At 71.3% G+C, this 111,873-nt stretch carries 110 protein-coding genes, 1 tRNA gene and 1 other annotated feature (1 of these 112 running past the window's edge); of the genes, 76 read left to right on the plus strand and 35 right to left on the minus strand.

The annotated features are described in order from the left end of the window. The first annotated feature begins 557 nt into the window (after positions 1–557). The 3 genes from QMG39_RS07485 (at position 558) to QMG39_RS07495 (ending at position 5,997) form a co-directional block, all read left to right on the plus strand. Positions 558–1,271 carry a tyrosine-protein phosphatase gene (locus tag QMG39_RS07485; protein WP_281883628.1) on the plus strand — a complete coding sequence of 238 codons (714 nt, stop codon included), beginning with the start codon at positions 558–560 and terminating at the stop codon, positions 1,269–1,271. 2,801 nt (positions 1,272–4,072) lie between these two features. Continuing rightward, on the plus strand, positions 4,073–5,008 hold the full coding sequence (locus QMG39_RS07490; RefSeq protein WP_281887202.1) for a ParA family protein: 936 nt from the start codon (positions 4,073–4,075) through the stop codon (positions 5,006–5,008). Then, positions 5,008–5,997, plus strand: coding sequence for a ParB/RepB/Spo0J family partition protein (locus QMG39_RS07495; RefSeq protein ID WP_281883630.1), 990 nt, complete (start codon positions 5,008–5,010; stop codon positions 5,995–5,997). The genes QMG39_RS07490 and QMG39_RS07495 overlap by 1 nt, the downstream gene beginning before the upstream one ends. 107 nt (positions 5,998–6,104) lie before the next feature. Here the strand turns inward: QMG39_RS07495 and QMG39_RS07500 are convergent, their stop codons facing one another. The 6 genes from QMG39_RS07500 to QMG39_RS07525 form a co-directional block, all read right to left on the minus strand. Next, positions 6,105–7,067 (minus strand): D-alanine--D-alanine ligase family protein, encoded by a 963-nt coding sequence (locus QMG39_RS07500; RefSeq protein ID WP_281883632.1) that lies wholly within the window; start codon positions 7,065–7,067, stop codon positions 6,105–6,107. A gap of 23 nt (positions 7,068–7,090) precedes the next feature. Then, entirely contained in the window at positions 7,091–8,428 is a 1,338-nt protein-coding gene (locus QMG39_RS07505; RefSeq protein WP_373878314.1) for an aminotransferase-like domain-containing protein, read from the minus strand. Between the two features lie 142 nt (positions 8,429–8,570). Then, positions 8,571–8,894, minus strand: coding sequence for a thioredoxin (gene trxA / locus QMG39_RS07510; RefSeq protein WP_281883634.1), 324 nt, complete (start codon positions 8,892–8,894; stop codon positions 8,571–8,573). A gap of 50 nt (positions 8,895–8,944) precedes the next feature. Beyond that, positions 8,945–9,916: a thioredoxin-disulfide reductase gene (gene trxB / locus QMG39_RS07515; RefSeq protein WP_281883636.1), complete on the minus strand. Its 972-nt coding sequence runs from the start codon at positions 9,914–9,916 to the stop codon at positions 8,945–8,947. Positions 9,917–10,039: 123 nt separating this feature from the next. Beyond that, on the minus strand, positions 10,040–11,662 hold the full coding sequence (murJ, locus tag QMG39_RS07520; protein ID WP_281883638.1) for a murein biosynthesis integral membrane protein MurJ: 1,623 nt from the start codon (positions 11,660–11,662) through the stop codon (positions 10,040–10,042). After that, the gene (locus tag QMG39_RS07525; RefSeq protein ID WP_281883640.1) at positions 11,649–13,925 is read right to left on the minus strand and encodes a DUF6049 family protein; all 2,277 of its coding nucleotides are present in this window, start codon (positions 13,923–13,925) and stop codon (positions 11,649–11,651) included. The genes murJ and QMG39_RS07525 overlap by 14 nt, the downstream gene beginning before the upstream one ends. A 120-nt stretch (positions 13,926–14,045) precedes the next feature. Between QMG39_RS07525 and QMG39_RS07530 the strand changes: the two genes are divergently transcribed. The 7 genes from QMG39_RS07530 to QMG39_RS07560 all read left to right on the plus strand — a co-directional run bounded on the left by QMG39_RS07530 (position 14,046) and on the right by QMG39_RS07560 (position 19,810). Beyond that, positions 14,046–15,479 carry a CCA tRNA nucleotidyltransferase gene (locus QMG39_RS07530; RefSeq protein ID WP_281883642.1) on the plus strand — a complete coding sequence of 478 codons (1,434 nt, stop codon included), beginning with the start codon at positions 14,046–14,048 and terminating at the stop codon, positions 15,477–15,479. Positions 15,480–15,646: 167 nt separating this feature from the next. After that, positions 15,647–16,018, plus strand: a complete 372-nt coding sequence (gene rpsF / locus QMG39_RS07535) for a 30S ribosomal protein S6 (RefSeq protein ID WP_281883644.1) — start codon at positions 15,647–15,649, stop codon at positions 16,016–16,018. Positions 16,019–16,022: 4 nt separating this feature from the next. Next, positions 16,023–16,538 carry a single-stranded DNA-binding protein gene (locus QMG39_RS07540; protein WP_281883646.1) on the plus strand — a complete coding sequence of 172 codons (516 nt, stop codon included), beginning with the start codon at positions 16,023–16,025 and terminating at the stop codon, positions 16,536–16,538. A 77-nt stretch (positions 16,539–16,615) separates the two neighbouring features. Continuing rightward, entirely contained in the window at positions 16,616–16,870 is a 255-nt protein-coding gene (rpsR, locus tag QMG39_RS07545; protein WP_281883648.1) for a 30S ribosomal protein S18, read from the plus strand. Positions 16,871–16,887: 17 nt separating this feature from the next. Next, positions 16,888–17,337 carry a 50S ribosomal protein L9 gene (rplI, locus tag QMG39_RS07550; RefSeq protein WP_281883650.1) on the plus strand — a complete coding sequence of 150 codons (450 nt, stop codon included), beginning with the start codon at positions 16,888–16,890 and terminating at the stop codon, positions 17,335–17,337. Between the two features lie 561 nt (positions 17,338–17,898). After that, the gene (gene dnaB / locus QMG39_RS07555; protein ID WP_281883652.1) at positions 17,899–19,275 is read left to right on the plus strand and encodes a replicative DNA helicase; all 1,377 of its coding nucleotides are present in this window, start codon (positions 17,899–17,901) and stop codon (positions 19,273–19,275) included. A gap of 94 nt (positions 19,276–19,369) precedes the next feature. Continuing rightward, a complete protein-coding gene (locus QMG39_RS07560) occupies positions 19,370–19,810 on the plus strand; it encodes a hypothetical protein (RefSeq protein WP_281883653.1) in 441 nt (146 codons plus the stop codon). A 16-nt stretch (positions 19,811–19,826) separates the two neighbouring features. Here the strand turns inward: QMG39_RS07560 and QMG39_RS07565 are convergent, their stop codons facing one another. Further along, positions 19,827–20,507: a phosphatase PAP2 family protein gene (locus QMG39_RS07565; protein ID WP_281883655.1), complete on the minus strand. Its 681-nt coding sequence runs from the start codon at positions 20,505–20,507 to the stop codon at positions 19,827–19,829. Positions 20,508–20,598: 91 nt separating this feature from the next. Here QMG39_RS07565 and QMG39_RS07570 point away from each other — a divergent pair, with 91 nt between their 5' ends. From QMG39_RS07570 to QMG39_RS07580, 3 genes are all read left to right on the plus strand, one after another. Beyond that, positions 20,599–21,411, plus strand: a complete 813-nt coding sequence (locus tag QMG39_RS07570; protein ID WP_281883657.1) for a hypothetical protein — start codon at positions 20,599–20,601, stop codon at positions 21,409–21,411. Between the two features lie 79 nt (positions 21,412–21,490). Next, positions 21,491–21,697, plus strand: coding sequence for a dodecin family protein (locus QMG39_RS07575; protein WP_281883658.1), 207 nt, complete (start codon positions 21,491–21,493; stop codon positions 21,695–21,697). 436 nt (positions 21,698–22,133) lie between these two features. Continuing rightward, entirely contained in the window at positions 22,134–25,211 is a 3,078-nt protein-coding gene (locus QMG39_RS07580; protein WP_281883661.1) for a M14 family metallopeptidase, read from the plus strand. Between the two features lie 78 nt (positions 25,212–25,289). On the opposite strand, the gene QMG39_RS07585 is transcribed toward QMG39_RS07580, so the two are convergent. Together QMG39_RS07585 and QMG39_RS07590 are read right to left on the minus strand one after the other, a co-directional pair. Continuing rightward, the gene (locus QMG39_RS07585) at positions 25,290–26,903 is read right to left on the minus strand and encodes a molybdopterin-dependent oxidoreductase (protein WP_281883663.1); all 1,614 of its coding nucleotides are present in this window, start codon (positions 26,901–26,903) and stop codon (positions 25,290–25,292) included. An 82-nt stretch (positions 26,904–26,985) separates the two neighbouring features. Next, complete coding sequence (locus tag QMG39_RS07590) at positions 26,986–27,642, minus strand: fasciclin domain-containing protein (RefSeq protein WP_281883665.1); 657 nt, start codon at positions 27,640–27,642, stop codon at positions 26,986–26,988. A gap of 248 nt (positions 27,643–27,890) precedes the next feature. Here QMG39_RS07590 and QMG39_RS07595 point away from each other — a divergent pair, with 248 nt between their 5' ends. Further along, positions 27,891–28,580: a 2'-5' RNA ligase family protein gene (locus QMG39_RS07595; RefSeq protein WP_281883667.1), complete on the plus strand. Its 690-nt coding sequence runs from the start codon at positions 27,891–27,893 to the stop codon at positions 28,578–28,580. Between the two features lie 111 nt (positions 28,581–28,691). On the opposite strand, the gene QMG39_RS07600 is transcribed toward QMG39_RS07595, so the two are convergent. Then, a complete protein-coding gene (locus QMG39_RS07600) occupies positions 28,692–29,300 on the minus strand; it encodes a TetR/AcrR family transcriptional regulator (protein WP_281883669.1) in 609 nt (202 codons plus the stop codon). Between the two features lie 132 nt (positions 29,301–29,432). Between QMG39_RS07600 and QMG39_RS07605 the strand changes: the two genes are divergently transcribed. Then, positions 29,433–29,873 (plus strand): SRPBCC family protein, encoded by a 441-nt coding sequence (locus QMG39_RS07605; RefSeq protein ID WP_281883672.1) that lies wholly within the window; start codon positions 29,433–29,435, stop codon positions 29,871–29,873. A gap of 315 nt (positions 29,874–30,188) precedes the next feature. Here QMG39_RS07605 and QMG39_RS07610 read toward each other — a convergent pair whose 3' ends face one another. Beyond that, entirely contained in the window at positions 30,189–31,409 is a 1,221-nt protein-coding gene (locus QMG39_RS07610; protein WP_281883674.1) for an MFS transporter, read from the minus strand. Between the two features lie 107 nt (positions 31,410–31,516). On the opposite strand from QMG39_RS07610, the gene QMG39_RS07615 reads away from it, so the two are divergent. Further along, positions 31,517–32,239, plus strand: coding sequence for a class I SAM-dependent methyltransferase (locus QMG39_RS07615; RefSeq protein WP_281883676.1), 723 nt, complete (start codon positions 31,517–31,519; stop codon positions 32,237–32,239). 22 nt (positions 32,240–32,261) lie between these two features. Here QMG39_RS07615 and QMG39_RS07620 read toward each other — a convergent pair whose 3' ends face one another. After that, positions 32,262–33,236 carry an Lrp/AsnC family transcriptional regulator gene (locus tag QMG39_RS07620; protein ID WP_281883678.1) on the minus strand — a complete coding sequence of 325 codons (975 nt, stop codon included), beginning with the start codon at positions 33,234–33,236 and terminating at the stop codon, positions 32,262–32,264. 121 nt (positions 33,237–33,357) lie between these two features. Between QMG39_RS07620 and QMG39_RS07625 the strand changes: the two genes are divergently transcribed. Beyond that, a complete protein-coding gene (locus QMG39_RS07625) occupies positions 33,358–34,626 on the plus strand; it encodes a M20 family metallopeptidase (protein ID WP_281883680.1) in 1,269 nt (422 codons plus the stop codon). Between the two features lie 82 nt (positions 34,627–34,708). Continuing rightward, entirely contained in the window at positions 34,709–35,356 is a 648-nt protein-coding gene (locus tag QMG39_RS07630; RefSeq protein ID WP_281883681.1) for an IMPACT family protein, read from the plus strand. Positions 35,357–35,374: 18 nt separating this feature from the next. Here the strand turns inward: QMG39_RS07630 and QMG39_RS07635 are convergent, their stop codons facing one another. Next, a complete protein-coding gene (locus QMG39_RS07635; RefSeq protein WP_281883683.1) occupies positions 35,375–35,884 on the minus strand; it encodes an RES family NAD+ phosphorylase in 510 nt (169 codons plus the stop codon). A gap of 94 nt (positions 35,885–35,978) precedes the next feature. On the opposite strand from QMG39_RS07635, the gene QMG39_RS07640 reads away from it, so the two are divergent. The 6 genes from QMG39_RS07640 to QMG39_RS07665 all read left to right on the plus strand — a co-directional run bounded on the left by QMG39_RS07640 (position 35,979) and on the right by QMG39_RS07665 (position 39,676). After that, entirely contained in the window at positions 35,979–36,371 is a 393-nt protein-coding gene (locus QMG39_RS07640; RefSeq protein ID WP_281883685.1) for a VOC family protein, read from the plus strand. A gap of 16 nt (positions 36,372–36,387) precedes the next feature. After that, a complete protein-coding gene (locus tag QMG39_RS07645; protein ID WP_281883687.1) occupies positions 36,388–36,603 on the plus strand; it encodes a type II toxin-antitoxin system VapB family antitoxin in 216 nt (71 codons plus the stop codon). Continuing rightward, on the plus strand, positions 36,600–36,998 hold the full coding sequence (gene vapC / locus QMG39_RS07650; RefSeq protein ID WP_281883689.1) for a type II toxin-antitoxin system VapC family toxin: 399 nt from the start codon (positions 36,600–36,602) through the stop codon (positions 36,996–36,998). The genes QMG39_RS07645 and vapC overlap by 4 nt, the downstream gene beginning before the upstream one ends. Positions 36,999–37,068: 70 nt before the next feature. Then, the gene (locus tag QMG39_RS07655) at positions 37,069–37,938 is read left to right on the plus strand and encodes an oxygenase MpaB family protein (protein WP_281883692.1); all 870 of its coding nucleotides are present in this window, start codon (positions 37,069–37,071) and stop codon (positions 37,936–37,938) included. Positions 37,939–38,090: 152 nt separating this feature from the next. Further along, on the plus strand, positions 38,091–38,453 hold the full coding sequence (locus QMG39_RS07660) for a YciI family protein (RefSeq protein WP_281883694.1): 363 nt from the start codon (positions 38,091–38,093) through the stop codon (positions 38,451–38,453). 2 nt (positions 38,454–38,455) lie between these two features. After that, positions 38,456–39,676 (plus strand): RNA polymerase sigma factor, encoded by a 1,221-nt coding sequence (locus tag QMG39_RS07665; RefSeq protein WP_281883696.1) that lies wholly within the window; start codon positions 38,456–38,458, stop codon positions 39,674–39,676. On the opposite strand, the gene QMG39_RS07670 is transcribed toward QMG39_RS07665, so the two are convergent. Beyond that, on the minus strand, positions 39,673–40,644 hold the full coding sequence (locus QMG39_RS07670) for a squalene cyclase (protein WP_281883698.1): 972 nt from the start codon (positions 40,642–40,644) through the stop codon (positions 39,673–39,675). The two genes, QMG39_RS07665 and QMG39_RS07670, sit on opposite strands and share 4 nt — an antisense overlap. A 148-nt stretch (positions 40,645–40,792) precedes the next feature. On the opposite strand from QMG39_RS07670, the gene QMG39_RS07675 reads away from it, so the two are divergent. Next, positions 40,793–42,016 carry a mechanosensitive ion channel family protein gene (locus QMG39_RS07675; RefSeq protein WP_281883700.1) on the plus strand — a complete coding sequence of 408 codons (1,224 nt, stop codon included), beginning with the start codon at positions 40,793–40,795 and terminating at the stop codon, positions 42,014–42,016. 10 nt (positions 42,017–42,026) lie between these two features. Here the strand turns inward: QMG39_RS07675 and QMG39_RS07680 are convergent, their stop codons facing one another. After that, positions 42,027–42,809: an HAD family hydrolase gene (locus QMG39_RS07680; RefSeq protein WP_281883702.1), complete on the minus strand. Its 783-nt coding sequence runs from the start codon at positions 42,807–42,809 to the stop codon at positions 42,027–42,029. Between the two features lie 250 nt (positions 42,810–43,059). Here QMG39_RS07680 and QMG39_RS07685 point away from each other — a divergent pair, with 250 nt between their 5' ends. After that, complete coding sequence (locus QMG39_RS07685) at positions 43,060–43,479, plus strand: SRPBCC family protein (RefSeq protein WP_281883704.1); 420 nt, start codon at positions 43,060–43,062, stop codon at positions 43,477–43,479. Positions 43,480–43,566: 87 nt separating this feature from the next. Here QMG39_RS07685 and QMG39_RS07690 read toward each other — a convergent pair whose 3' ends face one another. Further along, positions 43,567–44,739 carry an MFS transporter gene (locus QMG39_RS07690; protein WP_281883706.1) on the minus strand — a complete coding sequence of 391 codons (1,173 nt, stop codon included), beginning with the start codon at positions 44,737–44,739 and terminating at the stop codon, positions 43,567–43,569. Between the two features lie 74 nt (positions 44,740–44,813). Between QMG39_RS07690 and QMG39_RS07695 the strand changes: the two genes are divergently transcribed. Further along, positions 44,814–47,165 carry an ATP-binding cassette domain-containing protein gene (locus QMG39_RS07695; RefSeq protein WP_281883709.1) on the plus strand — a complete coding sequence of 784 codons (2,352 nt, stop codon included), beginning with the start codon at positions 44,814–44,816 and terminating at the stop codon, positions 47,163–47,165. A gap of 146 nt (positions 47,166–47,311) precedes the next feature. After that, entirely contained in the window at positions 47,312–48,484 is a 1,173-nt protein-coding gene (locus tag QMG39_RS07700) for an aminotransferase class I/II-fold pyridoxal phosphate-dependent enzyme (RefSeq protein WP_281883711.1), read from the plus strand. Positions 48,485–48,526: 42 nt separating this feature from the next. Here the strand turns inward: QMG39_RS07700 and QMG39_RS07705 are convergent, their stop codons facing one another. Next, positions 48,527–48,898: a hypothetical protein gene (locus QMG39_RS07705; RefSeq protein ID WP_281883714.1), complete on the minus strand. Its 372-nt coding sequence runs from the start codon at positions 48,896–48,898 to the stop codon at positions 48,527–48,529. 227 nt (positions 48,899–49,125) lie between these two features. Here QMG39_RS07705 and QMG39_RS07710 point away from each other — a divergent pair, with 227 nt between their 5' ends. Genes QMG39_RS07710 through QMG39_RS07720 form a run of 3 tightly spaced genes read left to right on the plus strand, consistent with a single transcriptional unit; the run spans position 49,126 to position 52,030 of the window. Then, positions 49,126–50,346 carry a Re/Si-specific NAD(P)(+) transhydrogenase subunit alpha gene (locus tag QMG39_RS07710; protein WP_373878315.1) on the plus strand — a complete coding sequence of 407 codons (1,221 nt, stop codon included), beginning with the start codon at positions 49,126–49,128 and terminating at the stop codon, positions 50,344–50,346. Further along, positions 50,346–50,660 carry an NAD(P) transhydrogenase subunit alpha part 2 gene (locus tag QMG39_RS07715; protein WP_281883716.1) on the plus strand — a complete coding sequence of 105 codons (315 nt, stop codon included), beginning with the start codon at positions 50,346–50,348 and terminating at the stop codon, positions 50,658–50,660. Before QMG39_RS07710 ends, QMG39_RS07715 begins: the two co-directional genes overlap by 1 nt. After that, complete coding sequence (locus QMG39_RS07720; protein ID WP_281883718.1) at positions 50,657–52,030, plus strand: NAD(P)(+) transhydrogenase (Re/Si-specific) subunit beta; 1,374 nt, start codon at positions 50,657–50,659, stop codon at positions 52,028–52,030. Before QMG39_RS07715 ends, QMG39_RS07720 begins: the two co-directional genes overlap by 4 nt. A 70-nt stretch (positions 52,031–52,100) precedes the next feature. On the opposite strand, the gene QMG39_RS07725 is transcribed toward QMG39_RS07720, so the two are convergent. Beyond that, on the minus strand, positions 52,101–53,291 hold the full coding sequence (locus QMG39_RS07725) for a RimK family alpha-L-glutamate ligase (protein WP_281883720.1): 1,191 nt from the start codon (positions 53,289–53,291) through the stop codon (positions 52,101–52,103). 27 nt (positions 53,292–53,318) lie between these two features. Between QMG39_RS07725 and QMG39_RS07730 the strand changes: the two genes are divergently transcribed. From QMG39_RS07730 to QMG39_RS07740, 3 genes are all read left to right on the plus strand, one after another. Then, a complete protein-coding gene (locus QMG39_RS07730; protein ID WP_281883722.1) occupies positions 53,319–53,795 on the plus strand; it encodes an ATP-dependent zinc protease family protein in 477 nt (158 codons plus the stop codon). Positions 53,796–53,911: 116 nt separating this feature from the next. Continuing rightward, on the plus strand, positions 53,912–54,526 hold the full coding sequence (locus QMG39_RS07735) for a DUF308 domain-containing protein (RefSeq protein WP_281883723.1): 615 nt from the start codon (positions 53,912–53,914) through the stop codon (positions 54,524–54,526). Further along, on the plus strand, positions 54,523–54,807 hold the full coding sequence (locus QMG39_RS07740) for an ABC transporter ATP-binding protein (RefSeq protein WP_281883725.1): 285 nt from the start codon (positions 54,523–54,525) through the stop codon (positions 54,805–54,807). Before QMG39_RS07735 ends, QMG39_RS07740 begins: the two co-directional genes overlap by 4 nt. A 210-nt stretch (positions 54,808–55,017) precedes the next feature. On the opposite strand, the gene purB is transcribed toward QMG39_RS07740, so the two are convergent. Continuing rightward, complete coding sequence (purB, locus tag QMG39_RS07745; protein ID WP_281883728.1) at positions 55,018–56,397, minus strand: adenylosuccinate lyase; 1,380 nt, start codon at positions 56,395–56,397, stop codon at positions 55,018–55,020. Next, the gene (locus QMG39_RS07750; protein WP_281883730.1) at positions 56,394–56,924 is read right to left on the minus strand and encodes a low molecular weight protein-tyrosine-phosphatase; all 531 of its coding nucleotides are present in this window, start codon (positions 56,922–56,924) and stop codon (positions 56,394–56,396) included. The genes purB and QMG39_RS07750 overlap by 4 nt, the downstream gene beginning before the upstream one ends. A gap of 104 nt (positions 56,925–57,028) precedes the next feature. Between QMG39_RS07750 and QMG39_RS07755 the strand changes: the two genes are divergently transcribed. Both QMG39_RS07755 and QMG39_RS07760 read left to right on the plus strand, forming a co-directional pair. Continuing rightward, on the plus strand, positions 57,029–57,385 hold the full coding sequence (locus tag QMG39_RS07755; protein ID WP_281883732.1) for a hypothetical protein: 357 nt from the start codon (positions 57,029–57,031) through the stop codon (positions 57,383–57,385). Continuing rightward, positions 57,376–58,833, plus strand: a complete 1,458-nt coding sequence (locus tag QMG39_RS07760) for a hypothetical protein (RefSeq protein WP_281883734.1) — start codon at positions 57,376–57,378, stop codon at positions 58,831–58,833. Before QMG39_RS07755 ends, QMG39_RS07760 begins: the two co-directional genes overlap by 10 nt. A gap of 32 nt (positions 58,834–58,865) precedes the next feature. Here QMG39_RS07760 and QMG39_RS07765 read toward each other — a convergent pair whose 3' ends face one another. Further along, on the minus strand, positions 58,866–59,252 hold the full coding sequence (locus tag QMG39_RS07765) for a phage holin family protein (protein ID WP_281883736.1): 387 nt from the start codon (positions 59,250–59,252) through the stop codon (positions 58,866–58,868). A gap of 89 nt (positions 59,253–59,341) precedes the next feature. Between QMG39_RS07765 and QMG39_RS07770 the strand changes: the two genes are divergently transcribed. The 4 genes from QMG39_RS07770 to QMG39_RS07785 all read left to right on the plus strand — a co-directional run bounded on the left by QMG39_RS07770 (position 59,342) and on the right by QMG39_RS07785 (position 64,122). Next, complete coding sequence (locus QMG39_RS07770) at positions 59,342–60,442, plus strand: histidinol-phosphate transaminase (protein ID WP_281883738.1); 1,101 nt, start codon at positions 59,342–59,344, stop codon at positions 60,440–60,442. A gap of 49 nt (positions 60,443–60,491) precedes the next feature. Next, positions 60,492–61,592: a thiamine pyrophosphate-dependent enzyme gene (locus QMG39_RS07775; protein ID WP_281887207.1), complete on the plus strand. Its 1,101-nt coding sequence runs from the start codon at positions 60,492–60,494 to the stop codon at positions 61,590–61,592. Positions 61,593–61,753: 161 nt separating this feature from the next. Continuing rightward, positions 61,754–62,719 (plus strand): alpha-ketoacid dehydrogenase subunit beta, encoded by a 966-nt coding sequence (locus tag QMG39_RS07780; protein ID WP_281887209.1) that lies wholly within the window; start codon positions 61,754–61,756, stop codon positions 62,717–62,719. Between the two features lie 32 nt (positions 62,720–62,751). Further along, a complete protein-coding gene (locus QMG39_RS07785) occupies positions 62,752–64,122 on the plus strand; it encodes a dihydrolipoamide acetyltransferase family protein (RefSeq protein WP_281883740.1) in 1,371 nt (456 codons plus the stop codon). Between the two features lie 24 nt (positions 64,123–64,146). Here the strand turns inward: QMG39_RS07785 and QMG39_RS07790 are convergent, their stop codons facing one another. Beyond that, a complete protein-coding gene (locus QMG39_RS07790; RefSeq protein ID WP_281883742.1) occupies positions 64,147–64,722 on the minus strand; it encodes a GNAT family N-acetyltransferase in 576 nt (191 codons plus the stop codon). Between the two features lie 141 nt (positions 64,723–64,863). On the opposite strand from QMG39_RS07790, the gene QMG39_RS07795 reads away from it, so the two are divergent. From QMG39_RS07795 to QMG39_RS07860, 14 genes are all read left to right on the plus strand, one after another. Then, positions 64,864–65,946: a metal ABC transporter substrate-binding protein gene (locus QMG39_RS07795; RefSeq protein WP_281883744.1), complete on the plus strand. Its 1,083-nt coding sequence runs from the start codon at positions 64,864–64,866 to the stop codon at positions 65,944–65,946. Positions 65,947–65,950: 4 nt separating this feature from the next. After that, positions 65,951–66,694 (plus strand): metal ABC transporter ATP-binding protein, encoded by a 744-nt coding sequence (locus tag QMG39_RS07800; RefSeq protein ID WP_281883746.1) that lies wholly within the window; start codon positions 65,951–65,953, stop codon positions 66,692–66,694. Positions 66,695–66,728: 34 nt separating this feature from the next. After that, positions 66,729–67,667, plus strand: a complete 939-nt coding sequence (locus QMG39_RS07805) for a metal ABC transporter permease (RefSeq protein WP_281883748.1) — start codon at positions 66,729–66,731, stop codon at positions 67,665–67,667. Then, the gene (locus tag QMG39_RS07810; protein ID WP_281883750.1) at positions 67,664–68,506 is read left to right on the plus strand and encodes a metal ABC transporter permease; all 843 of its coding nucleotides are present in this window, start codon (positions 67,664–67,666) and stop codon (positions 68,504–68,506) included. Before QMG39_RS07805 ends, QMG39_RS07810 begins: the two co-directional genes overlap by 4 nt. After that, on the plus strand, positions 68,503–68,910 hold the full coding sequence (locus tag QMG39_RS07815) for a Fur family transcriptional regulator (protein WP_281883752.1): 408 nt from the start codon (positions 68,503–68,505) through the stop codon (positions 68,908–68,910). Before QMG39_RS07810 ends, QMG39_RS07815 begins: the two co-directional genes overlap by 4 nt. Before the next feature lie 384 nt (positions 68,911–69,294). Continuing rightward, positions 69,295–70,710 carry a quaternary amine ABC transporter ATP-binding protein gene (locus tag QMG39_RS07820; protein WP_281883754.1) on the plus strand — a complete coding sequence of 472 codons (1,416 nt, stop codon included), beginning with the start codon at positions 69,295–69,297 and terminating at the stop codon, positions 70,708–70,710. After that, positions 70,707–71,606 carry an ABC transporter permease gene (locus tag QMG39_RS07825; RefSeq protein ID WP_281883756.1) on the plus strand — a complete coding sequence of 300 codons (900 nt, stop codon included), beginning with the start codon at positions 70,707–70,709 and terminating at the stop codon, positions 71,604–71,606. The genes QMG39_RS07820 and QMG39_RS07825 overlap by 4 nt, the downstream gene beginning before the upstream one ends. Positions 71,607–71,779: 173 nt before the next feature. Further along, a complete protein-coding gene (locus tag QMG39_RS07830; RefSeq protein WP_281883758.1) occupies positions 71,780–72,670 on the plus strand; it encodes a glycine betaine ABC transporter substrate-binding protein in 891 nt (296 codons plus the stop codon). A 242-nt stretch (positions 72,671–72,912) separates the two neighbouring features. Beyond that, complete coding sequence (gene gad / locus QMG39_RS07835; RefSeq protein ID WP_281883760.1) at positions 72,913–74,304, plus strand: glutamate decarboxylase; 1,392 nt, start codon at positions 72,913–72,915, stop codon at positions 74,302–74,304. 210 nt (positions 74,305–74,514) lie between these two features. Then, complete coding sequence (gene rpmB / locus QMG39_RS07840) at positions 74,515–74,751, plus strand: 50S ribosomal protein L28 (protein WP_136708936.1); 237 nt, start codon at positions 74,515–74,517, stop codon at positions 74,749–74,751. Continuing rightward, entirely contained in the window at positions 74,751–74,918 is a 168-nt protein-coding gene (rpmG, locus tag QMG39_RS07845) for a 50S ribosomal protein L33 (protein ID WP_021760158.1), read from the plus strand. The genes rpmB and rpmG overlap by 1 nt, the downstream gene beginning before the upstream one ends. 3 nt (positions 74,919–74,921) lie before the next feature. Next, on the plus strand, positions 74,922–75,227 hold the full coding sequence (rpsN, locus tag QMG39_RS07850; RefSeq protein WP_281883778.1) for a 30S ribosomal protein S14: 306 nt from the start codon (positions 74,922–74,924) through the stop codon (positions 75,225–75,227). A gap of 249 nt (positions 75,228–75,476) precedes the next feature. Next, a complete protein-coding gene (locus QMG39_RS07855) occupies positions 75,477–75,764 on the plus strand; it encodes an HU family DNA-binding protein (protein ID WP_281883780.1) in 288 nt (95 codons plus the stop codon). Positions 75,765–75,873: 109 nt separating this feature from the next. Further along, positions 75,874–77,868, plus strand: a complete 1,995-nt coding sequence (locus QMG39_RS07860; protein WP_281883783.1) for a bifunctional copper resistance protein CopD/cytochrome c oxidase assembly protein — start codon at positions 75,874–75,876, stop codon at positions 77,866–77,868. Between the two features lie 43 nt (positions 77,869–77,911). Here the strand turns inward: QMG39_RS07860 and QMG39_RS07865 are convergent, their stop codons facing one another. After that, positions 77,912–78,961, minus strand: a complete 1,050-nt coding sequence (locus QMG39_RS07865) for a hypothetical protein (protein ID WP_281883785.1) — start codon at positions 78,959–78,961, stop codon at positions 77,912–77,914. 9 nt (positions 78,962–78,970) lie between these two features. After that, positions 78,971–79,699, minus strand: coding sequence for a potassium channel family protein (locus QMG39_RS07870; protein ID WP_281883787.1), 729 nt, complete (start codon positions 79,697–79,699; stop codon positions 78,971–78,973). 160 nt (positions 79,700–79,859) lie between these two features. On the opposite strand from QMG39_RS07870, the gene QMG39_RS07875 reads away from it, so the two are divergent. Further along, a complete protein-coding gene (locus tag QMG39_RS07875; RefSeq protein ID WP_281883789.1) occupies positions 79,860–81,161 on the plus strand; it encodes an ATP-dependent DNA helicase in 1,302 nt (433 codons plus the stop codon). 83 nt (positions 81,162–81,244) lie between these two features. Here QMG39_RS07875 and QMG39_RS07880 read toward each other — a convergent pair whose 3' ends face one another. Both QMG39_RS07880 and QMG39_RS07885 read right to left on the minus strand, forming a co-directional pair. Continuing rightward, a complete protein-coding gene (locus QMG39_RS07880; RefSeq protein WP_281883792.1) occupies positions 81,245–81,814 on the minus strand; it encodes a hypothetical protein in 570 nt (189 codons plus the stop codon). 2 nt (positions 81,815–81,816) lie between these two features. Continuing rightward, entirely contained in the window at positions 81,817–82,224 is a 408-nt protein-coding gene (locus QMG39_RS07885) for a DUF4383 domain-containing protein (protein WP_281883794.1), read from the minus strand. Positions 82,225–82,432: 208 nt separating this feature from the next. On the opposite strand from QMG39_RS07885, the gene QMG39_RS07890 reads away from it, so the two are divergent. Together QMG39_RS07890 and QMG39_RS07895 are read left to right on the plus strand one after the other, a co-directional pair. After that, entirely contained in the window at positions 82,433–83,695 is a 1,263-nt protein-coding gene (locus QMG39_RS07890; protein ID WP_281883796.1) for a serine hydrolase domain-containing protein, read from the plus strand. Positions 83,696–83,759: 64 nt separating this feature from the next. Then, positions 83,760–84,926 carry an endonuclease/exonuclease/phosphatase family protein gene (locus tag QMG39_RS07895; protein WP_281883798.1) on the plus strand — a complete coding sequence of 389 codons (1,167 nt, stop codon included), beginning with the start codon at positions 83,760–83,762 and terminating at the stop codon, positions 84,924–84,926. Positions 84,927–84,932: 6 nt separating this feature from the next. Here QMG39_RS07895 and QMG39_RS07900 read toward each other — a convergent pair whose 3' ends face one another. Further along, positions 84,933–85,361: a MarR family winged helix-turn-helix transcriptional regulator gene (locus QMG39_RS07900; protein WP_281883800.1), complete on the minus strand. Its 429-nt coding sequence runs from the start codon at positions 85,359–85,361 to the stop codon at positions 84,933–84,935. Between the two features lie 109 nt (positions 85,362–85,470). On the opposite strand from QMG39_RS07900, the gene QMG39_RS07905 reads away from it, so the two are divergent. From QMG39_RS07905 to QMG39_RS07915, 3 genes are all read left to right on the plus strand, one after another. After that, entirely contained in the window at positions 85,471–85,860 is a 390-nt protein-coding gene (locus QMG39_RS07905) for a nuclear transport factor 2 family protein (RefSeq protein ID WP_281883803.1), read from the plus strand. A 118-nt stretch (positions 85,861–85,978) separates the two neighbouring features. Beyond that, complete coding sequence (locus QMG39_RS07910; RefSeq protein ID WP_281883805.1) at positions 85,979–86,473, plus strand: redoxin family protein; 495 nt, start codon at positions 85,979–85,981, stop codon at positions 86,471–86,473. Between the two features lie 3 nt (positions 86,474–86,476). Continuing rightward, positions 86,477–87,430: a cytochrome c biogenesis CcdA family protein gene (locus tag QMG39_RS07915; protein WP_281883807.1), complete on the plus strand. Its 954-nt coding sequence runs from the start codon at positions 86,477–86,479 to the stop codon at positions 87,428–87,430. A 7-nt stretch (positions 87,431–87,437) separates the two neighbouring features. Here the strand turns inward: QMG39_RS07915 and QMG39_RS07920 are convergent, their stop codons facing one another. Beyond that, the gene (locus tag QMG39_RS07920; protein ID WP_281883809.1) at positions 87,438–89,048 is read right to left on the minus strand and encodes an FAD-dependent monooxygenase; all 1,611 of its coding nucleotides are present in this window, start codon (positions 89,046–89,048) and stop codon (positions 87,438–87,440) included. Positions 89,049–89,194: 146 nt separating this feature from the next. Between QMG39_RS07920 and QMG39_RS07925 the strand changes: the two genes are divergently transcribed. Together QMG39_RS07925 and QMG39_RS07930 are read left to right on the plus strand one after the other, a co-directional pair. Continuing rightward, the gene (locus QMG39_RS07925) at positions 89,195–89,980 is read left to right on the plus strand and encodes a phosphatase PAP2 family protein (protein WP_281883811.1); all 786 of its coding nucleotides are present in this window, start codon (positions 89,195–89,197) and stop codon (positions 89,978–89,980) included. Further along, the gene (locus tag QMG39_RS07930; RefSeq protein WP_281883813.1) at positions 89,967–90,674 is read left to right on the plus strand and encodes a phosphatase PAP2 family protein; all 708 of its coding nucleotides are present in this window, start codon (positions 89,967–89,969) and stop codon (positions 90,672–90,674) included. The genes QMG39_RS07925 and QMG39_RS07930 overlap by 14 nt, the downstream gene beginning before the upstream one ends. 9 nt (positions 90,675–90,683) lie before the next feature. Here the strand turns inward: QMG39_RS07930 and QMG39_RS07935 are convergent, their stop codons facing one another. Beyond that, positions 90,684–91,052 (minus strand): DUF2200 domain-containing protein, encoded by a 369-nt coding sequence (locus QMG39_RS07935; RefSeq protein ID WP_281883815.1) that lies wholly within the window; start codon positions 91,050–91,052, stop codon positions 90,684–90,686. Positions 91,053–91,148: 96 nt separating this feature from the next. Further along, the gene (gene gntH, locus QMG39_RS07940; RefSeq protein WP_281883817.1) at positions 91,149–92,507 is read right to left on the minus strand and encodes a guanitoxin biosynthesis MBL fold metallo-hydrolase GntH; all 1,359 of its coding nucleotides are present in this window, start codon (positions 92,505–92,507) and stop codon (positions 91,149–91,151) included. Between the two features lie 734 nt (positions 92,508–93,241). On the opposite strand from gntH, the gene QMG39_RS07945 reads away from it, so the two are divergent. The 3 genes from QMG39_RS07945 to QMG39_RS07955 all read left to right on the plus strand — a co-directional run bounded on the left by QMG39_RS07945 (position 93,242) and on the right by QMG39_RS07955 (position 95,789). Next, complete coding sequence (locus QMG39_RS07945) at positions 93,242–93,643, plus strand: hypothetical protein (RefSeq protein ID WP_281883819.1); 402 nt, start codon at positions 93,242–93,244, stop codon at positions 93,641–93,643. 45 nt (positions 93,644–93,688) lie between these two features. Then, positions 93,689–94,926 (plus strand): IS3 family transposase gene (locus tag QMG39_RS07950; RefSeq protein WP_373878349.1). Its coding sequence is split into 2 segments (ribosomal slippage): positions 93,689–93,974 and positions 93,974–94,926, totalling 1,239 coding nucleotides; the frame shifts between segments, so codons are not numbered across the junction. Beyond that, positions 93,961–94,074, plus strand: a sequence feature (AL1L pseudoknot). (Overlaps the previous gene by 114 nt.) Before the next feature lie 632 nt (positions 94,927–95,558). Then, entirely contained in the window at positions 95,559–95,789 is a 231-nt protein-coding gene (locus QMG39_RS07955; RefSeq protein ID WP_281883821.1) for a hypothetical protein, read from the plus strand. 457 nt (positions 95,790–96,246) lie between these two features. On the opposite strand, the gene QMG39_RS07960 is transcribed toward QMG39_RS07955, so the two are convergent. The 3 genes from QMG39_RS07960 to QMG39_RS07970 all read right to left on the minus strand — a co-directional run bounded on the left by QMG39_RS07960 (position 96,247) and on the right by QMG39_RS07970 (position 98,209). Continuing rightward, positions 96,247–96,317: transfer RNA gene (locus tag QMG39_RS07960), tRNA-Gly, on the minus strand. A 76-nt stretch (positions 96,318–96,393) separates the two neighbouring features. Then, positions 96,394–96,816 carry a PPOX class F420-dependent oxidoreductase gene (locus QMG39_RS07965; protein WP_281883823.1) on the minus strand — a complete coding sequence of 141 codons (423 nt, stop codon included), beginning with the start codon at positions 96,814–96,816 and terminating at the stop codon, positions 96,394–96,396. 10 nt (positions 96,817–96,826) lie between these two features. Continuing rightward, positions 96,827–98,209: a Coenzyme F420 hydrogenase/dehydrogenase, beta subunit C-terminal domain gene (locus tag QMG39_RS07970; protein ID WP_281883825.1), complete on the minus strand. Its 1,383-nt coding sequence runs from the start codon at positions 98,207–98,209 to the stop codon at positions 96,827–96,829. Positions 98,210–98,263: 54 nt separating this feature from the next. On the opposite strand from QMG39_RS07970, the gene QMG39_RS07975 reads away from it, so the two are divergent. From QMG39_RS07975 to QMG39_RS08005, 7 genes are read left to right on the plus strand one after another with little or no spacing between them, the layout of a single operon-like run. After that, positions 98,264–99,409, plus strand: coding sequence for a polysaccharide pyruvyl transferase family protein (locus tag QMG39_RS07975; protein ID WP_281883827.1), 1,146 nt, complete (start codon positions 98,264–98,266; stop codon positions 99,407–99,409). A 28-nt stretch (positions 99,410–99,437) separates the two neighbouring features. Then, entirely contained in the window at positions 99,438–100,043 is a 606-nt protein-coding gene (dcd, locus tag QMG39_RS07980; protein WP_281883829.1) for a dCTP deaminase, read from the plus strand. After that, positions 100,040–101,164 carry a glycosyltransferase gene (locus QMG39_RS07985; RefSeq protein WP_281883831.1) on the plus strand — a complete coding sequence of 375 codons (1,125 nt, stop codon included), beginning with the start codon at positions 100,040–100,042 and terminating at the stop codon, positions 101,162–101,164. Before dcd ends, QMG39_RS07985 begins: the two co-directional genes overlap by 4 nt. A 51-nt stretch (positions 101,165–101,215) precedes the next feature. Beyond that, positions 101,216–103,027 carry an ABC transporter ATP-binding protein gene (locus QMG39_RS07990; RefSeq protein ID WP_281883833.1) on the plus strand — a complete coding sequence of 604 codons (1,812 nt, stop codon included), beginning with the start codon at positions 101,216–101,218 and terminating at the stop codon, positions 103,025–103,027. A gap of 14 nt (positions 103,028–103,041) precedes the next feature. Continuing rightward, complete coding sequence (locus tag QMG39_RS07995; protein WP_281883835.1) at positions 103,042–103,908, plus strand: nucleotidyltransferase family protein; 867 nt, start codon at positions 103,042–103,044, stop codon at positions 103,906–103,908. Beyond that, positions 103,905–104,177 (plus strand): PqqD family peptide modification chaperone, encoded by a 273-nt coding sequence (locus QMG39_RS08000; protein WP_281883837.1) that lies wholly within the window; start codon positions 103,905–103,907, stop codon positions 104,175–104,177. The genes QMG39_RS07995 and QMG39_RS08000 overlap by 4 nt, the downstream gene beginning before the upstream one ends. Positions 104,178–104,229: 52 nt before the next feature. Next, on the plus strand, positions 104,230–105,660 hold the full coding sequence (locus QMG39_RS08005) for an O-antigen ligase family protein (RefSeq protein WP_281883839.1): 1,431 nt from the start codon (positions 104,230–104,232) through the stop codon (positions 105,658–105,660). On the opposite strand, the gene QMG39_RS08010 is transcribed toward QMG39_RS08005, so the two are convergent. Next, a complete protein-coding gene (locus QMG39_RS08010; protein WP_281883840.1) occupies positions 105,617–106,789 on the minus strand; it encodes an ATP-binding protein in 1,173 nt (390 codons plus the stop codon). The genes QMG39_RS08005 and QMG39_RS08010 overlap by 44 nt on opposite strands. A 3-nt stretch (positions 106,790–106,792) precedes the next feature. On the opposite strand from QMG39_RS08010, the gene QMG39_RS08015 reads away from it, so the two are divergent. Next, positions 106,793–108,364: a tyrosine-protein kinase domain-containing protein gene (locus tag QMG39_RS08015; protein WP_281883841.1), complete on the plus strand. Its 1,572-nt coding sequence runs from the start codon at positions 106,793–106,795 to the stop codon at positions 108,362–108,364. Further along, positions 108,364–109,422, plus strand: a complete 1,059-nt coding sequence (locus QMG39_RS08020) for a glycosyltransferase family A protein (RefSeq protein WP_281883842.1) — start codon at positions 108,364–108,366, stop codon at positions 109,420–109,422. The genes QMG39_RS08015 and QMG39_RS08020 overlap by 1 nt, the downstream gene beginning before the upstream one ends. Positions 109,423–109,446: 24 nt before the next feature. Here QMG39_RS08020 and QMG39_RS08025 read toward each other — a convergent pair whose 3' ends face one another. Further along, positions 109,447–110,562, minus strand: coding sequence for an acyltransferase family protein (locus QMG39_RS08025; RefSeq protein ID WP_281883843.1), 1,116 nt, complete (start codon positions 110,560–110,562; stop codon positions 109,447–109,449). 77 nt (positions 110,563–110,639) lie between these two features. On the opposite strand from QMG39_RS08025, the gene QMG39_RS08030 reads away from it, so the two are divergent. Both QMG39_RS08030 and QMG39_RS08035 read left to right on the plus strand, forming a co-directional pair. Next, entirely contained in the window at positions 110,640–111,761 is a 1,122-nt protein-coding gene (locus QMG39_RS08030; RefSeq protein WP_281883844.1) for a glycosyltransferase WbsX family protein, read from the plus strand. Beyond that, positions 111,758–111,873, plus strand: the beginning of a protein-coding gene (locus QMG39_RS08035) for a glycosyltransferase family 4 protein (RefSeq protein WP_281883845.1). It continues 982 nt past the right edge of the window; the window shows 116 of its 1,098 coding nt (coding positions 1–116); it begins with the start codon at positions 111,758–111,760; its stop codon lies off the right edge, out of view. Before QMG39_RS08030 ends, QMG39_RS08035 begins: the two co-directional genes overlap by 4 nt.

Raw genomic sequence — 111,873 nt, forward strand, 5'->3', positions numbered from 1 at the left:
TTCCTCCGACCCTCGGGTCGCGTGACTGAAGAGCTGCACCCGGTCCGAGTCGTGAGTCAGTGTGCTCGTGGACTGTGCCGACGTCGACGGGACCGTCTGGTTCCCGTGTGTTTCACGTGAAACGCAACACGTGGAGTCGTCATTCGCGGGAGTGTACGGCGGTGGGTGGCGAGTGGCGTGCGGGACTCCCCCGTCGTTCGTGAGGAGTGCGTGTCGCCGGCGCCCGGTGTGCATGCGGCCTCGCGGTGATGACGGGACCGGAGCACCCGGCCCCAGGGGTCTGCTGGTCTGCACGAGCGACGGCGACGCAGTCCGCCCGCGCGCGCGTGGAGATTCCATGCTCGTGCCCGGGCGGTCGGACGAGTTCCGTGCAGGTGGGCCGTGCCGGACGTGCCCACCCGGCGAACCGCGCTTGGCGAGTGCACACCTCGGTCCAGGTCGCCCCTCGTGTCGCATCGTCGCGCGAGGGTACGCTGTTCCACTCAGTCATCCCGGCCGCTCCAAGGGCACCTCGGATGGCGTGATACCCAGCTGGCCCGGAGTCGTAGTATCGCGGGATGCGTGATCTGCTCTGGGACGGCTACGTGAACTGCCGAGACCTCGGTGATCTGCCCACGCCCGCCTCCTCGACCGGGTACACCGCACGACACCGGGTGGCTCGTGGGCCCCGCCGGGAGCGTCTCACTGCCCGGGGATGGGACCAGGCGCGGATGTGGGGGCTCCGAACGGTCGTCGACCTGCGCGCCGAGTGCGAGGTCGGACCCCGTGACGGTGATCCGTCGGTGGACGAGACGGTCGTCTCGGCGACGGTGTTGCGCACACCGACCGAGGATCAGTCCGATCCGGAGTTCATGCGCCGCTGTCTCCCGATCCTCGACTCCCCCGAGTACTGGGAGCACAACTGGGAGCTGCAGCCAGAACTGGTGGGAGCGGCGATCTCGGCGATCGCCTCGTCCGGGCCCGGAACGCTGATCCACTGCAGCGCGGGCCGTGACCGAACGGGGATGGTCTCGGCCCTGCTGCTCGGCAACGCGGAGGTCGCGCCGGAGGCGGTCGTCGATGACTACGCCGCGTCCGTGCACGCGATGGCGTCCACGCCGTCGCACGCAGCACAGCCGATGTCCGGTTGGACCGGGGCGAGGATCGCGGGCTGGGTTCAGGAGCGCGCACCGATCGTGCATGCGACAGCGGCCGACGCTCCTGCGATCCTTGCTCGACTCGGCGTCGATCCGGATACGCGCGAGAGCCTGCGCCACCTGCTCCTTCCCTGAGGCCGATGCCTCCGCTCTCGATGCGAGGTCCGAAGACGCCGAGCGTGATCCAGCCGGACCAGCGCGTCAGGGCGCGGGTCGCGCTTCCGGGTTGGCCCGCCCGCCGGTGATGGACAAGGAATCCCGAGGTAGTGCCCCGGGATACCGGCAGAGGTCGACGGCGGTGCCGGCGGTGAAAAGGCCGTCTGGGCACGTGTGTGTGGGAGCAGGCGACTGCTCCCGGCAACGGGAGATGGACTCGATGCAGCCTGGGTCAAGCACCGAAGTTCGCACGTCGCCGCTGCCGTCGATCGCGGGTCCGTCGGGGCCCGATCGGGAGGGCGGTGGATGGGCGAATGCGTGGGATGTGATCGAGCGGGTGCTCGTGGGGATCCGTCGCCGCGCCGATCCCGTACTCGATCGCATCGTCGGCCGCGAGGTTCGGGCCGTGCGTGGACCGGCCATCGGCCGATCCGGCCACTGTGCGACGGCGACGCGGCCGCCGACGACTGCGTGACCCCCGTGTGCCGGTGGGGTCGGCGCGGGTACGCCGTCGCTCCTGAGCCCGCGAGGGTCGTGCGCCGTGAGCGTCAGGACGCGAGGGTGTGCTCATGCTGCGCCAGGGCGTCGACCCGTGGGTGGAAGCGCGGTCGGAGGCACCACGGGTTGAGCCACACCGCCAGTTGGACGTGCCCGCCGTGATCGCCGACACCGCGCAGTGCCGCGGCTCGTGACGAGTCCCGGTGGGACGTTCGCTGTGAACGGTACGTGGGAGGCTGCTGTAACCACGGCAGGGGACTTCTCCGCGCGCGGACGCGCGCTGCTGTCACGGGGAGGTGGGGTGACACGCCGGCACAGCGAACCGCTCACCGCGATCGCCGGGTACCCACGGGCTGCGACGCGGCGGGTGACGTTTCACGTGAAACGGTCGCCGACAATGCCGTCCCGGGCTTCGCGGTGATGGTGCCCGCCGTGCGCGCTCCGTCCTACCGTTGTGCTGCCGACGTGGATGCTCCCGCGAATGTGCCTGTGCGAGGGCCGTGCGCTTCGCGTGCTGCACACGCGCTCCGAACCACAGCCCCTCGAGCTGGTCGGGATCCAGGTCCCGGCGTGCGCGTGTACTCGTCCGCCGCCGAGTCCTCCGACGGCACGGGGATGCCCTCACGTCGTGCGTCATCGCGCTGCACCGGATGCTGACGCGAGCGCAGACCCCGCCGCGTCCGGCGTCCGGTCCACCCCGAGTCCCGACCGGTCGAGCACGCGGTCGCGACCGTGCTCCTCGCAGATGGGCTCCACCCATGCCATTCGCACGGATGGCACGCCGATGGTCCGGGCGATGCTGCGCTGCCCGGACTCCCAGTCACACCGATCCCCGTGGTGATGCGGTGCGTCGGCCTCCCCGGCAGAATCGGTCGCGCTCATTCGGGAGAGCAGACGAGGACCGGTGGCCCGGATGAGACTGGCCAGGCGCCGATGCGGTGGCGCCGACTCGGAGGCTCCGGGGACCTCTCGGCCTCGACACTCACCCGAGGGACGACTGACTTCGTGCCGTGATGGGCAGCGCGCACACCGCCAAGCGCGTAGACGGGGCTGCTCCCCCGATCAGGACCGTGTGGTTCCCTGAGCCGCCGCGAGAGGTCCTCCCGCATGGGTGGGCGGTGGGGTCGACCGCTGCACGGCCCGCATGAGTCGGAGACTGCGTTCCTCGCTGCCGCGGCGCGCGGCGGCAGCAGGTCTCGGGGTGTCCCGGTTTCCGATGTTTCACGTGAAACGCACGACGGGTGGCTACATGACCGAGCGCGTCGCTGCTGGGCTACCCACCGGACGTCTCCTGGCGAAGTCGAGGGAACCTGGACTCGACCGCGCGCTCGATCGCTCGACCGCCCGTCGTTTCCGTGGCCCGGAAGAAGAGACCGCTCCGTTCCACGTGAAACATTCGGCGATCTGTCCCGAATGTTGTGGATCTCCGACCCTCCACACCGCGGATCCCAAAGGAGTTTCGGAGACAGGCGAAATCGATCGGCGGACCCGTGAACCGGCGGTTAGTCTGTGTGCCTAGCAGCGTCACGTCAGTGCTCACCACAGACGGGGTAGGAGTGAGAATGGCACAGGGTTCCGGTCGGGGTTGGTTCCGCAGGCGGCAGAGCGGGTCGGTGGAACCGGACGCGAGTCCCGCCACCTCGGATGCGGCGCCCAGCAACGTGCCGCCGCCGCCCGCCCCGTCGTTCTCCTCCGCAGAGGCCAGCCAGAGCTCGCCGCACCAGGCGGCCGCATCCGTTGCCGTCGCCGACGATGAACGCCCCGAGGCCGTGGATACCCCGGCGGTCACCGCCGCGGACGACTACGCGCGCTACGCGCCCTCCCCACCGCAGACGGAGCCAGCGCCCGAGGCCGCCACGCAGCCCCCCGTCTCGGCGACCAGCGTGGAATCGGGCGACGCTGAGGACCTCGGTGCCGCCGACACGGTGCCCGATACCGACGGCGCGGTCACGCAGGCGGACGCCGCCGCCGACTCCGATCGTCCCGCCGAGATCGACGGCGATGCGGCCGCCGAGTCGCCTCCGGCGGATGTCTCCACGGGCGCAGGGCCTGCGGAGTCGGGTGGTCCTTCCGAAGAGGTAGCATCGGATGCTGGCGCGACGGACCCGACCGTCGCGGCCACTCCCCCGTCGTCCGAGCTCCCCACCCGGCGCGTGATCGATTGGGATGCAGCTACGGCAGCCGCACTGCACGAGGAACCGCTGCCGACGTTGCACGACAACTACCCTGCCCGACCGCCCGAGACCGGAGCCGAGATCAGCACGAACGACCTGACGCAGCGCATCCTCGCTGCGCGAGCCGAACAGCCGTCGACCGTTTCACGTGGAACATCGGCGGGCGCCCCCCTCGCAGAGCAGCTCGCGGAGGAGACGCGCCGTCGTGCCGCACTCGAGTCCCAGGTGCTGCCGAAGCCGGATCGAACTCGCGTCATCACCATCTCGAACCAGAAGGGCGGCGTGGGCAAGACCACCACCGCGGTGAACATCGCCGCGGCGCTCGCCCGCACGGGATCCCGGGTACTGGTCGTCGATTTGGACCCCCAGGGCAACGCATCGACCGCACTGGGAGTCGAGCACCAGCCGGGAACCGCCAGCGTCTACGACGCACTCGTGAACGATGCGTCGCTCGAGGAGGTCGTGCAGCAGACGACCGAGCACGACAATCTCCAGTGCGTCCCGGCGACGATCGACCTCGCCGGCGCGGAGATCGAGCTCGTCTCGCTCGTCGCCCGCGAGCAGCGCCTCCAGCGCGCACTTCAGGCGTTCCTCGGGTCCGTCGACGACCACTACGACTACGTCTTCATCGATTGCCCGCCGTCGCTCGGACTCCTCACGATCAACGCGTTCGTCGCGGCGAGCGAGGTGCTCATCCCCATCCAGTGCGAGTACTACGCCCTCGAGGGGCTCTCGCAGCTGCTGCGGAACATCGAGCTCATCGAGCGTCACCTCAACCCCGCGCTCCGGGTCTCGACCATCCTGCTGACGATGTACGACTCGCGGACGAACCTCGCACAGCAGGTCGCACAGGACGTGCGCGACCACTTCCCCACCCAGGTCCTGAGCACGATCATCCCGCGCTCGGTGCGCGTCTCCGAGGCTCCGAGCTACGGCCAGAGCGTCATCGCGTACGACTACTCGTCGACGGGATCGCTCTCGTATCGTGAAGCGGCAGCAGAGATGGCTGTCCGCGGGGCACCCGTCATCGAGAGGGCGAACTAGTGGCCACGAAGCGTACCGGGCTCGGCCGCGGCATCGGCGCCCTGATCCCCACCGGTGACGACGCACCCCGCGAGCAGCGTCCCGTCGATGTCTTCTTCCCCGGTGAGGCACAGGCCACCACCGGACCCGCTTCTGTGGATCAGTCGGTTCCGGCGACGGACGGGCTCGTCTCGGTTCCCGGCGCACGGCTCGTGCAGCTTGATCCGAGCAGCATCGTGCCGAACGCGAGTCAGCCGCGCAGCGTCTTCGACCCGGACGACCTGGCCGAACTCGTGCACAGCGTTCGCGAGTTCGGCGTGCTCCAGCCGATCGTCGTGCGTCCGCATCCGGACACCCCGGGCACCTACGAACTGGTCATGGGTGAACGTCGACTCCGCGCGACCAAGGAGGCCGGGCTCGACACGATCCCGGCGGTGGTCAAGGACACGGCGAATGACGCGATGCTCCGCGACGCGCTGCTCGAGAACCTCCACCGCTCCGAGCTGAACCCCCTCGAGGAGGCGTCGGCGTACCAGCAGCTGCTGGCTGACTTCGGCATCACCCAGGAGGAGCTCGCCAGCCGGATCGGTCGCTCGCGTCCGCAGATCTCCAACACGCTCCGGCTGCTGAAGCTGCCGGAGCAGGTCCAGGTTCGCGTCGCCTCCGGGGTGCTCTCGGCCGGGCACGCCCGTGCCATCCTCTCGGTGGGTGATCCCGAGGGGATGGAACGTCTCGCGGAGAAGATCGTCAACGAGGACCTCTCGGTCCGTGCCGCCGAGGCCGCGGCGTCGACGTCGCCGAAGCCGTCCCGGGCCAAGCCGTCCGCGGGCCGCCGCCAGCACTACCTCGACGAGGTCGCCGGCCGGCTGGGTGACCGGCTGAACACCCGCGTGAAGGTGTCGCTCGGTGCACGAAAAGGCCAGATCAGCATAGATTTCGCGACCATCCAGGATCTCAACAGGATTCTCGCGGAACTCGGCGACGACGACGGGTTCAGCGCGAACGGCTGACCGAGTGCGGCTGTCGCGCGTCGCCCGTGAGTGGCCTCCACCGCGCGGCAGCCGGAGCGCGTGAGACCGGTGCTCCGTGAGCCCGGGGCCGGTGGACCCGGCTCGACTCAGTCGGTCCCGTCGGCCATCGCCTTCCGCGCGAGATCGGCGTAGACCGTTCCCGGGCGCAGCCCGGCCGCATCGATGGCCTGCGGGAGCAGCGACGTCTCGGTGAGACCGGGCAGCACGTTCGCCTCGAGGAACCACGGGGTGCCGGCCTCGTCGACGATGAAGTCGACGCGCGAGATGTGCCGCAGGCCGAGCACGGCGTGGGCGGCGAGGCCAGCATCGGCCACCGTCGCCGCGAGGGACTCCTCGAGCCGTGCGGGCGTATAGAACACCGTCTCCCCCGCGTTGTACCGCGCCTCGAAGCTGTAGTCGCCCGAGATCGGCTCGATCTCGACGAGCGGCAGGGCCACCGGGCCGTCGCCGGTGTCGACCACGCTCACCGACACCTCGGTGCCGATGATGCGACGCTCGATGATCGCCAGTTCCGAGTACGTGAACGCGTCGACGAGCGCCCGCGGCAGCGAGCCGCGCTCGTCGACGAGGGAGACACCCTGGGCGGAGCCGCCCGACGCGGGCTTGACGACCACGGGAGTGGCGAGCCGGTGCAGTACCGCGTCGAGCACGCTCGATGCCCCGAGTTCCCGGAACGCATCGCGCGTGACGGTGATCCAGTCCGGGGTCGCGACGCCCGCCGCCTGCACGACGGTCTTCGCGACCGGCTTCTGCCAGGCGAGTCCGGATGCGTTCGACCGGGCACCCACGTACGGCAGCCCGAGCGCGTCGAGCAGCCCGCGAAGCGCGCCGTCCTCACCGCTCGCGCCATGCAGGGCGGGCCACACCACGTCGGGACGGTGCTCGGCGAGGAACGGCAGCAGGGTGGCATCCGGCTCTCGCAGGGTCACGCGGTGTCCCTCCGAGGCGAGTCCGTCGGCGACCCTCCGGCCCGAGCGCAGCGAGACGTCGCGTTCGTGGGAGATGCCGCCGGCGAGGACGACGATGTCGAGTGCGGGTGCGTCGGGCATGGTCGTGTGGTTCTCCCGTCGGGTCAGGCGAGGTTGGATGGCGGGGTCGAGGTGCGGCGCACGCGATCGTCGAACTGCAGCGAGCCGGTGCCGGCGAAGGTGGTGAGCAGGTCGAGCTCGCCGCCGACGACGTTCGCGAGTCGTCGGACTCCGAGCCGGATGCTCTCGGGGGTCGGATAGCAGAACGACAGCCGGATGTTGTGGCGACCGCCCCCGTCGTCGAAGAACGCGGTACCGGGCGTGTAGGCGACGAGCTCACGCACGGCGCGGGGCAGCATCGCCTTGGAGTCGAGTTCCGGCGGCAGGTCGAGCCAGACGAAGAAGCCGCCGTTGGGATTGGTCCAGCTCAGCTCGGGCAGGTGGTCCTCGAGTGCCTCGAGCATCGCCTCCTTCCGCTCGCGGTAGAGCCCGCGGAAGGTGTCGATCTGCGTGCGCCAGTCGACCTGCTCGAGGTACTCGGCGATCACGAGCTGGCTGAAGACGCTCGGCGAGAGGATCGCCGACTCGTTCGCGAGGATCAGCTTCTCGCGGATGGCGTGCGGTGCGAGCGCCCACCCGACCCTGAACCCGGGAGCCAGCGTCTTGGAGAAGGACCCGAGGTAGATCACGCCGTCCTCGTCGAGCGAACGGATCGCATCCGGCGCGGGCCGGTCGAACCAGAGCAGGCCGTACGGGTTGTCCTCGACGACGAGGATCTCGTTCGCACGGCAGATCTGAAGCACCTCGGCGCGACGCTCGGCGGACATCGTGACGCCCGACGGGTTCTGGAAGTTCGGGATCGTGTACAGCAGCTTGATCCGTCGTCCCTCGGCGGTGAGCCGATCGATCGTCTCCTGCAGCGCCGCGGGGACGAGCCCGTGCTCGTCCACGGCCATATGCACGGTCTCCGCCTCGTACGAACGGAAGACTCCCAGCGCGCCGACGTAGCTCGGCGCCTCCGCCAGCACCACGTCGCCCGGGTCGAGGAACAGCTTGGCCACCAGGTCGAGCGCCTGCTGCGAACCCGTGGTGACCACGAGGTTGTCGAGCGTCGCCTCGATTCCCTCGATGGCCATGATCTCGAGGATGTGCTCGCGGATCGACTCGGTGCCCTGGCCGGATCCGTACTGCAGCGCGACGGGTCCGCGTTCGCGCATCACGCGTTCGAGCGAACCCATGACGAACTCGTCGGGCAGTGCCGACACGAACGGCATGCCGCCGGCGAGTGAGACGACCTCGGGGCGCGAGGCCACGGCGAAGAGCGCGCGCACCTCCGAGGCGCTGAGCCCGGCGGCTCGGGCCGCGTAGTGGTGGTACCACGGGTCCAGGTTGTTGCCGGTGCGCTTCGGGAGGCCCTCGGGAGTCACAGTCTCGTCTTCCATTCCTACTCGTCGAGTTCATCGTATTCGGGCGTGGTGGCCGGATGACACGGCCGATCCGGCGCCGGTGGCCCGCGCCGGTGCCGAGACGCGAACGACCCGCCCGGTCGGTGCCGGGCGGGTCGTGGGTTCGCGAACGGGCCGGCTACGCGATGTAGGCGGCGAGGTCGGCCTCGAGCACGGGCTTCGGCTTGGCGCCGATGACGGTCTTCACGACCTCGCCCTGCTGGAACACCTTCATCGCGGGGATGGAGGTGATCTGGTACTTCATCGCCAGCTCGGGGTTCTCGTCGACGTTGAGCTTGACGATGTCGAGCTTCTCGGCGTGCTCGGTGGCGATCTGGTCGAGGATCGGGCTGACGGCACGGCACGGACCGCACCACTCCGCCCAGAAGTCGACCATGACGGTCTTCTCGTTGTTGATGACCTCCTGCTCGAAGCTGGACTGGTCGACCGAACGTGCAGTCATGGGGGAACTCCTCAGATGGTGAAGAACGGCGGGCGGATGCCTCGCCGAGGTCAGTTGGCGACGGCGAACGCCGTCTCGGGGTCGGACTCGCCCGCCGCATCGGCGCGTGCGGCGAGGTAGTGCTCGGCGTCGAGCGCCGCCACGGTGCCGGAGCCGGCCGCGGTGACCGCCTGGCGGTAGGTGGGGTCGAGCACGTCACCGGCGGCGAACACGCCGGGGACCGACGTCTTCGACGAGCGGCCCTGCACCGCGACGGTGCCCTCGGTGGTGAGGTCGAGCTGGCCGTGCACCAGGTGGACGCGCGGGTCGTTGCCGATCGCGACGAAGAGGCCCTGCAGGGGCAGCTCGCGCTCGTCGCCCGACACGGTGTCGCGAAGGGTCACGCCGGTCACGGCGTCGGTGCCCTGGATCGCGGCGATCTCCGCGTTCCAGATGAACTCGATCTTCGGGTCGTCGAAGGCACGCTGCTGCATGATCTTCGACGCGCGCAGCTCCTCGCGGCGGTGGATGATGTACACCTTCGAGGCGAAGCGGGTGAGGAAGGTCGCCTCCTCCATCGCCGAGTCGCCGCCGCCGACCACGGCGATCTCCTTCTCCTTGAAGAAGAAGCCGTCGCAGGTCGCGCACCACGAGAGTCCGTGACCGGAGAGTCGGTCCTCCTCGGGGAGGCCGAGCTTGCGGTACGCGGAACCCGTCGCGTAGATGACGGTGCGCGCCTCGTGCACGTCGCCGGTTCCCAGCGTCACGCGCTTGACGTCGCCGTCGAGCTCGAGCTTCACGACGTCGTCGTAGACGACCTCGGTGCCGAACCGCTCGGCCTGGGCCTGCATCTTGCCCATCAGCTCCGGGCCCATGATGCCCTCGGGGAAGCCCGGGAAGTTCTCGACCTCGGTCGTGTTCATGAGCTCGCCGCCCACCTCGACCGAGCTGGCGACCAGCATCGGCTTCAGTTCCGCACGCGCGGCGTAGATCGCCGCGGTGAATCCGGCTGGGCCGGAGCCGATGATGATGACGTCGCGCACTCGTTGCTCCTCGGTTCGCTGCTCATGGTGCTGCGGCCCGATCTGAGCCGCTCCACCGTCAACACGGTGTCGGTACAGGGTATTCCGTGCGGCTGTACGGACGGTGAACAGCGCCCGGGCGGGTCAGCGACGACGCAGGCGTGAGATCACCGGCGCGGCGAACGTGCGGAGCTCCGGCGAGCGCAGCACCCAGAGCCCGGCGAGGTACAGCAGGCCCATCGCGAGCCCGATCGCGACCATCGAGACGATCGCGCCCAGTCGGCTGTCGACGGCGAACCCGCCGTCGGTGGTGCCGCCGAGCCAGATCAGCAGGACGACGCCGAGGAGCACCGCGGGCACGATGGCGACGGAGTCGCGGATGAAGCTCACCACCACAGCGCGGAAGCCGAGCTGGCCCAGGCGCCGCCGGAGCAGGACGAGTGCGAGCACCAGCTGGGCCGTGCCGGCGATCGAGGTCGACACGGCGATGCCGACGGCGATGAGGTCGACGGGGAGGGCCGCGCAGGAGATCGCGAGCCCGACGAACAGCACGACCTGGAACAGCGTGAAGAAGAAGGGCGTGCGGGTGTCGCCGAGCGCGTAGAACGAGCGTTGCACGAGGAACAGCGTGCTGAAGGGCACGAGGCCGATGAGGTAGCCGATGATCACGTTGCCGAACGCGGAGACGCTGGCGAAGTTCCCGGGCGCGAACACCGCGGCCATGGGATAGGCGCAGACGATCATGATCCCGGCGGAGACGACCATGAGCAGCCCGACGCCCCGGATCGCACTGCCGATGTCATCGCGCAGGCGCACGGTGTCCCCTGCCGCCGCGTGCTCGCTCATGCGGGTGAAGTAGGCGGTGCCGATCGACACGGCGATGACCGAGTGCGGCAGCATGAAGATGAGCCACGCGGGCGCGAGGGTGGCGACGGATGCCGCGGAGTCGGACGCGATGCCCGCGACGTTCGTCTGCACGATGCCGGCGAACGTCGTGAGCAGCAGCATCCCGAACGTCCAGCTCGCCATGCGCCCCGCGTCGCCGAGCCCGACGCCGCGCCAGCGGAAGTCGGGCCGGTACCGCAGGCCCACGCGGCGCCAGAACCAGAACAGCACCAGCGCCTGGGCGGCGACGCCGAGCGTCGCGGTGCCGCCGAGCAGCGCGATCATGTCGGGCGTCCACGAGCCGGGGTCGCGGGTGCCGTCGGGGTCGGCGCCGTACACGATCATGACGGCGGCGAGCCCCGCCAGCGCGACGACGTTGTTCAGCACCGGCGACCAGGTGTACGGGCCGAAGCTCTTCCGCGCGTTGAGCACCTCGCCGAGCAGCGTGTACAGGCCGTAGAAGAAGATCTGCGGCAGGCACCACCAGGCGAACGCGGTCGCGAGGGCGAGCGTGTCGGGATCGAGCTGCGTGCCGTAGAGCAAGGTCAGCAGCGGCGCGGCGAGCGTGGCGACGAGGGTCGCCGCGGCCAGGATCACGAGCGCGATCGTGAGCAGCTTGTTGATGTACGCGGCGCCGCCGTCGGCCTGGAGCCCCGCGCGCACGATCTGCGGCACGAGCACGGCCGTCAGCACGCCCCCGGCCACGATCGTGTAGACGGTGTTGGGGAGCTGGTTGGCAACCGCGAACGCGTCGGCGCTCGCCGACCCGACCAGGCCGATCGCCGCAGCGAGCACGATCGAGCGCACGAACCCGAGGAGCCGCGAGACCACAGTCCCGGACGCGAGGAACATGCTCGCGCGCCCGATGTCACCGCCCGCCATCGGTGCCTCCGTCCGAATCCATGCCACCCGGGGCATCCGTCGCCGAACCGGCGGGGTCGGCGTCGACCGAGGACGGCTCGTCGCCGCGGGATGCGCCCCCGGCCCCGGTCGCGTCGTCCGCCGCCGTGTCATCGCCGCCCGCCGCGGCGGCCCGCTCGTGCCGACGTCGCCGGACGATGCGCCAGAAGCCGAGTGCGAACAGCACGAACAGCGCGCCGCCCAGGACGGCGGCCCCGATGCCCTCCCAGTCGGCCTGCACGTTGGCGCCGTAGCGCACGGTCGTGCCGACCGGCACGCCGGTCGGCGACGCGAGCGAGACCAGCAGGGCCACCGCGCCGTTGCCGACGCCCGCCTGCACGGGGATCGTGTACGTGCCGCGCGAGTCCGGCTCCACCGTCGCCTCCACCGGACCGTCCACCAGCAGGCGGCCGTTCGACGGGTCGACAGAGATGACCACGTTCACCGGGTGCGGCAGGTCGTTCTCGATGGTGACGAGGATGCCCGACTCGCGCGAGATGACGGTGAACTCGCTGCTGGGCACGATGCTCACCGCGTCGAGCACCTCGTTCGTGAACCGGATGAACTCCGTCGACGAGGCATCCCATCCGGTCGGTTCGTACAGCCATCCCGCAGACAGTTGGGCGAGCAGGTCGCGACGGTGCCCCGACGTGAGCTGCGCGGGGTCATCCAGCACGGAGGCGAACTCGGCGATCTCGCCGTCCTCGGCGGCCATGGATCGCACCCGGTCGACGCGCTCCGCCGCTTCGGGCGTGGCAGCGAGGGTGCGCGTGGAGCGGGGGGCGCCGATCGCCTCCGACAGCGTCGCCTGTTCCGTCCACGGGAGGTCGGCGATCGTGGTGAGCGCGGTGCGGACCCGGTCGGCCGCGACCGGCTGCGTGCGGTCGAACGTGGCCAGGAGCGTGCGCTCCGACGACCCGCCGTCCGCGGCGACGAGCGCGAGCACCGCTGCGAGGCGGGCATTCGCGGCCGACCACTCCGCACCGGACGTCGCCGACTCGGCGGCGCGCAGCGCGTCGGTCACGCCGGCCTCGGACACGACGGCCGCCGACCCGCTGATCGAGGCCGCAGCGCCGGGAGCGGGCCCATCGCCCGCCCGCACGTTGGTGCCGGCGACGATCGCGGTGGTGAGGCCCGCGTCGTCGAGGAACGCGAGGTCGCCCTCGGCGAGCGTGTCGTCGGCCGGCCACGCGATGTCGGTGCGCGTGTACGGGAAGTCGAGCACCGCGGAGGTGACGTCACCGCCCGCCGTGGCGTCGTCCTCCGTCTCCGGCTCCTCGGTCGCCGCGGGCTCCTCGGTGGCCGCGGGCGTCCCGGCGGCATCGGATGCCTCGGGCGTCGCGGTCTCGTTCGGCAGGAGGGAATCCGCGTCGGCCACGTCGTCGAACGTCAGCGGCTGCAGCGGCGAGGAGAGCCCCGCCTGCGACTGGACCGCGAGGTCGGCGTCCGCATACGCGAGCGGGAATGTCTCGTTCGTCAGGCTCGCCAGGCGGTCGAGCCAGGCGACCGCGCTCTCCGGTGCATCCGCCCCCAGCACCCTGATCGAGGCGATGATCGCCGGATCGATCGCGAGCGCGACCTCGCTGCCGGCGAGCCCGTCGAGGCGGCGGGTCAGCATGCCCAGCGGGCTGGTCCACGCCTCCAGGAGTTCGGCCGAGTACAGGCCGGAATCCTGCGACGGCACGGTGATCGGGGCGGCCATGGCGAGGGAGACCGAGCCGATGTCGTCGCCCGCGCCCCAGACCGCCACGCCGGTCGCCCACGAGATGGTCTCGCCCTCGTCCTCGAGCTCGACGAAGACGGGAAGCACGGTCGTCGCGGAGCGCTCGAGGTCCGCGGTGTCGACGTCGACCCGGGTCGTGACGGTGCCGCCGGTCGACAGGGAGCCGATGGCCGCCCGGCCGAGCTCGGTGCCCGACGGCACCGCGGACGGACCGGCCAGCCACTCCTCGAGCGCATCGGTGGACCCGACCGAGCGGACGCCGACGCTCACGACGACCTCCACGTCATCGAGGAACCGGCCCGAGGCGTTCGAGGTCTCCACCGTGAACGAGGTGGTGTCGCCCACATCGGTGATCAGCGGCGAACCCGAGGGACCGACGATCATCGTGACGCCCTCGACCTCCGCCGCATGGGCGGGCGCTGTGGCGGATGCACCCGCGAACAGCCCGGCCGTCAGTGCGGCGACGGAACTGACGGCGAGGAGTCGGCGCAGGCGTCGCTCAGGAATCGCCTCGGCCGCCATGCACGAGATTCTACGGTGTCGGCCTCCGCGACCCGTGCGCGCTCGTGGAACACCGGCCGGGACCCGCGCCGCCCCGAGACCGCGCGGGTGCTGCGCCTCCCGAGCCGTACGATGGTGCCCATGCAGAGTGTCGCGGCAGCCCTCGCCAGGCTGGGCGACCTGGCCGCGTCGCCGACCGTCTCGCGCCTCTCGGCGGCGTTCGACGCCGCCGGGCACGAACTCGCCCTGGTGGGCGGGCCGGTGCGCGACGCGTTCCTCGACCGGGGCACGAACGACCTCGACTTCACGACGGATGCCACCCCCGACCAGATCCTCGGGATCATCGCGCCGATCGCCCAGGCGCACTGGGACATCGGTCGGCGCTTCGGCACGATCGGCGCGAAGATCGCCGGCGAGCAGGTCGAGATCACGACCTACCGCACGGACGCCTACGACGGGGAGAGCCGCAAGCCCGAGGTCGTGTTCGGCGACTCGCTCGAGGATGACCTCGCGCGCCGGGACTTCACGGTGAACGCGCTCGCGCTGCGGCTGCCGAAGCTCGAGCTGGTGGACCCGTCGGGCGGCGTCGAGGACCTCCTCGCGCAGACCCTGCGCACGCCGTCCGCGCCGGAGCGGTCGTTCGGCGACGATCCGCTGCGGATGCTCCGGGCGGCGAGATTCGCGTCGCAACTCGGGTTTCACGTGGAACCCGGCACGCTCGCGGCCATGAGCGAGCTCGCCGGGGCGATCGAGCGCATCTCGGCCGAGCGCGTGCGCGACGAGCTCGCGAAGCTGCTGCTCACGGATGCGCCGCGGCCGGGCATCCGCCTGCTCGTCGACACCGGCCTGGCCGACCGTGTGCTGCCCGAGGTGCCGGCACTGCGACTCGAGGTGGACGAGCACCACCATCACAAGGACGTCTACGAGCATTCGCTCACCGTGCTCGACCAGGCGATCGACTACGAGGTCGCGCGCGGCAACCTCGACTCCCCCGATCTGGTCATGCGGCTCGCGGCACTGCTGCACGACATCGGCAAGCCCAAGACCCGCCGGCTGGAGCCGGGCGGCGCGGTCTCCTTCCACCACCACGACGTGATCGGTGCGAAGCTCGCGCGCAAGCGACTGCGCGCCCTGCGGTTCGACAACGACACCATCGACGCGGTCGGCCGGCTGATCGAGCTGCACCTGCGGTTCTTCGGGTACGCGGATGCCGCCTGGACGGACTCGGCCGTGCGCCGGTACGTGCGCGACGCCGGCGACCAGCTCGAGCGCCTGCACATCCTGACCCGCGCCGACGTCACCACGCGCAACCGCCGCAAGGCCGATCGGCTCGGCTTCGCCTACGACGACCTCGAGGAGCGCATCGCCGTGCTCGCCGAGGAGGAGGAGCTCGCCGCGGTGCGCCCCGAGCTCGACGGCAACGAGATCCAGGCCGCGCTCGGCATCCCTCCGGGCCGCGAGGTCGGCGAGGCGTACCGCTTCCTGCTCGAGCTGCGGCTCGACGAGGGACCCATCGGCCCGGATGCCGCGCGCGAACGCCTGCTCGAGTGGTGGGCCGCCCGCAGCGCGGGCTGACGCCCCGTCGCATCCGCTTCCCCGGCCGAATGGCGGCACGACCGGGCATCCGTTACACTAGACCGGTTGTCTGCGCGCCCGATTCCGGGCCTCCGCACGATGACGCATGTACACCCTCCTGTCACAGAACGTCTGTGACCGCTGAGTCCGAAGGAGGTGGGTCTGTCATGCACCAGTACGAGTTGATGGTGATCCTCGATCCCGCGATCGACGAGCGCACCGTTGCTCCCAGCCTCGACAAGTTCCTCAACGTCATCCGCGCGGATGGCGGCACCGTCGACAACGTCGACATCTGGGGCAAGCGTCGCCTGGCCTACGAGATCGACAAGAAGTCGGAGGGCATCTACGCCGTCGTCGACTTCACCGCCGAGTCGGCCACGACCAACGAGCTCGACCGCCAGCTGAACCTCAGCGAGGCCGTCATGCGCACCAAGGTCCTCCGCGCGGAGGAGGCGATCGCACAGGTCGCCGCCGCGAAGAAGGCCGACGAGGAGCGCGCCGCCAAGAAGGCAGCTCGGGCAGCGAAGAAGGACGCCTAGTCCCATGGCAGGCGACACGATCATCACCGTTGTGGGCAACCTCACGGCTGACCCGGAGCTGCGCTACACGCAGTCTGGCCTCGCGGTCGCCAACTTCACCATCGCATCAACCCCCCGCACGTTCGACCGACAGGCGAACGAGTGGAAGGACGGTGAAGCACTGTTCCTGCGTGCGAGCTGCTGGCGAGACTTCGCCGAGCACGTCGCGGGTTCGCTGACCAAGGGTTCCCGGGTCATCGCCCAGGGCCGTCTCAAGCAGCGCTCGTACGAGACCCGCGAGGGTGAGAAGCGCACCGCCATCGAGCTCGAGATCGACGAGATCGGCCCGAGCCTGCGCTACGCGACCGCACAGGTCACGCGCGCGCAGTCGAGCGGTGGCGGTCGCGGCGGCAGCTACGGCGGCGGGGGCGGCAACTCCTCCTCCTCCGACGACGCGTGGGCGCCGAGCGCGCCTGCCGCATCCTCGGGTGACGTCTGGAACACGCCGGGCACCAACTACGGCGACGAGACGCCCTTCTAGGCCGCACGGCCGGTCGGATGCCCCGCCACGAGGCATCCGCTCAACACAACGTATTTCTCCCAGGTAAGGAAACAGCAATGGCTGGAAAGAGCAGCGGCGACCGCCGCAAGCGCGGGAAGGGCCCGAAGAACGCGGCCCCCGCGAAGTCGATCAAGGTCGGCGTCATCGACTACAAGGATGTCGCCACCCTCCGCAAGTTCGTCTCGGAGCGCGGCAAGATCCGCGCCCGTCGTATCACCGGTGTCTCCGTGCAGGAGCAGCGCCTCATCGCCCGTGCCGTGAAGAACGCACGCGAGATGGCCCTGCTGCCGTACGCGGGCTCGGGTCGCTGAGAAGGAGGCCGGGAACAATGGCAAAGGTCATCCTGACGCACGAGGTCAACGGCCTCGGTACCGCTGGTGACGTGGTCGAGGTCAAGAACGGCTACGCACGCAACTACCTCGTCCCGAAGGGCTACGCGACGCCGTGGACCCGTGGTGGCGAGAAGCAGGTCGAGCAGATCAAGGCCGCGCGCGCCGCGCACGAGCTGCACTCGCTCGAGGACGCGCAGGCCCTCAAGGCCTCGCTCGAGTCGACCAAGGTGAAGCTGGCCGTCAAGGCCGGCAACGGTGGTCGTCTGTTCGGCTCCGTGAAGTCCGCCGACGTCGCTGCCGCCGTGTCGGCTGCCGGCCTCGGCGAGGTCGACAAGCGCAAGGTCACGCTCCCGACGATCAAGTCGATCGGCGAGTACGAGGCCAGCGTGAAGCTGCGCGACGAGGTCTTCGCGACCGTCACCCTCCAGGTGATCGCCGCGAAGTAGCGCGAACGCACGATACGAACGAGGCGGCGGGCCGGGTGATCCGGCTCGCCGCCTCGTCGTCTGCGCGCGCGTGCGCGCACGTGCGCGCGGTGGTCGATACGGGCCCGGTATCGAGGCGGTGCGGGCGCGCGAAGGTCGTCATACCTACACCTCGAAAGCGCTCTCCACAAGAGCGCTCGGACGTATTCGCGCGCGCATTTGTGCACAGCCCACCAACAGTTCGTAACCCTCAAGTCACAGTCCAGACATTTCTTCTCCACACAGGTGTGGGAAATCAAAAGCGCTGGTCAAGGCAGATTTAGTCGCCCAAATTTTCTCGTTCTCCACAGGTTTCCCCACACCCTTTGCACACGACGCCCGGCGTTTCGCCCAAGTTCTCCCCAGCGTTATCCACAGGGCGGCTTGTGGCCGGCGTGAGTGCGTCCCTAGGGTGAATCTCCGTCGCCGGATGGGGGACCGGCCGCACTGCTTGGCCCCCTATGTCGGCGGTCGCCGCTACCACTGGAAGTGACGCATCACCCGCGTCACCCGGACACAACACGACATCGAGGAGGGCCGGGAGTGACGATCGCTCACCTGGACATCGCCGAACCCCGTGATCAGGGTGCGGCCCGTCCGGCTCCCGAGCGCACTCCCCCGCACGACCTCCTCGCCGAGCAGAGCGCGCTCGGCGGCATGATGCTCTCGAAGGACGCGGTCGCCGACGTCATCGAGACCCTCCGCGGCCCCGACTTCTACGTGCCGAAGCACGAGGTCGTCTTCGACGCGATCCTCTCGCTCTACTCGCACGGCGAGCCGACCGACGTCATCGCGGTCACCGACGAGCTCACCAAGACGGGCGAGCTCGGCCGCGCCGGCGGCGCCGAGTACCTCCACACCCTCACCAGCCTCGTGCCGACCGCCGCGAACGCCGGCTTCTACGCCGAGATCGTCGCCGAGCGCGCGATGCTGCGCCGTCTCGTCGAGGCCGGCACCCGAATCGTGCAGATGGGCTACGCCGGCGAGGGCGAGGTCACCGATCTGGTGAACGTCGCCCAGTCGGAGATCTACTCGGTCACCGGCAGCGTCGAGAGCGAGGACTACGTGCCGCTCACGGAGGCGGTCACGGTCGCGATCGACGAGATCGAGGCGGCCAAGCACACCGACGGCAAGATGACCGGCGTGCCCACCGGCTTCGCCGACCTCGACGACCTGACGAACGGCTTCCACCCCGGCCAGATGATCATCGTCGCCGCGCGTCCCGCGCTCGGCAAGTCGACGCTCGCGCTCGACTTCGCCCGGTCGGCATCGATCCACAACGACCTGCCCACGATCTTCTTCTCACTCGAGATGGGCAAGTCGGAGATCGCCATGCGACTGCTCTCGGCCGAGGCATCCGTGCCCCTGCAGTCCATGCGCAAGGGCACCGTCGACAGCCGCGACTGGACCACCATCGCCTCGACCCGCGGCCGCATCAACGACGCGCCGCTCTACATCGACGACTCCCCCAACATGACGCTGGTCGAGATCCGCGCGAAGTGCCGGCGCCTGAAGCAGCGCGTCGGCCTCAAGATGGTCGTGATCGACTACCTGCAGCTCATGACGAGCGGCAAGCGCGTCGAGAGCCGCCAGCAGGAGGTCTCGGAGTTCTCGCGCGCGCTGAAGCTGCTCGCCAAGGAGCTCCAGGTGCCCGTCATCGCGCTCTCGCAGCTCAACCGTGGTCCCGAGCAGCGCGCCGACAAGCTGCCGGCGCTGAGCGACCTGCGCGAGTCGGGCTCGATCGAGCAGGACGCCGACATGGTGATCCTGCTCCACCGCGAGAGCGCCTACGAGCGCGACAACCCTCGCGCCGGCGAGGCCGACCTCATCGTCGCCAAGCACCGCAACGGTCCGACCCGCACCGTGACCGTGGCCTTCCACGGCCACTTCTCGCGCTTCGCGGACATGGTGCAGGCGTAGCGCGGTACGGGTCGTCCGATGCTGTGGAATCGCGGCATGCCCAGTCATCCTCCGTGGGAAGCTTCAGTACTCACGAGCGAAATCGGAGGACCTGATGACGGAGTACGAAGGCCTACCGCCGGCAGCCCCGGCGTTCGCGGCTCACTTCACGGACCCGATCTACGACGACCCCGCCGGTGAATTCGCTCCCTTCGGAACCGACGAGGGCTGGGACCTCCTCGCCGAGTGGGCCGAGCGACGCGGTGAACTCGACACCGGCACCACCCTCGCCGACCTGGCAGAGCAGAGCGGCTTCGCAGACATCGTCGCCGAGCTCGATGCCGAAGCGCGGCCGGGCATCCCTGAACCTGGAGGACCGATTGACGCAGCGACGATCGTCGTCGGCGCCGGCTTCACCGTCCTGCGCCTGACCGGCAACATCGACGAGGCGGGTCGCCGGCAGACCCTGCGAGCCCTCGAGGTCCTCATTCACGAGTACGGATCGCGCCGTGAACTGCTCCGCCAGCGGGAAGACCTCGAGTCGTGGGCCGGATGACGCGCACCACGACCGTTTAGGAGGAGAGCAGCGCCCGCCGCACCACGGCGGCGCTCCACCGCCCCAGCACGGCACCCGCCACCGTGTCCGAGATGTGGTGCTGGCCGCGGTAGACCCGCGAGAACGCGATCGCTCCGGGAATGACGTACCGGAGGAGCGGCCCGAAAAGCCGCGCGCCACAGATGCCGTGGCGATCGAGCAGGTCGGCGAGCGTGCCGTGGAGCGCGAAGGCCGCCGCCGTATGGCCCGACGGGAACGACGACGTCGCGTGCGGCTGCTCCGGGCGCCACACCCCCTCGGGTCGCGGCCGTCCCACGAGCGCAGCGGATGCGACGAAGCACGCGGTCTCGAGGGCGAGCACCGCCGCCGGGGCCACCGCGGAGCGCCGGTCGCGCGTCGCCAACCAGGTGACGCCGCACCACATCAACCCGTTCGTGATGGTCTGTGGCACGCCGGAGTACCACGAGAGCGGCGCGGTGACCCGGTCGATCGGCTCGCTTGACTCAGTCGGGCCGGCGGCGTCGGTCACGGCGGCAGCGCCGTCGTCCGGCCGGTGGCCGAGCGCGTCCTGGAGCGCACGCACGACCCGGTCCTCACGCGGGTCGTCGCCGTCGAGCATCCGCACCGCCCGCCCCGCTACGGCGAGACCGGCGATCGCGCCGAGCCCCGGCAGCACGACGGTTCGGAGCAACGCCATGCCCGGAGCCTAGTCGTGCAGCGGCCGAGCACCCGAGGCGATTCGTGGACGGGGCGACAAGCACCGTGCGGCAGCGATACAGTCGGGCGCCATGGAGGACAGAAGCATCCCGTCGTGGATCGGTGCGTCGACCATCGTCATCGCGGTGCTCGTGGTGGCGTCCAGTCTGCTCGGGCTGCTCCTGCCGTCCGTCTACGCGCGGGAGGTCGAGGACTGGAGGCTGCAGGCGTGGGGGCAGGACGTCGGGAACCTGGCATCCGTCGTCGTCCTGATCGTCGGGATGCGCCTGCTGAAGACGCGCCGTTCGATCGGCGTGCCGCTCTGGCTCGGCGCGCTGTTCTACGTGCTGTACGCGTTCGTCATCTACGTCTTCGGCGTCCACTTCAACGAACTCTTCCTGCTCTACACGGCGATTCTCGGGCTCTCCGTCTTCACGGTCGTGTTCGCGATCCCCGTACTTCGGAATCAACCGAAAGTCCCGAAGGGTCCCCGCGTGCTCGCAGGCTGGGCGCTCGTCACTCTCGGCATCCTGTTCGCGCTGCTGTGGCTCGGCGAGATCGTGCCCGCACTGCTGTCGGGACAGACGCCGGCGAGCATCACCGACGCGGGCCTGATCAGCAACCCCGTCCATGTCATCGACCTCGCGGTGGTGCTGCCCGCACTCACCGCGACGGGGTGGTTGACGCTCAAGGACCGCTCGTGGGGGCTCTTCCTCGCCGGGCCATGGCTCGTCTTCGCGGTGCTGATGGCAGCGAGCGTCGTCGCGGGCTCGCTGTTCCTCCTCGCAGACGGAGCGACCGAGGCCGTCGTGCCCGCCGTGGCGCTGTCAGTCGTCGCGATCGCGGGCGCCGTGGTAGCAGTACGCCTGATCCGAGCCCTCGACCGGTCAGCCCGTTCGGCATAGCTGCCGGCGACCGCCCTTCCATTCACGCCGACAGGCGATCACACTGGAGGAGTCATCATCGAGTGACGAGGGGGTCACGATGAGCGTCTATCGAGTGATCGATGTCGTCGGCACGAGCGCGACGTCATGGGAGGAAGCGGCCAGGGAGGCCATCACCACCGCCGAAGGATCGCTGCACGATCTGCGCGTGGCGGAGGTGGCGAAGCAGGATGTGGTGATCGGCGAGGACGGCACGCTGGTGTTCCGCACGCGGATCCAGCTGTCCTTCAAGTACACGCCGGAGTAGGCCGACCCGGGTTCGCCGGCCGAGGGTTCGGTGACGGCGCTCAGTCGTAGGCTGAGCGCATGATGGCGCGCGCGGCGGACATGCGAGCGTGCCCGACGTGCGGCGACCCACTGCGATTCGAGATCCTCGACGACGAGCGATTCCTCGTCCCCTGGTCGTGCGTGCACTGCGGGCTGATCCGCACGACAGAACCGGCGTAGCGGGCTGCGAACTCCGGCAGCGTCCGGGCGCCGGAGCAACTCGGAGCGCCCTTCGGCACAGATGCCCCCTGTTCAGGGGACCCCTCGATGGAGTACGTTCAGGCCCAAGTGCAACATCCGAACCGAGGGGTCCGTAGCCGCAATGGAGCGGCGTAGGAGGGGAAGCACCGATGAGCACGCGTTCGCGGGTAAAGGTTCTTGCAGTCGCAGCAGTCGCAGTACTGGGCCTGGCGGTGGTGCCGACCAGTGCATTCGCCGATCCGCCGGAGTCGTCGCCGCCCGAGCAGTCGCAGGCGGGTGGCCGCCTCGACCTCTACGAGTTCGACGCTCCCCCGGAGGTCGTCGCAGCGCTCATCGCGGACGGCTACGACATCGTCGGCACCGAGCCGAACGAGGATGACACGCTGCATGTCGAGGCGGTCATGTCCCGGTCCGAGGCCAACAAGGCGCACAAGGCCTACGACCTCGACATCGACCTGACCCGCAACAAGGACGGCGTGCCCACGGTGGATGCCGCTTTCGAGGAGGCCGACGACGGCTTCGACGTCTTCCGCAAGTGGTCCAGCCCGGGTGGCCACAAGGCCGAGATGGAGTACCTCGCCGATCAGTACGACGACCTGACGGAACTCATCACCATCGGTCAGTCGGTGGAGGGCCAGGACATCTACGCCATGCGCGTGACCGAGAAGGCCGACACCAAGAAGGCGGGCTCGCGCCCGGCAGTGCTCTACATCTCCACCCAGCACGCACGCGAGTGGATCGCGCCCGAGGTGAACAGCCGCCTGCTGAAGCACGTCCTGTCGAACTACGGCAGCGACCCACAGATCACCGAGATCGTCGACACGAGGGAGCTGTGGTTCGTGATCGTGGCGAACCCCGACGGCTACGACTGGACGTTCGAGGAGGGCCAGCGCCTGTGGCGCAAGAACCTCGCCGACAACAACGGCGACGGCGAGATCACGACGATCGACGGCGTGGACCTCAACCGCAACTTCGCCACGAACTGGGGCTACGACAACGAGGGGTCGAGCGACAACCCGAGCGGCCAGACGTACCGCGGCACGGCGCCGCAGTCCGAGCCCGAGACGCAGGCGATGGACGCCCTGATGGGTTCAATCGACTTCGCATTCATGGTCAACTACCACTCCGCTGCCGAGCTGATCCTCTACGGCACCGGCTGGCAGGTCGACAGCCCGAGCCCGGACGACATCGTGAACATCGCCCTCGCGGGCGACGACGCGAACCCGGCGATCGAGGGCTACGACCCGGACCTCTCGGCCGAGCTCTACATCACGAACGGCGACACCACTGATCACGCAGGTGATGCGCACGGGATCATGGCGTACACGCCCGAGCTGGCGACCTGCCAGACCGCGCTGAGCTACCCCGAGAGCACGCTCCCGAGCGACTACTGCGACGGTCGCTCGCAGTTCGAGTTCCCCGACGACGAGACCCTCGTGCAGGTCGAGTTCGAGCACAACCTTGACTACGCGCTCTCGCTCGCCGAGTCGGCCGCCGACCCGGCGAACCCGGTCTCGTCGCTCGGCCTCGAGGCCGCGGACTTCGAGGTGCAGGAGTTCGAGGAGAGCTGGGGCGACTCGCAGGAGGTCGCGGTCTGGGCCAAGCGCGAGTTCAAGCAGCTGCGCATGCACAGCTCCGTCAACGGCGGACCCGTGGCCACGAAGGCGGCCGGCGAATGGGCCGGCGGCGAGGTCTACGGCGACGAGGGCAACCTCTGGTACGGCGAGTATCGCGCAACGGTGACGGGGCTCTCAGCGGGCGATTCCGTCGAGGTGTGGTTCAGCGCCCTGGACACGCCGTCCGGCGGCGGCGCCGCGAATGCGAGCAAGGTCGAGAGCGACCACTTCACGTTCGACGTCTCGGCTGAAGCGACCGGTGCCGACGTGCTGATTGTCTCCGACAACAGCCCGGGCACCGGTCTGGGCGGCGGCGCACCGCTCCAGTACCTCGACTACTACACCGACGCGCTCGACGCCAACGGCGTGAGCTACGACGTGTACGACGTGGGGGTCACCGGTCCGGCGCCGAGTGCCATGGGCATCCTCAACCACTACGACGCGGTGATCTGGTACGAGGGTGACAAGCTCGTCACCGACTACCAGGGCGCGACCGACACCACCCTCCTCGCGCACGAGATGAACATGGTCATGCGCGCCTACCTGAACGAGGGCGGCAAGGTGCTCGCCACCGGCAAGAACCACGGGTTCGAGGAGTTCTTCCCGCTGGACTACGGCACCAACGGCGCACCCGACCAGGTGTGCCACGGCGGTGACTGCCTCGTGCTGACCGACGACGTCTACCAGTACTGGTTCGGCGCGAACAGCCGGGCACGACGAGGAGGTCTCGCGGCCGACGGCTCGGCGCTCGACGTCAGCGGCAACGGCGGAGTGTTCGACGGCTACACGTTCGGGCTCGACGGCGGCGACAGCGCCGACAACCAGGGCGCTCCGGGCGCCGCCTCCACCGGCACGGCGTCGTTCATCGTCACCTCGAGCGTGCTCCCCGAGAGCGAGTTCCCGCAGTTCGCCTCCGAGCGGTTCGCCAGCTGGGACGTCGGGGGCCTCACCCCGTACGAACCGGTCACCGGCGACTGGCAGATGGCGACGGATCATGCGGATGCCGCGTACAAGCGACTCGCACGCACGATCGATCTCACGGCAGCGTCCGCCGCGACCCTCGAGTTCTCGACGTCCTACGGCATCGAGGCGAACTGGGACTACATGTTCGTCGAGGTCCACACCGTGGGCCAGGACGACTGGACCACGCTGCCCGATTTGAACGGCCACACCGGCACCGGAACCGGCGACTCGTGCGACTCGGGTTGGGCCACCGAGCTGCATCCGTTCCTGTTCCACTACCAGGACCTCGCCTGCAACCCGGTCGGCACGACCGGCGAGTGGAACGCGGCGACCGGCGCCTCCGACGGCGTCGAAACCTGGTCGATCGACCTGTCCGCCTACGCGGGCAGCGAGATCGAGGTGTCGATCAGCTACGCGACCGACTGGGCAACGGGCGACCTCGGTGTCTTCGTCGACGACGTGGTCGTGGACATCGACGGCAGCCCGACGACCGAGAGCTTCGAGACCGATCTGGGTGCATGGTCGGTTCCCGGGGCGCCCGACGGCAGCGCCGGCAACGCGAACGACTGGGAGCGCGTGGGCGTCCTCTTCGAGGTCGCCGCGATCGTCGCCACGGAGGACACGCTGCTGTTCGGCTTCGGCTTCGAGGGCATCTCGACCGAGGCGGAGCGCAACGAGGTGATGTCCCGCTCGCTGGACCACCTGCTCGGCTGAGGGTCGACCATCGCCTGATCGGGCGGATCCATCTCGGACTCCGAGTGGATCCGCCCCGATCGGCCGTCGGCGCGTGATTCAGTCGTCGTCGGTCACGGTGACGAGCGTGCGCTGCCATCCGGTCGACCCGTCGGGCGCGATGGCGGCGGGTTCCTCGATCTGGAGCCGGCCGGCGCGGTCGGTGGCGCGCACGGTGAGGTAGTGCGTGCCGGGCTCGGCGTCCCACTCGAGCACCCACTGCACCCAGGTGTCGGCGTTGATCGCCTCGGCGAGCCTGGCCTCCTGCCACGCGCCGTCGTCGATGCGCACCTCCACGCGCTCGATGCCGACCGTCTGCGCCCAGGCGACCCCGGCGATCGGTACGCGGCCGGCCGGCACGCTGGTGCCGAGCTTCGGGGTGTCGACCCGCGAGGAGAACTTGATCGGTGCGCGGGCGCTGTAGCCGCGCGGCGTCCAGTATGCCTCGTCGTCGGCGAACGTGGTGACGCGCAGCTCGGTGAGCCACTTCGTCGCGGAGACGTAGCCATAGAGGCCGGGGACGACCATGCGCACGGGGAAGCCATGCTCGAGCGGCAGCGGCTCGCCGTTCATGCCGACGGCGAGGATCGCGTCGAGCCCATCGTCGGTCAGCGACGAGAGCGGGGTGCTCGCGGTGAACCCGTCCACGCTGCGGGAGAGGACCATGTCGGCACTCGCGCGCGGACGCGCGAGACGGAGCACGTCGCGCACCGGCACGCCGAGCCAGACGGCGTTGCCGACGAGGTCGCCGCCGACCTCGTTCGAGACGCAGGTGAGCGTGATCGCGTACTCGTCGAGCCCCATCGCCACGAGGTCGTCGAAGCCGAGCTCCATCCGCTCCTCGACGAGGCCGTCGATCGACAGGCGCCAGGTCGACGGGTCGACCGTCGGCACGGAGAGTGCGGTGTCGACGCGGTAGAAGTCGGCGTTGGGCGTGATGACGGGGCTCAGGCCCGGGATACCGAGCTCGGCTGCCGCCGGAACGGCGACGCGCGACCGCGGCGACGGGAGTAGCAACGCTTCGCGAACCGCGCCGATCGTGCTCGTCCCTGCACGGACCACCGCGGCGCCGGCGCCGGCGAGCACCGCCCCGACCGAGGCGATCGCGGCAACCCGGAAGAAGGAGCGTCGCGCCATCGACTGCGGTGCATCCGATGCGATAGACGGGCGGTCGGATGCCGCGGCCGGCGCCGCATCCGTCGCGGGCCCCCGCCCCTCGTGCCGCGCCCAGCCGCGGAGCCGACTCGTGAGCAGCACGAGCACCCCAGCTCCCGCGACCCCGCCAGCGACCGGCGGAATCCAGGCGAGGGCGCCGGTGCCGGAACGGGTGAGCACCGCCGCCGTCGCCACCACGGTGGCCGCGGCGAACACGAGCACCCCGAGGCCGCGTCGACGGATTTCGAGGATGCCCGCCACCGCGGCCACCACGAGCGCGGCGACCGCGAGCCCGCCGAGCAGCACTGGCTTGTCGGCCTCGCCGAACGCGGAGATCGCGAACTCCTTGATCGGCCGCGGCACGACGTCGACGACGAACGAACCGACTGCCAGGAGCGGCGTCGAGGCCCGCGCGAACAGCACCGCGAGCAGCTCGCTCACCGCGAGGAACGCGGCGGCGGCGACAACGCCCGACGCTGCGGGCCAGATGATGCGCCCGCTCGGGGCATCCGTGCTCATGACGGTCTCCTCGGAGTACTCGACGGGCGACCGCCGTGCCGTGTCGGCGCGACGGTCGCCCGTGTGGTGCGGCGTACGCGACTCAGGAGGTCGGCAGCAGCACCTGGTCGATGAGGTAGACCGTCGCGTTGGCGGTCTGGACGCCGCCGCAGATGACGGTCGCGTCGTTCACCATGAGGTCGTCGCCCCCGCCGGTGACCTCGACGTCGGAGCCCTGGACCGTCGTCTGCGTGCCGACGATCTCATCGGGCGTGATCTGTCCGGCGACCACGTGGTACGTCAGGATCGACGTCAGCAGGTCGGAGTCGGTCTGCAGGGTCGCGAGCGTGTCGTCGTCGATCATGGCGAACGCGTCGTCGACCGGTGCGAAGACCGTGAACTCATCGCCGTTAAGCGTGTCGACGAGGTCGACGTCGGGGTTGAGCTGGCCGCTGACCGCCGCGACGAGCGTCGTGAGCAGCGGGTTGTTGGATGCGGCCGTCGCGACCGGGTCCTGCGCCATGCCGGCGACCGAGCCGTCGCCGTCGGGCACGGCCTCCGCGTACGCGGCGCAACCGGGGCCGACCAGGTTCGCCGCCGGGTCCATCTCCTCCATGGTGGGCTCGCTCGACTCCATCGTGTCGTCGGTGCCCTCCTCCATGGAGTCGGAGCTCGAGTCCATGGAACAGCCCGTCAGTGCGAGCAGCGAGATCGTCAGGGCGGCGAGGCCGCCGGTGATGGTGCGCGTGGTGCTGGGCATGATGTCCTCCGAGGTCTCGAGCGCGAAGCTCTGCCGTGTCCGCCGCCGGTTCGGGGCGGTTGCGCTCTGTGCGCTGGAGGGGGTTCGGTGCGGTCCTCGATCCGGATTGGCGGGTGCGCCTGTCGGCCTCAGCCGCGCGTCCCGTCCGCCTCGAGCAACGCCGCACTGCTGACGATCGCGTGCGTGTCGGCGATGCGCGCGCTGTGAGTTCGACCGCGTCAGCGGCGGTCGCACACTACGGTGAGCGGATGCCTCCTGCCGAACCGCTCACCGCACTGCATCGACGCATCCACGAGTCGGCAGCAGAGGCAGTGCGTGCGGGGCGGCCCGCGGTGGACCCCGTCCCCGTCGACGGCGACGCGCGGTGGGGGCTGAGCCTGGTCGCGCTGCCCGACGCGGACACGCGCGCCGCGCTGCAGGCGGCGGCAGCGGGCCTGGCGTCGACCACGGCCAACCCGCACGTCGCGTACGACGCCGGCGACCTGCACATGACCGTCCGCAGCCTGGAGGGCTTCGCCGACGAGGTGCCCGAGGCCGTGATCGACCGGTACTGCGAGCGGCTGACGAGCGCCCTCCGCGGGGTGGGTCCGCTCACGGTCCGGTTCGAGGGGATGTTCCTCACCTCGACGGGCGTCGTCGCCTGCGGTCACCCCGATCCCGTGCTCCCGCTGGCCCGGGAACGCCTCGCCGCCGACGCCGCCGCGCACGGCTGGAATCAGGTGCGGGGCGGCGATGCCGCACGCATCCGCGACACCGCGCACGTGTCGCTCATGGTGTTCCGCGACGCGGCAGCACGGGACGACCGACTGGTCGACCACGTCGAGGCGTCGCACGGCACCGCGCTGGGCACCATGACCGTCGATCGCCTCGCGTTGGTCACGTACACGGTGTCGGGCGACGGCGTGAAGCTGCACCGGCGAGGATGGGTGCCGTTGTGAGCGAGCCGCCCGCGCTGCCACCGTCCGACACCCGCAGCAACCGGGCCGTTGCCTTGGTGCAGCGCCACGAACCGGAGGTCGCCGCGATCTCGGATCCACCCTGCCCGCAGGTCAGGTCGACGGAGAGCCGTCCCCCCGGTCGAGCAGCGCCGCCGCGAGCGTGTCGGCGAGCCAGGTCTCGTAGTCGGAGTCGCTCCAGCCGCACTCGCGCGTGAACGCGTCGTAGTTCGCGAGGCCGCAGACGGTGAACACGATGTCGCCTGCGCGATCCGGGGTGAGGCCTGCCCGAAGCACTCCGCGCGCATCGAGCATGCGGCCGAGGCCGTTGCGCAGCCCGTCGAGGCGTTCGGCGGCGAGGCGGTCGCGGAGTTGCTGCAGGGCGTCGTCGCTCGTCGCCGCGGCGTCGAGCACCCGCAGGAGCGGGCCCACGCGCGACCAGATTCCCGGTTGCGTCGCGGCGTAGAGCGCGAGCGCGCGCACCGGGTCGGGCTCTTCGCGGATGCGGCGGATCGCCGGCCGCTCGGCGACGGCGACGTCGGCGCGCTCGACCCCACCGGCGACGGCAGAGCGCACCGCGTCGGCGAGGAGGCCCGCCTTGCCGCTCGCCGACCGGTAGACGGTCTCGACCGCGACATCGGCGGCGGCGGCGATCGCCGGGATGGTGGTGCCCGCGTACCCGCGCTCGACGAAGAGGGCCTGTGCGGCCTCGATGATGCGCACCCGCGTGCGCGCCGCCTGGGCGCGCCGGCGGGACGAATCGTACGTACGTCTTGTGTTTTCGGACATTCAGGAGAATGATACTGGCATGAAATAGGGGACGGCACCGACACGCCGGTGCCGAAGGGGGTTGTCATGAACGTCATCACATCGGACACGACCATCACTCGCCCACCCGACCAGGTGTTCGAGTACCTCGCCGACGCGAGCCGGTTGCCGGAGTGGCAACCGTCCGTGGAGGAGGCATCCGCCGAGCCGGCGGGAGTGTTCGAGGTCGGGGTCAAGGGAAGCGAGCGTCGGCGGACGCCCGGAGGGGTGCAGACCATCCACTGGGAGGTCACCGAGTGCGAGCCCGGCGCGCTCTGGGCGGTGCAGGGCACCGACGGACCCGTGCGTGCGCACACCGCGATCGCGCTCACCGCCGTCGACGGCGGCACCCGTGTCGACTACCGCATCTGGTTCGAGGGCCGCGGCATCGGCAAGGTCATCGCGAAGCTCGCGACCCGGGGGGCGCGCACCGAGGTTCCCGAGAGCCTCGCGCTGCTGAAGCAGCACCTGGAGGTCGCGGGCGGATAAGGACTGCGTCGACGAGCAACAGGTTCGGGAGGTGATCGTGGACGGCGTGGCGGGCACGTTCGGAGCCATCGCGACGGTCATGTTCGCGACGAGCCACGTGCCCATGGTGGCCAAGGCGGTGCGCACGCGCGACGTGCGCTCGTACAGCCTCCCGAACCTGCTGCTCGTCAACGCGGGGAACGCGCTCTGGACCTTCTACGTGCTCGCGTTGCCGATCGGCCCCATCTGGGCGCTGCACAGCGTGTACCTCGTGGCCGGCGCCATCATGCTGGCGCTCGCACTGCGGCAGCGCACTCGCGACGCGCGAGTGCGGCGTCAGTCGCCCACGGTCTCCGACCAGAGTGGAGACCGGGCGGCGATGATCGCGGCGGCCACGAAGGCGAGCACGACCGCCAGGAGCACCGGCCACTCGCCGACGAGGCCTGCGGCGAGGCCCGCGAGCACGGCGCCGCCGGCGGCCGCGGTGCGGTTGACCGAGCGCCTGGTGGCATTCGTGCGGCCGAGCAACTCGTCGGGGGTGAGCGCCTGCCAGAACCCCATCTCGTTGGCGTTCTCGATGCCCACGGCCAGCCCGAGCAGCGCGAGCGCGACGAAGACGAGGGCGTCGCCGGCGGCCGGCGCGCCGAGCACGATCAGCCACGCGGCCGGGTAGGCGGCGCGGGCGAGCACGACGGTGCGCCCCGACCCGAGTCGGGCACCCACGCGCGGCGCGAGCGTCGCGCCGAGGAGGCTCGTCACGCCGAAGACGGCGAGCAGTACGCCGAACCAGAACGCCGGGAACCCGAGCGAGCGCAGCGCGATGAGCGAGAGCAGCGTCATCGCGGCGCCGTTGGCGAGGAACCAGACGTGGGTCGACCACGCCATGGGGCCGAGGGTCGGATGCCGGTAGGTCCAGCGCAGACCGCCGCGGATCTCCGCCCGGAGATCGCGTGGACGCGGTTCGGATCGAGGCTCGTCGACCGGGATGCTCGCCGACAGCGCGGCCTCGACGAGGTAGCTCACCGCGTCGACCGCGATCGCCACGGGCGCGCCGAGGAGGCCGACCAGCCCGCCGCCGGCCGCGGGGCCGAGCGTCTGCGCTGCGGCATCCGTCTGGTCGAGCCGGGCGTTCGCGTGCACCAGGCGCGTGCGCGGCACGAGACGCGGCAGCAGGGACTGGGTCGCGGCGAAGCCGAACACGGCGAACGTGCCGAAGGCGAGCAGCGCGATGACGAGCATCCAGATCTCGAGCGCGCCGAGCAGCCAGAGCACCACGATCGCGCCCAGCGAGACCGCGCGGCCGACGCTCGCCCAGACGAGCAGCGGTTTGCGCCGCCAGCGGTCGGCGTAGACGCCGGCGATCAGCCCGACGATCGCGTACGGCACGAACTGGGCGGCGTTCACGATGCCGACCTCGAAGGGCGTCGCGCCGAGCACCTGAACGACGAGCACGGGCATGGCGACCGCGGTCACCGCCGTGCCGAACGAGCTGATCGCGGCAGCGCCCCAGAATCGGGCGAACGCCCCGCGCCCGGGTGGAGTCGGGCCGTCCGTCATCCGCCCTCCCCGGTCGCTGCACTCGACAGTAGTGGGCAGCCACGACGCCGAACGGGCCGGTGCACAGGACGCGCCGGACGGACGCCTCGCCGGGCTAGCCTCGAGCGATGGCCGACTACGACCCGCGACTCGTCGAGCTCTACGACGAGGACAACCCCGACGGGCCGGACCACGACTTCTACCGGGCGCTCGCCGACTCGGTAGGGGCGCGCTCGGTGCTCGACATCGGATGCGGCACGGGCATGCTCACCGTCACGCTGGCGCGCCCCGGGCGGAGCGTCGTCGGCGTCGACCCGTCGGCGCACATGCTCGAGTTCGCGCGTGCGCGCAGCGGGGCATCCGATGTCGCGTGGGTGCTCGGCGACAGCCGCGCCGCGCCCGCCGGGCCGCACGACTACGTCGTGATGACGGGCAACGTCGCCCAGCACATCGGCGACGCGGAGTGGGTGCGCACGCTCGCCGACATCCGATCGCGCATGCGGCCCGGCGGCGTGCTCGCGTTCGAGAGCCGCAACCCGGCGGTGCGTGCGTGGGAGGAGTGGGCGTCTGCGCCGACGAGCACCCGCGAGACGCGACACGGGCCGCTCACCGAGTGGATGGACGTCGCTGAGCACTCCCCCGGCGTCGTCGAACTCGTCGCGCACAACCGGTTCGAACGCAGCGGCGAAACCGTCGTCGAGCGGCTGGTGCTGCACTTCCGCGACCGCGCCGAGCTCGAGCGGCAGCTGGATGCCGCGGGGTTCGACGTCGAGGCGGTCCACGGCGACTGGTCCGGCGAGGCGCTCGCCGAGGGATCTCGCGTCATGGTGTTCGTCGCACGCGCGCGCTGACGGCACGGTGATTGCAGCCGCGCTACCGGTCAACGGTGCCGTCGGTCCGGAGGCGACGGCCGGTGTGCTTCAGCGGCAGGAGCACGAGTGATCGGTCGGCGATGCGCGAGCGGCTGAAGGCTGCGCTCAGTGCGCTCTCGAAGCGGTTGATGTCGGTGATCGAGCGCAGGCTCGCAGCGAGCACGAGGTTGGTACGCCCGGTCGACGTGAAGGCGAAGCGGACCTCCCTGACCGAGCGGATGCCGGTGCGCAGCGCGTCGATCTCACGGGCATCCGCTTCGATGAAGTACCAGGTGTGCACTGGCCAGCGCGAGTACGGGGCCGCGAGGTCGGTGCGCATCACGATGGCGCCCTCATCGCGGAGGCGTGCGATCGCATCGGTGACGGTCTGGGCGCTCACGCCGGCTTGCTCGGCGATCGCGCCGACGGGTGCGCGGCCGTCCTTCCAGAGCTCCTGCTCGACGACCGCGCGGACCGCGGGTGACACGGTGCGGGCGGCACGGGGACGCGGGCGCGGAACGGCGGGGAGGAGTGCGATCTCGGCGTCGGTCAGCACACCGAGTCGCCAGCGCGTCGCCTCGGTCAGGCCGTCGGTGAGCACGTGAACCCGGGTGCGGCGCACGCCCGGCACCGCGCCGAGGCCGGCGACGAGGTAGCGGGTGAGCTCCGCCTGGTCGGCGGCGGAGACGAACGCGACGAGGTCGCGGTCGCCCGCGGTGCGCTCGAGGGTGCGCACGGCCGGGTCCCGGATCAGGTGCTCGGCGACGAGCGCCGACTCGGAGGGCGCCGACTCGATCTCGATGAGCGCGTGGCTGCCGGTCGTCGGCGCACCGGTGACCCAGGCGAGGCCCTCGGAGTGCAGGCGATCCCAGCGGCGCGCGAGCGTGACGGCACTCGCGCCGAGCGCCGGGGCGAGGTGCTCCCAGCGCGCTCGCGGGTCGAACTGCAGGGCGTTGACGATGCGGAGATCGAGCGCGTCGAGTCTCGAATCCGACATCGGGCGCCTCCTGTCGCAGGTTTCCTTCAACTTCACCGCTCGGAAACAATCATCGCGCATGCTCGCTCCACGCACCCGCGGACCCCGGAAACACCGTGTCCCCCACCCCTGGAGCACTCGCATGCAGACGCAGACCATCGACGCCGAGCAGGTCGACCGCACGACCGATCCGAACATCGACGATCTCAAGTCGCGTGCCGGTGCCGGCATCGCCGCCGCCGAGGGCACGATCCTCGACCTGAGCCACCGCATCCACGCGCACCCGGAGGTCGCCTGGGAGGAGCACTACGCCGCCGCGAGCGTCGCCGACGTGCTCGAGGCCGCGGGCTTCCGCACCACCCGCGGGGCATACGGCGTCGAGACCGCGGTGGAGGCCATCGCGGGCTCGGGCGACCTCGTGATCGCGATCTGCTCCGAGTACGACGCCCTGCCCGGCATCGGGCACGCGTGCGGGCACAACATCATCGCGAGCTCCGGCGTCGGGGCGGCCCTCGCCCTCGCCCCCTTGGCGGACGAGCTCGGAATCACCGTCAAGCTCCTCGGCACGCCGGCCGAGGAGACCGGTGGCGGCAAGGTCGAGCTGCTGAAGGCCGGCGCGTTCGAGGGGGTCGGGGCGATGCTCATCATGCATCCGTCATCGGGCCCCGACCTGGGCTCCGCCGGCATCTCCACCACCGCCATCGGGCGGTTCGAGGTCGTGTTCACCGGAGTCGAGGGCCACGCCGGCGGCGGCCCGCAGCACTCCCGCAACGCACTCTCGGCGGCGACCGTCATGCTCACCGCGGTCGGGATGCTCCGACAGCACCTGCCCACCGGCGCCACCGTCAACGCGATCGTCACCGAGGGTGGCACCGTCAGCAACGTGGTCCCCGCCCGCGCAGTCGTGCAGGTGGAAGCGCGCGCCTATGACCTCGCCGAGTGGCGCGACCTCGTGCAGCGAGTGCTGAAGTGCGCCGAGGGCGCCGCGATCGCGACCGGATGCGGCTGGGCGCACGAGCTCGTCGGCAACCCGTACGCGCCGTACAACCCCGACACCGACCTGTGCGCCCGCTCCGACGCGAACCTCGCCCGCACCGGTCGCCAGCCGATGCAGGTGAAGTTCCCCGGCGGCGGGTCGAGCGACCTCGGCAACGTGTCGCAGGTCATCCCCACGACGAACGTGCTGGTGAGCGTGCTCGACACGCCCGGCATGGCGCATCACCCGGAGTGGACCGAGCACACTGCCGGGGCGCAGGCCGACCGCACCACCCTCGACGCCGCGAAGGTGCTCGCGTGGACGGCGATCGACGCCGCTGCGGACCCGGAGCTGCGCGCGCGGCTCGTCGCCGAGGCCGAGCAGCGCGAGCCGGGTGCCACCCGCGCCGCCACCCTCGACCCCACCGCGGAGTAGGGCGCCCACTGTCGGCCGGCCCGCCCGGTCCCCCTCCGGGGCGGGTCGGCCGCCGGCGTACCTGCGCGGCTATCGTCGAGTGGTGAGCACGTCGTACCCCGGCACCATCGCGGCCGCCGTGGAGCGCGAACTGGTCGTGCGGAAGTCGCGCTTCATCGCGCGCGTCGAGCCCGTGGCATCCGTCGCCGAAGCCGACGCCGTCATCGCGGCGGTGCGCAAGCGATACTGGGACGCCGGCCACAACTGCACCGCGATGGTCACCGGGCTGCGCGCCGACCAGGCGCGCTCGTCGGACGACGGCGAGCCGTCGGGCACGGCCGGCGTCCCGATGCTCGAGGTGCTGCGCCGCCGAGGACTCACCGACCTCGTCGCCGTCGTGACGCGCTACTTCGGCGGCGTGAAGCTCGGGGCCGGCGGCTTGGTGCGCGCGTACTCGACGGCCGTGTCCGGCGCGCTCGACGAGGCCCGACTGGTGCGGCGCCTGGCGCTGACGCAGGTGCGCGTCGCGGTGCCGCACGCAGATGCCGGCCGTTTCGACCACCTGCTGCGCGACCTGGCGCAGCGCACCGGCGCGAGGCTCGGCGAGACGACGTACTCGGCGGAGGCCACGCTCGAGCTCTGGGTGCCGGCCGAGTCGCTGGCGCGCGTGCGCGACGAGGTCGCCTCCGCATCCGGCGGTGCGATCGAGGCGGTCATCGGCCGGGAGCGTGTCGTCGACGTGACCGACTGAGCGCGCACCCGCCTCCGCTCAGCTCGCGATCGGCGCGACCACCAGCTCGTCCCACTCGAACAGGGTGAGGTGCCAGAGGCCCGGCTGCCTGCGCGACGGATCGATCAGCCCGTGGGCACCGAGCTCGACCAGGCGATCGCGCACGCCCCAGGACGACGGGGTGCCGCCCGCGGCGACGATCTCCTGCCACGGTGCCGCCGCGTCGGCCGGGTCGATGCCGAGGTCGGCGAGCAGGGTGCGGTCGCGCAGATCGATGATGTGCGTCGCCGTCACCCGGAACGCGAGCACTTCGAGTTCCGCAGACCGGGCCGAACGGTGCGCGATCATCGCGGCGGCGACCCCCTCGGGCGAGGAGCTGAGGTAGAGCGTGCGAACCCCGGGTGGTGAGAACCGACCCGCAGCGCGCGAGCCGTCGAGCGCGGCAGCGCGGTGGCGGGGGTCGACGGCGCGGTAGCAGGTGCCGGTCACCGTGCTGAACGGGAACTCGCTCCGGGCGACGAGCGGCAACGAGGCATCCGTCATCGACATGAACCGGACGATAGCAGCAGGCTCTCCCCAGCCCGCGACGAGCGTGGACGGCTCGTGGAAGAATCTCGACGTCGAGACATCTCGGGAGGGTGGAATGCGACTGCATCACGTGCAGGTGTCGATGCCGCGGGGCGAGGAGGAGGTCGCGCGGCGGTTCTACGCGGACGCGCTCGGACTCGTCGAGGTCGACAAGCCCGCGGAGCTCGCAGGGCGGGGCGGATGCTGGTTCCGGGCGTTCGACGGGGAGACCGTCGTCGCCGAGATCCACCTCGGCGTCGACGACCCGTTCATCGCGGCGAAGAAGGCGCACCCGGCGCTCGTGCTGGACTCTGTGGGTGAGCTCGAGGCGCTCGGCGAGCGGGTGGCGCGCATGGGGTTCGAGGTCTCGTGGTCCGAACGCACGACCTTCGGCGGGTACGAGCGCTTCCACGCGAGGGACGGCTTCGGCAACCGCGTCGAGGTGCTGACGCCGCTGGCTTCAGCGTAAGGTGTATCCTTGGTGTATGACGCGCACAAATATCGACATCGATGATGAGCTCATCGCCGAAGCGATGAATCGGTTCGATCTGTCGACGAAGCGAGAAGCCGTCGACTTCGCGCTGCGCCGACTGGTCGGGGTGCAGCTCACCCCGGAGGCGCTGCTGGGGTTGCGTGGGAGCGGCTGGGGCGGGGACGTCGACGAGATCCGCGACGACAACGACCCCTGGCGCGAGCAGTGATCCTCGTCGACACGTCGGCTTGGATCGAGTTCCTTCGCGATACCGACGACCCTGTCGTCGCGGAGCTCGCCGAAGCGATCGGGTCCGGTACCGAGGTGGCGATCACCGAGCCGATCGTCATGGAGTTGCTCGCCGGCGCGACCTCGCCGCAATTGGAACGGAGCATCGGGGCGCTCGTGAACGGCCTGCCGGTCGTGCCGGTGGACGGTCCGCTCGACTACCGTGCGGCGGCGCAGCTCTCCGTCGCCTCGCGCCGGAACGGCCATCCGATTCGAAGCCTCGTCGACTGCCTCATCGCGGCGGTTGCGCTCCGTCGAGGGTTGACTGTGCTGCACCGGGACCGCGACTTCGAGTTCCTTGCCCAGATCAGCCCATTGCGCACGCGAACTGCGTGAATGAGCATTCACTTATCGCCGATCCGGTGTTAGCGTCGAACGTGCCACGACGCCACCGGAGGGCGACCTGATGACGATCGAAGACACGAACGCGCCGACACGGCGCGCCGAGCGCGAGTGGCTCGACGCACTCCCCACGCCGACGCTGCAGAAGGCGGCGACGCCGTTCATCGCCGTCGGCAGCGCGGCGAACATCATCATGCAGCTGTCGTGGCCGGCGGTCGGGTACGGCGTGAAGGACAGCAAGGTCGAGTCCGCCCTCTTCCGCGACCCCGAGCGGCGGCGGCGCACGACCGTCGGGTTGCTCGCGGTCGCGGTGTTCGGCAACGCCGAGGAGCGCGCCGCGTTCCGCCGCGCGACGAACCGCTCGCACGCCCAGGTGCGCTCCCCCGAGGGCGCCGAGCCCGCCTACAACGCCTTCGACCCCGAACTGCAGCGCTGGGTCGCCGCGTGCCTCTACATCGGATTCGAGGACGCCTACGAGGCCGTGTGGGGCGGGCTCGACGACGCCACCCGCGCCGCGATGTACGCCGAGAGCGTGGTGCTCGGCGGCATGCTGCAGATGCCCGCCGAGATGTGGCCCGACGACCGAGCGGCCTTCCAGAATTACTGGGAGGACGGCCTCGAGCGCGCGCACATCGACGACTCGGTGCGCGCCTACCTCACCAGCGTGATGCGCCTGGAGTACCTGCCGAAGCCGCCGCGGCGCGCGATCGTGCGGTTGCGCGAGCTGATCACGGCCGGAAGCCTCCCCCCGCAGCTCCGCGAGCAGATGCACCTGCCCTGGACCGAGAAGCACGCCCGGAAGTTCCGCCGCTTCTCGCGCACGGTCGCCTGGGTGATCCGACGGATGCCCGAGCGGCGACGCGCCGCCCTGTTCACCAACGTGCTCGACGACGTGAGGCTCCGCATGGCCGAAGGGCGCCCGCTCTTCGAGTGACCCGTCAACGCCGCCCGACGCCGGCGGAGCGGCATCCGCTCACTCGAGATTTCTCGCAACTGATGCGTCAACCCTGTCCATCTGGTCGACTGGTGTTCGTCATGTGGGTGAGGGGTCGCAACAGGCGAGCCCACGAGGGGAAGGACACTCCCATGCAGTACATGCTCCTGCTCACCAGCGCTCCCGACGCCGGCCCGCAGCCCGGCAGCCCCGAGGAGGCGGCCGAGATGGGCGAGTGGTTCGCCTATGACGACATGCTCAAGGAGGCCGGCGTCTACGTCGGCGGCGAGGCGCTGCAGCCGGTCGACACCGCGACCACCGTGCGCGTGCGCGACGGCGGCACGGTCGTGACCGACGGCCCGTTCGCCGAGACGAAGGAGTACCTGGGCGGGTACTACGTGATCGACGTCGACGACCTCGACGCCGCCATCTCGTACGCCGAGAAGGTGCCGAACATCGGGTACGGGTCGGTCGAGATCCGCGCGATCTTCGACGTGACGGCGTTCGCCGGCTAACGGTGCCCGCCGACGTCGCCGAGGTGTTCGGCACGCAGTGGCCGCGCCTGGTCGCGACCCTGCGTGCCGACCTCGGCGACCTCGACCTCGCGGAGGACGCGGCGCAGCACGCGTTCGCCATGGCCACCGAGCGCTGGCCGGTCGACGGCACGCCCGACTCCCCCGGCGCGTGGCTCGTGACGGTCGCCCGCCGCTGGGCGATCGACCAGGCGCGCCGCGACCTGCGCTGGGCCCGCAGGGTCGACGACGTGCGCGCGGCGCTCGAGCTGCCGCAACGCGAGCGCGGCGCGATCACCGACGACCTGCTCGCGATGATCTTCGGATGCTGCCATCGGGCGCTCGACGAGCCCGCGCGCGTCGCGCTGACCCTGCGCTACGTGGTCGGCCTGCCGACGGCCGACATCGCGAGGTCGTTCCTCGTGGCCGAGGCGACCATGGCGAAGCGCCTGGTGCGCGCGAAGAAGAAGATCGCGGCCGCGAAGATCCCGTTCGAGGTGCCCGAGCGCGAGCACCTCGCCGATTCGCTGCACGACGTGCTGAAGGTCGTCTACGTCGTGTTCACGCAGGGGCACGCCTCGCCGACCGGCGAGCTGATCCGCGGCGACCTGTGCGACGAGGCCCGCTGGCTCGCCGGCACGCTCTGCGACCTCATGCCCGACGAACCCGAGACCTGGGGGCTCGCCGCCCTGCTCGCGTTCACCGACGCGCGCCGGCCCGCACGGCTCGACGCCGACGGCGAGATCGTGCTGCTCAGCGACCAGGACCGGTCGCTGTGGAGCGCCGACGCCCTCGACGAGGGGCGGCGTCTGTTCCAGCGCGCGCTGCGGTCGCGCCGGGTCGGACCGTACGCCCTCCAGGCGGCCATCGCCGCCGCGCACGCGGAAGCGCCCACCTTCGAGGACACCGACTGGGCGACCATCCGCAGGTTGTATGCCGTGCTCGGCACGCTCGAGCCGTCACCGGTCGTGACGCTCAACGAGGCGGTCGCCGCATTCCTCGCCGAGGGCGGCGATGCGGGGCTCGAGATGCTCGAGCCCGTGGCATCCGACCTCGAGCAGTACCACTACTTCCACCTGGCCCGCGCCGACATGCTCGCGCAGACTGGGCGAGCGGATGCCGCGCGCGAGGCGTTCGACCGCGCACTCGAGACCTGCGACAGCGAGGCCGAACGACGCGCGATCCGGCGCGTCGCCGCCGAGCGGCTCGCGGGCCCGAGCGCCTAAGGGGTTGCCGCGTCCCACCAGTCGAGCACGCGCGTGCCGATGAGCGTGAGCCACTTCGAGGGCTCGCCCTCGGGCACGTCGATGTCGAACCACGTGCGACCCGCCAGGCGCTTGGCCTGCAGCCACGTGCCGTCGGGCTGCCGGGCGGCGCGCACCGAGTCGATGGCATCCGACATGCGCGGGTCGGGTGCCCGCCCCTGCAGCTCGGCGGCATCGCGGAAGTAGTCGAGCGCGGCCAGCGCGCTGTACCGCCACCGGTTCGGGTACAGGAACTCGGTGACGAACGGCGCGACCTGCTCGCCCGTGGACTCGCGGAACATCAGCCGCCGGGTCAGCAGGTACTCCTCGCCGCCGTGCCGCGCCTCGCGCGTCGACGCGTCGCCGGTGATGCGCTCGTACGCGAGCATGCCGCGCAGGGCATTCAACGTGGAGTGGAACGACGAGCGCACCGAGTCGCCCTCCTCCGCCTGGCAGTTCCAGCCGCCGTCGGCGAGGCGGTGGTCGACGAACCAGCGAGCGAGCGCAGACATGTCGACGCCCAGCCAGGCGCCGTTCGCGAGCGTGAAGGAGTTGATGCACACGTCGACCTCGCCGCCCCAGTACGGCAGGTCCTCGTACTCCCACCGGCTGTTCGCCGCGAGCCGCTCGGCGGTGCCGTCGAGCAGCGACGCGTCGACGCCGAACTCGCGCAGGTCCTTCAGCGACCAGGTGGTCGCGACCCACGGCTGCCCCGGCTCGTCGGCCTCCGGGCTGCCGAAGAAGCCGGCGGGGAAGTACGCGCCGCCGGCCCACTGACCATCGAGGTCCTGGTGGCCCAGCAGCTCTGCCCCGAACCCCTCGGTCGCCACCCTCGCCCGCGTCGCCTCCCACACCTCGGGGGGCGCGCCCGCGAGATCGCGCTCGACCCGCCAGCGTAGGGCGGGGTCGGAGTCGAGGAGCCAGTCGAGCAGGGCCGCATCCGTCGCCATGCGCGCACACTACTCCCGCCCGGCGACGCCCGACCCGTACACACGAAGCCCACACGAGAGTGTGCGCGAGCTGTGCGGTGACCGCCACGTCGATGAAACATCCCGCGCCTACGCTGGCCCCTTCTCGAACGAACAGAAGGAGGGCCCCGTGCTCGATTGGGAACCTTGGCTCGGCTTCGGGCTGTCCATCGTCGTCGCGCTGATCATCGCGCTCGCGGCCATCGTCGTCGTGGCGGTGGTGGCCCGTGGAATCGCCGCGCGCAATCCGGCCGCGGGGGCGCTCATCAGGGGCATCCGCCACCCGTTCCGCGTACTCGTCGTCATCGTCGCGCTCTGGATCGCGACGGTCGTCGTGCGCATCCCCGAGGTCGACTGGCGGCAGGGGCTCTGGCACCTCATGCTCATCGCCACGATCGCGGCGGGCGCGTGGTTCGTGAACGCGCTGCTGTCGTTCGCGTTCGAGCGCGTGATCGGCCGCTACGACATCGACGTGGCCGACAACCGGCTCGCCCGCCGGGTGCGCACGCAGCTCACGATCGTGCGGCGCCTGCTCTACGTGCTCGTCTGGGTGATCGCGGTCGCGTCGATCCTGCTCACCTTCGACGGCGTCCGCGCCGTGGGCGCGAGCCTGCTCGCATCCGCCGGCCTCGCCTCGATCGTCGCCGGCCTCGCCGCCCAGTCGACGCTCGCGAACATCTTCGCCGGCGTGCAGCTCGCCTTCACCGATGCGATCCGCGTCGACGACGTGGTCATCGTCGAGGGCGAGTGGGGCAAGATCGAGGAGATCACGCTGACCTATGTGGTCGTGCACATCTGGGACGACCGCCGGCTGGTGCTGCCGTCGACGTACTTCACGACCACCCCGTTCGAGAACTGGACGAGGCGGTCGAGCGAGCTGCTCGGCGCCATCGAGTTCGACCTCGACTGGAGGGTCTCCCCCGGCGAGATGCGGCGGCACCTCGACGACGTGCTCGGTCGCACCGAACTCTGGGACGGCCGCGCGTCGGTGCTGCAGGTGACGGATGCCGTGAACGGCTACGTGCGCATCCGCATCCTGGTCACCGCGGTCGACGCCCCGACGCTCTACGACCTGCGGTGCTTCGTGCGCGAGGAGATGGTCGAGTGGTTCCTCGCCCGCGATGTGGCCGCGCTGCCGGTCACGCGCGTGCAGATGGTGGAGGAACCGATGCGCGCCGACCGCGAGCACCGCGCGAACGAGACCGGGCATCTCTTCTCGGGCTCGCCCGAGGCGGAGGAGCGGGCGCACCAGATGACCGGCGCGGTGACGCTGCCGAGCGCCGAGCAGTCAGGGCACGGCACGGATGCCCCGGAAGGCGCCGTCTACGTCGACGGGGAGCGCGTCGAGCGCTGACCTGGCCGCGTCAGGCCCGGTCGAGCAGCTCCTCGAGCACCCGCGCCACGCCCTCCTCGCGGCACGGCGGCGCCACCCGGTCGGCTGCAGCGAGCACGCTCTCGTGCGCGTCGGCGACGGCGACGGCAGTGCCCGCCCAGCCGAGCATCGCCAGGTCGTTGGGCATGTCGCCGAACGCGGTGACGTCGGCCGCGGGCACGCCGAGTCGCTCGCAGAGCGTGGCGAGGGCGCTCGCCTTGGTGACCCCGGCGGCGCTGATCTCGACGAGGCCCGAGACCGACCAGGTCACGGTCGCGCGCTCGCCGACGGCATCCGACACCCGCTCCTGCAGTTCGACGGGCTCCACCTCCGGATGCCGCACGAGCAGCTTCACCGCCGTGCGATCCCACACCTCGGGCAGGGGGCCGCGCGGCACCGGGCCGGACGTGTAGGTCTGCACGTAGTCGGGGTCGAGCCGCACGCCGTCGTCGCATTCGACCGCGAACCACGAGCCGGGAACGGCGGCGGCGATGTCGTCGACGAGCGCGAGGCCCGGGGCCGGCTCGATGCCCGACAGCGACACGATGCGACGCTCGGCAACGTCGAACGTGACCGCACCGTTCGACACGACCGCGAGCCCGTGCGCGCCGACGTGCGGCCAGAATCCGTCCATGCGGCGCAGCGGCCGCCCGGTCACGAACACCACCGGGATGCCGGCCTCGTCGAACCGACGCAGCACGCCCGCCGTGTAGTCGGGAACGACGTCGCCGGCGTCCGGCACCAGGGTGCCGTCGAGGTCGGTCGCTACGAGCATCCCCGTATCTTAGGCACTGTCGGTGATCACCTCATCCGCGACGTCGGCGCCGCGTTCCGCACCGCGGTGGCGGGCCCGCTCGAGATGGGCTGCACCGGCGGCTCCGGTCCCAGGCGAAGTGCACGCGGGCGGAGTGTGGACCTCGCGAGCGAGGGACCACGCGGCCACGCTAGCGTGGGCGCGATACGCTGCCCCGTCGAGTCCGGGCCGTGTCGATGCCCCGCGCCGCAGGTTGACGACAGGAGCCCACATGACGATCGCCTTCGAATCGACGAGACGCATCGCCGTCTCACCGTCCGAGGTGTGGGCGATGCTCACCGACTGGTCGCGCGCGCACGAGTGGATGCCGGGCATCGACGAACTCGTGCCCGACCGGCCGACCGAGGTCGGGACCGTGCTGTCGTTCACCGCGCAGGAGCGGGAGCGCTCCTCGACCATCACGACGCTGCAGGAGAACCGACGCCTCGTGCTGCACAGCGAGGCGTCGGTCGTGATCGCCGACTACGAGTACACGCTCGTGCCCATCGGCGACGTGGCGACCGAGATCACGCTCGTCGCGCGCGTCGAGGTGCGCGGTGCCATGCGGCCGTTCGCGAAGCGCATCCGCACGTCGATCGCGGAGGCCGACCGGGTGCAGCTCGACCGCCTCGCCACGCTGATCACCGACTGACCCCCGTCAGGTTCGAGACCCGTCAGAAAGCTGCGCTCTCGCGCCCGAGAGCGCAGTCTTTCGACGGGTCTCGGCCGGGTGCACCGCTCAGCGGGGCTTCACCGGCAGCGGCGCGCCGGCGCGCTTGAGGTTCGCCAGCATTGCGAGGAGCAGGAACACCGCGAGGGCGACGAAGGCGAACTCCCCGTTGCTGTCCTCGAGCGACTGCCCCACGATCGGGATCACGATGACGGGCAGCACCAGCGAGACGAGGGTGAGCAGGGCGAGCGGCTCGCTCGGGGCATCCGGGAACAGATCCTCCGCCTCCGAGAGCGCTGCGGCATAGGGGATGCCGACACCCGAGCCGAGGAGCACGACGCCGCCGAACGCGACGGCGGTCGTCGGGTCGAAGGCGATCGCGCCGAGTCCGACGGCGGCCAGCAGCAGTGCGCCCGTGAGCCAGGCGTGCCGGACGCCGCGTTGCAGCAGTGCGCCGCCGACGACGCGCAGGGTGGCGGAGAGCCCGAACAGCAGGAACGAGATGGCGCCGGCGATCGCGGCGCGCACGTCGCCGTCGGTGGTCAGGTACTCGATGAGCCACGACCCGAGGATCAGCGGCACCCCGAACAGCGCGGTGAACAGCAGCGCGAGCCGATAGACCCGGAGGTGGCGCACCGCCGTGCCCAGGAAGCCCTTCACGCGCGGGGGTCGTGCCACGCGCGTGCCGTGCCGGCCCGGAACGGTCAGTGCGCCCGCGACCGCGAGCAGCGCGGCGACGACGAAGCCCACGCGCCAGTCGATGCCGAGGTCGTTCAGCCCGCTGCCCAGCAGCAGCGCGCCCGCGATGCCGAGCTGGATCGCCCCGCCGAACACCCCGAGGATGCGCGCGCCGCCGACCTGGCGCGCCCAGACCGCGCCGAGCGTGTTGACCACTGCGAAACCGAGGCCGGGCAGCACGCGACCGACGGCGAGTCCGGCGAAGATCGGCGTGACCGCGAAGACGAGGTTGCCCGCGGCGATGGCCCAGCAGCCGATCTGGATGCCGCGGGTGACGCCGACGCGCTCCCCGATGCGCGCGGCGAACAGCAGGCCGACGATCATCGACCCGAGGAACAGGGTGCCCGAGAGCACGCCGACCGCGGCGAGCGAGACGTCGAAGTCCTTCGCCAGCACGGATGCCACGGGGCCGACGTTGCCCGCATTCCACGCTCCGCAGAATCCGACCAGCGCGACCGCGATGACGAGGCGCGCGGAGCGGGGCCGTCCTTCGGTCGAGGTCATCGCTCCCCCCAGAGCTCGAGCCAGCCGACGCGCACAGCCTACCGAGGGTCGGATGCGGGGGCTACCGTTGGCCCATGCACAGCGCCGACAGCCACGACCTCATCCGCGTGCAGGGTGCGCGCGAGCACAACCTGAAGGACGTGAGCGTCGAGCTGCCGAAGCGCCGGCTCACGGTGTTCACGGGCGTCTCGGGCTCGGGCAAGAGCTCGCTGGTGTTCGGCACCATCGCGGCCGAGTCGCAGCGCATGATCAACGAGACCTACAGTGCGTTCGTGCAGGGGTTCATGCCGACGCTCGCCCGCCCCGACGTCGACGTGCTCGAGGGGCTGACCACCGCGATCATCGTCGACCAGGAGCGCATGGGCGCGAACGCGCGCTCGACGGTCGGCACCGCGACCGACGCGAACGCGATGCTGCGCATCCTCTTCAGCCGGCTCGGTCAGCCGCACGTCGGCTCGCCGCAGGCGTTCTCGTTCAACGTGGCCTCCGTCTCGGGCGCCGGCGCCGTCACCTTCGAGAAGGGCGGGCAGACGACCAAGGAGCGCCGCAGCTTCTCCGTCACGGGCGGCATGTGCCCGCGCTGCGAGGGCATGGGGCAGGTTAACGACATCGACCTCGCGCAGCTGTACGACGACGCGAAATCGCTCGCCGAGGGCGCCCTCACGATCCCCGGGTACAAGGCCGACGGGTGGAACGTGCGCCTCTACTCCGAGTCGGGGTTCCTCGACCCCGACAAGCCGATCCGCGACTACACCAAGCGGGAGCTGAACGACTTCCTGTACAAGGAACCCACGAAGGTGAAGTTCAGCAACATCAACATGACCTACGAGGGGCTCATCCCCCGCGTGCAGAAGTCGTTCCTGTCGAAGGACCGCGAGGCGATGCAGCCGCACATCCGCGCCTTCGTCGACCGGGCCGTGACGTTCACGACGTGCCCCGACTGCGGCGGCACCAGGCTCAGCGAGGCGGCGCGCTCGTCGAAGATCGACGGCGTCAGCATCGCCGACGCGTGCGCCATGCAGATCAGCGACCTCGCCGCATGGGTGCGCGGGCTCGACGAGCCGTCGGTCGGCCCGCTGCTCGCGTCGCTCCGCGAGATCCTCGACTCGTTCGTCGAGATCGGGCTCGGATACCTCAGCCTCGACCGGCCGACCGGCACGCTGTCGGGCGGCGAATCGCAGCGCACCAAGATGATCCGCCATCTCGGCTCGTCGCTCACCGACATCACGTACGTCTTCGACGAGCCGACGATCGGGCTGCACCCGCACGACATCCAGCGCATGAACGAGCTGCTGATCCGTCTGCGCGACAAGGGCAACACCGTGCTCGTCGTCGAGCACAAGCCCGAGGCGATCGCGATCGCCGACCACGTCGTCGACCTCGGCCCGGGGGCCGGTGCGGCGGGCGGCGAGGTCGTCTACGAGGGCACGATCGACGGGCTCCGCGCGAGCGGCACGCGCACCGGCCGACACCTCGACGACCGGGCATCCGTCAAGCAGTCGGTGCGCGAGGCCACGGGTGCGCTCGAGGTGCGCGGCGCCGACGAGCACAACCTGCGCGCGGTCGACGTGGACATCCCGCTCGGGGTGCTCGTGGTGCTCACGGGCGTCGCGGGCTCCGGCAAGAGCTCCCTCGTGCACGGCTCGGTCGCCGGCCGCGACGGCGTCGTGACGATCGACCAGACCGCGATCCGCGGGTCACGCCGCAGCAACCCGGCGACCTACACCGGGCTGCTCGAGCCGATCCGCAAGGCGTTCGCGAAGGCCAACGGGGTGAAGCCGGCGCTGTTCAGCGCGAATTCCGAGGGCGCATGCCCCACCTGCAAGGGTGCCGGCGTCATCTACACCGACCTCGGCGTGATGGCCGGCGTCGAGACCGTGTGCGAGGAGTGCGAGGGCCGTCGCTTCCAGGCCGCGGTGCTCGAGTACCGGCTGGGCGGCCGCGACATCAGCGAGGTGCTCGAGATGCCGGTCGAGGAGGCGCTCGCCTTCTTCGCCGAGGGCGAGGCGCGCATCCCCGTGGCCCACCGGATCCTCGAGCGGCTCGCCGACGTCGGGCTCGGCTACCTCAGCCTCGGCCAGCCACTCACCACGCTCTCGGGCGGCGAGCGGCAGCGCCTGAAGCTCGCCACGCAGATGGGCGAGCCCGGCGACGTCTACGTGCTCGACGAGCCGACGACGGGGCTGCACCTCGCCGACGTCGAGCAGTTGCTGGGGCTGCTCGACCGCCTCGTCGACGGCGGCAAGTCGGTCATCGTGATCGAGCACCACCAGGCCGTCATGGCGCACGCCGACTGGATCATCGACCTCGGTCCGGGCGCCGGGCACGACGGCGGCACGGTCGTCTTCGAGGGCACCCCGGCCGACCTGGTCGCCGCCCGATCGACGGTGACCGGCGAGCACCTCGCCGCGTACGTGGGGGCCTGAGCGAAGCGGATGCGACGCGGCATCCGCTCGCCTCCCGACCCGCGAACGGGGCGATCGGGTCGCGAACCGTTGACCCGCGATGCTCGGGTTGCCATGCTGGCGAGCGTCGCCGGGTACCCGGAGCCGGGCGGAGGGAGTCGATCGCCATGGCCCTGTCGAACCGCGCGAGGCGCGCCCGCGACGCCTCCGAGCCGATGATGACCTTCTTCACCCGGGTGGCGAACGCTGCCGGGCCCGACGCGGTCGACCTCACCTTCGGCAACCCCCACGAGATGGCGCTGCCGGGCCTCGTCGACGCGATCCGCGAGCAGGTCGAGCCCCGCACGGTCGACTGGTTCGCCTACCAGAACAGCCGGCCCGAGGCGCAGGAGGCGATCGCCGACGGGCTGCGCGCGGAGCTCGGGCTCGACTTCGAGCCCGCCGACATCGCGATGACCCAGGGTGCGTTCGGCGCGATCGAGCTGGCGTTCGCGGCGCTGGCGGATGCGGGCGACGAGGTGGTCATCCCGCTGCCGGGCTGGTTCTGCTACGCGCCCATGCTGCGCGCCACCGATCTCGTGCCCGTCGAGGCGCCGCTCGATCCCGAGACGTTCGACCTCGACATCGAGGCGATCGCGCGGGCGATCACGCCGCGCACGCGCATCGTCGTCGTGAACTCCCCTGCCAACCCGACGGGCCGCGTGTACCCGAAGGCGACGTGGGACGCGCTCGCCGAGGTGCTCGACACGGCGTCGGCCGCGCACGGGCGCCGCATCTGGCTGCTGTCGGACGAGCCCTACCGCCGCATCCGCTTCGACGGCATCGGCTTCGCGAGCCCCGCGGGTTCGTACCCCTGGACCCTCATCGACTACAGCTACGGCAAGGTGCTGCTCGCACCCGGCCAGCGGCTCGGGTACCTCGCCGTCGCACCGCTCGTGCCGGCCGTCGAGCGGGCCGAGCTGCGCGAGTCGCTCGGATCGCTCCAGCTCGCGATCGGCTGGGGGTGGCCCGATTCGATCATGCAGCGCGCGGTGCCGGCGCTCGAGCAGGTGTCGATCGACATGACCGAACTCACCCGGCGCCGCGACCGCGTGTACGGCGCCCTCACCGACGCCGGGTACACGATCACCCGGCCCGAGGGCACGTTCTATCTCTGGGGGCGCGCGCCCGGCGGCGACGGCGACGCGTTCTTCGACGCGCTCGTCGAGCGAGGGGTGTACGTCTTCCCCGGGTCGCAGTTCGACCAGCCGCACCACTTCCGCATCACGCTCACCGCGACGATGGACATGCTCGAGCGGGCGATCCCGCACTTCGTCGAGCTCGCGCAGCCCGAGGGCTAGGCGCGTCCCGTCACGGATGCGCCGCCCGGGCGGTTCCTCGGGTCAGTCCGGCAGGCGGAACTTGGACGCCGCGACGATCATCGCGATGCCCGCGCCGATCGCCGAGACCAGCGGCACCGCGGCGATCGCCATCGCGATCGCGTTGGGCCGGAACTGCAGGCCGTCGGGGCCGCCGATGTACGCGCCGAGCGGCACCGAGTATCCGCCGCCTCCCCCGCCGCTGCCTTCTCCCGTGCCGGCGGGGGACGTGCCGCCCTCGGGCATGGAGCCGGACCCCTCGCCGCCGCCGAACCCGAAGGCGACCAGCGCGACGGGGATGATCTCCTGCCCGTCGACGGTCGTCTTCTCGCCGTATGCCACCTTGGCGCCCCACGCAGGCACCGATTCCGCCAGGTTCTCGATGAGCTTCGCCATGGGGCGAACGCTACGCCCGTTCGCGGCCGACGGCTAGGGCTGTCACACAGGGTTCACCCGGTCGTTCCTCCACACCACCGGCGTCGCATGGCGGCCGGCGCATGCGGCGGGCCCTAGCCTGAGTGCGGGCGGCACCGGCGCATCCCCTTTCGAGCGCGCCTCGATCACACGCCCGGGAGGAGTGGCGAGGTGCGACGAATGGCGAGTCCGAGGTTCGGGGGGTCGACATGGTGACCGTGGGCGTGAGGCGAGAGCAGCTGCCCGGCGAGCGCCGCGTCGCGGCGACACCCGAGACCGTGCGGCGACTCGTCGGACTCGGACTCGAGGTCCTCATCGAGGCCGGCGCCGGCGCCCAGGCGGGCTACCCCGACGCGGCGTACGCCGAGGCCGGTGCGCGGGTGGAGCAGACGGCGGATGCCGCGGACATCGACGTGCTCGCGCACGTGCGTCCGCTCGATCCGGCCTCCGCTGCGGCGCTGCGACCCGGCACGGTGACCATCGGGTTCGCCTCACCCGCCGCGGAGACGGCCACGGTCACCGCCCTCCGCGACGCCGGGGTCACCGCCTTCGCGCTCGAGCTCATCCCCCGCATCTCGCGCGCGCAGTCGATGGACGCGCTGACCAGCCAGGCGCTCGTCGCCGGCTACCGGTCGGTGCTCGAGGCCGCGATGCGCCTGCCCCGCTTCTTCCCGCTCTACATGACGGCCGCCGGCACCGTGCCGCCGGCCCGCGTGCTCGTGCTCGGTGCGGGCGTCGCGGGCCTCCAGGCGATCGGCACCGCGAAGCGCCTCGGCGCGCGGGTCTCGGCCAACGACATCCGGCCGTCGTCGGCCGACGAGGTCGCGTCGATGGGCGGCACGTTCATCGCCCTCGACGTCGAGGGCGCTGCCGCCGGCGGCTACGCGCGCGAACTCGGCGAGGACCGCGCCGAGCTGCAGCGGCGCCTCCTCGCCCCGCACGTGGCCGACGCCGACGTGCTCATCACCACGGCCGCCGTGCCCGGTCGCCCCGCGCCGCGGCTCGTGACCGCGCCGATGGTGGCGGCGATGAAGGCCGGGTCGGTCGTGATCGACCTCGCCGCCGAGTCGGGCGGCAACGTCGAGGGCACCGTGCCCGGCGTCGACACGGCCGTGCCGACCGCAGCGGGCGACGGCACGATCACGGTGGTCGGGCTGACGGATGCCCCCTCGGCGATGCCGTACGACGCCTCGCGCCTCTACGCGGCGAACGTCGCCAACCTGCTCGCGCTGCTGGTCGACGAGGGGAACCTCGCGCCGGACTTCGACGATGAGGTCGTCGCGGGGTCGTGCCTCACCCACGCGGGCGAGGTGCGGCACGCGCCGACCGCCGAGGCGCTGGCCGCGGCGGGGATGGCACCGCCCGAGGCGTCCGACCGCCCCGAACCCACCGAACCCACCGAACCGACCGAACCCGAGGGAGGCCGCTGATGGACGGCGTCGCACTGCTCACCATCACCGTGCTCGCGGTGTTCGTCGGCTTCGAGGTGGTCTCGAAGGTCACGAGCACGCTGCACACGCCGCTCATGTCGGGCGCGAACGCGATCCACGGCATCATCCTGATCGGCGCGATCATCGTCGCCGGCCAGGCGGAGGACACCGTGACCCTGGTGGTCGCGCTCGTCGCGGTGGTGCTCGCCACAGCCAACCTCGTCGGCGGGTTCGTCGTGACCGACCGGATGCTCGAGATGTTCCGCGGCCGCAGGAAGGCGCCCGCCGGTGTCGGCGAGGAGGGCGAGCGATGATCCTCCTCGACCCCACCTGGACCGCGGTGCTCTACCTCATCGCCGCCGTCTGCTTCATCCTCGCCCTGAAGGGGCTCAGCTCCCCGAAGACCGCCCGGCGAGGCAACCTCATCGGTGCGGCGGGTGCGCTGCTCGCGGTCGTGACCGTGTTCCTGTCGTCGAAGCTCGAGAACATCCCGTGGATCCTCGCGGCGATCGCCGTCGGCTCCGCGATCGCGGCACCGGTCGCGCGCCGCGTGCAGATGACGCAGATGCCGCAGCTCGTCGCCATGTTCAACGGCGTCGGCGGCGGCGCGGCCGCACTCGTCGCCCTGCTCGAGCTGCCGCACGCGGGCGATGCGTGGGTGCGTCTCGCGATCGCGTTCACGCTCTTCATCGGCGCGGTGTCGTTCGCCGGGTCGATGGTGACGTTCGCGAAGCTGCAGGAGCTCATGACGACTCGGCCGATCGTGTTCCCCGGCCTCGCGGTGCTGACGGTGCTCGTGGCGACGCTGGCGCTCGCCGCGGGTGCCGTGGTGGTCGTGGCGGGGCCGGCCTGGGCGGCGATCGCGCTCGCCGTGATCGGCCTGGCCTCGGGCATCCTGCTGGTCCTGCCCGTCGGCGGCGCCGACGTGCCGATCGTCATCTCGCTGCTGAACGCCTTCACCGGCCTCGCGGTCGCCGCGTCCGGCCTCGTGCTCGGCAACGTGCTGCTCGTCGTCGCGGGCACCCTCGTCGGCGCGTCGGGCACGATCCTCACCCGGGCGATGGCCGCGGCGATGGGGCGGAGCGTGCAGGGCATCCTGTTCGGCGCGTTCCGCGGCGGGTCGACGGCGGGGTCCACCGTGGCATCCGATCGACCCGTGCGCTCGTCGAGCGCCGCCGACATCGCGGTGCTGCTCGGCTACGCGCAGAAGGTCGTGCTCGTGCCCGGGTACGGGCTCGCGGTCGCGCAGGGCCAGCACACGATCGCCGAGCTGCAGGCAGCGCTCGAGGAGCGCGGCATCGAGGTCAGCTACGCCATCCACCCCGTCGCTGGGCGCATGCCCGGACACATGAACGTGCTGCTCGCCGAGGCGGACGTGCCGTACGAGTCGCTCGTCGAGATGGATCGCGCCAACCCGGGGTTCCGCACGACCGACGTGGCGCTCGTCGTGGGCGCGAACGACGTCGTGAACCCCGCGGCGAAGACCACGCCGGGCTCGCCGATCCACGGCATGCCCATCCTCGAGGTGGGCGATGCGAGGCAGGTCGTCTTCCTGAAGCGCTCGATGCGCCCCGGCTTCGCGGGCATCGAGAACGAGCTGCTCTTCGACCCGAAGACCACGCTGCTGTTCGGGGACGCGAAGGCGTCGCTCACCGAGCTGCTGGCCGCGGTGAAGGGGCTCTGAGTCGAGCGGATGCCTCGGGCGGCATGCGTCCCCGTGGCATCCGCTCGCCCCAATGCGTCGGGGGCGGCGCTCAGCTCTCGGGGATCGGCTGCTTCGGGAGCTTCCGCACCTTCGCGCGGCGGCGACGGCGCTCGGGGATCATCGAGCGCATCTCCTCGAGCTTGCCGAAGCAGAGCAGCCGGTCGCCCGGCTCGAGCACGGTGCTGCGGCGCGGGTTCGGCACGACGTTCGAGCCGCGGTGAAGGGTCAGCACCGTGATGTCGCGCTCGGAGAGGCCCGACTCGGCGACCGTGTGGCCGACGATGTCGGCGCCCGCGTTCACGACGAGCTCGGCCACGCCGTAGCCGGTCGAGACCGTGAGGCGCTGGCGCACGTCGATCTCGGGGAACGCGACCTGGTTCGCCATGTAGTCGATGATCGCGCCCGCCACGTCGAGCTTCGTCGCGGTCTCGACGCCCTCGAGGCCGGGCGACGAGTTCACCTCCATGACGAGCGGACCGTCGTTGCCCTCGAGCATGTCGACGCCCGCGACGCGCAGGCCCATGATCTGCGCCGACCGCACGGCCGCCTGCTCGTAGTCGGGGTCGAGTTCGACCGGCTCCACGGTGCCGCCGCGGTGCACGTTCGAGCGGAACTCGTCGCCCGACGCGACCCGCCGCATCGCCGCGACCACGCGGTCGCCGACGACGAGCGCGCGGATGTCGCGGCCCCGGCTCTCCGACGCGAAGCGCTGGATGAGCACGTTCTGCTTCGTCGAGTGCAGGGTCTCGATGATCGCCTCGGCGACCTTGACCTCCGGGGCGAGGATCACGCCGATGCCCTGCGTGCCCTCGAGCAGCTTGATGACGACCGGGGCGCCGCCGACGCGCTCGATCGCGGGCCGCACGTCGGCGCGATTGCGCACGAACGTCGTCTCGGGCATGCCGATGCCGTGGCGGGAGAGGATCTGGCTCGCGCGCAGCTTGTCGCGCGAGTTCGTGATGCCGTTGGCCGTGTTCGGCGTGTAGACGTCCATCTGCTCGAACTGGCGCACCACGGCGGTGCCGAAGTACGTGATCGAGTTGCCGATGCGCGGCAGGATCGCGTCGTAGTCGCTCAGGCGCTTGCCGCGGAACTGCAGGTCGGGTTCGTCGCCCGAGAGGTCGATCGCGAACCGCAGCGTGTTCAGCACCTTCACGTTGTGGCCCCGTTGCTGGGCCGCGGCCCGCAGCCGCTGGGTGGAGTACGAGTGGGGGGCGCGCGACAGGATGGCCAGCTTCATAGGGGGAGCACCTGAAAGGATAGGACGATGGGCGAACCACCTCATTCAAGCACCATCGCCGGCTGGCGCGAATGGGTTGCGCTCCCCGGTATCGGCGTGCCATGGATGAAGGCGAAGCTCGACACCGGCGCGCGCACCTCGGCTCTCCACGCGTTCGACGTGGAGGAGTTCACGCGCGACGGCGAGGAGCAGGTCCGCTTCGGCGTGCACCCCTGGCAGGAGTCCGACTCCGACGCCGTGATCGTCGAGCTGCCGGTGCACGACCGGCGCTCCGTGCGCAGCTCGTCGGGCCACGTCGACGAGCGCGTCGTCGTGCTCCTCGACCTCGTGCTCATGGACCACACCATGCGGGCGGAGGTCACCCTGACCAACCGCGACCAGATGGGGTTCCGGATGCTGGTGGGCCGCGAGGCCCTGCGCCAGGGGTTCCTCGTCGACTCCGATGCCTCGTTCCTCGGCGGCCGCGCGCCGCGCGCGGCGCGACGCCGCAACCGCGGGCGCTGACCCGAGGCATCCGCTCGCCCCGCCCTGCCCGACCGGCACCCAGCGGATCGTCAGGACCGGGGGGCGGCCGCCGGTAGACTCGAGCGGTCGGGAAGCAACAGGGACGGAGCACGCGAGTGACGGATGCCGCCGGGGACGCGCGCGGCGCGGACCGCTCGTGGATCGCACCCCTCGTCCGGTCGGGCCTCGCGCTCGCCGCGGCCGTGGTCATCACGTTCTCGCAGGATCACTCGACGACCTTCGGCCTGCTCGTCTTCGGCGCCTGGGCGCTCGCGACCGGCCTCGTCGTCGGCGCGCTGCAGCTGCGCCTCGAGGCCGATCGCTCCACGCGCACGCTCCTGACCGTGGCATCCGTCGTCACGGTCGTCTCGGGCATCCTGGCGCTCACCGTGCCCGCGGTGCTGCCGATGCTCTATTACGTGATCAGCGTGTGGGCGGCCGTGACCGGCTTCATCGAGCTGTTCGCGGGCCTGCGCACGCGCGGCCGGCACCCCGCGTCGCGCGACCGGGTCGCGGTCGGCGCGTTCACCGCGGTGCTCGCGATCGTGTTCCTGCTGCTGCCGCCCGACAACCCCGTGGTCGCCGTCGGCCTGTTCGGCGCGTACCTCGCCATGATCGGCGTGTTCCTCGGCATCGCCGCGTTCTCGATCCGGTGGGCCGCGCTCGAGCGCGAGTCCGCACCCGAGGCTGCGAACGACGCCTCCCCCGAAGCCCTGAAGGACGACGAATGAGCACCACCGGACCCGACGACGACCAGCCCACCCCGCCCAGCCGGCGCGATGTGCTGCGCCCGGTCGAGCTGGTCGGCGGCTCGGCGCTCGCCGCAGTCTTCGTGGGCGTGATCGTGCTGATGACGACGCGCGAGTGGCAGCTCACCGCGATCTCGGCCGGCGTCGTCTTCATCGTCGTGCTCGTCGCGCTCGCGATGTTCGCGCTGACGTTCAAGGACGACGACGCGATCGACCCCCGCGACGAGGGCCCCGACCCCGAGGCGGAGCCCCCCGCCCACTGACCCGCGCGTCGCAGTCGTCGTCACTTTTCAGGAAGACGCCGTGCGTGGGTCGTGCGCTTTTCAGGAAGCCACCGGCGGCACTCAAGCCTTCAGGCTTGAATGCGCGACAAACTAGCGGGAATCGGACAGGATTCCGGCCTGCACTCCTGAAAAGTGCGAGACACCGAGTCGGGGCGTTCCTGAAAAGCGATGCCGCCGCCGCGGAGGGCGTCAGATGCGGTCGACGAGGTCGCCCGCGAGGCCCGTGTAGCCGCCGGGCGTGAGCGCGAGCAGGCGCTGCTTCGCCTCGTCGCCGATGTCCAGGCCCGACACGAACTCGGCCAGCTCGGCGGCGCCGACGCGGCGGCCCCGCGTGAGCTCCTTGAGCATCGCGTAGGGGTCGCTGATCGACGAGCGCCCCGCGACGACCTCGGCCCGCACGACGGTCTGGATCGCCTCGCCGAGGATCTCCCAGTTCGCGTCGAGGTCGGCGGCGAGCGCGTCCCGGTCGAGGTCGATCTCGCCGAGCCCGCGGCGGATGTTGTCGAGCGCGAGCATCGAGTGCCCGAGCCCCAGCCCGATGTTGCGCTGCGCCGACGAGTCGGTGAGGTCGCGCTGCAGGCGCGAGGTCACGAGCGTCGCGGCGAGCGAGTCGAGCACGGCCGACGAGAGCTCGAGGTTCGCCTCGGCGTTCTCGAAGCGGATCGGGTTGATCTTGTGCGGCATGGTCGACGACCCGGTCGCGCCGGCCTGCGGGATCTGCCGGAAGTACCCGAGCGAGATGTAGGTCCAGATGTCGGTCGCGAGGTTGTGCAGCACCCGGTTCGCGTGCGAGATGCGCGCGTAGAGCTCGGCCTGCCAGTCGTGCGACTCGATCTGCGTGGTGAGCGGGTTCCAGGTCAGCCCGAGCGACTCGACGAACTCGCGCGAGATGTCCGGCCACGAGGCATCCGGTGCCGCCACGAGGTGGGCCGCGAACGTGCCGGTCGCGCCCGAGAACTTGCCCAGGTACTCGGTGTCGATCACCTGCGAGCGGATGCGACGGAGCCGGTGCACGAACACCGCGAGCTCCTTGCCCATGGTCGACGGGGTCGCCGGCTGACCGTGTGTGCGCGAGAGCATCGCGTCGTCGCGGTGGGCGCGGGCGAGGTCGGCCAGCGCGTCGATGACCGCGTCGAACTTCGGCAGCCAGGCATCCGCCACCGCATCGCGCACGGTGACCGCGTAGGAGAGGTTGTTGATGTCCTCGCTCGTGCAGGCGAAGTGGGTGAGCTCGGCGATCGCGTCGAGCCCGAGCGACGAGAGGCGACGGCGCACGTAGTACTCGACGGCCTTCACGTCGTGGCGGGTGGTGGCCTCGAGCTCGGCGAGCTCGTCGATGTCGGCCTGCGCGAAGTCGGTGACGACGGCTCGCAGCGCGGCCTTCTGGTCGTCGGTGAGGGCGGATGCCCCGAAGAAGCCGCGGTCGGTCTGGGCGATCAGCCACTCGACCTCGACGTGCACGCGCGCCCGGTTGAGCCCCGCCTCGGAGAGGTGCTCCCCCAGTTCGACGACCGCCGACCGGTACCGGCCGTCGAGCGGGCTGAGGGGCTGCGGGGGGAGGTTGCTCATCGGGTTCCCTGTCTGAGTGCTGGAGCGAGCTGGCGGAACAGGGCCAGCGACGACCGCTCTATCATCCCAAGAACCCGGTCGAACATCGCATCGTCGGAGTAGTAGGGGTCGGGCACGTCCTGCAGCGGCGCCAGTTCGGGGTCGAAGCTGAGCATCATCCGCACCTTCGCGTGGTCGCGCTCGGTGGGCGCCCAGTTGCGCAGGATGCGGGCCTGCGACCGGTCGAACGCGACCACGAGGTCGAGCTCGCCGAAGCCCGACGCGTCGAACTGCTGCGCGCGGTGCTGCGTGCCGTCGTAGCCGTGCCGCTCGAGGGCGGCGATGGTGCGGAGGTCGGCCTGCTCGCCGACGTGCCAGTCGCCGGTCGCGGCCGAGTCGATGTCGAGACGGTCGCCGAGTCCCGCTCGATCCGCGAGGCTCTTCAGCACGACTTCGGCCATGGGCGACCGGCAGATGTTGCCGGTGCAGACGAAGCAGATGCGGAAGCGCGGCGGGTTGCCCGGCTCCGATTGCAACATGGCTCCCATTCTGGCGCGGATTCGGCTCCTCCACACGGCCGGTTCGGGTGAAGACGGCGCGGATTCCCGGTGACCGGGGCCCGACGCGGGCGAGCGGGCGCGATCGTCGTCGCATGACGAGCGAATCGGATGCCACGGGTCGGCGCCTGGCGGCGCTGCGCGCGCAGTCCGCGGGCATCGCGGGGCTCGCCGCACAGGTCGCCGCCGCGCCGTCGCTGCTGCCCGCCCCCGGGGCGGCCTGCTGGGCGTCGGAGGCGCGCAACCGGTACGAGGAGCGACTCGTGGCCGTGCTGCACCGGCTGAACGCGGTGCGCGTGGTGCTCGACGACGGGGCGGCTGCCTCTGCGGCGCTCGCCGCACGCCTGGAGGAGGAGCGTGCGCACCTGTCGGCCGCGGAGGCGACCACCGCCGAGGCGCTGGCGGCCTTCGGCCTCGGATCCGCTGCCGTGCATGCGGGGGCATGGCCGTGAGCGGGCTGGCGATCTCGGGCGGGGGCACGATCGCGGTCTCGACGGGAGACCTGCTCGCGGACGCGGCCCTCCTCGGGCACGCGGAGCGCGTGCTCGGCGACTGGCAGGTCGAGGCGGCGCGACTGCGGCACCTCGACCCGGTGTGGGCGGCGCCGCTCGCCGACGCGGGCGCGGGCTGGGCGCTGGTGGAGGCCGAGCGCATGCTCGGCGCGGTCGTCGCCGACGTCGTGGAGCTGCGGGCGGCGCTCGTCGAGGCCGCCGAGCGGTACGGCGTCGCCGAGCGCGCGATCGCGGCGAGCTGGGAGGCGGGCGGGCGCCTCGCGGCGTGGACGGTCGGGCGGGCGCTCCCGGCCGCAGGTGCGATCGCCGCGCTGCACGCGCCGGGGATCGCGGTCGCGACGGGACTCGCCGCGATGCTCGGGCTCGACCCCGCCGCTCCCCTGCACGAGCTCGTCGCCGCGATCGGCCGGCACCCCGAGTGGATCTCGGATCCGCGGTTCGTCGCACTCGTGCGCACCGCGGTGGGGTCGGCCGACGAGCTCGCGGTCGCCGCGCTCGGCGGCGTGCCGGTCGTCGATGCCGGGGTCGCCCCCACGGCGGCCGCCGTGCTCACGGTGTTCGCGCTCACGCGCGGCTTCGGCACCGGTGCGCTCGTCGAGACGCCGGTGCGCATCGAGCGGATGCCTCCCCCGCAGGGCGGACTCGTCGCAGGCGGCCGCGCGCCCGACCCCCGGCTCGGGGAGGCCCCGGCCGGCCCGCCGGCGCCCACCGCTCCCATCGGCATCGCCGGCCTCGCCGAACGCGTACCGGCCGACGCCGACGGCGCGCGCATCCGGGTGGAGCGCTACGGCGCGGAGACCGACCCGCGCTGGGTCGTCTACATCGGCGGCACGGTCGACACGGGTCTCGTGCCCGGCGCCGAGCCGTTCGACATGACGTCGAACCTGCACGCCGTGGCGGAGCGCGAGTCGGCGAGCGAGCGGGCGGTGCGGGCCGCGCTCGCCGAGGCGGGCGCGGCGCCCGGCGACCCGGTGGTGCCGGTCGGCTACTCGCAGGGCGGCATCGTCGCGGCCCGGCTCGCGGCGTCGGGCGACCTCGCGGTGCCCGCGGTCGTGAGCCTCGGCGGCCCGATCGGCCAGGTCGACCTGCCCGACGGAGTGCGCGTGCTGTCGCTCGAGCACGACGACGACCTCGTGCCGGCCCTCGGCGGTCCCGCCCGCGACGAGCCGAACCGGGTCACGGTCTCACGTGACGCGTTCGACCCCGGCACCGACGTCGTGCACGCGCCGGGGTCGCTGCCCGCGCACGACCTGGACGCCTATCGGCGAACGGCGGAGCTGGTCGACGTCGACCGCGACCCGAGGCTCGCGGAGTTCACGGCGTGGATGGACGCCTACGTCGGCCGGCAGCCGCCGGAGTCGAGCGTGTGGCGCGCGACGCGCGAGTGATGCCGGGGGTCGGCCCCGGGGCATCCGCTCGCCTACTTGCTCGTGACCGGCCTCAGGATCAGACCGAGGATCCAGGCGATGATCGCGACGACGATCGCGCCGAGCACGCCCCACCAGAACCCGTCGACCACGAGCCCGAAGCCCATCAGGCTGCTGATCCAGCCGACGAGCAGGAAGAGCAGGCCGTTCACGATCAGCGCGAGCAGCCCGAGCGTCAGCACGTACAGCGGGAACGCGATGATGTGCAGCACCGTGCCGATGATCCCGTTCACGAGACCGAAGATCAGGGCGACGAGGAGGTACGTGAGCACCACCGCCAGCGTCGTGTTCTCGTAGGGCTCGACGCTCACGCCGGCGACGATGAGCGTGGTGAGCCACAGGGCGACGGCGTTGACGATGATCTTCAGCAGGAAGCGCATGCCCCCACTATGGCACCGCACCGCCCGCCGCGGCGGGGGTGTTGACAGGCGCGTCGTCGCGCGCGACACGCGGGAGGTACCGTTGGTGCGTGAGCGATGCCCCCGTCCCCGCCGCACCCGTCCGGCTCCGCCCCGAGATCGCCGCGCTCCCCGCGTACCGCCAGGGACGCCCGGCGCCGGCAGCCGGCTACAAGCTGTCGAGCAACGAGAACCCGTTCGACCCGCTGCCCGGCGTGGTCGGCGCCGTCACCGCCGCGGCGGAGTTCAACCGCTACCCCGACGCCACCGCGCTCGCCCTGCGCGAGGCGCTCGCCGCGCGCTTCGGCCGGTCGGTCGACGAGGTGCACGTCGGTGCCGGCTCGGTCGCCCTGCTCAGCCAGCTGATCCTCGCGACCTCCGGCCCGGGCGACGAGGTCGTCTACTCGTGGCGGTCGTTCGAGGCGTACCCGGGGCTCGTGACCGTTGCGGGCGCGACGAGCCGCATGGTGCCCAACCGCGCCGACGCCGGGCACGACATCGACGCGCTCATCGCCGCGGTGACGGATGCCACGCGGATGCTCATCGTCTGCTCCCCCAACAACCCCACCGGCACGATCGTCACGGCCGACGAGTTCGAACGCCTGATGGCCGCCGTGCCGAGCGACCTGCTCGTCGTGCTCGACGAGGCGTACGCCGAGTTCGTGACCGACCCCGACGCGGTCACCGGGCTGCCGCTGCTCGACCGCTACCCGAACCTCGTGGTGCTGCGCACCTTCTCCAAGGCGTACGGGCTCGCGGGCCTGCGGGTCGGCTACGCCCTCGGCGGGGCATCCGTGCTCGACGCCGCCCGCTCCACCGCGATCCCGCTCTCGGTCACAGGCCAGTCGGTCGCCGGCGCGCTCGCCTCGCTCGAGGCCGAGGAGGCGCTGCTCGAGCGGGTGCGTCACATCGCCGTGCGCCGCGATGCGCTCCGGGCCGCGCTCCTGGCCCAGGGCTGGCAGGTTCCGGTCGCGCAGGGCAACTTCGTCTGGCTGCCCACGGGCGAGCGGACGGCCGAGGTCGCGGAGCGCCTGTTCGATGCCGGACTGGTCACCCGGGCGTTCCCGCCCGAGGGCATCCGCGTGTCGATCGGCGAGGAGGAGAGTGTCGACAAGCTCCTAGCGGTTCTCGATGAGCTTGTGGGGATGCCACAAGAGGGGCCCTCCACCTAGCGGGTAGCTTGGAACGGTGGCAGCCCCCGAGACCGACCCCACTGCACCGATGGTGCAGATCCTCACGCCCGACGGCGTGATCGCCCCGAGCGCGGAGGCGGAGCCGTACGCGGAGCTCGTCGAGGGACTCGACGATTCGACGCTGGAGACGTTCTACCGCGACATGGTGCGCTCGCGGCGCCTCGACATCATGGGCGCGAACCTGCAGCGCCAGGGTCAGCTCGCACTCTGGGTGCCGAGCCACGGCCAGGAGGCGGCCCAGGTCGGATCGGCTCGCGCCGCGCGCACGCAGGACCACATCTTCCCCTCCTATCGCGAACACGTCGTCGGCATGATCCGCGGCCTCGACCCCGTGCGCATCATGGCGTTGCTGCGCGGCGCGACGCTCGGCGGGTGGGACCCGGCCGAGACCGGCAACTTCCACCTCTACACGCTGGTGCTCGCGTCGCAGACGCTGCACGCGACCGGGTACGCGATGGGCCTCCGGTTCGACGGGCTGGTCGGCACGGGCGACCCGGAGACCGACACCGCCGTGCTGGTCTACTACGGCGACGGCTCCACGTCGCAGGGCGACGCGAGCGAGGCGCTCGTGTTCGGTTCGAGCTTCCAGACGCCGCAGGTCTACTTCATCCAGAACAACCAGTGGGCGATCTCGGTGCCGGTCCAGCGACAGTCGCGAGTGCCGCTCGCGCAACGAGGACCCGGATTCGGCATGCCCGGCATCCGCATCGACGGCAACGACGTGCTCGCCAGCTACGCGGTCACGCGCACCGCCATGGAGCAGGCCCGTGCCGGCGAGGGCCCCAGCCTGATCGAGGCGCTCACGTACCGCATGGGCGCCCACACGACCGCCGACGACCCGACCAAGTACCGCCCCGAGGGCGAGCTCGAGTCGTGGATCGCGCGCGACCCGATCTCGCGGTACCGCACCTGGCTCGAGGGCCGGGGTGCGTCGGAGGCGTTCTTCGACCAGGCCGACGCCGACGCAGACGACTACGCGGCCGACGTGCGCCGCCGCACGCTCGAGCTGCAGGCGCCGTCACGCCCGGCGATCTTCGAGCACGTGTACTCCGAGCCGCATCCGCTCATGGCCCAGCAGGCCGAGTGGCTCGAGCGCTACGAGGCCGGCTTCGAGGGAGGCGCCGCATGACCCGCGAGGTACGTGAACGCGACCAGGTCGACGAGGTGCCCCCGGTGGTCGCCGCGCCGCCCGCTCCCCCGGCCCCGGGCACCCCGGGCGAGAGCCGAGCGGATGCCTCCGAGGCGGCCGAGGCCGACGCGCCTGCGCCCGAGCTGCTCGGGGTGCAGTCGATGCCCATGGGCAAGGCGATCAACGCCGGGCTCCGCAAGGCGCTCGCCGACGACCCGAAGGTGCTCCTCATGGGCGAGGACATCGGACCGCTCGGCGGCGTCTTCCGCGTGACCGAGGGGCTCCACGCCGAGTTCGGCGGCGACCGCGTGATCGACTCGCCGCTCGCCGAGTCGGGCATCGTCGGCACGGCCATCGGCCTCGCGATGCGCGGCTACCGCCCGGTGCTCGAGATCCAGTTCGACGGGTTCGTCTTCCCCGCATTCGACCAGATCACCACGCAGCTCGGCCGCCAGAACCTGCGCCACGACGGCCGCATGCCGATGCCGGTCGTCATCCGTATCCCCTACGGCGGTCACATCGGCTCGATCGAGCACCACCAGGAGAGCCCCGAGGCGTACTTCACGCACACCCCCGGCATCCGGGTCGTGAGCCCCTCGTCGCCGCACGACGCGTACTGGATGATCCAGGAGGCCATCGCCTCGAACGACCCCGTGATCTTCTTCGAGCCCAAGAGCCGCTACTGGCCGAAGGGCCCGGTCGACCTCGACCACGCGGGCATCGCACTGCATTCCTCACGGGTCATGCGTCGCGGCACGGACGTCACGGTGGTCGGCCACGGCGCCATGGTCGCCACGCTGCTGCAGGCCGCCGACATCGCCGAGCAGGAGGGGCGCAGCCTCGAGGTCGTCGACCTCCGGTCGCTCTCCCCCATCGACTACGGCCCGCTCGTCGACTCGGTGCAGCGCACCGGGCGCCTCGTGGTCGCCCAGGAGGCGGTCGGCTTCACGAGCCTCGGCTCCGAGGTCGCCGCGACCATCGCCGAGCGCTGCTTCTACTCGCTCGAGGCACCCGTGCTGCGGGTCTCGAGCTTCGACACGCCCTTCCCGCCCGCCGCGCTCGAGGCGGACTACCTGCCGAGCCCCGACCGCGTGCTCGAAGCCGTCGACCGCGCGCTCGCCTACTGAGTGCCACGCACCGAAGCGCACCGAGGAGCACGATGACCGAGATGCAGTTCCCCCTCCCCGACGTCGGCGAGGGACTGACCGAGGCCGAGATCGTCTCGTGGCGCGTCGCGCCGGGCGACCGCATCGAGCTCGACCAGGTGTTCGTCGAGATCGAGACCGCGAAGTCGCTCGTCGAGCTGCCGAGCCCCACCGAGGGCGTCGTGAGCAAGCTGCTCGTCGAGGTCGGGCAGACGGTCGACGTGGGCACCCCGATCGTGGCGGTGCAGACGGATGCCGCGGGCGGCATGGATTCCCCGAGCGAGGCGCCGGCACCGTCGGAGGCGGCCCAGGTCGCCGCGGACACCGCGTCGACCGTCGCGTCGGAGCCCGAGCCCGAGGCATCCGGTGCCGTGCTCGTCGGCCACGGCAGCTCCGGGCCCGCCTCGAGCCGCCGCAAGCGCCACCCCGCTCCCCCGGTCGCGCACGAGCACTTCGCCGAGCCGGCTCCCGCGCCGTCGGCCGGCGTGCCGACCAAGGTGGCGGGCGCGCGCACCGAGTCGGACGTGCCGGTGATCGCGAAGCCGCCGATCCGCAAGCTCGCGAAGGACCTCGGGGTCGACCTCAACCGGGTCACCGCGACCGGTCCGATCGGCGAGATCACGCGCGACGACGTGATCCGCGAGGCCTCGCAGGCCAGCGTGTTCCGCAACATCCAGACGCCCGAGACGCCGTCGGACCGCGAGCACCGCGTGCCGGTGAAGGGCGTGCGCAAGGCGATCGCCGCGGCGATGGTCGAGAGCGCATACTCCGCGCCGCATGTGAGCGTGTTCGTCGACGTGGACGCCACCCGCACGATGGAGTACGTGAAGCGCCTGAAGGCCTCCCCCGACTTCGCGGGCGTGAAGGTCTCGCCGCTGCTGATCATGGCCAAGGCGATGATCTGGGCGGTGCGGCGCAACCCGACCGCGAACGCGCAGTGGACCGACCGCGAGATCGTGGTCAAGCACTACGTGAACCTCGGCGTGGCGGCGGCGACGCCGCGCGGTCTGATCGTGCCGAACGTGAAGGAGGCGCAGGCCATGAGCATGGTCGAGCTCGCCACGGCGCTCGAGCAGCTCACCCTGACCGCGCGTGAGGGCAAGACGCAGCCGGCCGAGATGCAGGGCGGCACGATCACCATCACGAACATCGGGGTCTTCGGCATGGACACCGGCACGCCGATCCTGAACCCCGGCGAGGTCGCGATCGTGGCGCTCGGCACGATCAAGCAGAAGCCGTGGGTGGTCGACGGCGAGGTCCGCCCGCGGTTCGTGACCACGATCGGTGCGTCGTTCGACCACCGCGTGGTCGACGGCGACGTGGCGTCGCGGTTCCTCGCCGACGTGGCGGCGATCATCGAGGAACCCGCGCTGCTGCTGGAGTAGCGCGGCCGCTCCGGCGGGACTCCCCTACTCGGCCTGCGGCTGCTCGGGGTGGTCGGCTGCGGGACCGGTGGCCGGGGTCTCGGCGACGATCGCCTGCAGCGCACCGGTCGTCGGCAGGTGCCGCTCGTACCGGCGCATGTTCGCGTCGCGCGCGATCTCGTGCATGCCCGCCGCGCGCATCGCGCGCGTGGCCGGCACGTTGGTCGCCTCCGCGTCGGCTCGGGCGCGCGCCGCACCGTTGGCGGCGGCGACGCCCAGGGCGAGCTTCACGGCCTCGGTGGCGAGGCCCTGCCCGCGCACCGCCGGGACGAGGGCGAAGGCGAACTCGACCGTGCCGGTGGCATCCGGGGGGCCGTAGAAGATGACAGCGCCGACCGCGGCGCCGGTGCCGCCGCGGCGCACCAGGTACGGACCGAACGGGGCGGGGTCGCCCTCCTTCTCGACGATGTCGAGGAATGCGCGCACGAGTTCGATCTCGTCGGCGAAGGCGTATCCGCCCTCCCACCCCTCACCGGGTGCGCGATCGCCGTCCAGGACGCGGTGGGCTTCGGCGACGGTGAACGGGTGCAGCGTGAGCTGGGTGGTCGTCGTCGTATCCACGTCATTCACTCTTTCACGCCACGACGGCGACACGCCAGAACGTTCCACAATGCGTCACTCCTCGTGCACTCGACGGACACACCACCGTAGGCACAACGCATGAGTTTGACAATCATTATCAATAAGCCTACGCTCGCTGTCATGCGCCCCGTCACGCTTCCATTCCTCGCTGCCCTCGCGACCGGTGCGGTCGTCCTCTCCGGCTGCTCGGCCGCATCGACCGACACCGCCGGCTCGACGCCCTCCGTCGTCGCCACGACCACCCAGGTCGCCGACTTCACCCGCGAGCTCGCGGGGGAGCAGGTGGAGCTCACGCAGCTCGTCAGCCCGAACCAGAGCGCGCACGACTTCGACCCGTCGGCCGCGCAGCTGCTCGCGCTCACGAACGCCGATGCGCTCGTCATCAACGGAGGAGGCCTGGAGACCTGGCTCGACGACGCGATCGACGCCTCGGGCTTCGACGGCGTCGTGATCGACGCGAGCACCGGCATCGAGCTCGTCGCGGGCGGTCACGACCACGACCACGATGACGAGGACCACGCGGACGAGGACGAGCACTCGGACGACGAGGAGCACGCCGAGGACGAGCACTCCGACGAGGAGCACGCCGACGACGAGCACACGGACGAGGACGAGCACGCCCACGAGGAGGGCAACCCGCACATCTGGACCGATCCCGTGCTCGCCGCCGAGATGGTGGAGAACATCGCGGCCGGCCTCGCCGACCTGGACGCCATCGACTCGGGCGCGCTCGACGCCTCGGAGGCCGAGTACCTCGCCGAGCTCGATGCGCTCGACGCCTGGATCCACGACAGCGTCGACCAGGTGCCCGCGGAGGAGCGCCTGCTCGTCACCAACCACGACGCCTTCACCTACTTCGTCGCCGCGTACGACATCACCTACGTCGGCAGCGTCATCCCCGGATTCGACGACAACGCCGAGCCGAGCGCGGCGGAGCTCGACGAGCTGATCGCCGCGATCATCGAGACCGGCGTGCAGGCCGTCTTCTCGGAGCAGTCGATCGCGCCCGATGCGGCCGAGACGATCGCCCGGGAGGCCGGCGTGGAGGTGTACACCGGCGACGACGCGCTGTACGGCGACTCCCTCGGCGTCGCGGGGAGCGACGGCGAGACCTACCTCGGCAGCCAGGTGCACAACGTGCGACTGATCGTGAGCTCGTGGGGCGTCGAGGCGGCCGACCTGCCGTCGATCCTGCAAGACTGATCGCATGAACGCTCCCGTCCTGCACCTCGACCGGGCCGCCTTCGCGTACGGCGCCACGGTCGGGGTGCAGGGCGTCACGATCGACGTGGCACCGGGCGAGGCGGTCGCGCTCATCGGCCCGAACGGTGCGGGCAAGTCCACGGTGCTGAAGGGCATCCTCGGGCTCGTGCCCCTCACTGCGGGTGATATGCAGCGCGCGGCATCCGTCGCCTCGCTGCCGCAGTCCGCCGAGCTCGACCCCGAGTTCCCCATCACGCTCCGCCAGGTCGTGATGCAGGGCCGCTACCGCTCGATGGGGTGGCTGCGGATGCCGGGCGGGCGCGATCGCGCGGCCGTCGCGGCGGCCCTCGAGGCCGTCGGGCTCGCGGACCGCGCAGGCACCCGCTTCGGCGACCTCTCCGGCGGGCAGCGACAGCGCGGACTCCTCGCACGCGCACTCGCATCCGAGCCCGGGCTGCTGCTGCTCGACGAGCCCTTCAACGGCCTCGACCAGCCCAATCGCGACGCCCTGCTCCAGACCGTGCACGACCTGAAGTCCCGCGGCATCGCGGTGCTCATCTCGACGCACGATCTCGACCTGGCCCGTGAGACCTGCGACACCGCGCTGTTCCTGAACCGATCGCAGCTCGCCTGCGGACCCGTCGCCGAGACCCTCACCCTCGAGACCGTGCAGGAGTGCTTCGGCGACGTCGGCGTCGAGGTCGACGAGCACACGCTCGTCGTGCCCGACCACGAGGGGCGCGAGTGACCGTGCGCCACCGCGCACGGCGGGGGAGTGGCGCATGACGCTCGACCAGATGCTGTTCGGGGCATATGCGCTGCCGTTCATGTCGCGAGCGCTCATCGCGATGCTCGCGCTCGCGATCGTGGCGGGCCTCATCGGCGTGCTCGTGAACCTCCGCGGGCTCGAGTTCATCAGCGACGGCCTCACCCACGCGGTCTTCCCCGGGCTCGCGATCGGCTTCATCGCCGGCGGTGAGCCGGGCCTCGTGATCGGCGCCACGATCGCCGCCGTCGCCGCGGCGGTCGTGCTGACGCTCGTCTCGCGCGCCGGGGTGGCCTCCGACTCCGCCATCGCCATCGTGCTGACCGGTGCGTTCAGCGTCGGCGTGATCGCGGTGTCGGGCGGGTCGGACTTCGCCGGGCAGCTGGAGACGCTGCTCTTCGGGCGCCTGCTCACCATCGATGCGGCGACCGTGCCGCTGCTGCTCGTGGTGTGCGGCATCGCGCTGGCGCTCACGTGGGGAACGCGTTCGCGCCAGCTGTTCCGTGCCTTCGACCCGGTCGGCAGCGAGGCGGCGGGCGTGCGTCCGCTCGCGACCGACCTCGTGCTCAACACGTCGATCGCTCTGGTGGTCGTCGCGGCCTCGAGCACGGTGGGCAGCCTGCTCGTGCTCGCCGTGCTGATCGTGCCGGGCGCCGTCGCGCGGCTCGTGACGACGAGCCTGCTCGCGCTCTTCCCCGTGGCCGGTGCGTTCGCCGCGCTCGCGTCGTGGCTCGGGCTCTCGATCGGGTTCGGCGTCTCCGTCGGCGCGGGCATCGACCTGCCGGGCGGTTCCACCGTGGTGGCCGTGTTCGTGGCGGGCTACGCACTCGTGCTCGTCGCACGGCTGCTCGTCGACCGCGTCCGCGCTCGGGGACGAGGGCGCGCGGGCGCGCCGTCCGGCACCGCCGACCGGGCCGGGGGAGTGGCGGAGCAGGCCGGGGGAGTGGTCGCATGAGCTACTTCGAGCGCGCACTCGTCGCGGCGATCGTGATCGGCGCGGTCTGCGGCCTGGTCGGTTCGCTGGTCGTGCTGCGCCGGCGCGTGTTCTTCGCGCAGGCGCTCACGCACGGCACCTTCCCCGGTGCGGTGGCCGCCGCGGCGCTCGGCGTCGCCGTGCCGATCGGCGCCGCCGTGGCATCCGTCGTGCTCGTCGGCGTGATGCTGCTGGTCTCGCGCGTGCGCTCCCAGGGCGCGCAGGTGGCTGCCGGCATCGTCCTGACCGGCGGCTTCGCCCTCGGCGCGATGCTGCAGGCGGTGCTCCCCGACCTGCCGATCCGTGCGGAGTCCTTCCTCATCGGCTCGATCCTCACCGTCACCGAGGCCGACCTGCTGGTCTCGGGCGGGGTGCTGCTCGTGGCGGTCGTCGTGTTCGCCGCGTTCGGCAAGGAGTTCGTCTTCTCGACGTTCGACCCCGGCGGGTACCGTGCGGCCGGGTACCGTGGATGGCCCATGGAGACCCTCGTGCTCGCCCTCATCGCGGCCGCGGTCGTGTCGTCGCTGCCCGCGGTCGGGGCGATCCTCGCGATCGCGCTCATCGCCGCGCCCGCCGCCGCAGCCCGGCTGCTCATGCCCACCGTCGGCTGGATCGTGGCGACCGCGCCGCTCATCGGTGCCGCGTCCGGGGTCGTCGGCCTGCTGATCTCGCGCGAGCTGGGCGTCGCCGCCGGCCCGGCGATCGCCCTCGTGGCCTGCGGGTTCTTCCTGGTCGCGCTCGCGGCGCGCGGCATCCGCCGCCGCTCCCCGCGCCCGCTGCACGTGCCGGTCGAGACCGCCGAGGAGGCGATCGCGCGATGAAGCGGCAGACCTGGCAGCGCGAGGCGGTGCGCGACGCACTCGATCGCACCGAGGGGTTCATCAGCGCGCAGGCGCTGCACGCCGCGCTGCACGAGGGCGGCTCGCCCATCGGCCTCGCCACGGTGTATCGGGCGCTCGCCGACCTCGCGACGACCGGCGACGCCGACTCGCTGCAGTCGCCCGAGGGCGAGGCGCTCTACCGCGCGTGCTCGACGACCGGCCACCACCACCACCTCATCTGCCGGTCGTGCGGGCGCACCGTGGAGATCGCCGCCGACGAGGTCGAGCAGTGGGCGAAGCAGGTCGCGGCGCAGCACGGCTTCACCGACGCCGCCCACGTCGTCGACGTGTTCGGGCTCTGTGCCGAGTGCACGCGCCGCGCGGCGGGCGACTCCCCCGGATAACGAAACGATAACGACCCATGATCCGCATGCTGGCGGGGATGGCGTGAGCCGGCGACCCGTCCAGACGGACGTGAGCGGCCGCCTGAGGCGGCATCCGACTTGCCCTCGACCGCGTGATCGCTAGGGTTGGTGCGGCCCTCCGGGGCCACCCGCCCAGCCCACGGCCCCGAGCGAGAGCGAGGGGACGAGGTCGAGCAGCGTTCCGCGCCCCAGATGGTCGCGGGTCGCGATCTCGGATGACTCGCGAGCATCTCGGAGCACAGGTCTGCGTTCCACTCGCTCGAGTCGAGAGATCGTGCACGCCGTCGACCCCGGGCGCAAGCAATGACGCGTGCCCTCCAGCCACGAGCATCACCGGCGTCGGGGCGCGCACGGAGACGCAACGTGACGCACACCCCTGCAGCGAACGCCCCCATCCCCACCACCGAACCCCCCGCACTCGAGGTGCGGAACCTCTTCAAGTTCTTCGGCCGCCGCGCCGGCGAGGCGGTCTCCCGCCTCCGCGCCGGCGCCACCCGCGACGAGCTCGCCGGCCTCGGCACCGCCGCGGTCATCGACGCCGACTTCGACGTGCGCCGCGGCGAGATCTTCGTCGTCATGGGGCTCTCGGGCTCCGGCAAGTCCACGCTCATCCGCACGCTCAACGGGCTGCTCGAGCCGACCAGCGGCACGATCACCGTCGCGGGGGAGCGCATCAGCGGCATCTCGCCCAAGCGCCTGCGCGACGTGCGCCGTCGCCGCATCTCGATGGTGTTCCAGCACTTCGCGCTGCTGCCCCACCGCACGGTGCTCGACAACGCCGCTTACGCGCTCGAGGTGCAGGGCGTGCCACTCGCCGAACGCACCGAGCGCGCCCGCACCGTGCTCGAGCGCGTCGGCCTCGCCGGCTGGGAGGACAAGCTCCCCGACGAACTCTCCGGCGGCATGAAGCAGCGCGTCGGCCTCGCCCGTGCGCTCGCCGCCGACACCGACATCCTGCTCATGGACGAGGCGTTCTCGGCGCTCGACCCGCTCATCCGCCGCGAGATGCAGGAGCAGCTCATCGAGCTGCAGCAGGAGCTCGGCAAGACCATCGTCTTCATCACCCACGACCTCAACGAGGCGATGTTCCTCGGCGACCGCATCGCGGTCATGCGCGACGGGCGCATCGTGCAGCTCGGCACCGCCGAGGAGATCCTCACCGACCCGGCCGACGACTACGTCGCCCAGTTCGTGCAGGACGTCGACCGCGCCCGCGTGCTCACCGCATCGAACGTCGTCGAGCAGGCGCGCGCCGTCATGAGCGCCTCGGCCGGCCCGCGCGCCGCGCTGCGCATCATGCGCGACCTGCAGACCTCGGTCGTCTACGTCGTCGGCGGCGGCCGGCGCCTCCTCGGCGTCGTGCGCGACCGCGACGTGCTGAAGCTCGTGCGCAACGGCGTCACGACGCTCGACTCCGCGATCGGCGACGACCACCCCGTCGTCGGTCCCGACGAGCTGCTCTCCGACCTGCTCGGCACCTCGGTCGAGTCCGACCTGCCGATCGCGGTCGTCGACGACCAGCAGCGCCTGCTCGGCGTCGTGCCGCGCGTCACCCTGCTCGCCGCCCTCGGCAACGTCTCGACCGACACCGGCGGGCAGCCCGTGATCGAGCTGCCGCACACGACGATCCCGATGGACGTCTTCACCGAGACCCTGCACTCGACCGCGGACGGCGACGCGGAGTCGTCGGCCGGGCACGAGGCATCCGTCACCGTCCCCGCCACCGGCGCCGCCGAACTCGACGAAGCGGATGCCACGAGCGAGAGGAGCCACGCATGACCGAGTTCCGCCTGCCCCTCGGCCAGTGGGTCGAGGACTTCATCGACGTGCTGACCGAGGTGCTCTCCGGCTTCTTCGCCGTGGTGCGCGCCGTCTTCCTCGGCTTCTACGACGGCGTCGACTGGGTGCTCTCCACCCCGCCGTTCTGGCTGATCATCGTGCTCGTCGCCGCGCTCGCCTGGTGGGCCCGCGGCTGGAAGCTCGCGCTCGGCTCGGTCGTCGGACTCCTGGTGATCCTCGGCGTCGACCAGTGGGACAACGCCATGGACACCCTGGCGCTCGTGCTGGTCGCGTCGACGATCGCGGTCGTCATCGCGATCCCGCTCGGCATCCTCGCCGCGCGCAGCGACCTGGCGTCGAAGATCATCAAGCCGATCCTCGACTTCATGCAGACGATGCCGGCGTTCGTCTACCTGATCCCCGCGCTCATCCTGTTCCGCGTCGGCGTCGTGCCCGGCATCGTCGCGACCATCGTGTTCGCGATGGCGCCCGGCGTGCGGCTCACCGAGCTCGGTATCCGCGGCGTCGACAAGGAGGTCGTCGAGGCCGGCCAGGCGTTCGGCTCGTCCCCCGGCCGCATCCTCCGGCAGATCCAGCTGCCGCTCGCGATGCCGTCGATCATGGCGGGCGTCAACCAGGTGATCATGCTGTCGCTCTCGATGGTCGTGATCGCCGGAATGGTCGGCGCGGGCGGACTCGGCGGCGACGTCGTGGCGAGCCTCAACCGCATCGACGTCGCGCTCGGCTTCGAGGCCGGCCTGTCGGTCGTGATCCTCGCGGTCATCCTCGACCGCATCACGGGCGCGTTCGGCGGCGGGCTGCGCAAGCGCCCGCCCGTGCGGGCGAAGCAGACGGCGAAGGCGGATGCCGCCGAGCCGGCGCCCGTCGCCGCCTGAGCCGCATCCGGACACCACCACCCCCAAGACCACCGGCCGGACCCCCGGCCGGATCGGACGGGGCGAGCTGGTGCGCGCGCTCTGCGCCGCATCCGCCCGCCCATCATCCGTGCGCACCCGCGCGGACCCCCAACACCCGTGACGCGACCGCGGCGCGGGAGGAAAGGAACACCATGCAGAAGCGACACCTCACCGGAGCCCTCGCGCTCGGTGCCGCCGGCGCCCTCGCGCTCACCGGCTGCGCCACGGCCGGCGACGCCGGCTCGGCCGACGAGGCGAACAACGAGATCACCATCGCCGTGTTCAACGGCTGGGACGAGGGCATCGCGGCCAGCGAGCTCTGGAACGCGATCCTCACCGAGCAGGGCTACGACGTGACCCTCGAGTACGCCGACGTCGCTCCCGTCTTCTCGGGCCTGTCGACCGGCGACTACGACGCCACGTTCGACGTGTGGCTGCCGCAGACCCACGCCTCGTACCTCGAGGAGTACGGCGACGACATCGCCGACCTGGGCGCCTGGAACGAGGAGGCCGCCCTCACCATCGCGGTGAACGAGGACGCCCCGATCGACTCGCTCGCCGACCTCGCCGACAACGCGGACGCGTTCGGCAACCGCATCGTCGGCATCGAGCCGGGCGCCGGCCTCACCGGCGCCGTCGAGGACTCGGTCATCCCGACCTACGGCCTGGAGGACATGGAGTTCCTCACCTCGTCGACCCCGGCCATGCTCGCCGAGCTGACCGCGGCCACCGACGCGGGCGAGAACGTCATCGTCACCCTGTGGCGTCCGCACTGGGCCTACGACGCGTTCCCGATCAAGGACCTCGAGGACCCCGAGGGCACCCTGGGCACCGCCGAGGGCATCCACACCTACGCCAAGGCGTCGTTCGAGGACGAGTTCCCCGAGGTCGCCGAGTGGTTCTCGAACTTCCAGATGGACAGCGAGCTGCTGTACTCGCTCGAGAACGCCATGTTCAACGAGAACGACACCGACGACTACCAGCCCATCGTGGCCGAGTGGATCGCCGACAACCAGGAGTGGGTCGACTCGCTCACCCAGTGAGACTCGGCTGACACCTGAACGGATGCCGCGGGCGGCGAGTGCCACCCGCGGCATCCGCGCGTCCGGGCCGCTTGCCTACCCGTACCGGCACGTGCCGTTCGCACGGGCCCGCGCTGCAGCACGTGCCGCTGTGATTCCGGCGGGCCGCTTTGATTCCGGCGGGGGGTGCGCACGCGCGACGCACGGGAGTAGGGTCGGCGGCGGGAGCCGGGGCGGGGGCCCGGGCCGGAGGGGGAACTCCGATGACCGACCAGCGCACCGACCGGGATGACGATTCCGGCCTGATGGAACCGCGGTTCCTCAGGCCCGGCGAGTCGACGCTCTCCGACCACGACGTCTTCCCCGAGCACGAGGAACTCCCGCAGACGGCGTACCAGATCGTGCACGACGAGATCATGCTCGACGGCAACGCGCGGCTGAACCTCGCGACCTTCGTCGGCACGTGGATGAACGACGAGTCGAAGAAGCTGGTCGTCGACGCCGCCGACAAGAACATGGTCGACAAGGACGAGTACCCGCGCACCGCGGCCATCGAGGAGCACTGCTGGAAGATGCTCGCCGGGCTGTGGAACGCGCCCGACCCGAAGCACACGATCGGCACGTCGACCATCGGCTCGTCCGAGGGCGCGATGCTCGGCGGCCTGGCGCTGAAGCGCCGCTGGCAGCAGGCCCGCCGCGCGGCCGGGAAGTCGACCGAGCAGCCGAACCTCGTCATGTCGAGCGCCGTGCAGGTGTGCTGGGAGAAGTTCTGCAACTACTTCGAGGTCGAGATGCGGCTGGTGCCCATCAGCGAGGAGCATCCGTGCCTCGACGGCAGCCAGGTCGCCGACTACGTGGACGAGCACACGATCGGCGTCGTGGCCATCATGGGGGTGACGTACACGGGCGCCTACGAGCCCGTGCAGGAGATCGCCGAGGCGCTCGACGCGCTGCAGGCCGAGACCGGCCTCGACGTGCCGATCCACGTCGACGGCGCCTCGGGCGGCATGGTCGCGCCGTTCATCCAGCCCGACATCGTCTGGGACTTCCGCCTCGAGCGCGTGCACTCGATCAACACGTCGGGCCACAAGTACGGGCTCGTCTACCCCGGCGTCGGCTGGGTCGTCTGGCGCAGCCGCGACCTGCTGCCCGACGACCTCATCTTCGAGGTCAGCTACCTCGGCGGCTCGATGCCCACGCTCGCGCTGAACTTCTCGCGGCCGGGTGCGCCCATCCTGCTGCAGTACTTCATGTTCCTGCGGCTCGGCCGCGAGGGGTACCGCGCCGTGCAGCAGGACTCGCAGGACGTGGCCAAGTACCTCTCGGCGGGCATCGCGGCGCTCGGGCCGTTCGAGCTGTGGAACGACGGCAGCGACATCCCGGTCTTCGCCTGGCGCCTGAAGGACGCGGACTCGCACAACTGGACGCTCTACGACCTGCAGGACCGCCTGCGCATGAAGGGGTGGCTGGTGCCGGCCTATCCGATGCCCGACGACCTCGCGGACGTGACGGTGCAGCGCATCGTCGTGCGCAACGGGCTCACGATGGACCTCGCCGACGAGCTCCTCGACGACATCCGCACGGCCACCGAGTACCTCGAGCAGCTGCAGACGCCGATGCCCGACACCGGCAACCGCGCCGCCTTCCACCACTGAACGGGCGGATGACTCGGGCCTGCGCCCGCGCCGATTCGGTCGTGACCGGCCGGTCTGGTATTCTGGCTCGTTGGCTGGGTACTTCCACTGCCCAGGCCGCGACAATCCCCCTCGAATCCATGCGATCCGTCGTGTGCGTTCGGTGGGGTGCGTCAGCAGACAAGAGACCTTGGGAGGGGCATCCGCCCCTCGGTATTGGAGGAAAGACCAATGGCAGCAGTGTGCCAGGTGACCGGAGCCGTTCCCGGCTTCGGCCACAACATCTCGCACTCGCACCGCCGGACGAAGCGCCGCTTCGACCCGAACGTGCAGAAGAAGACGTACTACGTGCCGTCGCTGCGTCGTAACGTCACCCTGAACGTGTCCGCCAAGGGCATCAAGGTGATCGACGCTCGTGGCATTGAGGCCGTCGTCAAGGACATCCAGGCTCGTGGGGTGAAGCTCTAATGGCGAAGCAGCAGGACATCCGCCCGATCATCAAGCTTCGGTCGACCGCGGGCACCGGGTACACCTACGTGACCCGCAAGAACCGTCGCAACAACCCCGACCGCCTCGTGCTCAAGAAGTACGACCCCGTGGTGCGCAAGCACGTCGACTTCCGAGAGGAGCGCTAGACAATGGCCAAGAAGAGCAAGATCGCGCGCAACGAGCAGCGCAAGGTGATCGTCGACCGGTACGCCGAGAAGCGCGCCGAGCTGAAGAAGACCCTCGTCGACCCGAACGCGACCGACGAGGCCCGTGAGGCCGCTCGCGTCGGCCTGCAGAAGCTCCCGCGCAACGCCTCGCCGGTGCGCGTGCGCTCGCGTGACGCCATCGACGGCCGCCCCCGCGGCGTGCTGACGAAGTTCGGCATCTCGCGTGTGCGCTTCCGCGACATGGCGCACCGTGGCGAGCTGCCCGGCATCACCAAGTCGAGCTGGTAGCCACTCCACGCATCCACGAAGGGCCGTCCCGATCTCGGGGCGGCCCTTCGTCGTCCCCGCGCCCGAGCGTTCCTCCTCTGCTCGCCACGCCGTGTGGAATTCTCGCGAACCCCCGGAAATCCGCGTGTTTCCGGGGATCTCTGTTACATTCGAGGCGGCCGATCGGCCACGGGGGATACCCATTCAGGGCGCCTCCGACACAACTGAAACAGCTGTACCGAAACAGTGAAGGTCCGAGGAGGACATCCAATGGCTGACAAGTCGCTGAACAAGACCGACCTCGTCGCGAAGATCGCGGCGGACACGGACTTGAGCCAGGCCGCCGTCGACAAGGTGCTCGGCAGCCTCTTCGACGTGATCGCGGAGTCGGTCGCATCCGACACCAAGGTCTCGATCCCCGGCTGGCTCGCCGTCGAGCGCACGCACCGTGCGGCGCGCACCGGCCGCAACCCGCAGACCGGCGCCGAGATCACCATCCCCGCCGGCTACTCCGTCAAGGTGAGCGCGGGCTCGAAGCTGAAGGCCGCCGCCAAGTAGGCGACACGCGACCTCGAGGGAGGGCGTCGGCTCCGGCCGGCGCCCTCCCTTCCGCATTCGGGCGGATGCGGCGGAAATCCGCGCCCTGTCCAGCGCTTAGGCTGGTCTGGTGCCCCGCTCCGCCCGCGTGTTCGGCCCCGCCGTACTGCTGACCGTCGCCGTCCTGGCGACGCTCGCGGGCCTCGTCGTCGGCGGCGGCGCCGAGCCGCTCCCCCTCCAGGACGCCGGCCCCGTGGTGCGCTGGGGCCTCCCGATCGCGAAGCTCTTCGTCAACCTCGGCGTCGCGGGCACGCTCGGCGGGCTCATCATGGCCGTCTGGGCGCTGACGCCGAAGCAGCGCGAGTTCGGCGCCGCGCTCGACGTCGCGGCAGCATCGGCGGCGGTCTTCACCGTGGCGGCCGCGACCACCACCCTCTTCACGTTCCTCAGCGTGAGCGGCGCCGCGCTCACCTTCGACGACCGCTTCGGCGCGGCGCTCGGGCAGTTCCTCACGACCATCGAGCTCGGCCAGGCGTGGCTCACCACGACGCTGGTCGCCGCCGCGGTGACCGTGCTCTGCTTCGCGGTGCGCAACCACACCGCACTGGTGTTCGTCACCGCGCTCGCGCTCGTCTCGCTGCTGCCGATGGCCGAGCAGGGGCACGCCGCGGGCACGTCGGGCCACGACCAGGCCGTCACCGGGCTCGGCCTGCACCTGGTCTTCGCCGGCGTCTGGCTCGGCGGGCTCCTCGTGATCGTGCTGCTGCGGGGCATCATCGAGCCGGGCCGCCTCCCGGTCGTCGTCGCACGCTACTCCACCGTCGCGCTCATCTCGTTCATCGTCGTCGCGTTCTCGGGGTACGTCAGCGCCGCGCTCCGGGTCGGCACGCTCGACCAGCTCGCGACGCCCTACGGGCTGCTCATCGTCGTGAAGCTCGTCGCGCTGCTCGCACTCGGCGGCTTCGGCGCCCTGCAGCGGCGCTGGCTGATCGGGCGGATGCAGCGGGCCGGCGCTTCCGGCACCGGCTCCGCCCGCACTCCCGGCGCGTTCTGGTGGCTCGTCGTCGGCGAGCTCGCCTTCATGGGCCTCGCCTCGGGCGCCGCAGCCGCCCTCGCACGCACCGCGACGCCCGTCGAGCAGGTGCCCGCGACCGACCTCGCGCAGCCGACCCCGGCCGAACTGCTCACCGGCGAGCCGCTGCCGCCGCCCCCGTCGATCGAGAACTACCTGACGCTCTGGAACTTCGACCCGCTCTGGGTGCTCGCCTGCGGATTCGGCATCTTCTTCTACGTCGCGGGCGTCGTGCGCCTCCGCCGTCGCGGCGACCGCTGGCCGATCTACCGCGCCGTGCTCTGGGTGGCCGGCATGCTGCTGCTCTTCTGGGTGACCAACGGCGGCGTGAACGCCTACCAGGAGACCCTGTTCTCGGCGCACATGCTCGCGCACATGCTGCTGACGATGGCGGTGCCGGTCATGCTCGTGCCGGGCGCCCCGGTCACGCTCGCCGCGCGCGCGATCCACGCCCGCAAGGACGGCAGCCGCGGCGGCCGCGAGTGGATCCTGCTCGCGGTGCACTCGCGGTTCGCCGGCGTCATCGCCAACCCGATCGTCGCCGCGGTGCTCTTCGCCGGGTCGCTCTGGGTCTTCTACTACTCGGGCCTGCTGCGCTGGGCGATGGAGGACCACATCGGCCACGAGTGGATGATCGTCCACTTCCTCATCACCGGCTACCTCTTCGCGCAGTCGCTCATCGGCATCGACCCGGTGCCGTACCGCCTGCCGTACCCGTTCCGGCTGCTGCTGCTGCTCGCCACGATGGCGTTCCACGCGTTCTTCGGCGTCGCGCTCATGATGGGCACGGGCCTGCTGGCCGCGGACTGGTACGGCGCGATGGGGTGGGGCACGGATGCCCTCGCCGACCAGGTGCTCGGCGGCGGCATCGCGTGGTCGATCGGCGAGATCCCGACGCTCGCGCTGGCGATCACCGTCGCGGTCCAGTGGTCGCGCAGCGACGAGCGCGAGTCGCGCCGCCGCGACCGGCACGCCGACCGCACGGGCGACGCCGAGCTCGAGGAGTACAACGCGCGGCTCGCGGCCATCGCCGAGCGCGACGCGCGCCGCTGACGGAAGCGCCTCGCAGCACGGATGCCGAGGGAGGCGCCAGGCCTCAGCGCAGCTCGATGGCGAGCGACCCGTCGGGCTTGATCCAGGTGGTGAGCGAGAGCACGATCGGCCGGTCCTCCTCGAGCTGCGAGAAGCTGCCGTCGAACAGCGACTGCACCTCGACCGAGATGTGCGCGGTGCCCTCGGTGCGCGGCATCTCGAAGGCGTCCTCTCCGGGCGTCAGCGTCACGACCGGGTACTCGACGATCGACCACTGCGGGGACGAGACGACGCGGTCGTCGATCACGATGCCGAAGGGGCATCCGCTCGGCTGCAGCACCGGCTGGGTCGCACAGGTCTCGGAGAGGTACTCGTCGACCTCCTCCTGCACGCGCTGCACGAACACGTCGGTCGGCGCGGTCACGACCACGACCTCGTTCTCGCCGTCGCGCACCACGGGCAGCTCGACCGGGGGCGCCGTGAGCAGCTGCGAGTCGTAGGCGAATTCGTACGCCGCCGGCGCCACGGTCAGGTACGGCGCCGACTGCGTGAACGCGGCGAGGTCGTCGCCGCTCTTGCCCACGCGCGTGTCGAGGGTGAGCGAGCCGACCTGGAAGAGGGCGCCGTTCTCGACGGTGACGTCGATCACCGCGAGCGGGCTCTCGGCGAACTCCCACCGGTTGAGCACGCCGTACAGCGGCTCGAGCGGGCGCACCACGTACGCCGACTCGCTGATCACGGTGCCGATGCGGTAGCTCGCGGTCACGACGTGCACGCCGTCGTCGCCCTCCACGTCGCTCAGGATCCGCACGTCCTCGGGGCCGTGGTCGATCACGCCCGAGCGCAGCAGCGCGGTCGACGTCGACGGGTCGATGCCGCGCTCCTCGAGCTCGGCGCTCGACAGCTCGACGCCCGGGGTGGCCATGACCTGCGAGATGTCGTCGTCGGCGATCGCCTGCAGGTAGCGCTCGACGAACGTCGACGAGCCGTACACGGTGCGGTTCAGCCCGCCCACGGCGGCCACGAACGCCACCACGAGCAGCACGGCGAGCAGCGACCAGCCGAGTACCGCCCAGACCGACACGCCGGGGGGTCGGTCGGTCTCGGTCGCCATCGCCCCAGTCTAGGGAGACGTGGTCACGCGATCCTGAGTGCCCGCGCGCGCCAGCTCGACGCGCAGCGCACGCACCTCGCGCGTCAGCTCGTCGACCTGGGCGCGCGTCGCGGCCTGCTCCGAGGCGTCGTGCTGGGCCACCCGGTCGACGATCCAGGAGGCGAACGACGCGGTGACCACCCCGAGCAGCGCGATGCCCGCGAACATGACGGCCGCGGCGACGAGCTGCCCGGTGGTCGTGACCGGCGTCATGTCGCCGTAGCCGACGGTCGTGATGGTGACGAGCGCCCACCAGAGCCCCTCGCCGAGGGTGTCGATGTCTCCGTGCCCCCGCTCGGCGTCGACCATCGCGAGCGCGCCGAGGTAGACGATGAGCACCGATGCGCCGATGGCGTACTGCACCACGCGCCCGCGGAACGCGCCGCCCGTCGTGCGCTGGAGGATCGCGAACAGCGCGACGAGCCGGATGAGCCGCAGCGGCCGGAGGAAGGGCAGCAGCACGATCGCGAGGTCGGGCAGGTGCGCACGGAACCACGGCCACCGCGGCGAGGCGAGCGAGAGGCGGACCACGTAGTCGACGAGGAAGGCGACCCAGATCACCGCCATGACCGACTCCGCGGCGGCGCGCTCGGTGCCCCGCAGGTCGGCGAGCACCTCCCACGAGTACGCGACGAGGAACACGACCGCGCACGCGAGCAGGGGCCAGTCGGTCAGCTTCCGCCAGCGCGCTTCGTCCACCGGGCGAGTGTAGCCACGCCCCGGCGCCGGCCGGCACCGCGTGCGGCGCGGGCCTGTGGAGAAGGCGGGGGCGGATGCCACGGGGCGCCCGCGGGCCCGGGGCCGCGAGACGCGGTTACAGTGGGGGCGTCCGTCACCAGTCGCCGGGAGCCGTCAGCTCGTGTCATCCGTCACCCTCACCCGCGAGCAGCAGGCCGTGTTCGCGATGATCGAGGGCACCCGCGACCACGTGTTCGTCACCGGGCGCGCGGGCACGGGCAAGTCGACCCTGCTGAACCACCTGAACTGGCACACCTCGAAGCAGATCGTGATCTGCGCGCCGACCGGGGTGGCGGCGCTGAACGTCGGCGGGCAGACGATCCACTCGCTGTTCCGCCTGCCGATCGGGGTCATCGCCGACCACGAGATCGAGCAGAACGACACGGTGCGCAAGCTCCTGAACGCGATGGACACGCTCGTGATCGACGAGGTGTCGATGGTCAACGCCGACCTCATGGACGCGATGGACCGGTCGCTGCGGCAGGCCAGGCAGCGGCCGCACGAGCCGTTCGGCGGGGTGCAGGTGGTGCTCTTCGGCGACCCGTACCAGCTCGCGCCGGTGCCGGGCGGCGACCGCGACGAGCGGTCGTACTTCGCCGACACGTACCGCTCGATCTGGTTCTTCGACGCGAAGGTGTGGCGCGAGGCCGACCTGCGCATCGTCGAGCTCGGCGAGATCCACCGCCAGCACGACGACGAGTTCAAGCACATGCTGAACGCGGTGCGGCACGGCATGGTCACCGCCGAGATCGCCGGCGTGCTGAACGACGTGGGCGCCCGCCGGCCGCTGCCGGAGGACGGGGCGATCACGCTCGCGACCCGAAACGACACGGTCAATCGGATCAACGCGGCGCGGCTGCACCGGCTGCCGGGCACGTCGAAGGGCAACCCGGCCGAGGTGAACGGCGACTTCGGCGGGCGGGCCTACCCCGCCGACGAGCTGCTCGAGCTGAAGGTCGGCGCGCAGGTCATGTTCCTGCGCAACGACGTGTCGATGGCGGGCGAGCCGCCGCGGTGGGTGAACGGCACCATCGGCACGGTCACCAACCTGAAGCGCGAACTGCGCGTCGAGATCGACGGCGACGAGGTCGAGGTCGAGCCGGCCACCTGGGAGAAGTTCAAGTACACGTGGGATCCGGTGCGCAAGCGCCTCGAGAAGGACATCGTGGCGGAGTTCACGCAGTTCCCGCTGCGGCTCGCGTGGGCCGTGACGATCCACAAGTCGCAGGGCGCGAGCTACGACACCGCGATCGTCGACCTCGGGCAGCGCGCGTTCAGCCCGGGGCAGACGTACGTGGCGCTCAGCCGGCTCACCGCGCTCGACGGGCTGTACCTGCAGCGACCGTTGCGCCCGAGCGACGTGATGGTCGACGAGCACGTCGAGCGGTTCATGGCCGGGGCGCTGCGGCAACTCGCGGGCTGACGGCCGCGACTGCACCTGCGGTCGTGAGACGGATGCCGCGAGCTCCCGTCGATCCCCATGGAGGGGGCCCGCGGCATCCGTGCCTAGTGGCCCGCGTGCTCCGAGTGGAGCTGCCCGTGCGGCACCGCGAGCTCCCCGGCCGCGGTGGCCGCGAGCGCGGGGGTGGCGAGCGCGGCGGTGAGGACCGCGCCCGCGAGCATGCCGACCAGCGCGGGCCAGCGGTCGATCGTTCCCTGCCGAGGCGATCGCTCGCCGGGCACGCGCAGCGGTGCACGCAGTCGGAGCGCCGCCGCCGTGGCCGGCACGACGAGGAAGGCGCACGCCGCCAGCAACGGCCCGCCCGGGATGCCGAGCGCCGGCAGCAGGCCGGAGGACGCCGCGGCGGCGGCCGCGAGCAGCAGGACCACGACGACGGCGAGCGTCGTGCGCGGGAGCACGACGCGCCCGGCGCGCAGCGCGGCCACGCCCGCGCCGAGCGCGGCGACGCCGAGCCCGGCCAGGGCGAGCCCCGTGCCGCCCACCGCGCCGGCCGCGAGCGCCGCCAGCACCAGTCCCGCGCCGATTCCGGCGAGACCGGGCCAGCTGCGGAACACGCCGGTCGCGGTCCGGGCGCGCGAGGGCGCGCCCGGGGTCCGCGTCGGTGCGGCCGTCATGGTCATGCGGTCGCGACCCGGGCGGAGCGCTCCGCGCCGAGACCCGCGCCGACGAGCACGATGGCGCTGGCGAGGTGGAGGAAGTGGTCCGCCGTGTTGAGCGCCAGCACGTTCGCCGCCGTCCCGGCGAGGAAGAAGCCGGCGATCCCGAGCAGCAGGTAGGCCCCGCCGACCGTGGTGTTCGTCGCCTTCGCGGCGGGGACGCCGGCGAGACCGGCGATGAGCAGCGCCGCGCCGATCAGGATGTGGGCGATGTTGTGCAGCGGGTTCACCTCGAAGATGCCGAGGAGCAGCCCGCCCTCGGTGGCGAACAGCCCGACCCCGCCGGTGACGGCGAATCCGAGCAGCCCGACCAGTACGTAGACGGCGCCGAAGACGGTGCCGACGAGTCGGTTCGGTGACGTGATCATGAGCGGTGCCTCCTGTTCGGCGCCCGGCGTGCCCGGGCGTTGCGAGGGATTCGGTGCGGGGCGCCCATCGGATTGGGTTCGGCGGGCGCCGGATCGCGCTGCTCGCGACGTCAACCCCGGCCGCCGGCCGCCCGGCCCGGGATAGAATCCGCAGGAGCAGGTCTGAGGGGGCTGGATGGCTGTTCGTTCTGGAGCACTACGTGCCGTCGTGGCGACCGTCACGACGGTCGCGCTGCTGCTCATCGCGGGGTGCACGGGGGCTCGCGGGGCGGCGGAGTCGCCATTCGACCAGGTCGACGGGCTCATCGGCGGCGACGTCGCGGACGAGCTCCGGTCGACGCTGACCGAGGCGATGGAGCGCTCGGGTTCGAGCGGTGCGATCGCGGGCGTCTGGGCTCCCTGGTCGGGGTCGTGGGAGGTCGCGGTCGGCACCACGACCCCCGACGGCGACACCCCGGTGAGCACCGACATGTCCTTCCGGGCGGGGCTCATCACCACCGGCATGGCGTGCACGGTGCTGCTGCGGCTCGTCGACGAGGGCAAGGTCCAGCTCAACCAGCAGGTCGGGCCGGTCGTGGGCGTGCCCGGGCTCGACGGCATCACCTTCGCCCAGCTCTGCCAGCAGACCAGCGGGCTCGGCGACTACTACGGGCCGATCCGCCGGTACCTCATCAGCAACCCCGAGCGGGTGTGGCCCGCCGCGGAGCTGCTCGCGAGCGGGCTCGCGCGCGACCGCGCGGGAGAGCCCGGCGAGAAGTGGTCGTACTCGCGCACCGCGACCATCCTGCTCGGCATCGCACTCGAGGAGGCCACCAACACCGAGTTCGCGGAGCTGCTGGCCCGCTACGTGTCCGGCCCGCTCGACCTGGGGGGCACCGCCCTGCCGTCGCCGACCGACGTGGAGCTGCCCGGCGCTGCCGCGGCGGGACTCGTCGCCACCCCGGGCGGCGAGTCGAGGTGCACGACGCTCAGCGACGTGAGCAACCTGTCGTCGTCGGCCGGCTACGCCGCCTTCGGCGCGATCTCCAACCTCGAGGACCTGCGCGTGTGGTCGCGGGCGCTCGCCACCGGCGTGCTCCTCTCCGAGCAGAGCGCGTCGGCCCAGTGGGCGACGGTGCCGAGGGGCACCTCGGCCGAGTCGTGGGAGTCGTACGGGCTCGGCGCGAGCGAGTTCGGCCCGATGCGCGGCATCGCGTCGGAGATCCCCGGGTCGCTCACCGCGGCCTACGCCGACCCCGAGACCGGCCTCACGGTCGTCGTGGCCCTGAACAACTCGACCGCCGGCGTCGACTTCGTGCGCAGGACGGCGCTCGCGCTCGCCTCGATCGGCTCGAAGGCGGATGCCGCCGAGGGGCGCGAGATGCCGCTGGTGGAGCTGCCGTGGTCGGTGGAGCAGATGCTCGAGGCGATGCGCGAGCAGGGTGTCTGCGAGCCGTCGGCCGCGGACGAGTCGGACGAGTCCGAGGGCTGACCCCGAGGCATCCGCCCCGCCGGTCGTGTAGACCGGAGTCGTCCGAACGAGGGGAACGGGCGACATGACGATCGACTACAGCGGGGTGGCGCGCACCAAGGACCCGGCCCGCACGAGCGAACGGCTGCTGCGGATGCGACACCGGCTGCGCGAGCTGCACGACAAGCGCACCGAGGGGTCGCTGATGCTCGCGACCTGGAACATCCGCGACTTCGACGGCAACCGCTTCGGGTGGGGTCCGCGGCTCGACGAGACCTTCTACTACCTGGCCGAGGTGTGCGCGTGCTTCGACCTGGTCGCCGTGCAGGAGGTGAACGACGACCTCGCGCCGCTCGAGCGCCTCGTCGAGATCCTCGGCCCGGCCGAGTGGGACTGGCTGGTCACCGACCTGACCGAGGGCAGGGCGGGCAACGGGGAGCGGATGGCGTTCCTGTACCGGCGCTCCCGGGTCTCCTTCCGCCACATCGCCGGCGAGGTGGTGCTGCCCGAGGGGCAGCTGATCGTGGGGGCGAAGCAGCTGTCGGAGGCGTCGGAGGCCGTCGCGGAGGGCGAGGCGCCCGCGGCGGTGGGCGAGGTCGCGGGCCGGCAGCAGTTCGCGCGCAGCCCGTTCCTCGTCGCGTTCCAGGCCGGCTGGTTCAAGTTCAGCCTCTGCACGGTGCACATCTACTACGGCGACGAGTCGGGCGACCAGCTCGAGCACCGGGTGAACGAGATCAGGGGGCTGGTCGACTTCTTCGCCGACCGGCAGGACGACGAGGCGAAGGAGCGTCGGCGCCGCGCGGAGGCCGCGGGCACGCCCGGGCACGACACGCGGCTCGACGTCGAGAACTACATCCTGCTCGGCGACTTCAACGTGGTCTCCCCTGGCCATCGCACGATGGAGGCGCTCGAGCGTCGCGGGTTCACGGTGCCGCCCCAGATCAACGGCGACGCGATCCCCGACCGCGACCACTTCTACGACCAGATCGCGGTGCGCACGAAGGACGAGCGCTTCCAGGTGCTCGAGGGCGGCATCGTCGACATGTTCGCCGACGTGTTCGGCGACGACGACGGCGACGTCTGGGCCGACGACGTGACCAAGCGCGACGACGACTCCGACGACCCCGACGAGGTGCGCAAGCGCTACGCGAAGTGGCGCAGCTGGCAGATGTCGGATCACAGCCCGCTGTGGATCCGCATCGACACCGACTTCGCCGACGAGTACCTCGAGTCGGTCGGCGCGCGCGGCTGAGGCGGGTCAGCCGACGCCGGCGGATGCCGCCGCCAGGCGCCCCTGGAGGCGGCGGATCGCGGCCAGCGACTCGGCCAGTTCCGCGTCGTCGCCGAGCAGTCGGCGCAGGATGTCGCGGGTGGCCGCCTCGGCGGAAGCGAGCGCCGCGCGGCCCGGGTCGGTGAGCACCACGAGCGACGAGCGGCGGTCGGCGGGGTTGGGCCTGCGCTCGGCGACGCCTGCCCGTTCGAGCCGGTCGACCTGCTTGCTCGCGGCGCCGATGGTGACGCCCAGTTCGTCGCTCAGCTCCTGCACGCGGCCGGCGCCGTCGTGCCGGTCGAGCACGCGCAGCGCGAGCAGGGTGCCGAGCCCGACGTCGCCGCCGCGCACGAGTTCATGCTCGACCGCGTTCCAGAGGTCGGTCTCGAATCGGACCACGGTGTCGAGGAAGTCCATGTCGGTGGCAACGCGGTCGTCACTCAGAACATTCCCCGGAATATACTTCCCGTTCGTGCAGTTGACTCGAGCGACGGGGCGACCGCCCCGGAGACGAGAGGGGACCGACATGGACGCGAGCAGCGCAGAGCAGCGCAAGGCCGACGTGATGGCGTTCTACGACCAGATGTTCAACCGTTCGGAGCCGCGCGAGGCGATCGAGCGCTACGCGGGCGCCGAGTACATCCAGCACAACCCGGAGGTGGGCGACGGGAAGGAGGCGTTCATCGAGTACTTCGAGCGCATGGCGCGCGAGTACCCGGGCAAGCACGTCGAGTTCAAGCGCGCGTTCGTCGACGGCGACCACGTCGTGCTGCACTGCCACCAGACCTGGCCGGGCGACCTCGAGTACGCGGGCATCGACATCTTCCGCCTCGACGCCGACGGCAGGGTCGTGGAGCACTGGGACGTGCTGCAGGTGATCCCCGCGACCTCGAAGAACGACAACGGCATGTTCTGACCGGCCCTGTGGGCGGCTGACGGATGCGGGCGGGTCGACCCGTCGCATCCGCTCGTCTGTCACCGGACTGTAATCCCCGTCGCAGCAGAGGACCGGGTGGATGAGCGAGGCTTGAGGCATGCGTAGAGCCATCGCCGCCGCAGCCCTGCTCGTCGTCGCCCTCACCGGGTGCGCGGCCACCACCGCCGCGCCCGAGCCGGTCACGACCGGCGAGGTCGTCGACTACGGGTTCGAGGGCGTCACGCTCGACGGCGCCGCGTTCGACGGCGCCGAGCTGCAGGGCGCGCCCGCCGTGCTCTGGTTCTGGGCGCCGTGGTGCCCCACCTGCCGGGCGCAGAGCGGCAACGTGTCGGCGCTCGCCGAGCAGTACGCGGGCGAGGTCGCCGTCGTCGGCGTCGGCGGGCTCGACGACGGCCCGGCGATCACCGAGTACGCGAACGGCGTGCCGCACGTGACGCACCTGCTCGACCCCGAGGGCGAGGTGTGGCGCCACTTCGAGGTCGCGCGGCAGAGCACCTACACCGTGCTCGACGCCGACGGGGCGATCGTGTTCGAGGGGTACCTCGCCGACGACGCGCTCAACGAACTCGTCGCGGGCCTGGCCGAGGGGTAGTCCGTGGACGCCGGAACGGTGGGGCTCGCGCTCGGCGCCGGCATGCTCGCCGCGCTCAACCCGTGCGGGTTCGTGCTGCTGCCCGCCTACCTCTCCCTCTTCGTGCTCGACGGCCGGGAGCGCACCCGCCGCGTCGCCGCGCTGCGCGCGCTGCGCGCCACGGCCGCGCTGACCCTCGGGTTCGCCGTGGTCTTTGCCGTGTTCGGCCTGGCCGTTGCGCCGGTCGCCGCCTCGGCGCAGGCGTACCTGCCGTGGTTCACCGTGGTGCTCGGCGTGGCCGTCGCGGGCGCCGGCCTCTGGGTGCTGTTCGGCGGGAAGCTGCCCGCACTCCGGATCGGCCGGTTCGGCGGCCGCGACCGCCCGATCACGGCGAGCTGGCTCTCGATGACGCTGTTCGGGATGAGCTACGCGGTGGCCTCGCTCACCTGCACCATCGCGCCGTTCCTCGCCGTGGTCGTCGCCGCCTTCCGCTCCGGCTCGATCGGCGCGGGCGTCGCGCTGTTCGTCGCCTACGCGCTCGGCATGGGCGTCGTGGTGGGCGCCGCGGCGCTGGCGGTCGCGCTGGCGCGCGACGGGCTGATCACCCGGATGCGGGGGGCCGGCGCCTGGCTGCCGCGCGTCGGCGGTGCGGTGCTGCTGCTCGCCGGCGCCTACGTGGCCTGGTACGGGGCGTGGGAGCTGCGCGTGCTGTCGGGCGGCGAGGCCGCCGACGTGATCGTGGCGGGTGCGGCGGCCGTGCAGCAGTGGCTCGCGGCGCAGGCGGAGTTCATCGGGGTGGCGGGCATCGCGGTCGTGCTCGCGCTGCTCGTGTTCGTCGCGGTCGTGCCGCGGCGGCGCCGGCGTGCCGCGGAACAGGCGGATGCCGCGGAGCGGGCGGATGCGGCGGAGCGGGCGGATGCCCCGGAGGCGTCCGACGCCCCCGCCGAGCTCGTGCAGGAGGACGAACCCCGGGCGTGACGCCCGGTCAGGCCAGGATCTCGTCGAGGTGGCGGCCCGCGGCCGCGACGTCGAGACCGCCCGCGCGGAACGCCACGTAGCCGTCGGGGCGGAGCAGGTACACCGCGCCACCGCGGGCCCGCCCGAACACCCCCGCGCTGCCCGGCCTGCGCATCCCGGAGACCGTGCGGTGCAGCACGATCGGGTCGGGGTGCAGGGCGAGCGGATGCCGCGCGGCGACCTCGCGGCAGGCGGTGCGCGCGCTCGCCGGGACGTCGCCGACGAGCAGCAGCCGGAAGCGCGCCGGGTCGAGCAGGCGGTGCAGCGAGACGGGTTCGCCGCCGACCACGACCGGCAGGTCGGGCACGCGGTCGCCGGGTGCGGGACCACCCGCGATCGGCGCGCCGCCCGAGGCGCCGAGCGGTCCGCCGGGGTAGCCGATCACGAGCTCGGAGACCGCGCGGAACGCGAGCCGCCGCAGCGGGCGCAGCCGGGTCACGACGGGCGCCGCCCGGCCGATCACGCGCGAGCGCAGGAAGCCCGCCACCGGCGCCCGCGACGTGGCGGCGCCGAACGCACGACCGGTCGCCTCGAGCACCGCGCGTGCCACCGGCATCCGCTCGCTCGCATAGCTGTCGAGAAGGCCGGGACCGGATGCCCCGTGGTGCACGAGCCCGAGCTTCCAGGCCAGGTTCACGGCGTCCTGGATGCCGGTGTTCATGCCCTGGCCGCCCGCCGGCGTGTGGATGTGCGCGGCGTCGCCGGCGAGGAAGACGCGACCCGAGCGGAACGACCCGGCCTCGCGGTTCGCGACCTGGAAGTCGGTGAGCCAGACCGGGTCGCGCAGCACGATCGACTCGTCGCTGTAGCGCGCGATCACCCGCTGCAGCGTCGCCAGGGTGAGCCCACCCTCGTCGACGCCGTCGGGCAGCAGGGTGAGCATGCGCCAGGTCGCGGGGTGCTCGAGCGGGAAGAAGAACGCGAGCCCGTCCTCGGCGAGGAAGAGGTGCGCGCGCCCGCGCTCGAGCCCGTCGGCCTCGAGGTCGGCGAGCGCGAACGCCTGCGGGAACGGGCTGCCGGTGAACGGGATGCCCATCGCGTCGCGCACGGCGCTGTGCGCCCCGTCGCATCCGATCACCCAGCTCGCCGTCACCAGCTCGTCGCCAGCGGGCCCGCGCAGTCGCGCGTCGGCCGCATCGCCGCGATCGACCAGGCCGAGGAGGGTCGTCTCGCGCTCGACCGTCACGCCGAGCGCGGTGAGTCGTTCGAGCAGCAGGCGCTCCGAGTCGCCCTGCGCGAGGAAGAGGATGAACGGGTAGCGCGTCATGCCCGGCCCGGCCTCGAAGATGCCGATCGGCCCGCCGCCGGCGGGGGAGTGCAGCTCGAACATGACGTTCGGGTTGCCCGCGGCGACGAGGTCGTCGGCCACGCCGAACGCATCGAGCACCTCGAGCGTGCGCGCCTGCACGGCGAGGGCGCGGGACTCGTGCACGTGGTCGGGCGCCCGATCGATGATGCGGAACGGGACGCCCGCGGCGTGCAGCGCGAGCGCGGCGGCGAGGCCGGTGGGGCCGGCGCCGACGATCAGCGCTGGCGTGTCGGCAGGGGCATCCGTCTCGGTGGCGTCATCGGCGACCATGCCGCCAGACTACGGCCCCGCCGCCCTGCGGTTCCGGGCGCCATGCACCACATGAGGGTGGGATGGCAACCCCGGGCGGTGGAACGGACGCCCGTCGTAGGGTGAGTGCTTCGCACCCGACGCGGGTGCGGGGGGAGGTGCAGGCAGTGGGCGGATCGGGTTCCGGGCGCTGGGGGCGGTTCCACGAGCGGTTCATCGTCGAGGTCCGGTACCTCCCGGCCGGAGGGCGCACGGCGTTGCTGGTCACCGCCGCCGCGCTCGTCGTCGCGGGCGTCGCAGGATTCCTCGTGGTGCTCGACTCGGTGCTGGAGGCCGACGACCTCTCCGCCATCGACGCCCCGGTCGAGGCGTGGCTCGACTCGGGACGCGACGAGTGGCTCACGACGTTCATGATCGTGCTGGCGATCGTGTTCGGACCCGTGGCGATGCCGATCGTGATCCTCGTGACCACGGTGACGTGGGGGCTGCTCGCGAAGCACGCGTGGCGGCCGCTGCTGCTCGCCGGCGGCATGATCCTCGGGGTGGTCATCGTGCAGGTGCTCGCGCCCGTCATCGGCCGTGATCGCCCGCCCGCCGAGGACATGGTGCTCGAGTTCGACCCGACCTCGTCGTTCCCGTCGGGGCACGTCATGGGGACCGCCGACTTCCTCTTCCTCAGCACCTACCTCGTGTTCTCCCGCCACCGGAGGCCGCTCGTCACGGGGCTCGCGTTCGCGGCATCGGCGTTCATCGTGGCCCTCACCGCGGCCTGCCGGATCTACCTCGGCTACCACTGGGCGACCGACGCACTCGCCTCGATCATGCTGTCGCTCGTGGTGCTCGGCGTCGTGATCGCGGTCGACACGTTCCGCACGGTGCGGACGGGCACGCCCGAGCAGGTCGCCGAGGCGGACCGTCGACCCGAGGCCTGGGGGCGCGATGAGCGCGGATGAGGACGGCGGCGGCGCGCACGCCCCGGCCCCGGTCCGCGTCGGGCGGCATCCGTGGCTCATCGCCGGTGTCCTCGCCCTGCTCGCGGTGGCGCTGCTCGGCGTGGTGATCGTGGTCGCAGAGGGGCGCGCGCCGTTCCCGTTCGAGGTCGACCTCATGTCCGCGCTCGCCGCGGCCCGCACGCCCGCGGTCACGCAGGCGGCGCTGCTGCTCGACCTGCTCGGCAGCGGCCGGCTGTCGAACGTGATCTTCCCCATCGCCATCGGCGTCGCGCTGCTGCTGTGGCGCCGACCGTGGGCCGCGCTCTACTTCGGCATCGCCGTGCTCGCGAGCGCCGGCGTCACGCGGCTCGTGAAGGTGCTGGTCGGCCGCGTGCGCCCCGAGGACATCCTGGTCACGCCCGACTTCGGCTCGTTCCCGTCCGGGCACAGCTCCGCGGCCGCGGTCATCGCGACGGCGCTCGGGCTGGTGTTCCTCCGCACCTGGGTGTGGGTCGCCGGCGTCGCCTGGACGGTGCTCATGATGCTCAGCCGCATGTACCTCGGCGCGCACTGGCTCAGCGACACCATCGGCGGTCTGCTCATCGGCGCGGGCGTGGCGCTCATCGCCTGGGCACCGCTCGCGGAGCGGCTCTACCGCGAGGACCGGATGCCGCATCCACCCGTGTGGCGGAGGGCGGGCGCGCGTCCGGAGTGACGGGGCCGGCTACGCGTCGACGGCCGACCCGCGCAGGATCGACGTCATCTTCTTGCCGCGGGCGACCTCGTCGACGAGCTTGTCCATCCAGCGGATCTGCTGCATCAGCGGGTCCTCGATCTCCTCGACGCGCATGCCGCAGATCACGCCGGTGATCTGGTCGACGTTCGGGTGCATGCGCGGGGCCTCGGCGAAGAACGTGCGCATGTCGACCTCGTCGTCGATCGCCTTCGCGAGGCCGGCGTCGTCGTAGCCGGTGAGCCACGTGATGACCTGGTCCACCTCGGCCTTCGTGTGGTCCTTGCGCTCGACCTTCGTGACGTAGAGCGGGTAGATGCTCGCGAAGCTCATGCCGTAGATGCGGTGTTCGCTGGCCATGGGGTCCTCCTCGCGTCGGGAATGCTGCATCGATGGTCGCACAGTCCGGCGACCCCGACGTCTTCGTCGGCGGCCCGACGCCGCGTCGACCGCGACCTACTCGTCGGCCGCCAGGTCGGCGAGATGCTGTTCGTACGCCCGCCGGTGCTGCCAGCTCTGGCTCATGCCCGCGAACATCGCGGGCGGCATCTGGTCGGCGGGTATCACGAGGTCGCCGTCCACGGGCCATCGTCGCAGCAACTCGGGATGGTAGCCCTCGGGGTAGTACTCGGCCGGGTCGATCTCCTGCTCGCGCACGAACGGCTCCTGGATCTCCTCGCGCGAGGTCGGCGGGTGGGGCACGACCAGCTGGCCGTCGTCGAAGTCGAACTGCGGGGCGCGGCTGTTCGGGTAGTCCGGGAGGATGCCCTCGCGCACCCAGATGTCGTCCGCGTTCACGTTGACGACGATGCCGTCGGGTGCTCCGAAGTGGAACGGACCCTTCCAGTGGTGGCGGATCTCGGCGACGGTCTCCTCGTTGACATACGGGTCGAACGGCATGTGGGTGGTCATGAACAGCCGGGGCTGCACCTTGCTGGCCAGGTAGCCGGCCGCGTATCCCGGCGTGTGGTGCGTGTCGATGGTGTAGCGCCCGAGGAACGGCGGCACCCCCTGCACGCCGGAGGAGATCGCCACCAGCTCGGTCTGCGTCTCGGTGATGTAGACGTCCGCGCCGGCGGCGTACTGCTCGTCGAGGCGGCTGGGCCTGCCGTCGCCGGTCCAGACGACGCTGAGCCCGTTCCAGTCGAGCCGGTACCCGGAGGCGCCGTCCTTCGCGTGGGACCGCTGCCAGTGGATCACCCGGACGCCGTTCTCGTCGTACACGACGCCGCCGTTGTCCCGGAAGTCGAACTCGTTCACCTCGATGTCGTGGCCCTGGCCGACCGGGAACACGCTGAACGCGTCGCGGTGCCAGCCCAGCATCCGCTGCATCCCGTCCACCATCGCCGCCGTGCCGTACTCGGGGTCGCGACCGGAGGGCCCGAACACCCGCAGCTTCTTGTGCCAGCGACCCGCCCAGCCGCCGAACATGTAGAGGTAGGGCAGCGAGCCGAAGTGGTCGACGTGCAGGTGGGTGATGAACACCTTGTCGAGCTCGTTCAGCGCGAACCCGGCGGCGATGTAGTTGGCGACCGCCCCCTCGCCGAAGTCGAAGATGAAGTTCTCGCCGTTGCCGAGCTGCACCAGGATCGAGGTGTTCATCTGGCCGGGGCGGATGAACGGCGCGGTGCCCATGAAGATGATCCGCATCTCGTCCGGCTGCACCTCCTCGGTGCGGGGGAACCAGTTCGACGCGCTGGCGATGCCCGGCGTCGGGTTGATGCCGTCGAACATCAGGCCCTCGCGCCAGCGCCCCATCGGGACGCCGCCGGTGAGGGCGGCCCGGATCTGGTCGGGGGATGAGGATTCGCTCATGTCGCACCTCCGCGGACGACGTCGGCCGGTGCGCCCCATTATCCTCGCGTGCGGTCCGCGGTGCCAGACGCAAAAGGGCCGGTCAGGGCCGAAGTTCAGCGGGCATCGCGTGGGAAGGGTCACCACTGCGGAGCGGGCGCGGAGATCGGCTGTCGATGACGCGTCTCGATGTCGGAGCCGATGACGGGAATCGAACCCGCGCTGTCTGCTTGGGAAGCAGAAGTTCCTAAGTGGCGGTTCATAGTGGCTCACTCGGGCTCACGAGCCGCGGAATCCCGCGGAACGTGAAACGCAGTGAGTTCCGGTGAACTCGGCAAAACCGTGAGTTAACCGTGAGCGCCCGTCGCCGTGGAGCGATCCGCAGTGTCGAGACGGTCCTCCTGCTCGTTCTATTCAGGGGAGCCGTTATCCTCAGCACCTGCCCTCTGCCCTCTGCCCTCGGGTCTGGTGCACGAGCCTTTGCGCGCGATCCAAAGTTGAGCAGCACTCGGATAACGATCTCCGTTTCGTAACGTCTTGCGGACAGATCCTGGGCTCGGGTCTCCGGGCGAATAGGTTTCTCTCGCGCTGTCCGGCTCGTGACAGTTGGATCGGGTGGAGTGGTTGTGCGGCCTATCTGGCGTCATGGCGTTCGTTGTGTGCTTTCCGTTGCTATTGTCGGGGTGTTGACGGGCTCGCTGGTGCAGCCGGCATTCGCAGAGGAGCCCACTTCAGATCCGGTGGCAGCGCCGTCCGTGGAGCAACTCGTGGAGTTGCCGCCCGCGCAATCGGCGGAGTCGGCCGAGGACGCGGTAGCTGCGACTTCGCTGGAACCAACGCTTGACGTGGGCGATTTCGAGCCGGACGTTGCGGCCGGTTCCGCGGCCGAGGAGCCGGAGGCTGCGCCCGGTGAGGTGGAGACGTCGACCGACGCGGAGGTGCCATCGCCGGGCGATGCGGGGTTCCCTGGCGAGTCGCAGATCCTCTCCCGGTCGGAGTTCTCGAACACCTATGACATGGGTCAGGGGGAGCGATTCACACAGGTGTCGCTGGCACCGGTGAATGTCCGAGTCGGTGGGAAGTGGTTGCCGATCCAGACCGCGGTGGCTGGGACGGGGTTCTGGTCGTTTCTCGGGATTGGTGGCGGTGAGGTGTGATTCGGCCTGGGTTTCGTTCCGTCCTCTAATTCAGGATGGATGACGATGCCGAAGAAGTTTGAACCCGAGATGCGCGAGCGAGCGTTGCGGATGCTCGCTGAGGCGATGCCGTCGCATGTGAACAAGACCGCCGCGGTGCGGCATGTCGCCGATCTGCTCGGGATGAGCCCCGAAACGCTGCGGACCTGGGCGCGCCGGGTTGAGGTGGACGAGGGCCGCGCCGCTGGCACGCCGACGGACGTGCTCGAGGAGAATCGTCGCCTGAAGCGCGAGGTCGCTGAACTGCGCAGGGCGAACGAGGTGCTCAAAGCGGCGAGCGTGTTTTTCGCGAAGGAGCTCGACCGACCCTCGACGAGATGATCCGGTTCATCGACGAGCACCGGGATCGTTTCGGGGTCGAGCTCATCTGCCGGGTGCTGCGCCCGGCCGTGCGAGGGTTCGTCACCGCCCGCGGGTACCGGGCGGCGAGGGCCCGTGTGCCCTCGGCCAGGGCGTTGCGCGATGAGTTGCTCATACCGGAAGTCGCTCGACTGCATGCGGAGAACTACGGCGTGTACGGGCGCCGCAAGATGCACGCCCTGCTGTGCCGGCAGGGCTGGGATGTCGGCCGGGACCAGACCGAGCGGCTGATGCGGCTGGCCGGAGTCCGTGGAGTGCGGCGGTCGAAGAAGATTTTCACGACGAAGCCCGATCAGGCGCAAGCCAAGCCGAAGGATCTCGTCCAGCGACGGTTCACCGCACCCGGTCCGCGGCGGCTATGGGTGGCCGACGTCACCTACGTCGCCACCTGGTCCGGGTTCGCGTACGTCGCGTTCGTGACCGACGTGTACTCGCGCCGGATCGTCGGCTGGAACGTCGCCGCCACGTTGAAGGCAGACATCCTGCCGTTGCAGGCGCTGAACATGGCCGCGTGGGCCGCCGGCGGGAACCTGGACGGGCTGGTCCATCATGCCGATCACGGGTCGAACTACCTCGCCGTGGTGTACACCGACCGGATCGCCGAGCTCGGCGCGCAACCGTCCACCGGAACCGTCGGCGACTCGTACGACAACGCCCTCGCCGAAGCCGTCAATGGGCTCTACAAGACCGAGCTGATCCGCCGCCGCGGGCCATGGCGGACCGTCGAGCAGGTCGAACTGGCCACCCTCGAGTACGTGTGGTGGTGGAACAACCAGCGGCTGCACGGCGAACTCGACCTGCGCACCCCGATCGAGGTCGAGCAGGCCTACTACGCTGACCAAGAATCAGGCCTGCCGGCAACCGCCGGACAGGGAAACCGATAGGAACGAAACCCAGGCCGAATCACAGTCTCCCGCGGTTCTGTGCACCCCGTTCACGGGCTGTCGACCCGATTCACGGGGCGGACCAGCGTGGTCAACGTGGGCAACAGCTCACGTGTCCTGACGACTGTCTGGCGCACATCCCGCGGTGGAAAGCCATGGTGGAATCGAGGCATGAGGTGACCCGAGAGAACTCTGGCGCGAACCCCGCTGACGTCGAGGCGGTTCTTCGGCGAGTAGCACGGTCGCTAGATCTGAAACTCGGGCGGGTGACAATCGATGTCGATGAACCAGACGTCACCTTGCTCAAGTACACGCTTGCGCAGGTCGAGGTAGCGCTTGTGGAGTCGGGTCGGAGATCCGAGCTAATCCTCATCCAGTTCTCGGTCGGTCAACGTTTGTTCCGATGCATATGCTCCAGAGCGGACTTCCTCAGACGAGGGCAGCGAGCCCTTCGACGCCTCGGCCGTATGCGCTCACGGCCTGCTGACGGTGCGGGACCCGAGGCGCGAGTCTTCGCTGGCCTCGGTCGCACATGGGTGGTGCATCAGACCAATGAGCCTGAGCCGATAGTGCGCACATGGAAGCGGTTGGAAGCTGCGAGGGAGGCCGTGTGGGCGGAGGATCTCATTAGCGTGAAGGACGTCAGGGATCAGATTCCGGACGAGTACGACGATCTCGCGCTCCTCATGGTCCGCGCCCAGGACGATGGCTGGGACGAATCAAAGATTCTCGAGGTGGTCACACAGCGAGTCATTGGTGAGTACTCGATTGATACGCCAGGGACAGCTGCGGCAGTCGCTTTTGCGGACTCGGCGAAACGGATCGTTTCGGACTACTTCTCACGGCAACGACGTTGGGAATAGCTGTCGCGCGTCGCCTCGAGCTTCCATCGGGCGGGTGAGCGGTGGCTCATTGAACCGTCACCCGTCTGGTGGAGGCAGGGATCTCACGCGACGGTGATGTCGTGCCGGCGCAGAGAGTATACGAGAGCCATCCTAGAACGGGGCTGCAGGGATGACCGTGTCTGGACAACCCGGCCGGAAACCGGCCGGCGAGCACGGTCGTGCCGGTGTGTCGGAGGAGGATCAGCGGACCCGTCGCGGGCGCGGACGTGTGAGGGTCTGGACCCATGGAAGATAGGTGCGCGTTCATCCCTCGTGCGCGCCGGCGGGGCCCTTCCACAGGGTTGAGTGCGGTGTACTCAATAAAACAAGTTGAATCAATAACCGTGAGTAAACCGTGACGCGACGGAAACGAATTGAATTGACGAACATCGATATGCCGACGAAAACATGCGCTGATCAGGCCAAATTCACGAAGAGCCGATGACGGGAATCGAACCCGCGCCGTCTGCTTGGGAAGCAGAAGTTCTACCATTGAACTACATCGGCACGTGGCATCCGCCGGCTTGTGGCCACTCGGATGCGACTGGGACATCCTAGCAACCGCGCGCGGCGGTTCGGGCCGCTAGGCGGCGTTCACCTCGATGCCGGCCGAGTCGGCCACGTCGCGTCGGGCGCGCCGGGTGACCAGGCGCCCGGCCATGCCGTAGCGCGCGGCGAGGGCCTCGAGCGTGCCGCGGGTGTCGTCGTCGTCGAGCAGCACGGCATGCGCCTCGACCGCCGCCCCGGTCGGCACGCCCCGCATGGAGCAGGGTGCGACGGTGACCCGCGACCCGTTGCGGATGCGCTTGACCTTGCCGGTGTTCCGGGCGGTCCAGATGCGGATGCCCGTGCCGCGATCGGTCTCGACGGGCACCGCCCAGACGGGCGTGCCGACTCCGGTGCCGTCGCGCTTGAACGTGGTCAGCAGCACGTACTTCGCGTCGCGCACCGCCTGGAAGTCGCGGTCGGTGGTGCTGGGGGCATCCGGACGCTCGGCTTCGGTCATGCGAGGCAGACTAGCGGCCGAGCAGCTCCAGCGCGCGGTTCTTCAGGAAGCGCGCGAGCGCGCGCGGCCCATGCGTGGCGGACTCGATGAGCCAGTACCGCCGGATCGCGCGCTGCATCGGCCGCGCGTAGCGTGCGAAGTCGCCCGCCTCGCGCGCCTCGGCGAATCGCTCGAGCGAGAGCGCCGACATGCGGCGGCGCTGCCGGATCAGGGCGGCCCGTCGCCGGGTCACGACCGTGCGATCCGGCGCGACCCGCTTGCGCGGCACGCTGCGGCCGCGCCGCAGGTCGTCCGCCAGGCGCACCGCGAGCCCGATCCTGCGGTGGCGATAGTTGCCGCCCTGCGAGGCTGCGGCGTCGTCGGCCGTCAGCGGCTCGAGGTCGGCATCGCCGCGCGCCGCCGCACGCTGGAGCAGCTCCCCGACCTGCTCGTCGCGGACCAGCACGACGTTCGTTCCGCGACTGTCGGGCTCGTACTGCGGCAGCCAGGCATCGGCGAACGCGACGTCGGCCGACTCGGCGAAGACGTCGTCGCAGAAGTTGCACGCCTCGGGCTGGAAGGCGCCGAAGCCCCAGGACGTGTCGAACGCCGAGCCGGTCCGCCGTCGGATCGGCTCGTGCACGCCGCGGGCGGTCACCTCGTAGTCGTAGTTCCCCGACGAGCGCTCCGGGTCCTTCACGCGGAAGTCGATGCGCTCGAGGTCCTGCGGCGCCACGCCCGCCTGCCAGGCGAGGGACTCGGCGTAGAACGTCGACTTGAGGTGCCCGCAGACGAGGCCGACGAACACCGCGAGCTGCTCGCCGAGGTCCGGCAGCTCCCGGGCGAGGTGGCGCGCGGCGGTGATGAAGCACGGCACCCCGACGACCGCGTAGCGCCGCCCGTCGCCACGGACCCGTTCGAGCACGTCGGCGAGCGTCGTCGCCGCGTACATCGACTTCCGCGACGCGAGCACCTCCTCCTCGGTGGTGGAGATCGTGTAGCCGAATCGCTGGTCGCCCTCGGGGCGGCCGACGTGGAGGACGCCGTCGACCCGGCCCTCGCGCAGGAGCTCGACGAGCAGCAGCGACGTCAGCCCGCCCGAGCTGCTCTGCATGACCTCGGTGTCGGAGGAGATCCGGCCGGCGACGACGTCGCGGACCGCCCCGAGCCGGTCGTCCGTCGGCAGGTCGGGGAAGCGCTCGCGCGTCAGCTCGTCCTCGTCGACCGAGTCGTCGGAGAACGGGCAGACGCGGCTCGCCGCACGCACCGCGCCGGCGTCGGCGTCGCCGAGCCGGGCCTCGTACACGCCTCGGCGCCCGATCGTGACCGGGATCGCTCCCGACGTGCGCACCGAGCAGGCGCCGCACCCCACGCACATCCCACGCGCGATGACTTCCTCGATGCCGTGCGTCATGCCGCTCCTCAGCTGCTGCGATCGGGCCGACGGGGGTGCTGGTAGCTTCTCCCCGTGACTCGCAGAGTACTGATCAAGACCCTGCCGCTCCACACCAACTACGGCGGGATCCTCCAGGCCTACGCGCTGCAGCGAGTCATCCGCGAGCTCGGCTTCGACGTCGTCACCGACACCACCGTCACGATGCCGTGGCGCCGTCGCATGCGCTGGCGGTACTTCGCGGTGCGCCGGGCGCTGCGGATGCTGCTGCCGCTGCGCGTCGACTGGAGCTGGCGCGCGCGCCACCAGGTGATGGCGGCGCAGGCGCGGTTCGCAGCGCGGCACCTGCGGCGGGTGCGGCGCGTCGAGCGGGCCTCGACGCCTCGGGCGGGCGCCGAGCTCGCGCGGAGGTTCGACACGTTCCTCGTCGGGAGCGACCAGGTCTGGCGCGCCTACTACGCCGACGTGCCCGAGTACCTGTTCGGCATGCTGCCCGCGACGCCGGGCGGGCCGCGCCGCGTGTCGTACGCGGCCTCGTTCGGCGTCGAGGACGTCGGCGAGTACCGGGGGACCACGCTCGAGCGTGCGCGCGAACTGATCCGGAGGTTCGACGCGGTCTCCGTCCGCGAACGATCGGGCGTGCGGATCTGCCGCGACGCGTTCGGGATCGATGCCGAGCAGCACGTCGACCCCACCATGCTGCTCGACGCCGACGCCTACCGCGCGCTCGCGAAGGGGGCGGATGCCGCGGAGCCGGAGGGTTCCGCGCTGCTCGTGTTCCGCCTGGACGAGCACGACGCCCTCGACGGGGTCGAGGCGGCGGTCGCGGATCGCCTGGGACTCGAGCCGCGGTCGCTGCTGCCGAGCCCGCCCCCGCCCACGTACCGCGAGTACGCGGCCGATCCAACGCGCTATGACCTCCCGACCGTCGAGGCGTGGCTCGCCGGATTCGCCGCCGCCGGCTTCGTCGTCACGGACTCGTTCCACGGCTGCGTCTTCGCGATCCTGTTCAACCGGCCGTTCCTCGCGGTGGCGAACGCCCGGCGGGGTCGCGCCCGCTTCGAGTCGCTGCTCGAGCTGTTCGACCTCGGCCACCACCTCGTCGACCCCGGCGCCGGGGCGGTCGACGAGCGGGTGTTCGCCCCGGACTGGGCGGCGGTGAACCGCATCCTCGACGCGGAGCGCGCTCGCGCGCGGGAGTACCTGGCCCGCGTGCTCTGACGCCGCGGGACGTCGCTACGCTGAACGCATGCTGCTCTCGGATCGCGACATCAGGGCCGAGCTCGACGCCGGCCGCATCGGACTCGACCCGTACGAGCCCGGCATGATCCAGCCGTCGTCGATCGACGTGCGGCTCGACCGCTACTTCCGGTTGTTCGACAACCACAAGTACCCGTTCATCGATCCGGCCGAGGACCAGCCCGACCTCACGCACCTCGTCGAGGTGGAGGCCGACGAGCCGTTCATCCTGCACCCGGGCGAGTTCGTGCTCGGCTCGACGTTCGAGGCCGTGCGGCTGCCCGACGACGTCGCCGCCCGCCTCGAGGGCAAGAGCTCCCTCGGCCGCCTCGGGCTGCTCACCCACTCCACGGCGGGGTTCATCGACCCCGGTTTCGGCGGCCACGTCACGCTCGAGCTGTCGAACGTCGCCACGCTGCCGATCAAGCTCTGGCCCGGCATGAAGATCGGCCAGCTCTGCTTCTTCCGCCTCTCATCGCCGAGCGAGCGGCCCTACGGCTCTGCGGAGTACGCCAACCGCTACCAGGGGCAGCGCGGCCCGACCGCGTCGCGCTCGTTCCAGCGCTTCCACCGCACGGACGTCACGGTGACCGAGGCGGGGTCGGTCGGCGGATGACGGATCCGGTGTCGACGGGGGCGGTGCCGGGTTCACGCGCACCCCGTCCCGACATCGTGCTGGCCCACGACTACCTCGTGCAGTCGGGCGGCGCCGAGCGCGTGGTCGCGCACTGGGCGGAGGCGCTCGAGCCGGCCGCGCTGGTCACCCTCGCGTACCGGCCGGAGACGACGTTCGACGCGTTCGACGCGGTCGACGTGCGCGCAACGATCCCGCGCTCCCTCGCGGGACAGGTCGAGCGGATGCTGCCGGCGCTGCCGTCGATCGCGGCCCGCACCCGTGTCACGGGCGGCGACGTCGCCCTCGTCTCGAGCAGCGGATGGGCGCACCGGTTCGCGTTCGACATGCCGCACGTCGTCTACGTGCACAGCCCGGCCCGGTGGCTCTACGCGGCCGACGACTACCGCATGCGGCTGAGCCGCGTGCGTCGCGCGGGCCTGACCGTGAGCACGCCGATGCTCCGGCGCGGCGACGCGGACGCGATGCGGCGGGCCGACGCGATCGTCGCGAACTCCGCGGTCACGCGCGACCGCATCCGCGACGCCTACGGGGTGGACGCCGAGGTGGTGCATCCGCCCGTCTCTCCCGTCGCGACCGAGGCCGTCGCGCCGTCCCGCGAGCTGCCCGACGAGTTCGCGGTGGTCGTCGCGCGCGACCGGGGCTACAAGAACGTGGCGCTCGCGGTCGAGTCGGCGCTCGCCGCAGGGCTCCCGGTCGTGGTCGTCGGTGCGGGCTCCGAGGAGCTGGATGCGCCGGACGACCGCGTGCACGGGCTCGGTCGCGTGAGCGACGCGGAGCTCTGCTGGACGTACCGCAACGCGCGCGTCGTGGTCGGTGCGGCTCGGGAGGACTTCGGGCTGACGGTGCTCGAGGCGTCCTTCGAGGGCACTCCGGCGGCCGTCGTCCCTGCGGGCGGCTACCTCGAGACCGTCCGCGACGGTGCGAACGGCTTCCACGCGGCGGATGCCACGAGCGCGGCGCTCGCCGAGGCGATCGTCCGTGCGCGCGACGTCGGTCCCGACGAGTGCCGAGCGTGGGCCGAGCGGTTCGGCGTCGACCGGCATCTCGACGCGGTCGTCGAGCTGCTGGAGGTCGCGGCGGGCGGATCGGGCGGCCGTTAGGATGTCGCGGAGCGGTGCGGAGACCCCGGGCGCGTGATACGGAGGAGGACGATGGCGCGTGCGGAGGAGCGTCCCGGCCTGACCGGGCAGATCCGGATGCTGCTGTCGCTCGCCGGCGCCAGCGGCAAGCGCTGGCTGGTCGGCACGGTCGGCGCATCCGTGGTGCTCGCCGCCCTGGACACGCTCGGTGTCGCGGCGATGGTGCCGCTCACGCAGCTCGCGACCGGAGCCGACACCGACGAGGGCACCCTCGGGACGATCTCCGACTTCTTCGGCACCGACGACCCGGGCACCCTCATCCCCATCGTGGCCGGGTTCGTGGCGCTGTTCTTCATCGCCAAGTCCATCGGCTCGCTCGCGTTCCGCTGGTGGCTGCTCGGGCGGACCACCCGGGTCGCGGCGCTCACCGCGGCCGAGATGGCCCGGCGCTACATGCTCTCGCCGTTCGCCGCCCATCGCACCCGCAAGATGAGCGAGATCTACCGCAGCATCGGCGAGGCCACGAACCAGTCCGCGAGCGTCCTGCTCGCGCTCGTCACCATCAGCACCGACGCGCTCGTGCTGATCGCGATCACCGGGGTGCTCGCGGTCGCCTCCCCGGTGGTGACGATCTTCGCCGTGGTCCTGTTCGGGGTGCTCGTCTACGGATCGCAGGTCGCGCTGAAGCGCACGCAGCACCGTCTCGGCGAGGAGTTCGCCGCCGCCAGCCTGCAGGCCTGGCAGTACCTGCTGCCCGGGCTCGACGGCTTCCGCGAGGCGCGGCTGACCTCGAGCTCCGGGTCGTTCGTCGACGGCTACCGCGGCGCCAAGCTGCGCCAGGCACGGGCGTCCCGCCTCGTCGGCATCGTCTCCGACGCGCCGCGCTACCTGCTCGAGATCGGGTTCGTCGTCGCGATCATGGGCATCTCGGCGATCCTGTTCGCGACCGGCACGCCCGAGCACGCCATCACGGTGCTGGGCGTGTTCGCGGCGGCGTCGCTCCGCGCGCTGCCGACCATGACCAGGATCTCGGCGAACATCGCCACCATCCGCATCGGGCGGGCGGGCCTGCGGATCCTGACCGACGCGGCCGACGAGCTCGCGTCGCAGCCGAGCCATGACGAGGAGCGCCGCTCGGCCGAGCGGTACGAGGGGGACATCGAGCTCCGTGACGTGACGTTCCGCTATCCCGACTCCGACCAGCCGGTCGTGCACGGCCTCGACCTGCGCATCGCGGAGAACCGCACCACCGCCTTCGTCGGCTCGAGTGGTGCCGGCAAGAGCACGCTGGTCGACCTCGTGCTCGGACTGCTCACCCCCACGGAGGGGACCGTCGAGTGCGGCGGGCGCTCCATCGGCGACGACCCCGCGTCCTGGTACGCCGAGCTCGGCGTCGTGCCGCAGGACGTGTTCCTGCTGAACGACACGCTCGCCGCCAACATCGCGTTCGGCGTGGCCCCCGAGGGCATCGACGCGGACCGCATCGCGCAGGTGATCGCGATGGCGCAGCTGGACGCGCTCGTCGCCGAGCTGCCCGAGGGGCTCGAGACCGTGGTGGGCGAGCGCGGCGTCCGCCTCTCCGGGGGCCAGCGGCAGCGCATCGGCCTCGCCCGCGCGCTCTACCGGCGACCGCGGGTGCTCGTGCTCGACGAGGCGACGTCGGCGCTCGACAACGCCACCGAGTACGAGATCTCGTCCACGCTCGCCCGCCTCCAGGGGAGCATGACGATCCTCATCGTCGCCCACCGGCTCTCCACGGTGCGCCGGGCCGACACGCTCGTGTTCCTGAAGTCGGGCTCGGTCGAGGCATCCGGCACCTTCGACCAGGTGCGCGACGAGAACCCCGAGTTCGCCCGCCTCGTCGAGCTCGGCGACCTGAGCTGACGGGAGGAGCGGGCATGGGCGATCTCGAGAAGGACATCCCGCTCCCGGTGCGCCTCGAACTCGCCCATGCGGCCGCGCAGCGCGTGGCGTCGGGCGTGGGCGTCGACCTCCTGCACATCAAGGGCGTTGCGGTCGCCGACGAGCTCCGGCCGTTCGGTCGCCGCGGCAGCGACGTCGACGTGCTGGTGCGACCCTCGCAGGTCGAGCGGCTGGATCTGGCGATGCGCGCGTCGGGGTGGACGCTCTACAGCACCTTCGTGTCGGGCTCGCCGTTCGGGCACGCGCAGACCTACCTGCACGACACGTGGGGGTACATCGACGTCCACCGGTTCTTCCCCGGCATCGGGGCGGAACCCGAGCGGGCGTTCGAGGCACTGTGGCGCGGGCGCGACGAGCGCGCGCTCGCCGGCGCGCGCTGCGCCGTGCCGAGCGTTCCCGCCCAGGCGCTCATCCTCGTGCTGAACGATGCGCGGTCGAGGGCCGATGCCCGGCGTGACCTGGCCGCGGCGTGGACGGACGCGCCGGAGGAGCGCCGGGCCCAGGTCGCCTCCCTGGTCGACGACCTCGACGCGCACGTCGGGTTCGCCGCCGCGACGGGCGGGCTCGACCGCTACCGCGACAGCCGCGAATACCGCATGTGGAAGGTCGCGTCGGAGGGCGGCACCCGCAGCCAGGAGTGGGCCGCCAGGGTGCGGTCCGCCCCGACGGTCGGGGGTGCGGCCCGCGTGCTGGTGCGCGCCCCGCTCGTGAACGTCGACCGGCTCACGCATCGGCTCGGTCGGCAGCCCAGCCGTCGCGAGGTCGCCGCCGAGTTCGCCGACCGCGTCCGACGCGCCGTCCGCGAGGCCCTGTCCGGCGGCCGGCGAGGGGGCGCGACGTGAGCGGACCGCTGCGGTGCGCCGACGCGGTCGGCGTGGTCGAGCACGCCGACGTGCTCTACGTCGCCGCGCTCCCGCACGGTCCGATCCTCGTGCTGGAGGGGGTCGCGCCGGGCATCTGGCACGCGGCGATCGGTTCGGAGCGGGGAGCGGTCGCCGACGCGGTGGCCGACGCGATCGGCGCCGAGGCGGCGGAGATCCGCGCCGACGTGGACGCGTTCGTCGACGACCTGGTCGAGCGCGGGCTGCTGCGGGAGGACGGGGCGGGGTGACGCGGACCCGACTCCTGCGATACTGGACCGAACCTCCGGAGGAGCAGCGGTCATGAGTCCGACGAGCATGCGCGCCAGGTCGTGGCGAGGCAGGATCGCGGACTGGTGGGCGCCCACGTGGCAGTGGGTGCTGCTGGCGGCCGGCGCCGCGGTCGCCGTCTACATCCTGCTCGACGAGCGGGCCCGGAACGCTCCCATGCTCGCGTTCGCGGTGGCCGCACTCGTGATCGCGGCGGCCGTCACGAGCTCGACGCCGATGGCGATCGCACTCATGGCGATGCCCGGACTCCTGATCATCCAGCGCGTCGGCATCGGGGGGACCGACCTCTCGGTGTCGGACGTGTCGCTGGCGGCGGCGTTCGGCGCCGCGGTCCTGCTCGGTCAGCGGCCGTACAGCAGTTCGCTGCGGTGGATGCTCTGGCTCAACTTCGTCTACCAGTTCACGTCGTTCATCACCGTGATCGTGAATCCGTACACCGCCAACACGGTCGAGTGGTTCCACGCCTGGCTGCTCATCTCGGGCGCGCTGATCGTGGGGTGGGCGGTCGGATGCGCCGGCTACGCGAGGCTCGCATTCGGCCTCATGCTCGCGACGGCATGCATCATCGCGGTGATCACGATCGCGCACGCGATACCGCAGTACGCGACGGGGGACTTCGGGGCGATCTACCTCGAGTGGCCGTTCGCGATGCACAAGAACTTCGTCGGCACGACCCTCGCGATCGTCGCCGTCATCGCGTACATCAACCCGGACTGGGTCGGCTGGTCACGCCGGCTGAGCGGGTCCGCGTTCCTCCTGCTCGCGACCGCGATCCTCATGAGCCAGTCGCGCCAGGCCATCATCGGGCTCATCGCCGCCGTCCTCGTGGGCGTCATCCGCCGTCAGGTCACGGGGCGGTCGCGGAGCGTCGTGTTCCTGCTCGTGATCCCCGCGGCCTGGATCGTCATCGGCATGGTCATCGAGCAGATCGAGTCGCAGAACGAGTTCAACTCGGTCTACCAGCGACTCACCTGGTTCCGCGACGTGTACCACCTGTGGCAGGAGTCGCCGTTCTTCGGGCACGGCCTCCGCTACTGGTACCAGCTCCCCGGGGAGTTCCAGCCGCCACAGGCGGAGCTCGAGATCGTCGCGAGCACCGGGCTCCTCGGCCTGTTCGGGTTCGGCGTCATGTGGCTGGGCATGCTGATCGTGCTGTGGAGGATCGACCCCAGGTTCGGCACGCTCGCCTTCGCCGTGGCCCTGTCGCGCATCGTGCAGGCGCAGTTCGACCTCTTCTGGGTCGCCGCGGCCGTCTCGATCCCGTTCGTCATCGTCGGCATCAGCCTCGGCGCGATGGAGCGCGAGCGATTGTCGGCGTCGAAGGCGGAGTCGGATGCCAGGGGAGCACCGGACGGCGAACCCGGGTCGCCCGTGCGCGCGACCCGGCCCGAGGCGACCGCTACGGTCGCTGCGACAGCAGCCCGGCGTCCACCAGGTCGCTGATCGCGCCCGCCACGACCGCGGACGGGTCGACGCCCTCGGGCGGCTCGGGCAGCTGGCTGAGTGCGGTCTCCCGCAGCTCGTCCTCCGACGAGTCCTCGGCGCCGAGCCACACGATGGGGCCGACGCCCTCGAGGAGCAGGACGTCCTGCTCCTTCAGCACGAACAGGCTGTCGTCGACCATGAGCGCGTCGGCGTGCGACGTGCGCCGGTACGACCCCGAGGGGGCCTCCTCCAGCGGGGTGTTGGTCGTGATCGGCTCGCCCTGCACGAGGTCCTGCACGCACCCGCAGTCGCGCTTGGAACGGCTGTCCACGTCGACCAGCATGGGCGGCTCGGGGTCGACGGTCGCCAGGATGTCGTCGACGATGGCCGGAAGGGTCTCGGCTTCGCCGTAGACGACCCGCCGGACCCCGCCGGTCGCGACCAGCCGATCCGCGATCGTGCGGAGCGGGCGGTGCATGAGGGTGAGGAAGCTGGTCTGACGGACGAGTTCGGGCAGGCCCTCTGCGAGCGGGACCTGCTCCACCCACGGCATCGTCACCTCCGGTCGCCGGTCGAGCAGCACGACCGCCGCCAGCTCGAGCCCGGCGTCGCCGGCGACACGCAGTCCCATGCCCGACGCGGGGATGTGCTGCTTCGACCCGGGCCGCGACCCGATCGACAGCGGCTTGCGGTAGCTGACGACGGTGCCGTCGCGCTCGATCGCGACCGTCTCGTCGGTCACGTACCCGAACTCCTTCGCGAGCGCCTGGGCGGCGGTGGTCTTGCCCCGGCCCGACGGTCCCACGAACGCGATCACGCGGCCGTCGCCGACGTCGACCGCGGCGGCGTGGAGCATGAGTGCACGCCCCTGCAGCGAGCGCATGCCGGTGACCGTGACCTCCGTCGCGAGCCGGTCCGCGAGGAACTCGAACGACTCGGCCACGAGGCGGCGCTCGTCGACCGAGCGGATCTCGAGCTCGTTCGGGCCGATGCCCACCCGGATCGTGGTGTCCACCCGGGCGGGTTCGTCGACCCGCAGGTCGCTCCACTGCACCGCGAGCGCGTTGCGATGGAACTCGTCGAGGGTGTCGTCGGGGGCGATGCACACGGTCGCGTCGAGGGCGCGCACGGTGAATTCGGATGGCATAGCATGGAGCCTACTCGTCCCGGGTACCGCCGCACCGCGGATGGTGTCACGAACGCGACCGGAGGTGCCATGGAGCTCCGCGACTACATCCGAGGCCTGCGCAGGCACTGGCTCGCCATCCTGCTCATGACCCTGGTCGGCGCGGGCACCGGGTACGGATGGACGCTCCTGCAGACGCCGGTCTACACCGCGTACTCGAGCGGGTACATCGCCTCGACCCAGAGCAGCGACGTCGGCATCTCGACGATCGGCGACAACCTGGCTCGCGGTCGCGTGCCCTCCTACCTCGAGATCGCCGGCTGGCGCGCGGTCGCGCAGAACGCGATCGACACCCTCGAGCTCCAGACGACACCCGAGGCGATCGTGAACCGCGTGGAGGTCACGAACCCCGCCAACACGGTGATCCTCCGGATCAGCGCGACCGGGTCCACGCCGGAGAGCGCCCGCGCGCTCGCGGAGGCGTGGATCGACGCGATGATCACCGAGATCGACGACATCGAGGGCGACGGGTCCGAGGGCTCCGCGCCCGTGACCGTGATCCCTGCCGACATCGCCTCGCTCCCGTCGTCGCCGTCGTTCCCGAACGTGCAGACCGCGGTGATCGTCGGCGCCATCCTCGGCTTCGGGTTCGGCGTGGCGTTCGCGCTCATCCGCACCGTGTCCGACCGCCGCATCCGCACCGCCGAGGACGTGGAGTCGAAGACCGGGATCGCCGTGGTCGGGACGATCCCGCTCGTGCCCGGGCTCACCGACGAGCAGCGCCTGGTCGGCCTCTCCGAGCATCACGGCGGCAAGGGCGAGAACTTCGCCGTCGCCGAGGCGCTCCGGTCCCTGCGCACGAACCTCCAGTTCATGGACGTCGACCACCCGCCCCGCACCATCGTGGTCACGAGCCCGCTGCCCGGCGACGGGAAGTCGACCATCGCCTGCAACCTCGCACTCACCCTCGCTGCTGCGGGGACCGCCGTGGTGCTGGTCGACGGCGACATGCGGCGCTCGATGGTCGCCAAGACCATGGGCCTGCCCGGCGGGGCGGGCCTCAGCGACGTGCTCGCCGGTCGTGCGGAGCTCACTGACGTCCTGCAGCGCACGCCGAAGTCGGTGAACCTGATCGTGCTCGCCGCCGGCAGCGTGCCCCCGAACCCCAGCGAGGTGCTCGGCTCGGAGCGCATGCGCACGCTCATCGCGGAACTCGCCAGGCACGCGACCGTCATCATCGACGCGCCCCCGCTGCTTCCCGTCACCGACGGCGCGGTGCTCACCCATCAGGCCGATGGTGCGCTGGTCGTCACGAGCGTCGGCAAGACCACGCACGACCTGCTCGACAAGGCGCTCGACACGCTTCGGAAGGCGCGCGGACGCGCCCTGGGCGTCGTGCTCAACAAGGCGCCGCTGCGCGGGGTCGACGCGTCGCCGTACTCGTACGAGTACCGCCGCGAGTACGTCTCCAACTCCAAGGAGGCCGCCGAGCCGGTGCCCGCCGCCGATCGCGTCACCGTTCCGGCCGACCTCAGCGATCTCGCCGAGGCCGACGCCGGTGCCCGCCGCGGTCGCCGCGGACCGACCCCGACGTGATGGGCGGGTCGCCCGAGGCATCCCACCGGGATGCCGACGGGGTCGCGCCCGTCGTCTCGGTGGTCGTCCCCCTCTACAACGGGGCCGCGTGGATCGCGGAGACGCTGACGTCGATCGAGCGGCAGACCGCGGGCGACCTCGAGGTGATCGTCGTCGACGACGGGTCGTCGGACGACGGCAGGGAGATCGCGCGGGCGCACCCGGTCGGGGCCCGGCTGCTCGAGCAGTCGCACCTGGGCGTCGCGGTCGCGCGCAACCGGGGCCTCGCCGAGGCCCGGGGGCGATGGGTCGCGTTCCTCGACCAGGACGACCTGTGGCATCCGACCCATCTCGAGCGCGCGCTCGCCTGGCTCGCGAGGCACCCCGGGGAGCGCATCGTGTTCCTGCGGGAGCTCGTGTTCACGGCGGCCGACGAACGCGAGCGGCTCGCGCGCATGGACCAGGGCGTCGGCGGCTGGGCCGGGCTGCTGGTCAGCAGCGACGACACGCTCGGCGAGCTCGTCGCGGCGGCCGACGTGACGGGCTCGGACGCGGTCGAGGTGCACGATCTCGAGGCGATGCTCCGCGGTCCGGTGTCGACGACCACGAGCTTCCTCGCCGACCCCGGCCTGCTCCGCCTCGCCGGGGGGTTCGCCCCGCACGCGCTCGCGATGGACGACTACTGGCTGCTCGTCAACGTCGCGCGCCTCCAGCCCATCCCGCAGGTGCACCAGCCGACGGTGTTCTACCGCGTGCACCTCGGCGCGACGTCGCGGACCACCAGGCTCGGGCTGCCGTTCCTCTCCTCGGCCGTGGCGCTCCGCCTCGGCGGCGGCCTGGTCGACCTGGAGACGGGCCTCTCGGGGCGCCTCGACGGGTCGCTGCACCGGCACCTGCTCAGGGAGCTGCTCGGCGCCCCGGAGTACCGCGAGCCGCGGTTCCGCGGCGCGGTGGGCCACCTCGCCGCGCTGCTCTGGCCGCCGGACGGGCGGCGGCGCGAGCGGCGCCGTGCGACCCTCGCCGCGAGGCTGCCGTGGCTGCGCGACGCGGTGCGCGCGGTGCGTCGGCGCGGCGCATAGGTCGCACGGGCCCGCGAGGCTCCGTCAGCCTGCCTCGGAACGCCCCACGGAGGCATCCGCCTCGACCCGGTTGCGCCGCAGGCGCCGCGACCAGCCGATCGCGGGCACCTCGACCCAGCGGTGCAGCGCCTCCGCGGCGAGGATCGCGAGGCCGCCGGACGCCAGCACGATGAGCAGCTGGGCCCACGGGGCGTCCGGGAACGCCTTGAACCCCGCCCCGGCGACCACGGCGATCACCGGCAGGTGCACGAGGTAGAGCGGGTACGAGATGCGCCCGAAGTAGAGCAGGACCCTGCCCGGCGAGGCGGCGAGGCGGTCGCGTTCGATGAGCAGCCAGATGAGCAGCCCCGTGCCGATGGCGAACCACTCTCCGCCCCACGCATCCGCTTGCCCGAGCACGAACTGCCGCAGCGCGCCCCATGCCAGGAGCACGGCGAACGCCGCGGCGACGTGCCAGGTGCGCACCGTGCCGATCGTGTGCCACGCGAGCAGCATGCCGATCGCGAACATCCACCAGACCCCGAGCACCCACGGCCCGCTGCTCACGCCGACGAGCGGCATCGTGAGCGAGGCGAGCGCGAGCGCCGCCGCGCTCCAGACGACGACGCGACCGCGCCAGGCCTCGGACCGGGTGGTGCGCGCGGCGACGATCGCCAGCAGCACCACGACGAGGTAGAACTGCACCTCCAGGCACAGTGTCCAGGCGACCGCCAGCACAGACGGCACCCCGAGGATGTCCTGCAGGTAGACCATGTTCACGAGCACGTCGAGCGCGGTGAACTCGCGACCGACCAGCCCCGGCACGAGCGTCTGCGCGAACTCGATGAGCAGCACCGCCGCGATCACGACGTAGTACGGCGGGTCGAGGCGCACCTGCCGCCGCAGGGCGAAGCGGCCGCCCTCGCGCAGCGTGCGCATCTTCGCGGTCGTGTAGGCGATCACGAATCCCGAGATCACGAAGAAGATGGCCACGCCGCTGCGCATGAGTCCGGTGGCGTCGATCACGGGCGCCGGCATCCATTCCGCGAGCGTGCCCGCGCTCGCCGAGTTCCAGAACATGTGGAACACGAGCACGGCGAGGGCGGCGACCCCGCGCAGGCCGTCGAGCGCGAGGAATCGACCGGGGGGCGGCGGCTTCATGCGACGAACCTACTCGATCGGAGGAGACAGTATGATGCTGCGTGCTCGCACCCGAACGACGACGACTGGCGGTACGCGTGACCGAGACGCCACCCGAGGCACCCGATCACCGGGGGCCCGAGGGCGCCCCCGCGGCTTCGCCCCGTGCCCGCGCGCTCGCGTTCTACCTGCCCCAGTTCTTCCCGATCCCGGAGAACGACGAGTGGTGGGGTCCCGGATTCACCGAGTGGACCAACACCGCCAGGGCGCGCCGGCTCTATCCGGGGCACCGGCAGCCGACCCTGCCGGCCGACCTCGGGTTCTACGACCTGCGCGTGCCCGAGACGCGGCAGGCGCAGAGCGACCTGGCCCGCGCGTACGGGGTCGAGGCGTTCGTCTACTGGCACTACTGGTTCGGCGACGGTGACCGCATCCTCGAGCGCCCGTTCGCGGAGGTGCTCGAGCGCGGCGACCCGGAGATCGGGTTCGCGCTGGCCTGGGCGAACCAGTCGTGGACGGGCATCTGGCACGCCGCGGCCGACACGATCCTGAAGCAGCAGCGCTACCTCGGCGCCGAGGACGACCGACGGCACTTCGAGACGATCCTTCCGGCGTTCCGCGACGAGCGGTACGTCCGCGTGAACGGCCGGCCGCTGTTCTACGTGTTCCGGCCGGAGGAGCTGCCGGATGCCGCCGAGTTCGTCGACCGCTGGCAGGCGATGGCCCGCGAGGCCGGCCTGGAGGGGCTCTACCTCGTCGCGGAGGCCAGCGACCTGCTCGGGGCGGGCGCCCGCTACGCGAACGCGGAGGCCGACGGCTTCGACGCGAGCGTGTACATGCGCCTGCCCGCCGAGGTGAACCGTGCGACCCGCCTGCGCATGCGCGCGGGCCGGAAGCTCATGGGCGGGCCCGAGATCTGGCCCTACTCCGACACCATCGTCGCCGACTACCCGCGCGACCCGCACGTGCAGCCATGCGTGTACCCGAACTGGGACAACACGCCGCGTGCCGGCCGCCGTGGGCTCGTCGTGCGCGACGCGACGCCCGAGCGGTTCCGCCGGAACGTGGCCGACGCGGTCGACCTGCTCGCCGATCGGCCCGCCCAGGAGCGGCTGCTCTGGGTGAAGTCGTGGAACGAGTGGGCCGAGGGCAACCACCTGGAGCCCGACCTGCGCGAGGGCCATGCGTGGCTCGAGGCGCTGCGGGCCGGGCTGTCGTGACGGGTTCCCCGCGGCATCCGCTCGACGACCCGGACCGGCCGCTGCGCATCGCGATGATCTCGTACTACCTGCCGAGCGAGAGCAAGATCGGCGTGGGCTACCAGGTGCACGC

This window comes from Agromyces rhizosphaerae, from assembly GCF_027925245.1.
Lineage (GTDB): Bacteria > Actinomycetota > Actinomycetes > Actinomycetales > Microbacteriaceae > Agromyces > Agromyces rhizosphaerae.

Excerpts from the sequence above, each read along its gene's own strand:
- QMG39_RS07485 (WP_281883628.1), top strand. The coding sequence starts at position 558 with ATGCGTGATCTGCTCTGGGACGGCTACGTGAACTGCCGAGACCTCGGT.
- QMG39_RS07500 (WP_281883632.1), bottom strand. The coding sequence starts at position 7,067 with ATGCCCGACGCACCCGCACTCGACATCGTCGTCCTCGCCGGCGGCATC.
- QMG39_RS07505 (WP_373878314.1), bottom strand. The coding sequence starts at position 8,428 with ATGGAAGACGAGACTGTGACTCCCGAGGGCCTCCCGAAGCGCACCGGC.
- trxA (WP_281883634.1), bottom strand. The coding sequence starts at position 8,894 with ATGACTGCACGTTCGGTCGACCAGTCCAGCTTCGAGCAGGAGGTCATC.
- murJ (WP_281883638.1), bottom strand. The coding sequence starts at position 11,662 with ATGGCGGGCGGTGACATCGGGCGCGCGAGCATGTTCCTCGCGTCCGGG.
- QMG39_RS07525 (WP_281883640.1), bottom strand. The coding sequence starts at position 13,925 with ATGGCGGCCGAGGCGATTCCTGAGCGACGCCTGCGCCGACTCCTCGCC.
- QMG39_RS07530 (WP_281883642.1), top strand. The coding sequence starts at position 14,046 with ATGCAGAGTGTCGCGGCAGCCCTCGCCAGGCTGGGCGACCTGGCCGCG.
- rpsF (WP_281883644.1), top strand. The coding sequence starts at position 15,647 with ATGCACCAGTACGAGTTGATGGTGATCCTCGATCCCGCGATCGACGAG.
- QMG39_RS07540 (WP_281883646.1), top strand. The coding sequence starts at position 16,023 with ATGGCAGGCGACACGATCATCACCGTTGTGGGCAACCTCACGGCTGAC.
- rpsR (WP_281883648.1), top strand. The coding sequence starts at position 16,616 with ATGGCTGGAAAGAGCAGCGGCGACCGCCGCAAGCGCGGGAAGGGCCCG.
- rplI (WP_281883650.1), top strand. The coding sequence starts at position 16,888 with ATGGCAAAGGTCATCCTGACGCACGAGGTCAACGGCCTCGGTACCGCT.
- QMG39_RS07560 (WP_281883653.1), top strand. The coding sequence starts at position 19,370 with ATGACGGAGTACGAAGGCCTACCGCCGGCAGCCCCGGCGTTCGCGGCT.
- QMG39_RS07565 (WP_281883655.1), bottom strand. The coding sequence starts at position 20,507 with ATGGCGTTGCTCCGAACCGTCGTGCTGCCGGGGCTCGGCGCGATCGCC.
- QMG39_RS07570 (WP_281883657.1), top strand. The coding sequence starts at position 20,599 with ATGGAGGACAGAAGCATCCCGTCGTGGATCGGTGCGTCGACCATCGTC.
- QMG39_RS07575 (WP_281883658.1), top strand. The coding sequence starts at position 21,491 with ATGAGCGTCTATCGAGTGATCGATGTCGTCGGCACGAGCGCGACGTCA.
- QMG39_RS07585 (WP_281883663.1), bottom strand. The coding sequence starts at position 26,903 with ATGAGCACGGATGCCCCGAGCGGGCGCATCATCTGGCCCGCAGCGTCG.
- QMG39_RS07590 (WP_281883665.1), bottom strand. The coding sequence starts at position 27,642 with ATGCCCAGCACCACGCGCACCATCACCGGCGGCCTCGCCGCCCTGACG.
- QMG39_RS07595 (WP_281883667.1), top strand. The coding sequence starts at position 27,891 with ATGCCTCCTGCCGAACCGCTCACCGCACTGCATCGACGCATCCACGAG.
- QMG39_RS07605 (WP_281883672.1), top strand. The coding sequence starts at position 29,433 with ATGAACGTCATCACATCGGACACGACCATCACTCGCCCACCCGACCAG.
- QMG39_RS07610 (WP_281883674.1), bottom strand. The coding sequence starts at position 31,409 with ATGACGGACGGCCCGACTCCACCCGGGCGCGGGGCGTTCGCCCGATTC.
- QMG39_RS07615 (WP_281883676.1), top strand. The coding sequence starts at position 31,517 with ATGGCCGACTACGACCCGCGACTCGTCGAGCTCTACGACGAGGACAAC.
- QMG39_RS07620 (WP_281883678.1), bottom strand. The coding sequence starts at position 33,236 with ATGTCGGATTCGAGACTCGACGCGCTCGATCTCCGCATCGTCAACGCC.
- QMG39_RS07625 (WP_281883680.1), top strand. The coding sequence starts at position 33,358 with ATGCAGACGCAGACCATCGACGCCGAGCAGGTCGACCGCACGACCGAT.
- QMG39_RS07635 (WP_281883683.1), bottom strand. The coding sequence starts at position 35,884 with ATGTCGATGACGGATGCCTCGTTGCCGCTCGTCGCCCGGAGCGAGTTC.
- QMG39_RS07640 (WP_281883685.1), top strand. The coding sequence starts at position 35,979 with ATGCGACTGCATCACGTGCAGGTGTCGATGCCGCGGGGCGAGGAGGAG.
- QMG39_RS07645 (WP_281883687.1), top strand. The coding sequence starts at position 36,388 with ATGACGCGCACAAATATCGACATCGATGATGAGCTCATCGCCGAAGCG.
- QMG39_RS07655 (WP_281883692.1), top strand. The coding sequence starts at position 37,069 with ATGACGATCGAAGACACGAACGCGCCGACACGGCGCGCCGAGCGCGAG.
- QMG39_RS07660 (WP_281883694.1), top strand. The coding sequence starts at position 38,091 with ATGCAGTACATGCTCCTGCTCACCAGCGCTCCCGACGCCGGCCCGCAG.
- QMG39_RS07670 (WP_281883698.1), bottom strand. The coding sequence starts at position 40,644 with ATGGCGACGGATGCGGCCCTGCTCGACTGGCTCCTCGACTCCGACCCC.
- QMG39_RS07680 (WP_281883702.1), bottom strand. The coding sequence starts at position 42,809 with ATGCTCGTAGCGACCGACCTCGACGGCACCCTGGTGCCGGACGCCGGC.
- QMG39_RS07685 (WP_281883704.1), top strand. The coding sequence starts at position 43,060 with ATGACGATCGCCTTCGAATCGACGAGACGCATCGCCGTCTCACCGTCC.
- QMG39_RS07690 (WP_281883706.1), bottom strand. The coding sequence starts at position 44,739 with ATGACCTCGACCGAAGGACGGCCCCGCTCCGCGCGCCTCGTCATCGCG.
- QMG39_RS07695 (WP_281883709.1), top strand. The coding sequence starts at position 44,814 with ATGCACAGCGCCGACAGCCACGACCTCATCCGCGTGCAGGGTGCGCGC.
- QMG39_RS07700 (WP_281883711.1), top strand. The coding sequence starts at position 47,312 with ATGGCCCTGTCGAACCGCGCGAGGCGCGCCCGCGACGCCTCCGAGCCG.
- QMG39_RS07705 (WP_281883714.1), bottom strand. The coding sequence starts at position 48,898 with ATGGCGAAGCTCATCGAGAACCTGGCGGAATCGGTGCCTGCGTGGGGC.
- QMG39_RS07710 (WP_373878315.1), top strand. The coding sequence starts at position 49,126 with ATGGTGACCGTGGGCGTGAGGCGAGAGCAGCTGCCCGGCGAGCGCCGC.
- QMG39_RS07715 (WP_281883716.1), top strand. The coding sequence starts at position 50,346 with ATGGACGGCGTCGCACTGCTCACCATCACCGTGCTCGCGGTGTTCGTC.
- QMG39_RS07720 (WP_281883718.1), top strand. The coding sequence starts at position 50,657 with ATGATCCTCCTCGACCCCACCTGGACCGCGGTGCTCTACCTCATCGCC.
- QMG39_RS07725 (WP_281883720.1), bottom strand. The coding sequence starts at position 53,291 with ATGAAGCTGGCCATCCTGTCGCGCGCCCCCCACTCGTACTCCACCCAG.
- QMG39_RS07730 (WP_281883722.1), top strand. The coding sequence starts at position 53,319 with ATGGGCGAACCACCTCATTCAAGCACCATCGCCGGCTGGCGCGAATGG.
- QMG39_RS07740 (WP_281883725.1), top strand. The coding sequence starts at position 54,523 with ATGAGCACCACCGGACCCGACGACGACCAGCCCACCCCGCCCAGCCGG.
- purB (WP_281883728.1), bottom strand. The coding sequence starts at position 56,397 with ATGAGCAACCTCCCCCCGCAGCCCCTCAGCCCGCTCGACGGCCGGTAC.
- QMG39_RS07750 (WP_281883730.1), bottom strand. The coding sequence starts at position 56,924 with ATGGGAGCCATGTTGCAATCGGAGCCGGGCAACCCGCCGCGCTTCCGC.
- QMG39_RS07755 (WP_281883732.1), top strand. The coding sequence starts at position 57,029 with ATGACGAGCGAATCGGATGCCACGGGTCGGCGCCTGGCGGCGCTGCGC.
- QMG39_RS07760 (WP_281883734.1), top strand. The coding sequence starts at position 57,376 with ATGGCCGTGAGCGGGCTGGCGATCTCGGGCGGGGGCACGATCGCGGTC.
- QMG39_RS07765 (WP_281883736.1), bottom strand. The coding sequence starts at position 59,252 with ATGCGCTTCCTGCTGAAGATCATCGTCAACGCCGTCGCCCTGTGGCTC.
- QMG39_RS07775 (WP_281887207.1), top strand. The coding sequence starts at position 60,492 with ATGGTGCAGATCCTCACGCCCGACGGCGTGATCGCCCCGAGCGCGGAG.
- QMG39_RS07780 (WP_281887209.1), top strand. The coding sequence starts at position 61,754 with ATGCCCATGGGCAAGGCGATCAACGCCGGGCTCCGCAAGGCGCTCGCC.
- QMG39_RS07785 (WP_281883740.1), top strand. The coding sequence starts at position 62,752 with ATGACCGAGATGCAGTTCCCCCTCCCCGACGTCGGCGAGGGACTGACC.
- QMG39_RS07795 (WP_281883744.1), top strand. The coding sequence starts at position 64,864 with ATGCGCCCCGTCACGCTTCCATTCCTCGCTGCCCTCGCGACCGGTGCG.
- QMG39_RS07800 (WP_281883746.1), top strand. The coding sequence starts at position 65,951 with ATGAACGCTCCCGTCCTGCACCTCGACCGGGCCGCCTTCGCGTACGGC.
- QMG39_RS07805 (WP_281883748.1), top strand. The coding sequence starts at position 66,729 with ATGACGCTCGACCAGATGCTGTTCGGGGCATATGCGCTGCCGTTCATG.
- QMG39_RS07810 (WP_281883750.1), top strand. The coding sequence starts at position 67,664 with ATGAGCTACTTCGAGCGCGCACTCGTCGCGGCGATCGTGATCGGCGCG.
- QMG39_RS07815 (WP_281883752.1), top strand. The coding sequence starts at position 68,503 with ATGAAGCGGCAGACCTGGCAGCGCGAGGCGGTGCGCGACGCACTCGAT.
- QMG39_RS07825 (WP_281883756.1), top strand. The coding sequence starts at position 70,707 with ATGACCGAGTTCCGCCTGCCCCTCGGCCAGTGGGTCGAGGACTTCATC.
- QMG39_RS07830 (WP_281883758.1), top strand. The coding sequence starts at position 71,780 with ATGCAGAAGCGACACCTCACCGGAGCCCTCGCGCTCGGTGCCGCCGGC.
- gad (WP_281883760.1), top strand. The coding sequence starts at position 72,913 with ATGACCGACCAGCGCACCGACCGGGATGACGATTCCGGCCTGATGGAA.
- rpmB (WP_136708936.1), top strand. The coding sequence starts at position 74,515 with ATGGCAGCAGTGTGCCAGGTGACCGGAGCCGTTCCCGGCTTCGGCCAC.
- rpmG (WP_021760158.1), top strand. The coding sequence starts at position 74,751 with ATGGCGAAGCAGCAGGACATCCGCCCGATCATCAAGCTTCGGTCGACC.
- rpsN (WP_281883778.1), top strand. The coding sequence starts at position 74,922 with ATGGCCAAGAAGAGCAAGATCGCGCGCAACGAGCAGCGCAAGGTGATC.
- QMG39_RS07855 (WP_281883780.1), top strand. The coding sequence starts at position 75,477 with ATGGCTGACAAGTCGCTGAACAAGACCGACCTCGTCGCGAAGATCGCG.
- QMG39_RS07865 (WP_281883785.1), bottom strand. The coding sequence starts at position 78,961 with ATGGCGACCGAGACCGACCGACCCCCCGGCGTGTCGGTCTGGGCGGTA.
- QMG39_RS07880 (WP_281883792.1), bottom strand. The coding sequence starts at position 81,814 with ATGACGGCCGCACCGACGCGGACCCCGGGCGCGCCCTCGCGCGCCCGG.
- QMG39_RS07885 (WP_281883794.1), bottom strand. The coding sequence starts at position 82,224 with ATGATCACGTCACCGAACCGACTCGTCGGCACCGTCTTCGGCGCCGTC.
- QMG39_RS07895 (WP_281883798.1), top strand. The coding sequence starts at position 83,760 with ATGACGATCGACTACAGCGGGGTGGCGCGCACCAAGGACCCGGCCCGC.
- QMG39_RS07900 (WP_281883800.1), bottom strand. The coding sequence starts at position 85,361 with ATGGACTTCCTCGACACCGTGGTCCGATTCGAGACCGACCTCTGGAAC.
- QMG39_RS07905 (WP_281883803.1), top strand. The coding sequence starts at position 85,471 with ATGGACGCGAGCAGCGCAGAGCAGCGCAAGGCCGACGTGATGGCGTTC.
- QMG39_RS07910 (WP_281883805.1), top strand. The coding sequence starts at position 85,979 with ATGCGTAGAGCCATCGCCGCCGCAGCCCTGCTCGTCGTCGCCCTCACC.
- QMG39_RS07920 (WP_281883809.1), bottom strand. The coding sequence starts at position 89,048 with ATGGTCGCCGATGACGCCACCGAGACGGATGCCCCTGCCGACACGCCA.
- QMG39_RS07930 (WP_281883813.1), top strand. The coding sequence starts at position 89,967 with ATGAGCGCGGATGAGGACGGCGGCGGCGCGCACGCCCCGGCCCCGGTC.
- QMG39_RS07935 (WP_281883815.1), bottom strand. The coding sequence starts at position 91,052 with ATGGCCAGCGAACACCGCATCTACGGCATGAGCTTCGCGAGCATCTAC.
- gntH (WP_281883817.1), bottom strand. The coding sequence starts at position 92,507 with ATGAGCGAATCCTCATCCCCCGACCAGATCCGGGCCGCCCTCACCGGC.
- QMG39_RS07965 (WP_281883823.1), bottom strand. The coding sequence starts at position 96,816 with ATGACCGAAGCCGAGCGTCCGGATGCCCCCAGCACCACCGACCGCGAC.
- QMG39_RS07970 (WP_281883825.1), bottom strand. The coding sequence starts at position 98,209 with ATGACGCACGGCATCGAGGAAGTCATCGCGCGTGGGATGTGCGTGGGG.
- dcd (WP_281883829.1), top strand. The coding sequence starts at position 99,438 with ATGCTGCTCTCGGATCGCGACATCAGGGCCGAGCTCGACGCCGGCCGC.
- QMG39_RS07985 (WP_281883831.1), top strand. The coding sequence starts at position 100,040 with ATGACGGATCCGGTGTCGACGGGGGCGGTGCCGGGTTCACGCGCACCC.
- QMG39_RS07990 (WP_281883833.1), top strand. The coding sequence starts at position 101,216 with ATGGCGCGTGCGGAGGAGCGTCCCGGCCTGACCGGGCAGATCCGGATG.
- QMG39_RS07995 (WP_281883835.1), top strand. The coding sequence starts at position 103,042 with ATGGGCGATCTCGAGAAGGACATCCCGCTCCCGGTGCGCCTCGAACTC.
- QMG39_RS08005 (WP_281883839.1), top strand. The coding sequence starts at position 104,230 with ATGAGTCCGACGAGCATGCGCGCCAGGTCGTGGCGAGGCAGGATCGCG.
- QMG39_RS08010 (WP_281883840.1), bottom strand. The coding sequence starts at position 106,789 with ATGCCATCCGAATTCACCGTGCGCGCCCTCGACGCGACCGTGTGCATC.
- QMG39_RS08015 (WP_281883841.1), top strand. The coding sequence starts at position 106,793 with ATGGAGCCTACTCGTCCCGGGTACCGCCGCACCGCGGATGGTGTCACG.
- QMG39_RS08020 (WP_281883842.1), top strand. The coding sequence starts at position 108,364 with ATGGGCGGGTCGCCCGAGGCATCCCACCGGGATGCCGACGGGGTCGCG.
- QMG39_RS08025 (WP_281883843.1), bottom strand. The coding sequence starts at position 110,562 with ATGAAGCCGCCGCCCCCCGGTCGATTCCTCGCGCTCGACGGCCTGCGC.